At 45.3% G+C, this 115,343-nt stretch carries 102 protein-coding genes, 2 tRNA genes, 1 pseudogene and 1 other annotated feature (1 of these 106 running past the window's edge); of the genes and pseudogenes, 89 read left to right on the forward strand and 16 right to left on the reverse strand.

Annotated features, from left to right (window positions below):
* The first annotated feature begins 239 nt into the window (after nt 1–239).
* From ABEW34_RS01155 to ABEW34_RS01195, 9 genes are all read left to right on the forward strand, one after another.
* Nucleotides 240–518, forward strand: a complete 279-nt coding sequence (locus tag ABEW34_RS01155) for a YlmC/YmxH family sporulation protein (protein WP_046230423.1) — start codon at nt 240–242, stop codon at nt 516–518.
* Between the two features lie 33 nt (nt 519–551).
* Nucleotides 552–1,406 carry a peptidoglycan editing factor PgeF gene (pgeF, locus tag ABEW34_RS01160; protein ID WP_430154133.1) on the forward strand — a complete coding sequence of 285 codons (855 nt, stop codon included), beginning with the start codon at nt 552–554 and terminating at the stop codon, nt 1,404–1,406.
* Nucleotides 1,407–1,411: 5 nt separating this feature from the next.
* On the forward strand, nt 1,412–2,128 hold the full coding sequence (locus ABEW34_RS01165; RefSeq protein WP_430154135.1) for a YggS family pyridoxal phosphate-dependent enzyme: 717 nt from the start codon (nt 1,412–1,414) through the stop codon (nt 2,126–2,128).
* Between the two features lie 3 nt (nt 2,129–2,131).
* Nucleotides 2,132–2,587: a cell division protein SepF gene (locus tag ABEW34_RS01170; protein WP_046230426.1), complete on the forward strand. Its 456-nt coding sequence runs from the start codon at nt 2,132–2,134 to the stop codon at nt 2,585–2,587.
* 34 nt (nt 2,588–2,621) lie between these two features.
* Entirely contained in the window at nt 2,622–2,870 is a 249-nt protein-coding gene (locus ABEW34_RS01175) for a YggT family protein (protein WP_056042062.1), read from the forward strand.
* A 27-nt stretch (nt 2,871–2,897) separates the two neighbouring features.
* Nucleotides 2,898–3,686 (forward strand): RNA-binding protein, encoded by a 789-nt coding sequence (locus ABEW34_RS01180; RefSeq protein WP_430154137.1) that lies wholly within the window; start codon nt 2,898–2,900, stop codon nt 3,684–3,686.
* A gap of 87 nt (nt 3,687–3,773) precedes the next feature.
* Nucleotides 3,774–4,271 carry a DivIVA domain-containing protein gene (locus ABEW34_RS01185; RefSeq protein ID WP_046230429.1) on the forward strand — a complete coding sequence of 166 codons (498 nt, stop codon included), beginning with the start codon at nt 3,774–3,776 and terminating at the stop codon, nt 4,269–4,271.
* 68 nt (nt 4,272–4,339) lie between these two features.
* Nucleotides 4,340–4,639 (forward strand) — a binding site (T-box leader).
* Nucleotides 4,640–4,679: 40 nt separating this feature from the next.
* Nucleotides 4,680–7,769, forward strand: coding sequence for an isoleucine--tRNA ligase (gene ileS / locus ABEW34_RS01190; RefSeq protein WP_430154140.1), 3,090 nt, complete (start codon nt 4,680–4,682; stop codon nt 7,767–7,769).
* Nucleotides 7,770–7,915: 146 nt separating this feature from the next.
* Nucleotides 7,916–8,263 (forward strand): DUF5665 domain-containing protein, encoded by a 348-nt coding sequence (locus ABEW34_RS01195; protein WP_099520895.1) that lies wholly within the window; start codon nt 7,916–7,918, stop codon nt 8,261–8,263.
* Nucleotides 8,264–8,382: 119 nt separating this feature from the next.
* On the opposite strand, the gene ABEW34_RS01200 is transcribed toward ABEW34_RS01195, so the two are convergent.
* A complete protein-coding gene (locus tag ABEW34_RS01200) occupies nt 8,383–9,099 on the reverse strand; it encodes a TraR/DksA C4-type zinc finger protein (protein ID WP_430154141.1) in 717 nt (238 codons plus the stop codon).
* Between the two features lie 146 nt (nt 9,100–9,245).
* Here ABEW34_RS01200 and lspA point away from each other — a divergent pair, with 146 nt between their 5' ends.
* The 3 genes from lspA to ABEW34_RS01215 all read left to right on the forward strand — a co-directional run bounded on the left by lspA (nt 9,246) and on the right by ABEW34_RS01215 (nt 12,102).
* Entirely contained in the window at nt 9,246–9,770 is a 525-nt protein-coding gene (gene lspA / locus ABEW34_RS01205; protein ID WP_430154143.1) for a signal peptidase II, read from the forward strand.
* Nucleotides 9,751–10,740: an RluA family pseudouridine synthase gene (locus ABEW34_RS01210; protein ID WP_430154145.1), complete on the forward strand. Its 990-nt coding sequence runs from the start codon at nt 9,751–9,753 to the stop codon at nt 10,738–10,740. The genes lspA and ABEW34_RS01210 overlap by 20 nt, the downstream gene beginning before the upstream one ends.
* 126 nt (nt 10,741–10,866) lie before the next feature.
* On the forward strand, nt 10,867–12,102 hold the full coding sequence (locus ABEW34_RS01215; RefSeq protein WP_056041601.1) for an LL-diaminopimelate aminotransferase: 1,236 nt from the start codon (nt 10,867–10,869) through the stop codon (nt 12,100–12,102).
* Between the two features lie 127 nt (nt 12,103–12,229).
* Here the strand turns inward: ABEW34_RS01215 and ABEW34_RS01220 are convergent, their stop codons facing one another.
* Genes ABEW34_RS01220 through ABEW34_RS01235 form a run of 4 tightly spaced genes read right to left on the reverse strand, consistent with a single transcriptional unit; the run spans nt 12,230 to nt 16,347 of the window.
* Nucleotides 12,230–13,327 carry a GerAB/ArcD/ProY family transporter gene (locus tag ABEW34_RS01220; RefSeq protein WP_430154147.1) on the reverse strand — a complete coding sequence of 366 codons (1,098 nt, stop codon included), beginning with the start codon at nt 13,325–13,327 and terminating at the stop codon, nt 12,230–12,232.
* A gap of 29 nt (nt 13,328–13,356) precedes the next feature.
* Entirely contained in the window at nt 13,357–13,596 is a 240-nt protein-coding gene (locus ABEW34_RS01225) for a hypothetical protein (protein WP_430154149.1), read from the reverse strand.
* A gap of 4 nt (nt 13,597–13,600) precedes the next feature.
* A complete protein-coding gene (locus ABEW34_RS01230; protein WP_430154150.1) occupies nt 13,601–14,806 on the reverse strand; it encodes a Ger(x)C family spore germination protein in 1,206 nt (401 codons plus the stop codon).
* Nucleotides 14,807–14,826: 20 nt separating this feature from the next.
* Nucleotides 14,827–16,347 (reverse strand): spore germination protein, encoded by a 1,521-nt coding sequence (locus tag ABEW34_RS01235; protein WP_430154152.1) that lies wholly within the window; start codon nt 16,345–16,347, stop codon nt 14,827–14,829.
* A 417-nt stretch (nt 16,348–16,764) separates the two neighbouring features.
* On the opposite strand from ABEW34_RS01235, the gene pyrR reads away from it, so the two are divergent.
* The 26 genes from pyrR (at nt 16,765) to ABEW34_RS01365 (ending at nt 45,516) form a co-directional block, all read left to right on the forward strand.
* Nucleotides 16,765–17,310 (forward strand): bifunctional pyr operon transcriptional regulator/uracil phosphoribosyltransferase PyrR, encoded by a 546-nt coding sequence (gene pyrR, locus ABEW34_RS01240; protein WP_430154583.1) that lies wholly within the window; start codon nt 16,765–16,767, stop codon nt 17,308–17,310.
* Nucleotides 17,311–18,210, forward strand: a complete 900-nt coding sequence (locus ABEW34_RS01245; RefSeq protein WP_046230438.1) for an aspartate carbamoyltransferase catalytic subunit — start codon at nt 17,311–17,313, stop codon at nt 18,208–18,210. It abuts the gene before it with no gap.
* Between the two features lie 31 nt (nt 18,211–18,241).
* Nucleotides 18,242–19,531 (forward strand): dihydroorotase, encoded by a 1,290-nt coding sequence (locus ABEW34_RS01250; RefSeq protein ID WP_430154154.1) that lies wholly within the window; start codon nt 18,242–18,244, stop codon nt 19,529–19,531.
* A gap of 62 nt (nt 19,532–19,593) precedes the next feature.
* Nucleotides 19,594–20,745, forward strand: a complete 1,152-nt coding sequence (locus ABEW34_RS01255; protein WP_430154155.1) for a carbamoyl phosphate synthase small subunit — start codon at nt 19,594–19,596, stop codon at nt 20,743–20,745.
* Nucleotides 20,732–23,953 carry a carbamoyl-phosphate synthase large subunit gene (gene carB, locus ABEW34_RS01260; protein WP_430154157.1) on the forward strand — a complete coding sequence of 1,074 codons (3,222 nt, stop codon included), beginning with the start codon at nt 20,732–20,734 and terminating at the stop codon, nt 23,951–23,953. Before ABEW34_RS01255 ends, carB begins: the two co-directional genes overlap by 14 nt.
* Before the next feature lie 135 nt (nt 23,954–24,088).
* The gene (pyrF, locus tag ABEW34_RS01265) at nt 24,089–24,820 is read left to right on the forward strand and encodes an orotidine-5'-phosphate decarboxylase (protein ID WP_430154160.1); all 732 of its coding nucleotides are present in this window, start codon (nt 24,089–24,091) and stop codon (nt 24,818–24,820) included.
* A 1-nt stretch (nt 24,821) separates the two neighbouring features.
* The gene (gene pyrE / locus ABEW34_RS01270) at nt 24,822–25,469 is read left to right on the forward strand and encodes an orotate phosphoribosyltransferase (RefSeq protein ID WP_430154161.1); all 648 of its coding nucleotides are present in this window, start codon (nt 24,822–24,824) and stop codon (nt 25,467–25,469) included.
* Nucleotides 25,470–25,786: 317 nt separating this feature from the next.
* Complete coding sequence (locus ABEW34_RS01275; protein WP_430154163.1) at nt 25,787–26,557, forward strand: ABC transporter ATP-binding protein; 771 nt, start codon at nt 25,787–25,789, stop codon at nt 26,555–26,557.
* Complete coding sequence (locus tag ABEW34_RS01280; RefSeq protein ID WP_430154165.1) at nt 26,523–27,611, forward strand: efflux RND transporter periplasmic adaptor subunit; 1,089 nt, start codon at nt 26,523–26,525, stop codon at nt 27,609–27,611. Before ABEW34_RS01275 ends, ABEW34_RS01280 begins: the two co-directional genes overlap by 35 nt.
* A 3-nt stretch (nt 27,612–27,614) precedes the next feature.
* Entirely contained in the window at nt 27,615–30,548 is a 2,934-nt protein-coding gene (locus ABEW34_RS01285; protein ID WP_430154167.1) for an ABC transporter permease, read from the forward strand.
* 5 nt (nt 30,549–30,553) lie between these two features.
* Nucleotides 30,554–31,438, forward strand: a complete 885-nt coding sequence (locus ABEW34_RS01290; protein ID WP_430154169.1) for an ABC transporter ATP-binding protein — start codon at nt 30,554–30,556, stop codon at nt 31,436–31,438.
* Between the two features lie 6 nt (nt 31,439–31,444).
* A complete protein-coding gene (locus ABEW34_RS01295; protein WP_430154171.1) occupies nt 31,445–33,019 on the forward strand; it encodes an ABC transporter substrate-binding protein in 1,575 nt (524 codons plus the stop codon).
* A gap of 127 nt (nt 33,020–33,146) precedes the next feature.
* Nucleotides 33,147–33,311, forward strand: coding sequence for a hypothetical protein (locus ABEW34_RS01300; protein WP_430154173.1), 165 nt, complete (start codon nt 33,147–33,149; stop codon nt 33,309–33,311).
* Nucleotides 33,312–33,460: 149 nt separating this feature from the next.
* Nucleotides 33,461–33,537 (forward strand) — tRNA-Ile (locus ABEW34_RS01305).
* Between the two features lie 21 nt (nt 33,538–33,558).
* A tRNA-Leu gene (locus tag ABEW34_RS01310) sits at nt 33,559–33,644 on the forward strand.
* A 170-nt stretch (nt 33,645–33,814) separates the two neighbouring features.
* Nucleotides 33,815–34,759: a tyrosine-type recombinase/integrase gene (locus ABEW34_RS01315; protein WP_430154585.1), complete on the forward strand. Its 945-nt coding sequence runs from the start codon at nt 33,815–33,817 to the stop codon at nt 34,757–34,759.
* A 120-nt stretch (nt 34,760–34,879) separates the two neighbouring features.
* Nucleotides 34,880–35,134: a hypothetical protein gene (locus ABEW34_RS01320; protein WP_430154175.1), complete on the forward strand. Its 255-nt coding sequence runs from the start codon at nt 34,880–34,882 to the stop codon at nt 35,132–35,134.
* 1,167 nt (nt 35,135–36,301) lie between these two features.
* Nucleotides 36,302–36,709, forward strand: a complete 408-nt coding sequence (locus tag ABEW34_RS01325) for a hypothetical protein (RefSeq protein WP_430154177.1) — start codon at nt 36,302–36,304, stop codon at nt 36,707–36,709.
* Nucleotides 36,709–38,451: a hypothetical protein gene (locus tag ABEW34_RS01330; RefSeq protein WP_430154178.1), complete on the forward strand. Its 1,743-nt coding sequence runs from the start codon at nt 36,709–36,711 to the stop codon at nt 38,449–38,451. Before ABEW34_RS01325 ends, ABEW34_RS01330 begins: the two co-directional genes overlap by 1 nt.
* 980 nt (nt 38,452–39,431) lie before the next feature.
* Complete coding sequence (locus tag ABEW34_RS01335) at nt 39,432–40,250, forward strand: tyrosine-type recombinase/integrase (protein WP_430154180.1); 819 nt, start codon at nt 39,432–39,434, stop codon at nt 40,248–40,250.
* Between the two features lie 57 nt (nt 40,251–40,307).
* On the forward strand, nt 40,308–40,934 hold the full coding sequence (locus tag ABEW34_RS01340) for a hypothetical protein (RefSeq protein WP_430154182.1): 627 nt from the start codon (nt 40,308–40,310) through the stop codon (nt 40,932–40,934).
* A 252-nt stretch (nt 40,935–41,186) separates the two neighbouring features.
* Nucleotides 41,187–41,954, forward strand: a complete 768-nt coding sequence (locus ABEW34_RS01345; RefSeq protein WP_430154184.1) for a hypothetical protein — start codon at nt 41,187–41,189, stop codon at nt 41,952–41,954.
* Nucleotides 41,955–42,063: 109 nt separating this feature from the next.
* Nucleotides 42,064–42,243: a hypothetical protein gene (locus ABEW34_RS01350; protein ID WP_430154186.1), complete on the forward strand. Its 180-nt coding sequence runs from the start codon at nt 42,064–42,066 to the stop codon at nt 42,241–42,243.
* Nucleotides 42,244–42,669: 426 nt separating this feature from the next.
* Nucleotides 42,670–42,924, forward strand: coding sequence for a hypothetical protein (locus ABEW34_RS01355; RefSeq protein WP_430154188.1), 255 nt, complete (start codon nt 42,670–42,672; stop codon nt 42,922–42,924).
* 271 nt (nt 42,925–43,195) lie between these two features.
* Nucleotides 43,196–43,864: a restriction endonuclease gene (locus ABEW34_RS01360; protein WP_430154190.1), complete on the forward strand. Its 669-nt coding sequence runs from the start codon at nt 43,196–43,198 to the stop codon at nt 43,862–43,864.
* A gap of 164 nt (nt 43,865–44,028) precedes the next feature.
* The gene (locus ABEW34_RS01365; protein ID WP_430154192.1) at nt 44,029–45,516 is read left to right on the forward strand and encodes a hypothetical protein; all 1,488 of its coding nucleotides are present in this window, start codon (nt 44,029–44,031) and stop codon (nt 45,514–45,516) included.
* A gap of 48 nt (nt 45,517–45,564) precedes the next feature.
* Here ABEW34_RS01365 and ABEW34_RS01370 read toward each other — a convergent pair whose 3' ends face one another.
* Complete coding sequence (locus ABEW34_RS01370) at nt 45,565–45,930, reverse strand: helix-turn-helix domain-containing protein (protein WP_430154194.1); 366 nt, start codon at nt 45,928–45,930, stop codon at nt 45,565–45,567.
* Between the two features lie 349 nt (nt 45,931–46,279).
* Here ABEW34_RS01370 and ABEW34_RS01375 point away from each other — a divergent pair, with 349 nt between their 5' ends.
* From ABEW34_RS01375 to ABEW34_RS01400, 6 genes are all read left to right on the forward strand, one after another.
* Nucleotides 46,280–46,753 carry a hypothetical protein gene (locus tag ABEW34_RS01375; protein WP_430154196.1) on the forward strand — a complete coding sequence of 158 codons (474 nt, stop codon included), beginning with the start codon at nt 46,280–46,282 and terminating at the stop codon, nt 46,751–46,753.
* 667 nt (nt 46,754–47,420) lie between these two features.
* Entirely contained in the window at nt 47,421–47,957 is a 537-nt protein-coding gene (locus ABEW34_RS01380) for a tyrosine-type recombinase/integrase (protein WP_430154198.1), read from the forward strand.
* On the forward strand, nt 47,882–48,178 hold the full coding sequence (locus tag ABEW34_RS01385; RefSeq protein ID WP_430154200.1) for a tyrosine-type recombinase/integrase: 297 nt from the start codon (nt 47,882–47,884) through the stop codon (nt 48,176–48,178). Before ABEW34_RS01380 ends, ABEW34_RS01385 begins: the two co-directional genes overlap by 76 nt.
* 130 nt (nt 48,179–48,308) lie before the next feature.
* Nucleotides 48,309–49,016, forward strand: a complete 708-nt coding sequence (locus ABEW34_RS01390) for a DUF4352 domain-containing protein (protein WP_430154202.1) — start codon at nt 48,309–48,311, stop codon at nt 49,014–49,016.
* Nucleotides 49,017–49,776: 760 nt separating this feature from the next.
* Entirely contained in the window at nt 49,777–50,031 is a 255-nt protein-coding gene (locus ABEW34_RS01395; protein WP_430154203.1) for a hypothetical protein, read from the forward strand.
* A 102-nt stretch (nt 50,032–50,133) separates the two neighbouring features.
* Nucleotides 50,134–50,223 (forward strand): hypothetical protein, encoded by a 90-nt coding sequence (locus tag ABEW34_RS01400; RefSeq protein WP_430154587.1) that lies wholly within the window; start codon nt 50,134–50,136, stop codon nt 50,221–50,223.
* 229 nt (nt 50,224–50,452) lie between these two features.
* Here the strand turns inward: ABEW34_RS01400 and ABEW34_RS01405 are convergent.
* Nucleotides 50,453–50,719 (reverse strand): annotated as a pseudogene (locus tag ABEW34_RS01405) (tyrosine-type recombinase/integrase); the annotation flags it as partial.
* A gap of 390 nt (nt 50,720–51,109) precedes the next feature.
* On the opposite strand from ABEW34_RS01405, the gene ABEW34_RS01410 reads away from it, so the two are divergent.
* Both ABEW34_RS01410 and ABEW34_RS01415 read left to right on the forward strand, forming a co-directional pair.
* Nucleotides 51,110–51,814, forward strand: a complete 705-nt coding sequence (locus ABEW34_RS01410; RefSeq protein ID WP_430154205.1) for a glycoside hydrolase family 73 protein — start codon at nt 51,110–51,112, stop codon at nt 51,812–51,814.
* 245 nt (nt 51,815–52,059) lie between these two features.
* A complete protein-coding gene (locus ABEW34_RS01415) occupies nt 52,060–52,767 on the forward strand; it encodes a gamma-glutamyl-gamma-aminobutyrate hydrolase family protein (RefSeq protein WP_430154207.1) in 708 nt (235 codons plus the stop codon).
* 321 nt (nt 52,768–53,088) lie between these two features.
* On the opposite strand, the gene ABEW34_RS01420 is transcribed toward ABEW34_RS01415, so the two are convergent.
* Nucleotides 53,089–53,406, reverse strand: a complete 318-nt coding sequence (locus tag ABEW34_RS01420; protein ID WP_430154208.1) for a DUF6809 family protein — start codon at nt 53,404–53,406, stop codon at nt 53,089–53,091.
* Between the two features lie 173 nt (nt 53,407–53,579).
* Between ABEW34_RS01420 and ABEW34_RS01425 the strand changes: the two genes are divergently transcribed.
* The 3 genes from ABEW34_RS01425 to ABEW34_RS01435 all read left to right on the forward strand — a co-directional run bounded on the left by ABEW34_RS01425 (nt 53,580) and on the right by ABEW34_RS01435 (nt 56,168).
* On the forward strand, nt 53,580–53,804 hold the full coding sequence (locus ABEW34_RS01425) for a helix-turn-helix domain-containing protein (protein ID WP_430154209.1): 225 nt from the start codon (nt 53,580–53,582) through the stop codon (nt 53,802–53,804).
* A gap of 577 nt (nt 53,805–54,381) precedes the next feature.
* Nucleotides 54,382–54,912, forward strand: a complete 531-nt coding sequence (locus ABEW34_RS01430; RefSeq protein WP_430154211.1) for a pyridoxamine 5'-phosphate oxidase family protein — start codon at nt 54,382–54,384, stop codon at nt 54,910–54,912.
* 29 nt (nt 54,913–54,941) lie between these two features.
* On the forward strand, nt 54,942–56,168 hold the full coding sequence (locus tag ABEW34_RS01435; RefSeq protein ID WP_430154589.1) for a benzoate/H(+) symporter BenE family transporter: 1,227 nt from the start codon (nt 54,942–54,944) through the stop codon (nt 56,166–56,168).
* Between the two features lie 80 nt (nt 56,169–56,248).
* Here ABEW34_RS01435 and ABEW34_RS01440 read toward each other — a convergent pair whose 3' ends face one another.
* From ABEW34_RS01440 to ABEW34_RS01450, 3 genes are all read right to left on the reverse strand, one after another.
* Nucleotides 56,249–57,679, reverse strand: coding sequence for a PLP-dependent aminotransferase family protein (locus ABEW34_RS01440; protein ID WP_430154213.1), 1,431 nt, complete (start codon nt 57,677–57,679; stop codon nt 56,249–56,251).
* A gap of 227 nt (nt 57,680–57,906) precedes the next feature.
* On the reverse strand, nt 57,907–58,695 hold the full coding sequence (locus ABEW34_RS01445; protein WP_430154215.1) for a nucleotidyltransferase domain-containing protein: 789 nt from the start codon (nt 58,693–58,695) through the stop codon (nt 57,907–57,909).
* A 72-nt stretch (nt 58,696–58,767) separates the two neighbouring features.
* Nucleotides 58,768–59,688, reverse strand: coding sequence for a helix-turn-helix domain-containing protein (locus ABEW34_RS01450; protein WP_430154217.1), 921 nt, complete (start codon nt 59,686–59,688; stop codon nt 58,768–58,770).
* Nucleotides 59,689–59,957: 269 nt separating this feature from the next.
* Between ABEW34_RS01450 and ABEW34_RS01455 the strand changes: the two genes are divergently transcribed.
* The 5 genes from ABEW34_RS01455 (at nt 59,958) to ABEW34_RS01475 (ending at nt 66,177) form a co-directional block, all read left to right on the forward strand.
* Nucleotides 59,958–61,136, forward strand: a complete 1,179-nt coding sequence (locus tag ABEW34_RS01455) for a sensor histidine kinase (RefSeq protein ID WP_430154219.1) — start codon at nt 59,958–59,960, stop codon at nt 61,134–61,136.
* A gap of 2 nt (nt 61,137–61,138) precedes the next feature.
* On the forward strand, nt 61,139–61,777 hold the full coding sequence (locus ABEW34_RS01460) for a response regulator (protein WP_430154221.1): 639 nt from the start codon (nt 61,139–61,141) through the stop codon (nt 61,775–61,777).
* Nucleotides 61,778–61,941: 164 nt separating this feature from the next.
* On the forward strand, nt 61,942–62,283 hold the full coding sequence (locus tag ABEW34_RS01465; protein WP_430154223.1) for an Asp23/Gls24 family envelope stress response protein: 342 nt from the start codon (nt 61,942–61,944) through the stop codon (nt 62,281–62,283).
* A 409-nt stretch (nt 62,284–62,692) separates the two neighbouring features.
* Nucleotides 62,693–64,918 (forward strand): MMPL family transporter, encoded by a 2,226-nt coding sequence (locus tag ABEW34_RS01470; RefSeq protein WP_430154225.1) that lies wholly within the window; start codon nt 62,693–62,695, stop codon nt 64,916–64,918.
* 44 nt (nt 64,919–64,962) lie between these two features.
* Nucleotides 64,963–66,177: a cytochrome P450 family protein gene (locus ABEW34_RS01475; protein WP_430154227.1), complete on the forward strand. Its 1,215-nt coding sequence runs from the start codon at nt 64,963–64,965 to the stop codon at nt 66,175–66,177.
* A 144-nt stretch (nt 66,178–66,321) separates the two neighbouring features.
* Here the strand turns inward: ABEW34_RS01475 and ABEW34_RS01480 are convergent, their stop codons facing one another.
* Entirely contained in the window at nt 66,322–66,987 is a 666-nt protein-coding gene (locus ABEW34_RS01480; protein WP_430154229.1) for a TetR/AcrR family transcriptional regulator, read from the reverse strand.
* 457 nt (nt 66,988–67,444) lie between these two features.
* Between ABEW34_RS01480 and ABEW34_RS01485 the strand changes: the two genes are divergently transcribed.
* Complete coding sequence (locus ABEW34_RS01485) at nt 67,445–68,203, forward strand: SDR family NAD(P)-dependent oxidoreductase (protein WP_430154591.1); 759 nt, start codon at nt 67,445–67,447, stop codon at nt 68,201–68,203.
* A gap of 215 nt (nt 68,204–68,418) precedes the next feature.
* Nucleotides 68,419–71,256: a family 78 glycoside hydrolase catalytic domain gene (locus ABEW34_RS01490; RefSeq protein ID WP_430154231.1), complete on the forward strand. Its 2,838-nt coding sequence runs from the start codon at nt 68,419–68,421 to the stop codon at nt 71,254–71,256.
* A gap of 66 nt (nt 71,257–71,322) precedes the next feature.
* Here the strand turns inward: ABEW34_RS01490 and ABEW34_RS01495 are convergent, their stop codons facing one another.
* Nucleotides 71,323–72,921 carry a response regulator transcription factor gene (locus tag ABEW34_RS01495; RefSeq protein ID WP_430154233.1) on the reverse strand — a complete coding sequence of 533 codons (1,599 nt, stop codon included), beginning with the start codon at nt 72,919–72,921 and terminating at the stop codon, nt 71,323–71,325.
* 23 nt (nt 72,922–72,944) lie between these two features.
* The gene (locus tag ABEW34_RS01500; RefSeq protein WP_430154235.1) at nt 72,945–74,630 is read right to left on the reverse strand and encodes a sensor histidine kinase; all 1,686 of its coding nucleotides are present in this window, start codon (nt 74,628–74,630) and stop codon (nt 72,945–72,947) included.
* Between the two features lie 254 nt (nt 74,631–74,884).
* Between ABEW34_RS01500 and ABEW34_RS01505 the strand changes: the two genes are divergently transcribed.
* The 19 genes from ABEW34_RS01505 to ABEW34_RS01595 all read left to right on the forward strand — a co-directional run bounded on the left by ABEW34_RS01505 (nt 74,885) and on the right by ABEW34_RS01595 (nt 96,620).
* The gene (locus ABEW34_RS01505; protein WP_430154237.1) at nt 74,885–75,811 is read left to right on the forward strand and encodes an ABC transporter permease; all 927 of its coding nucleotides are present in this window, start codon (nt 74,885–74,887) and stop codon (nt 75,809–75,811) included.
* Between the two features lie 11 nt (nt 75,812–75,822).
* A complete protein-coding gene (locus ABEW34_RS01510; protein ID WP_430154239.1) occupies nt 75,823–76,698 on the forward strand; it encodes a carbohydrate ABC transporter permease in 876 nt (291 codons plus the stop codon).
* A gap of 113 nt (nt 76,699–76,811) precedes the next feature.
* Nucleotides 76,812–78,521: a sugar ABC transporter gene (locus ABEW34_RS01515; RefSeq protein ID WP_430154241.1), complete on the forward strand. Its 1,710-nt coding sequence runs from the start codon at nt 76,812–76,814 to the stop codon at nt 78,519–78,521.
* A gap of 162 nt (nt 78,522–78,683) precedes the next feature.
* Nucleotides 78,684–79,535 (forward strand): alpha/beta hydrolase, encoded by an 852-nt coding sequence (locus tag ABEW34_RS01520; RefSeq protein WP_430154593.1) that lies wholly within the window; start codon nt 78,684–78,686, stop codon nt 79,533–79,535.
* Nucleotides 79,536–79,660: 125 nt separating this feature from the next.
* On the forward strand, nt 79,661–81,019 hold the full coding sequence (locus ABEW34_RS01525) for an MFS transporter (protein WP_430154243.1): 1,359 nt from the start codon (nt 79,661–79,663) through the stop codon (nt 81,017–81,019).
* A gap of 98 nt (nt 81,020–81,117) precedes the next feature.
* The gene (locus ABEW34_RS01530; RefSeq protein ID WP_430154245.1) at nt 81,118–83,397 is read left to right on the forward strand and encodes a beta-glucosidase; all 2,280 of its coding nucleotides are present in this window, start codon (nt 81,118–81,120) and stop codon (nt 83,395–83,397) included.
* A gap of 305 nt (nt 83,398–83,702) precedes the next feature.
* Nucleotides 83,703–84,647 (forward strand): alpha-L-rhamnosidase C-terminal domain-containing protein, encoded by a 945-nt coding sequence (locus ABEW34_RS01535; RefSeq protein ID WP_430154247.1) that lies wholly within the window; start codon nt 83,703–83,705, stop codon nt 84,645–84,647.
* A 602-nt stretch (nt 84,648–85,249) separates the two neighbouring features.
* The gene (locus tag ABEW34_RS01540; protein WP_430154249.1) at nt 85,250–85,741 is read left to right on the forward strand and encodes a GNAT family N-acetyltransferase; all 492 of its coding nucleotides are present in this window, start codon (nt 85,250–85,252) and stop codon (nt 85,739–85,741) included.
* 20 nt (nt 85,742–85,761) lie between these two features.
* On the forward strand, nt 85,762–86,775 hold the full coding sequence (locus ABEW34_RS01545) for an MsnO8 family LLM class oxidoreductase (RefSeq protein WP_430154251.1): 1,014 nt from the start codon (nt 85,762–85,764) through the stop codon (nt 86,773–86,775).
* On the forward strand, nt 86,772–88,088 hold the full coding sequence (locus ABEW34_RS01550) for an LLM class flavin-dependent oxidoreductase (protein ID WP_430154253.1): 1,317 nt from the start codon (nt 86,772–86,774) through the stop codon (nt 88,086–88,088). Before ABEW34_RS01545 ends, ABEW34_RS01550 begins: the two co-directional genes overlap by 4 nt.
* A gap of 40 nt (nt 88,089–88,128) precedes the next feature.
* Nucleotides 88,129–88,965, forward strand: coding sequence for a transporter substrate-binding domain-containing protein (locus ABEW34_RS01555; RefSeq protein ID WP_430154255.1), 837 nt, complete (start codon nt 88,129–88,131; stop codon nt 88,963–88,965).
* 23 nt (nt 88,966–88,988) lie between these two features.
* Complete coding sequence (locus ABEW34_RS01560; protein WP_430154257.1) at nt 88,989–89,690, forward strand: amino acid ABC transporter permease; 702 nt, start codon at nt 88,989–88,991, stop codon at nt 89,688–89,690.
* A 70-nt stretch (nt 89,691–89,760) separates the two neighbouring features.
* Nucleotides 89,761–90,708, forward strand: a complete 948-nt coding sequence (locus ABEW34_RS01565; protein ID WP_430154258.1) for an ATP-grasp domain-containing protein — start codon at nt 89,761–89,763, stop codon at nt 90,706–90,708.
* A gap of 85 nt (nt 90,709–90,793) precedes the next feature.
* Nucleotides 90,794–91,471, forward strand: coding sequence for an amino acid ABC transporter permease (locus ABEW34_RS01570; RefSeq protein ID WP_430154260.1), 678 nt, complete (start codon nt 90,794–90,796; stop codon nt 91,469–91,471).
* Nucleotides 91,468–92,220 (forward strand): amino acid ABC transporter ATP-binding protein, encoded by a 753-nt coding sequence (locus tag ABEW34_RS01575; protein WP_430154261.1) that lies wholly within the window; start codon nt 91,468–91,470, stop codon nt 92,218–92,220. Before ABEW34_RS01570 ends, ABEW34_RS01575 begins: the two co-directional genes overlap by 4 nt.
* A 69-nt stretch (nt 92,221–92,289) precedes the next feature.
* Nucleotides 92,290–93,387, forward strand: a complete 1,098-nt coding sequence (locus tag ABEW34_RS01580) for an NADH:flavin oxidoreductase (RefSeq protein WP_430154263.1) — start codon at nt 92,290–92,292, stop codon at nt 93,385–93,387.
* A 145-nt stretch (nt 93,388–93,532) separates the two neighbouring features.
* Complete coding sequence (locus ABEW34_RS01585; protein ID WP_430154265.1) at nt 93,533–94,900, forward strand: MFS transporter; 1,368 nt, start codon at nt 93,533–93,535, stop codon at nt 94,898–94,900.
* Nucleotides 94,901–95,321: 421 nt separating this feature from the next.
* Complete coding sequence (locus ABEW34_RS01590; protein ID WP_430154267.1) at nt 95,322–95,762, forward strand: Rrf2 family transcriptional regulator; 441 nt, start codon at nt 95,322–95,324, stop codon at nt 95,760–95,762.
* A gap of 432 nt (nt 95,763–96,194) precedes the next feature.
* Nucleotides 96,195–96,620 (forward strand): hypothetical protein, encoded by a 426-nt coding sequence (locus ABEW34_RS01595; RefSeq protein WP_430154268.1) that lies wholly within the window; start codon nt 96,195–96,197, stop codon nt 96,618–96,620.
* Nucleotides 96,621–96,623: 3 nt separating this feature from the next.
* On the opposite strand, the gene ABEW34_RS01600 is transcribed toward ABEW34_RS01595, so the two are convergent.
* On the reverse strand, nt 96,624–96,950 hold the full coding sequence (locus ABEW34_RS01600) for a hypothetical protein (protein ID WP_430154270.1): 327 nt from the start codon (nt 96,948–96,950) through the stop codon (nt 96,624–96,626).
* A 138-nt stretch (nt 96,951–97,088) separates the two neighbouring features.
* Here ABEW34_RS01600 and ABEW34_RS01605 point away from each other — a divergent pair, with 138 nt between their 5' ends.
* The 11 genes from ABEW34_RS01605 to ABEW34_RS01655 all read left to right on the forward strand — a co-directional run bounded on the left by ABEW34_RS01605 (nt 97,089) and on the right by ABEW34_RS01655 (nt 109,476).
* A complete protein-coding gene (locus tag ABEW34_RS01605) occupies nt 97,089–97,406 on the forward strand; it encodes a winged helix-turn-helix transcriptional regulator (RefSeq protein ID WP_430154271.1) in 318 nt (105 codons plus the stop codon).
* A gap of 36 nt (nt 97,407–97,442) precedes the next feature.
* The gene (locus ABEW34_RS01610; RefSeq protein ID WP_430154273.1) at nt 97,443–97,730 is read left to right on the forward strand and encodes a HesB/YadR/YfhF family protein; all 288 of its coding nucleotides are present in this window, start codon (nt 97,443–97,445) and stop codon (nt 97,728–97,730) included.
* A 196-nt stretch (nt 97,731–97,926) separates the two neighbouring features.
* Nucleotides 97,927–99,291: an MFS transporter gene (locus tag ABEW34_RS01615; protein WP_430154275.1), complete on the forward strand. Its 1,365-nt coding sequence runs from the start codon at nt 97,927–97,929 to the stop codon at nt 99,289–99,291.
* A gap of 70 nt (nt 99,292–99,361) precedes the next feature.
* Nucleotides 99,362–100,585 carry a macrolide family glycosyltransferase gene (locus tag ABEW34_RS01620; RefSeq protein ID WP_430154277.1) on the forward strand — a complete coding sequence of 408 codons (1,224 nt, stop codon included), beginning with the start codon at nt 99,362–99,364 and terminating at the stop codon, nt 100,583–100,585.
* 479 nt (nt 100,586–101,064) lie between these two features.
* A complete protein-coding gene (locus ABEW34_RS01625; protein ID WP_430154278.1) occupies nt 101,065–102,750 on the forward strand; it encodes a sensor histidine kinase in 1,686 nt (561 codons plus the stop codon).
* 25 nt (nt 102,751–102,775) lie between these two features.
* Nucleotides 102,776–104,374, forward strand: a complete 1,599-nt coding sequence (locus ABEW34_RS01630) for a response regulator transcription factor (RefSeq protein ID WP_430154280.1) — start codon at nt 102,776–102,778, stop codon at nt 104,372–104,374.
* A gap of 205 nt (nt 104,375–104,579) precedes the next feature.
* Nucleotides 104,580–106,112: an ABC transporter substrate-binding protein gene (locus ABEW34_RS01635; RefSeq protein WP_430154282.1), complete on the forward strand. Its 1,533-nt coding sequence runs from the start codon at nt 104,580–104,582 to the stop codon at nt 106,110–106,112.
* A gap of 72 nt (nt 106,113–106,184) precedes the next feature.
* Entirely contained in the window at nt 106,185–107,111 is a 927-nt protein-coding gene (locus tag ABEW34_RS01640; RefSeq protein WP_430154283.1) for an ABC transporter permease, read from the forward strand.
* Nucleotides 107,112–107,123: 12 nt separating this feature from the next.
* Nucleotides 107,124–108,017, forward strand: a complete 894-nt coding sequence (locus tag ABEW34_RS01645) for a carbohydrate ABC transporter permease (RefSeq protein ID WP_430154285.1) — start codon at nt 107,124–107,126, stop codon at nt 108,015–108,017.
* Between the two features lie 39 nt (nt 108,018–108,056).
* Nucleotides 108,057–108,863, forward strand: coding sequence for a Nif3-like dinuclear metal center hexameric protein (locus ABEW34_RS01650; protein ID WP_430154286.1), 807 nt, complete (start codon nt 108,057–108,059; stop codon nt 108,861–108,863).
* Nucleotides 108,864–108,963: 100 nt separating this feature from the next.
* Nucleotides 108,964–109,476, forward strand: a complete 513-nt coding sequence (locus tag ABEW34_RS01655; RefSeq protein WP_430154287.1) for an alpha/beta hydrolase — start codon at nt 108,964–108,966, stop codon at nt 109,474–109,476.
* 72 nt (nt 109,477–109,548) lie between these two features.
* Here ABEW34_RS01655 and ABEW34_RS01660 read toward each other — a convergent pair whose 3' ends face one another.
* On the reverse strand, nt 109,549–110,469 hold the full coding sequence (locus ABEW34_RS01660; RefSeq protein ID WP_430154595.1) for an AraC family transcriptional regulator: 921 nt from the start codon (nt 110,467–110,469) through the stop codon (nt 109,549–109,551).
* A 196-nt stretch (nt 110,470–110,665) separates the two neighbouring features.
* Here ABEW34_RS01660 and ABEW34_RS01665 point away from each other — a divergent pair, with 196 nt between their 5' ends.
* The 3 genes in view from ABEW34_RS01665 to ABEW34_RS01675 are tightly spaced (at most 36 nt apart) and all read left to right on the forward strand, a layout consistent with a single transcriptional unit that may run on beyond the window.
* Nucleotides 110,666–112,819 (forward strand): glycoside hydrolase family 52 protein, encoded by a 2,154-nt coding sequence (locus ABEW34_RS01665; protein ID WP_430154288.1) that lies wholly within the window; start codon nt 110,666–110,668, stop codon nt 112,817–112,819.
* A gap of 36 nt (nt 112,820–112,855) precedes the next feature.
* Nucleotides 112,856–114,946, forward strand: coding sequence for an alpha-glucuronidase family glycosyl hydrolase (locus ABEW34_RS01670; protein ID WP_430154290.1), 2,091 nt, complete (start codon nt 112,856–112,858; stop codon nt 114,944–114,946).
* A gap of 32 nt (nt 114,947–114,978) precedes the next feature.
* Nucleotides 114,979–115,343: the start of an NAD(P)-dependent alcohol dehydrogenase gene (locus ABEW34_RS01675; protein ID WP_430154291.1), read on the forward strand. It continues 724 nt past the right edge of the window; only the first 365 of its 1,089 coding nucleotides appear in the window; its start codon is at nt 114,979–114,981; the stop codon falls past the right edge of the window.

The raw sequence follows: 115,343 nt of genomic DNA on the forward strand, positions 1-115,343 counted from the left end.
CTGACTTTCTGGACAGCCCCGCCTTATGGGAAGCAGGCCGGACAATGATGTCCGGTCTTTTTAATGCCTTTAGGCCCGCCGGATGCTGCTGAATGTAGTTATTTTGCGAAAGAGGACATTTTGGGCGCGTCTTACATATACTGATATAAAAGAGAGCACAGCTAGGCGGTGCAGGGCAGTACAGCATACCCGGTCTTAAAAATGGTTATTCATCCCGCTGGAAAAGTGGTGAGCAGACGATGAAAATATCTGATTTTCAGACGAAGGATGTCATTAATATTGTGGACGGCAAGAAGCTAGGGCATATTACCGATTTGGAGCTGGATTTGCGGCAGGGACGCATCGATTCCATCGTCATCCCGCAGTATAGCCGCTTTATGGGGCTGTTTGGCGGGCCAGGCGGCGAGGTCGTCATTCCTTGGCGCAACATTGTGAAAATTGGGGCGGATGTTGTGCTCGTACGCATGGATGAAACGAAGCAGCGCCTGGAGGAAGAGGATTTGCACGCAAGAGGATAACAGGGTAAACTGCATAAAGAGGTGATGGCCCGAATGGAAGCTTTTAAGTGGAATCATTCAGCGAAGAATCCTTCGCTTTTTTTGTTGTCTAATTGGATGGATGAAAATAAACAGCTGACGGCCGGTTTTACTGGCCGCGATGGCGGTGTAAGCGCCGCGCCTTGGGCGACGCTGAATATGGGGCTTCATGTCGGCGATGCCGACCCAGACGTTGTTCACAACCGCCAGCTGGTTGCTGATGCGGTCGGCTTTCCCTTCGAGGCGTGGACCTGCGCGGAGCAGGTGCATGGCGCTGAGGTATATAAAGTAACCGAGCAGGACGCTGGGCGGGGCAGGGAGTCCCGCAGCGATGCGATTGCGGCTACCGATGCCTTGATGACGGATGTGCCGGGCATTTTGCTCGCATCGTTTTATGCGGATTGCGTGCCGCTTTATTTTTATGATCCGGAGCATCAGGCGGTAGCGCTCGCCCATGCAGGCTGGAAAGGAACCGTTGCGCATATTGCTAAAGTGACGTTGGAGGCGATGGCCGCGCAATATGGCACTAGAGCGGACAATGTGCGTGCCGCTATCGGCCCATCGATTGGTGGCTGCTGTTATGAGGTCGACCAAACGGTCATAAGCAAGGTGCTTCCTTTGCTCGAATCCTTCAAGCTGAGCGGCGAAGAAGCGCGTAATTCGCTGATAAAGCTGCTGCCAAATGGCAAGGCGATGGTCGACTTGAAAGAAATTAACCGTCAGATTATGATAAAAGCAGGAATTATGCCGATCCATATCGAATTAACACAGTGGTGTACTGGCTGTCGTCAGGATCTGTTTTTCTCCCACCGGATGGAAGGCGGCAAAACAGGACGAATGGCCAGCTGGATTGGGATTGCAAAGAGGTGACGAAATTGGATAGCTCATTAACAGAGCGGATAGCAGAAGTACAGCGCCGGATCGATGCAGCATGTGAGAGAAGCGGTCGTAAGCCGGAGGATGTGAACGTTATTGCGGTGACTAAATATGTATCGCTCGCTACAGCTGTTCAGGCGTTTGAAGAGGGGCTACGCCATTTAGGCGAAAACCGCTTTCAGGACGCCCTGCCCAAGTGGGAAGCGATTAGCGGCGATGCAGCCGAAGGAGGCGATGGACAAGCCATCTGGCATTTCATCGGTTCGCTGCAGACGAATAAGGTTAAAGATGTCATAGGGAAGTTTACATACATTCACTCGCTGGACCGTTTGTCGCTTGCACAGGCAATCGAGAAGCGAGCAGCGCAGCTTGGCGTACAGGTGCCCTGTATGATTCAGGTTAATGTATCGGGCGAAGACTCCAAGCATGGCCTTGAACCGGAGCAGCTGCCGGAGCTTCTGGAAGCGATTAAAGGCTTTCAGTATGTAAAGCCGGTAGGCTTAATGACGATGGCGCCTTATGAGGCTGAAGCTGAGCAGACCCGGCCTGTGTTCCGCGCTTTGCGGGAGCTAAGGGATAGGATGAATAGGGCAGTGGCTTTGAACGCTCCGCTGACGGAACTTTCCATGGGCATGTCGAATGACTTTGAGGTCGCGATTGAAGAAGGCGCAACGTGGATTAGATTAGGAACGATACTAGTTGGAAAAGAGGGATGACGAATGGGCGTTATGAATAAGTTTATGAATTTTCTTGGTTTGCAGGAGGAAGAAGAGATCATTGAACGGGAAAGAAGCGCGCAGCCGGAGGAGCCAGACCATGAAATTGAAACCTCTCCGTTCGAAGCACGTAAAAATACAAAGGGCAACAACATCGTAAGCATACATTCGCAGAAAAATGTACGAGTTATCTTAAGCGAGCCGCGCTCCTATGATGAGGCGCAGGATATTGCTGATCATCTGCGTTCGCGCCGTGCCGTCATTGTGAACCTGCAGCGTGTGCGTACAGACCTCGCGCTTCGCATTGTTGATTTCCTTAGCGGTACAGTGTACGCTTTGGGTGGCAATATTTCGAAGCTCGGCCCGAACATTTTCCTATGTACGCCGGATTCGGTTGAAATTCAAGGGTCGATTACGGAAATGATGGCAGAGGACAATGAATACTCCAAAATGAGGTGACCACCGATTGTTTAGTAGTGTATCAGGGCTCATTATGAACCTTCAAAGTATTTACAGCTTTATGATTATTGGTTATGTGTTAATGTCGTGGTTGCCCAATGCGCGCGAAAGCTTTATTGGCGTATTTTTAGGCAAGCTGGTTGAGCCGTACTTAGGCATTTTCCGCCGTTTCATTCCACCGATTGGCGGCATGATTGATATTTCCCCAATCGTAGCGATTTTTGCGCTTCGTTTTGTGGCAATGGGGCTCATTGCGGTAGTAGGCTTTATACTGCCGGGCTAGATTTCAAAAGTTAGGAAGGGAATTTCAATGAAATTACCTATATATGACCATTTCCACCCGGACGAGAAGCCATTCGTTGACCGGGCGTGGGAATGGGTGGAGCGGTCCGCACAGCAGCATGAGCTGAAGCGGACCGATTTTTTGGACCCAAGACAGGCTCAGATCGTGCAAAGCCTCGTCAATCGCCATCCTGATGTGGAGCTGCGGCTTGATGGCGGCTACCCTGAGGCAGAGCGCTGCCGGGCGATTATTGGGCCGGATTACCGCGATCTGGATCAGGAGCCTGCCGCAATTGCTGTGCTGGAGGTACAGGTCAGCGGTCCGGGCGGGGCAAGCCAGCAGCTCGATCATGGCGATTACCTCGGCGCCCTGCTGGGCCTGGGCATCAAGCGTGACCGGGTAGGGGACATTCATGTCCATGAAACTTTCGCTCACATTATGATGACGGAAGATATTGCGGATTATTTGAACGTTCACTTAAGACAGGTGCACCGTGCGAGTGTATTGACCGAAATCATTCCACTGTCTTCCTTGTCGCCAGTCGTGCCAGAGCTGCAGGAAATGAGCTTTACAGTAGCCTCGATGCGGGTAGACGGGATTGCGAGCGATGTACACCGAATCAGCCGTACAAAGATTGTAGATCCCATTCGCGCCGGCAGATGCCGGGTGAACTGGAAAACGGTGGAGGACCCGTCCGAGCAGCTGCGCGAAGGCGATGTCGTATCTATAAAAGGGTTGGGCCGATTTAAAGTTATGGAGGCGGATGGCGTGACAAAGAAAGGCAGAATTCGGCTGAAGGTGGGCAAATTTATTTAGCCCTATTGCAGGATTTTGCTGGCGGTTGTCGAATCCTTTCCACAGCAAATGTTTTCCGGTATGGAAATAAGTCGAGGAGGTGCGCCGATGCCGTTAACGCCATTGGACATACATAATAAGGAATTTGGTCGCCGGTTGCGCGGCTATGACGAGGATGAGGTCAATGAATTTCTTGACCAGGTCATTAAAGATTATGAAACGATAATCCGCGAAAATAAGGAGCTGCAGAACCAGATCCTTAATATGCAGGAGAAGCTGAACCATTTCTCGAACATCGAAGAGACGCTGAGCAAGACGATTATCGTCGCACAAGAGGCGGCTGATGAGGTTCGAAACAATGCGAAGAAGGAAGCGCAGCTGATCATCAAGGAAGCGGAGAAAAATGCGGATCGCATTATTAATGACTCGCTGAGCAAGTCGCGCAAAGTATCGGTTGAGGTTGAAGAGCTGAAGAAGCAGGCGTCGATCTTCCGTGCACGGTTCCGTACGCTTGTAGAAGCGCAGCTGGAGCTGCTCAGCCAGGACGATTGGAGAACGCTTGATCCAGGCCAGCATCCGGAGCTTGAACAGCTTTCCCGTGGTTAATCCGCACAAGGCTGATTGACAACAGGTCAGCGATACGCTATAAATAGGATTAATGATTGTTCAGATGTAAAACTTCGTTGACGAGAACGAGTATGTATCATTGCTTGATCCCCAGAGAGTCGTTGCTTTGCTGCAAGACGACGTTCAAGCGGTTACAGAATATCCTCTCCGAGAAGCGGCGCCGAAACTTTGCCTGCCCAGCTGTTTTTTAGGCTGTAAGGTACGAGGAGTAAGGGCTGACGGTCTGTCCTCCGTTACAAGGACCGTGGATGCTAAGGCATTCACGCCAAAGGTGCCGTCTTTTAGGCTGCTTATGCAGCGACGTTGACGGAACAAGGGTGGTAACGCGAGCAAGCCTCGTCCCTTCTACAGGGGCGGGGCTTTATTTTTTTAGGGAGGAATTTGAAGATGCAACGTGTAGATGTGAAGGAAAAAGCAAGATCGCGTGAGCTTCGCGTATTGAAGCAGTGGGCGGATAACGATACGTTCAAAAAATCGATTGAAAACCGTGAAGGCAAGCCGAATTTCGTATTTTATGAAGGTCCTCCGACCGCTAACGGCGCGCCGCATATCGGTCACGTGCTGGGCCGCGTCATTAAAGATTTTATTTGCCGCTACAAAACGATGTCCGGTTACCGCGTTGTTCGCAAAGCGGGCTGGGATACGCATGGCCTGCCTGTTGAGCTTGGTGTTGAGAAGCAGCTCGGCATTTCCGGCAAGCAGGAGATCGAGAATTACGGCGTCGAAGCTTTTATCAAAAAATGCAAGGATAGCGTCTTTGAATATGAGAAGCAGTGGCGTGAGCTGACCGAGGGCATCGCTTATTGGACAGATCTCGACAACCCGTACATTACGCTTAAAAACGAATATATCGAAAGTGTATGGCATATTCTTTCGACGATTCATAACAAGGGCTTGCTGTATCGCGGCCACCGCGTCAGCCCGTATTGCCCGTGCTGCCAAACGACGCTAAGCTCCCACGAGGTTGCGCAGGGCTATGAGGACGTTAAAGATTTGAGCGCCACCGTCAAGTTTAAGCTTGCTGTCAGCGGCGAATCGGTATTGGCATGGACGACTACACCTTGGACATTGCCAGCAAACGTAGCACTAGCTGTCAATCCTGAGCTTGAATACGTCCGTGTCGCAAGTGGCGGCGAAGTATATATCGTCGCTAAAAACCTGGTAGAGAGCGTATTTAAAGAAGAGCACGAAGTGCTGTCCTCGCTTAAGGGCTCCGAGCTGGTTGGCCAAAGCTATGAGCCGCCTTTCCGCTACGTTACAGTTGAGAATGCGCATAAAGTGATCGCAGGCGATTTCGTAAGCGATACGAGCGGTACGGGGATCGTACACATTGCGCCGGCTCACGGTGAGGATGACTACAGAGTGGCACGCCAAAACGGCATCAGCATGCTGAACGTCGTGAACAATGCCGGCCGTTACGTCGATGAAGTGACCGACCTTGCTGGACGCTTCGTCAAAGATTGCGATGTCGACATTGTGAAAATGCTTAGCGAGCGCGGCCTGCTGTTCTCGAAGGAGCGTTACGAGCATAGCTATCCGTTCTGCTGGCGTTGTAAATCGCCGCTATTGTATTACGCGACAGAAAGCTGGTTCATTGAGACGACGGCCGTTAAAGATCAGCTGATCGCCAACAACAATGGAGTAGACTGGTACCCAGGCCATATCCGCGATGGACGCTTCGGCAAATTCCTCGAGGATTTGGTGGACTGGAACATCAGCCGCAACCGCTATTGGGGAACGCCGCTGAACGTATGGATTTGCGAAGCGACGGGCAAGCAATATTCGCCTGGCAGCATTGCCGATCTGCGCGAGCGTGCCGTTGGCGACGTGCCGGAGGATATTGAGCTGCATAAGCCATACGTCGATGAAATCAAGCTGAAATCGCCGTTTGCCGAAGGCGCAATCATGACGCGTACGCCAGAAGTGATCGATGTATGGTTCGACAGCGGCTCGATGCCGTTTGCGCAGCATCATGTTCCTTTTGAAAATAACGATCGTTTTGCCGAACAGTATCCGGCTGATATCATTTGTGAGGGCATTGATCAGACGCGCGGCTGGTTCTACAGTCTGCTTGCGGTATCAACGCTCTACAATGGCAAAGCACCGTATAAAGCGGTTATTTCGACCGGACATATTTTGGATGAAAATGGTCAGAAAATGTCCAAATCCAAAGGCAATGTGATTGATCCATGGGAAATTATCAACGAGTACGGCACGGATGCTTTCCGTTGGGCGCTGCTTGCGGACAGCGCGCCTTGGAACAGCAAACGTTTCTCTCGTTCGATCGTGGGCGAAGCAAAATCGAAGGTCATTGACACGATTGTCAATACGCATGCCTTCTATGCACTGTATGCAACCATCGATGGCTTCGATCACAAAACACACGAAGAGCGTCAATCCGCGAATAAGCTGGATCGCTGGATCGTATCGCGTCTGAACAGCCTGATCAAGACAACTGTGAAAGGGCTTGACGGTAATGACTTCCTGAACCCGGCGAAGGCGATTGAAATTTTCGTTGACGAGCTGAGCAACTGGTATATCCGTCGTTCCCGAGACCGTTTCTGGGGCAGCGGCCTGACCGAGGATAAAATTAATGCCTACCAAACGCTGCGTCATGTGCTCCTAACACTGGCACGCGTCATTGCGCCATATGCGCCGCTGCTGGCGGAAGACCTGTATGGCAACCTTGGGGGCGGAGAAAGCGTCCATCTCGCAAACTATCCTACAGCAGACGAATCCGCTATTGACCTAACGCTGGAGCAGGATATGGAGAGCGCGAAGCAAATCGTCGAGCTTGCCCGCAACGTCCGCAACGAAACGGGCATCAAGACGCGTCAGCCGCTGTCTGAGCTGATCGTGTCACTTGACCGTGAGTTTGACGTAGCAGGCTATGAGGAAATTGTGAAGGATGAAATCAATGTCAAATCGATTGTCGTGCAAAACAGCGATAGCGGCTTTGTGGATTTCACGCTTAAGCTGAACCTCAAAGTAGCCGGTAAAAAATACGGCAAAAACGTTGGTCCGATTCAAGCTCACCTGAAATCGCTGACGGCAGACGAGACGCGCGCCATTATAGCGCATGGCTCGCTCGCTATGGCGGTGGATGCGGAGGAGCTGTTCATTCCTGTCGAGGAGCTTCTCGTTGAGAAGCAAGCGAAATCCGGCTTTGCGTCCGCCTCGGGCAGTGGCATTACCGTAGCCTTGAACACGGACATTACGCCTGAGCTGGAGCAAGAGGGCTGGGTACGCGAAGTGATTCGTGCGGTTCAAGATACGCGCAAAAAGCTGGATCTGCCAATCGAAAAGCGCATTGACCTTGTGCTGAGCGTCGATGAAGAATTGCGCGCAGCGCTTGAAGCGTTCAGCCATGTGCTGGAGGAAAATGTACTGCTGAGCAGCGTTTCCTATGAAGAGCTGGAAGGCAGCGAGCGGGTCCAATTAGGCGAGAAGGAAATTGGCATTTTGATCAAAGGCTAGGGCTAGGGTGCGAAGAAAATTGTGCCAGGCTTGTTTTATTCAGCATAAGAAAAAGGCGTTTAAGGATATAGTATAAGGAGCTAATAAAAAACGAGCATAGCTTATGCTCGTTTTTTCCTTATTTTATGCCTGGGAGGGATGCTGAGATGAAAGAGCTGGAGCGTAAGCCGATTCGTTCCGTGAAGGAAGAGCAGTCGCTCGAACATACACTGAGCAAGCTGGATAGCAGGCTGAGCAAAATAGCGGCGGAAATGGAACGCACGCAAATAGCCGAATATGTGGATTTGCTCAATCGGCCGATCAGCCTCATATGGCGCAATGTGCTTGCTGGCTTGGCGAGAGGCGTCGGTATCGCGATTGGCTTTACTTTTTTTGCAGCGACGATTTTGTATGTATTGCAAATTTTAGGGGCGCTCAATTTGCCGATTATCGGCGACTATATCGCGGATATCGTGCGCATCGTTCAGATTCAGCTGGAAGGGAAAAACTATTAGGCGGTGGGTTACATACACGGACAAACGCTCCGTTATTTATTCATCATGCTGTCCTTATAAGAGCAGGGGGACTTTTGAAGAACAAATAACGGAAGCAGCCGTCCGGGAGCGAAACGTATTTAGCTGTCCTGCTCCAAATGGTGGTCGCCTTCTTCACTCTCCATATAACGCTTATATTGTGAATTATGAATAATGGACACATGGCGTCCGGTGATATCGGTGGCGACGAAGCTTTCCAGCTGCTCCACAAAACCGTCGTTTTCCTCTGAGGCGGAGCCGATATGCGCATAATCGGTCGCCTCGGGATTGCCGGACATGGCGGGGGAGTCGGAGCTGCCCCATTGCTCGACGATTTGCCAGGCATCCTCGCCGTCGAAGCCGGCCCAGCCTGTGTATGCTTTTTCACTGGAGTAGCCGTAAGGCAGCTGGATTGTTTCTTCCTCAATAGGACGATTGTAGGTTAACTCTTGGCGCGGGGCATGGTCCAGGCAATATAAGCAATCCGGAATAGCCGCCAGTCGTTCGTATGGAATAGGCTCCTTGCATACGATGCAGGAACCGTAGGTCCCGTTTTGAAAAGCTTCAAGCGCTGCATCGATACGATTCAAATGCAGCTCCTCCTGCTCCAACAATGCGATATCCTTGCTGCGCTCGAACATATCGGTTCCGGCATCGGCAGGATGATTGTCGATGGTTGTAAGATCGCTGTTATTCGATTTCCATCCCGTATCAAGACCATAATGACCGTTATGATCAAGTCGTTGTTCAATGTCTTGCTTGTCCAATATTAATCGAGCGTGCAGTTCGCTAAGCTGTTCCATCGTAGGCAGCCGCATGGCAGGCACCGTCCTTTGTTCGTTTAGTCCTCCGCATCGCAGAGGCTGGCTCATTCCATATTGACTATGCTACAATAGCTTGGGACATATGACGGAATGTTATGCAGACGGATAGGCCTTGCATGCACAACGAAAGGAGAAAGTAGATGCGTTATTACTACTACTGGATCGCTTTATTCGTATTTGTTGTAGATTTTATAACGAAGAAAATAATTGCGACACAGCTAAACCTGGGTGAATTGATTAGTGTAATTGGCAATTTCTTTTACATTACATCGCACCGCAACAAAGGGGCTGCCTTTGGAATTTTGCAGGAGCAGCGTTTATTTTTTATCGTCATTACGATTGTTATTTTAGCCGCGATTATCTGGTACATACAAACGACTCGGAAGCTCGGCAAAGTATGGTTGTTAACAGGTCTTGGACTTGTGCTTGGCGGAGCGTTCGGCAATTTTCTGGACCGGGCGATGTATGGCGAAGTTGTCGATTTCCTGCTGTTTAATTTCGGCAGCTATTCGTTCCCGATTTTTAACGTCGCTGATTCGGCGATTTGCGTAGGTGTCGTGCTGATATTAATTGATGCCTTGATGACCTCGAAGCATGAGAAGCAGGATCAGATGAGAAGTGAAGAGGATAAGGAGTCTAACCCGAATGAGCAGCAAACCGTATGATGGGCAAGAAGTAGAGCAAGAAGTAGAGCAAGAGTTTGAGCTGGAAGAGCAGGAGCAAGTGGGTTTTGTCATTGACGAGGGTCAGGCTGGCGAACGTCTGGACAAAGTCGTAACCGAAGCGATGGATGATCCAGCTATATCGCGTACGCAAGTACAGGAATGGCTTAAGGCTCAAGCTGTAACGGTGAACGGCCAAACAGGCAAAAGAAACTATAAAGTTGCCGCGGGTGACGTGGTCGTCGTTACGATTCCAGAACCGGAAGAGGCCGTCATTGATCCTGAAAATATACCGCTTGATATCGTCTACGAGGATAGCGATGTCATCGTCATTAATAAGCCGCGCGGGCTGGTCGTTCACCCTGCGCCTGGTCATTCATCAGGCACCGTAGTCAATGCGCTCATGTATCATTGTAAAGACTTGTCGGGCATTAACGGTGTACTTCGTCCCGGCATTGTCCATCGCATTGACAAGGACACCTCAGGGCTGCTGATGATCGCGAAAAATGACTTGGCTCACGCTTCGCTCGCTGCGCAGCTGAAGGACCACTCGATTACGCGCAAATATATCGGTTTGGTGCATGGCAATTTGCCGCATGACCATGGCACGATTGATGCGCCAATCGGCAGAGATACGAATGACCGTAAAATGTTTACGGTCACGGAGCGCAACAGCAAGCATGCGGTAACGCATTTCATGGTTATCGAGCGTATTGGGGAAGACTATTCGCTAGTGGAGCTGCAGCTCGAGACAGGGCGCACACATCAAATTCGCGTCCACTTAAAGTATATTGGCTATCCGCTGGCAGGCGATCCGATGTATGGACGCAACAAGACAGTAGCGCTTAAAGGACAAGCGCTGCATGCGGCCGTGCTTGGCTTCAAGCATCCACGCACAGGCGAGCTCATGCATTTCGAGGCGCCGATTCCCGGCGATATGAATCATGTATTGAGCGTGCTGCGCGGCCGCTAGGCCGGGCGGGAGCATCCTTGCACTTGGCTGAGCAGTATCGCGAAAATACAAACTTTTGGGCAAATCCTATATTAAGTCTCGGGGAAAAGTAAGCTATTCTAGTAGTTAAAGGATTGGTGATAAATAATGACGAACATTAATCATAATTACCAGGAGCTGCAAGGCAGCTATTTATTCTCCGAGATTGCAAAGCGTCGTACCCAGTTTATTAAAGAAAACCCGAATGCTGAAATTATTAGCTTAGGGATTGGCGACGTTACGCGGGGCTTGCCGGAAGCGGTTGTTAAAGCGATGCACGAAGCTGTGGATGAGCTGGCTGTACCAGGCTCATTCCGTGGATACGGCCCGGAGCAAGGGTATGACTTCTTGATTAATGCGATTATCGAGAATGATTACAAAGCACGCGGCGTCGATATTCAAACGAACGAAGTATTTTTGAGCGATGGCTCTAAATGCGACGTGGGCAACATTCAGGAAATTTTTAGCCAAAACAGCATCGTAGCGGTTCAAGATCCGGTGTACCCGGTTTATGTGGATACGAATGTTATGGCAGGACGCTCTGGCAAATACAATACGGATTCGAAGCGTTATGAAAATATCGTTTACCTGGAGTGCACAGCGGAAAACAACTTCACGCCAAGCCTGCCAGACCGTAAGGTGGATCTGATTTACCTGTGCTACCCGAACAATCCGACGGGCATGACGCTTTCCCGTGAGGAATTGCAAAAATGGGTCGACTATGCGAAAAGCAACAATTGCATCATCCTATACGATTCGGCTTATGAAGCTTTCATTCAAGAATCGGATGTGCCGCATAGCATTTATGAAATCGAAGGCGCAAAGGAAGTTGCCATCGAATTCCGCAGCTTCTCCAAAACCGCAGGCTTCACAGGCGTTCGTTGTGCTTATACCGTTGTTCCTCGCGAGCTGAAGGGCTTCGATGACAATGGCAAGGAAGTATTGATTAATGATCTGTGGAACCGTCGTCATACGACGAAATTCAACGGTGTGTCTTACGTCACTCAGCGCGGCGCAGCAGCCATTTACTCGCCAGAAGGCAAAGAGCAGATTAAAGCACTGGTGGACTACTACATGACGAATGCGAAAATCATTCGTGACGGTCTTGCTTCGATTGGTCTTGAAGTATTTGGCGGTGTTAATGCGCCGTACATTTGGCTGAAAACGCCAAATGGCCTCGATTCATGGGCCTTCTTCGACAAGCTGCTTTCGGAAGCGAACATTGTGGGTACGCCGGGCGTCGGCTTCGGACAAAGCGGCCAAGGCTACTTCCGCCTGACTGCATTTGGCAGCCGTGAAAATACGGAAAAAGCGGTTGAACGTATTCGCAAAATGTCGCTTTAAGCCAAGCGGCTGGCATAAGATTTTCCATAAGACAAAAAAGCTTCGCAACCTCAGGTTGCGGAGCTTTTTTAATAATAAGCATTTATCCATCTTTTTCTTATTTGGAGTGCTGCTGTATTGGCGATGCTTACCCTCGTTTGAGTTTTTTCTTCATATAGTAAACGACAATGAGCAGCATAGGCAGCACAAAGGCATAGGTGAAATCCCAGTCAATCCAATAAGGGACAATGGTTTTCACATAATATAAAAGATTGGGTGCCACCATCATCGCCAGGCCGAACATGAGAAACGACGTCGGGATAATAAGCGGCTTTGCTGTAGATAGCCCGAGCAATTGCGCCGTCCCAACCGCAAAGGCGTAAAAAAACAGCACCGTTTTGAAAAAGGTCGAGATGACCCAGGCCGTTGCCATTAAAGCCTCAATGCGCTGAAGAAAAGCACCAATGTTAATTTTTTGCGTCAGCAGATAGGTGGAGTAAATATTGTGCTCGGTAAAATAAGCGCCAAGAACGGTCAAGGACATAAACACAAGCGAGAACAGCAGCAGGGCAGCGCACAAGGCGGAGAGCAGCACATCCCTCTGGCGATGAGACGGCTTGGCGGCATAAGGATAAATCATAAGGAAGGAGCATAATTCCCCGAACGGATAGACGCTGGACATTAGGGTGGCATGGGCAAAGGACAGCCGCTCCGAGCCTAGAATCGGCTTTAAGCGTTCCAAATCCATTTGCGGAATTAGACACACGATTAATACCATACAAATAAAAATGAACAGTGGCAGTAAGATTTCGGCACTTCTGGCAATCGATTCAATGCCATTCCATACTCCCCAGAGTAAAATCAGCACAAACAATAAATGTATGTAGCGAATGGGTGTCGTTTGAAACAGCTGTGTCGTCAAAAAATCGCCCACCTCCCGGATGAACGTTGAGCCAGCCAATAGGAAAAAGAGCAGATAGGCACAGCTCATGAGCGCTCCCAGCCATTTTCCCAGTATGCGGTCGTTGATTTGAACGAGGTTGAGCTGAGGGTAAAAGCTGCTGAGATGGAGCATCAGCCAGAGAAAAAACAGCCCGATTGGCATGCCAAGCAAGGAGGCTATCCAGCCATCCTGCTGCGCGTAGCTGGCTACAACAGCGGGTATGATCAAAATCATATCGCCAACGACGGATAAAAAAACAAGCACGGTCAGCTGTCTAGCGCTAATTCTTCCTTTTTCCAGCATGCAAATGGCTCCTATCATAGCTTCATGGCTTAAGGGCTTAACAACCGATCGAAAAATTGGTTAATGGGCCCGTAAATAGTAATTAGCGCATTAAGCGGGCTTGGAACGGGCTGTACATTGGCTGCATAAATACTGCAAGCCGTTCCGGCGCTTAGCAATACGAAATAAGCCCAAGCCTCGCGTTTCAGCTTTTTTTTGAACAAGGCCGGCATTTGAATCATGCCGAAGGAAAAGGCCACACATAACACAACAAGGGTTGGAAGGGGCATCGGTTTACTCCTTTATATCCTGCAAGATGGAATCGTCCAGCATGCCGACCCGCCGCGTCTGGACATGAACCTCATATTCTACTTTCAGCTTTGGAAATTCCTCCTCCCAATGATCGCTCAGCTGTGCCCACAGCTTCGGATTGTTGCGGCTAATGTTTAGGCCAAATCCGAAAATATCTAATTTATATTGCTTTTGAGCCGTATCAACGGCTTGTTTCATCAGGATAATCATTTTTTCGCTTCCCACTTTTTCTATCGCTTTGATGTCTTCCTGACTAGAGATTGGCGTGGTGCAGCCGTCCCCCATAATGCTGGACATATTTTTAACTTTAATAAGCATGACGGGCTTGCCGTCTACAACTTTGGGTACAACATCGGTATGGGACCGCAGGACGGCAATGCTCAGCTTGCCTTTATTGTGCGGGCAAGGCAAGTTGCCCGTCGTGCTTTTTACATTATTCGTAATATAATTATAGCCTTTGCTTTCCTGCTCGTTCATCCAACCAACCAGCTTGTCCTTCCTAAGCACGGCCATACCGGTATATATCAAATTTGCTTTTGGTTTAATCGCTGTCAAGTTATTCTTGTTGCCTCCTTCTTTTTTGTTTCCAATAATCTCCACACCCGTCAATACAGGCTCCACACCGTCGCTAATCATTTTCTCTAATAAAACGTCGGCAGTTACAGTTATCGTAGGTGACCAGGTTTTGGCTGAATTTTGCAGAGAAAGGAACAGATTATTGGCTGGAATGTTTTCCAATGGGGTCAAAATATTTAGAATATCTGCAGCTTTGGAATGATGGGCAATCATGACGTGATAATCCGGACGGAATTCAGGATGCCGCATCAAATTTTCCAGTTCATCGCCTATGCCCATTTGAGCGACAGCTTCGCTGAAAATAAGGACGCGAATATGCGACATATAGTTAAATCTCGGACTGGAGAGGCTCATTTTAGTTATGGCTTCAAGAATGGTGGGGGCACTTGCCTGATACAGCGTAACGGGTGTTGTCGTGCTTTTGCCGGAATTGGAAGCGACCTCTGATGGGACGACGACCTGGCAGGATATTTCAAGCATATTGTTTTTGCCCTTATCGATAGCCATTGCGAGTACGATGCCCAATTCGTTCATTTCCAGGCGATCCCAGCAGCCGGATGCCAGCAGCAGCAGCAGTGTGGAGGCCAGCAGGGAAAGGAATGTTTTTTTCATGTGCTATGCTGACCCCTTCCTTATAAGCGTTTTGTACGTTTTTTTTGCCTTTTTTTCTGTCCACTGCCATTGGAATAAGGCCGATTCATCATATGCGTCCATGGCATGCGAAACAGAGAATCCTTCACATCTGAAGCTACGTAAGGGCCGAATGGACTCATGTATGCCGCTCCAAATGAACGCAAATTCGTCATGTGCAGCAAAATGGCCAGTAGTCCCAGCAAGATGCCAAAAAAACCGAACGACGCCGCGAGAATCATGAGGAAAAAACGCAAAATCCGTCCGGCGATTGACATACCGTTTTCGGGTATGACGTAGCTCGATATGGCGGTAATCGAGACGATAATGACCATCGCCGCCGAAACGACGCCAGCATTTACTGCTGCCTGTCCGATAACAAGTGTGCCGACGATGGATACCGCCTGGCCTACCGTTCTCGGAATGCGTACGCCCGCCTCCCGCAAAATTTCATACGTAAGCTCCATAAGCACAGCTTCGATGAAAGCGGGGAATGGTACGCCTTCACGCTGCGCGGCGAGATTAATGAGCAGGCTGGTCGGCAGCATTTCCTGATGAAAGGTCGTAATCGCGATATAAAAGGAAGGCGCCAGCATGGCGATAAAAAAAGCTAAATAGCGAATGAGCCGCAGCAGGGTACTGATATCTGCTCGCTGATAATAGTCCTCGGCCGATTGAAAAAAATGAACGAACAAGGAAGGGACAAGCAGCACAAATGGCGTGCCGTCCACAATAATGGCGACCCGGCCTTCCAGAAGTCCGGCGGCGACCGTATCCGGGCGCTCGCTATTGTAGATCGTTGGAAACGGCGTGAGCGTGACATCCTGGATCAGCTCTTCAATATAGCCGCTTTCCAAAATGCTGTCGATGTCAATATCATCAAGCCTGCGCCGCACCTCTTCGAGCACGCCTTTATCAACCAAATGGTTGATGTACATCAGGGCAACGGATGTTTTCGTTATTTGACCGATTTGCCTCGTTTCCATCCACAGCTGGGGATCTTTAATTCTTCTGCGGATAAGTGTCGTATTCTTTCGCAGGTTTTCGGTGAAGCCTTCCATCGGTCCACGGACGACGGATTGGGTCTTCGGCTCGCTAATATTGCGATCCTCCCAGCCAGCGGCGCTAATGCAAATCGCTTTCGTGCTTCCGTCCAGCAGCAAAATAATGGAGCCCGACAGAAGGCGATGGAACAGGAGCGCCATTTCCACCGCATAATCGGTATTTCCGGCAATCAGCACATCCTCCTTCAGATGAATCAGACGGTCATTGGGATCGTCAAAGTTAGGTGTATGCTCATTCGCATAGCCCATAAGAGAGCCCAATACCGATTGATGAAGCATTTGAATATCAATCATGCCTTCTAGATAAATGAGTGCGCTGGGCCACAGATGCAGGCAGGAGAAGCGCTTGATGACAAGATCCGAGCTGCCGCCGATCTCGGTCTGAATATGCCCGATGCACGCATCGAGTGAAGCGGGCAGGCTGACTTTTTCATCTGGACGTGATACGTGCGACTGCATCTTGTTCCCTCCTGCTTGCAAAATGTCCGTAGCTGCTAGTTAGTATGCCAACAGACTGCCATAAATATGATAAATAGCCATAACAAGGTGGGCAGATCGTGTTTAAGGCTGCTGCCACTTGACATCTTATGTCGAACGTGGGATAATTCCTTTGGTATAAGTTGTACCTTTAACTCAGTCCTGTGAGGCTGGCAAGGTAGCGTGAATAGTTGATTAATTAAGCTGGGGACAAGAAGCTCCTCATCTTCCGCAACTCATTAGGTTGGCGGGGATGGATGGAATCCTCAGCGGTTAATCATGGGCTCCTTGCGAATACGCAAGGAGTCTTTTTTATAAAGCGCCTTGATGAGAGTTGGCAGTTCAACCTGCGCTAGGATGGGAGGTAACGTAACGGTGGAAGAAGAGCACTTGGTCATTATGGATGATGCAGCCATTCGCCGGGCACTCACCCGCATCGCCCACGAGATCGTGGAGAAGAACAAAGGCATCGACAACTGCACACTGGTCGGCATTCGGACAAGAGGCGTTTATTTAGCCCGAAGAATCGCAGAGCGCATACAGGAAATTGAAGGCAAGCCTGTTTTAGTGAAGGAACTGGATATTACCCGCTATCGCGATGACGGCAAGGCGCCAGGCAGCCGCACCGAGATGGAAGTCGGCATAATCGGCGAGATGGATGTCGAACTGTCGGTCGTACAGGACCGCAACATTATTTTGTTCGATGATGTGCTGTATACCGGCCGGACGATTCGCGCCGCGATGGATGCGGTCATGGATTGCGGCAGGCCGCAAAGCATTCAGCTTGCTGTGCTGGTTGACCGTGGTCATCGGGAATTGCCGATAAGGCCGGATTTTGTAGGAAAAAATGTGCCATCCTCCAAACAAGAGCAAATCTCCGTTACGTTAACCGAGATTGATTCCTTAGACCAGGTGAAAATTATTCATCAGAGGGGGCAAGCCTAAATGACACTTTTACAGCTCAAACAGCGCAGTTTGCTTGGTTTGAAGGAGCTTGACGCAGAGGAAATTATCGCCATTCTAGATCGCGCCGCTCATTGGGAGCAGCAGGAGACGAAAGTGCAGAATGTGCTGCAGGGCAAGTTCGCAGCTAATATGTTTTTCGAGAACAGCACGCGCACACGCTTCTCCTTCGAGGTAGCGGAGAAGCGGCTTGGAGCGGAAGTGCTGAACTTCTCGGCAGCCGTATCGAGTGTACAGAAGGGTGAGTCGGTATATGATACCGTTCGTACCTTGGAGTCGATGGGCATAGACGTCGGCATTATCCGGCTCAAGCCGATTGGCTTGCTAGCCGAACTGGCTACGAAAATTAAAGTGCCGCTGATTAACGCGGGCGATGGCAACAACGAGCATCCGACGCAGGCGCTGCTTGATTTATATACGATGCGCAAGCAATTTGGCGCAATTAAAGGATTGACCGTCTCGATTATCGGAGACATTTTGCACAGCCGCGTAGCGCGTTCGAACTTATATGCGCTGCAAAAACTGGGCGCTACGGTGAAGTTTTGCGCTCCTGCGAACTTGCAGGCGTCCGACCTTGACGCCCGTTATGTGACGATGGAGGAAGCGCTGAAATCCGATGTCGTGATGATGCTGCGGGTACAGCTGGAGCGTCACGAGAGCGGCATGCTGAGCTCTGCTGAAAGCTACCGCGAGCAGTTTGGGCTCACGGTGGAGCGAGCAGCGACAATGCCGGATCACGCGATTATTATGCACCCGGCGCCGATCAACCGCAATGTTGAAATTGACGATGAGCTTGTCGAGCATGCCAAGTCCCGGATTTTTAAGCAGATGGAGCACGGGGTTCCGGTTAGAATGGCCGTCATAGAACGGGCTTTGAACTAACTTTTAGATGAAATCGGGAGGGTGAACAACTATGTCATTATGGATTATTAACGGCAGCGTATGGGATACGGCTGCCAGCGGCCTAGTGAAGCAGCATATTCGAATTGAGGATGGCAAAATCGCCGAGCTTGCAAGCGGCGATACAGCGCCAGATACAGGTTCAGCAGAAGTGATTGATGCAGAGGGCAAGCTTGTATCAGCAGGCTTCATCGATATGCACGTGCATTTGCGCGATCCTGGCTTTGAATATAAAGAAGACATCGCAACGGGGACGCGTTCAGCAGCGAAAGGCGGTTTTACTACAATCGCCTGCATGCCGAACACTCGCCCGGTGACAGATACACCTGAAACGATCAAATATATTTTGGACAAAAATGCGAAGGAAGGCGTCGTTCGCGTCCTCCCTTATGCCGCTATTTCTAAAAATCAGCTCGGTCGTGAGCTGACGGATTTCGCAGCGCTGAAAGCGGCTGGCACAATTGGCTTCACGGACGATGGCGTAGGTGTACAAAGCGCGCAAATGATGAAGGATGCGATGGCGCTGGCAAAGTCGCTTGACATGCCGGTCATTGCGCACTGCGAGGACAATACGCTCGTTGAGGGGCTGTTCGTATCGGAAGGCAAGTTCTCCCGCGAGAACGGACTGAAGGGCATTCCGAATGAATCGGAAGCGATCCATGTCGGCCGCGACATTTTGCTCGCTGAAGCGACAGGTGTTCATTATCACGTCTGCCACGTCAGCACGGAACAATCGGTAAGGCTGATCCGCCTTGGCAAGCAAATCGGCGTGAACGTAACGGCTGAGGTTTGCCCGCATCATCTGGTGCTGTCGGACGAGGATATTCCAGGCTTTGATGCCAATTGGAAAATGAACCCTCCGCTGCGCACGCCGCGCGATGTGGCTGCGGTTATCGAGGCGCTGGAGGACGGCACGATCGACATGATCGTAACGGATCATGCGCCTCATAGTGCGGAAGAGAAAGCGCGCGGCATGCAGCTTGCACCGTTCGGAATCGTAGGCTTTGAGACAGCGTTCCCGCTGCTGTACACGCAGTTTGTTAAAACCGGCAAATGGACGCTGGGCTTCCTTCTTGACCGTATGACGGCTGATCCGGCGCGGGTGTTCAAGCTGGAGACAGGCCGACTGGCAGCAGGAGCGCCAGCTGATCTGACGATTGTGGACTTGGACAGCGAGCGCGCAGTCGATCCGGCAACCTTTGCCTCGCGCAGCAACAACACGCCTTTCGGCGGCTGGAAGCTGCAAGGATGGCCGGTAGCGACAATTGTCAATGGCGCGGTTGTATGGTCGGAGCAAGCATAAGAACGTTAACTTGGATATGCTAATTGACATATAGGAATACGAAGACCTGAGGAGTGAGACGGATGCAAGCGAGATTATTATTGGAAGATGGAACATTGTTTACAGGACTTTCCTTCGGCGCGGAAGTGCAAACGATGGGTGAGGTTGTTTTTAATACAGGTATTACTGGCTATCAGGAAGTATTGTCGGATCCATCCTATTGTGGACAAATCGTGACGATGACTTATCCACTGATCGGCAACTACGGCATTTCACGCGATGACTTTGAATCGATTCGCCCGTATATCCACGGTTTTGTCGTACGCCGCAATGAGCCGGTGCCGAGCAACTGGCGCGCCCAATATTCACTTGAGCAGCTGCTTAAGGAATATGGCATTCCGGGCATCAGCGAAATCGACACGCGCATGCTGACGCGGATTTTGCGTCACCATGGCACGATGAGAGGTCTGCTTACGACAGGCAACGAGCGTATTGAGGAGCTGCAAGAGCGCCTTGGCTTGTCTACACTAATGACGGATCAAGTAGCACGTACATCGACGAAGCATGTATTCTCCAGCCCAGGCAATGGCGAGCGTATTGTGCTTGTAGACTTTGGTGCAAAAAGCGGCATTTTGCGCGAGCTGACTAAGCGCGGCTGCGATGTCGTAGTTGTGCCTCATGACACGACGGCTGAAGAAATTCGCCGCCTGGCACCAGATGGCATTCAGCTGTCCAACGGCCCTGGGGACCCGAAAGATGTTCCACATGCGGTTAAAATGATTTCCGAGCTGCTCGGCGAGTTCCCGATCTTCGGCATTTGCCTTGGACACCAGCTGTTCGCACTTGCTTGCGGCGCTGACACAACGAAGCTTAAATTCGGCCACCGCGGCGGCAACCATCCGGTGAAGGAATTGGCAACGAACCGCTGCTACATTACTTCCCAGAATCATGGCTACACCGTAATGGAAGATTCGATTGCAAACTCCGGTCTGACCGTAACGCATATCAATAATAATGACCGTACGATTGAAGGGCTGAAGCACAATACGCATCCTGCATTTTCGGTGCAATACCACCCGGAAGCTGCTCCAGGACCGTATGATTCCAGCTATCTGTTTGACGAATTCCTGAGTATGATTCGCACACATAAAGTAAATAACCCGCAAAAGCGTCGCCAAGCCGTACTCGCGGAAACGTTGAAAGTGAAGGGGGAGCTTCAGTATGCCCAAAAATAATAAACTCAAAAAAATTCTCGTGATCGGCTCCGGCCCGATTGTTATCGGCCAAGCCGCTGAATTCGACTATGCCGGCACGCAAGCTTGCCAGGCGCTTATGGAAGAAGGCTACGAGGTTGTATTGATTAACAGCAACCCGGCTACCATTATGACAGACACGAACATGGCTGATAAAGTATATATCGAGCCAATTACGCTTGAATTTGTATCGCAAATCATTCGTCAGGAGCGTCCGGACGGCTTGCTGCCGACGCTTGGCGGCCAAACAGGTCTTAACATGGCGGTAGAACTGGCTCGCGCTGGCGTATTGGAAGCGGAAAATGTACAGCTTCTTGGCACGCAGCTTACAGCTATTGAGAAAGCTGAGGACCGCGATTTGTTCCGCGAGCTGATGCGCGAGCTGGAGCAGCCGGTACCTGATAGTGATATAGTAACGACAGTAGAAGCGGCAGTAGCTTTTGCTAATGAAATCGGCTACCCGATTATCGTTCGCCCTGCCTACACGCTTGGCGGTACAGGCGGTGGTATTTGCGCTAACGAAGAAGAATTGCTGGAGACGGTTGCCTCTGGTATTCGTTACAGCCCAATCGGTCAATGTCTGATTGAAAAATCGATTGCCGGCATGAAGGAAGTGGAATACGAGGTTATGCGTGATGCGAATGACAACTGTATCGTTGTCTGCAACATGGAGAACTTCGACCCGGTTGGCGTACATACTGGCGACAGTATTGTAGTAGCGCCTAGCCAAACGCTGTCGGACCGCGAGTATCAAATGCTTCGTTCCGCTTCACTTAAAATCATTCGCGCTTTGAACATCGAAGGCGGCTGTAACGTGCAGTTCGCGCTTGATCCACAAAGCTTCCAATATTATGTAATCGAAGTAAACCCGCGCGTTAGCCGCTCTTCGGCGCTGGCTTCCAAAGCGACAGGCTACCCGATTGCAAAAATGGCTGCTAAAATCGCTATTGGCTACACGCTTGATGAAATTGTTAACCCAGTAACTGGCCAAACATATGCTTGCTTTGAGCCTACGCTGGATTACATCGTATCGAAAATTCCGCGCTGGCCGTTTGACAAGTTCGTGAATGCGAACCGCAAGCTCGGCACGCAAATGAAAGCGACAGGCGAAGTTATGGCGATTGGCCGTACATTCGAGGAGTCGATTCATAAAGCGGTTCGTTCGCTTGAAATTGGCACGCATCGCATTCATTTGAAGGAAGCGACAGACCTCAGCGATGATGTGCTGCGCACACGCCTTCAAAAGCCGGATGATGAGCGCATGTTCCTGGTAGGCGAAGCTTTCCGCCGCGGTTATGCTTTGCAGGAAATTCAAGATCTGACGAACATTGACTGGTGGTTCCTGGACAAAATCGAAGGCATCGTAGCATTCGAGGATAAAATCCGCCAGGAAGCGACGCTTTCCCGTGAAACGCTGTACCAGGCGAAGCGCAAAGGCTTCTCCGACCGTTCGATCGCTGAGCTTCGCAAAGAAGGCAATCCGAATGGCAGCCACACGAACGAGCATGATATTCGTACGTACCGTAAAGAGCTTGATATCGTACCTGTATACAAAATGGTTGATACTTGCGCCGCCGAGTTTGAAGCGAGCACGCCATACTACTATTCGACATACGAGGTAGAGAACGAAGTAACGCCTTCAACGAAGGAGAAAGTGCTTGTACTTGGCTCTGGCCCGATCCGGATCGGACAAGGCATTGAGTTCGACTATTCGACAGTTCATGCGGTATGGGCGATTCAGAAAGCTGGTTATGAAGCGGTTATTATCAATAACAATCCAGAGACGGTGTCGACCGATTTCAGCACATCGGATCGCCTGTACTTTGAGCCATTATTCCTTGAAGATGTCATGAACGTTATTGAGCAAGAAAAGCCAATCGGCGTAATCGTACAGTTCGGCGGCCAAACGGCGATTAACCTCGCAGCTCCATTGTCCAAAGCTGGCGTGAAAATTCTCGGCTCCAGCCTGGAAAGCATCGATATGGCAGAGGATCGCAAAAAGTTCGAAGCTTTGCTTCGCGGCTTGAACGTTGCCCAGCCGGAAGGCAGCACAGTAACCTCTGTTGGCGAAGCTGTAGCAACTGCACAAAAGCTCGGTTATCCTGTACTCGTTCGTCCTTCGTACGTATTGGGCGGCCGTGCGATGGAAATCGTATATTCGGATGAAGATTTGCTGAGCTACATGGAAGTAGCGGTGAAAATCAATCCGGAGCATCCTGTCCTCATCGACCGTTATATGCTTGGCATGGAAGCGGAAGTTGATGCGATCTGTGATGGCGACACCGTACTCATCCCAGGCATCATGGAGCATATTGAGCGCGCTGGCGTTCACTCCGGCGATTCGATTGCTGTGTATCCGCCGCAATCGTTGTCTGACAGCGTGAAGGAGCAAATCGTCGATATTACGATTAAAGTATCCAAGGCGCTGAACGTAATCGGCTTGGTAAACATTCAGTTCGTTATTCATAACGAAATCGTGTATGTCATTGAAGTAAATCCGCGTTCGTCGCGTACAGTTCCATTCCTGAGCAAAGTAACGAACCTGCAAATGGCAAACCTTGCGACGCAAGCGATTCTTGGCACGAAGCTGGCTGACTTGGGCCATAAAGACGGACTGTGGCCAGAAGATGAGTATGTATCGGTTAAAGTTCCGGTCTTCTCGTTCGCGAAGCTGCGCCGTGTTGACCCTACCTTGACACCGGAGATGAAATCGACGGGTGAAGTTATGGGACGCGATGTGCAATATGCAAAAGCCTTGTACAAAGGATTGCTAGGCGCAGGCATGAAAATCCCGACAACCGGCTCCATTATTGCCACCGTTGCGGATAAAGATAAAGAAGAAGCACTTGAATTGCTTCGTGGCTTCTACAGCATTGGCTACAAAATCATTGCAACTGGCGGTACGGCAGCTATGCTTCAAGAAGCGGGCATGACGGTAACGACAGTGAACAAGCTTAGCGAGGGATCGCCGAACATTCTTGACCTGATCCGTGAAGGCAAAGCACAGTTCGTCTTCAATACGCTGACAAAAGGCAAAACGCCTGAGCGCGACGGCTTCCGCATTCGTCGTGAAGCGGTTGAGAACGGCGTCGTATGTATGACGTCGCTTGATACGGTTCGCGCCTTGCTGCGGATGATGGAGACCATCAACTTCTCCTCGCGTTCGATGCCTGCACTGCTGCACAAATAAGTTTTTAGCAAGCACGGCCAGCGCCGATTGCCTGCGGCCCGCAAATGGCTTTGCTTTTGCGGGTGCGCGTGAATCGGCGGATGGCCTTTTTAATGCGCATATTTTGCAAAAACACGGCAAAGGGGACGGTTATCGATGGGTTTGACACGGGAACGGGAACAGGCAGCCGGAAAAATTATGGTTGCGCTCGATTATGCGGACGCAGCTTCTGCCGAGCGCTTATTGAATGAGCTGGAAGGTATTCCTTGTTATATGAAGGTGGGCATGCAGCTCTTTTATGCTGCGGGGCCTGCTTTCATAGCAGGACTTAAGGAGCGGGGCTACCGTGTATTCCTTGATGTGAAAATGCATGATATTCCGAACACGGTCAAAGGCGGCTCAGGCAGCGTAACCCGGCTCGGCGTCGACATGTTCAATGTCCATGCTGCAGGCGGTAGCGCGATGCTGGAAGCGGCGGTCGAAGGCATGGAAGCTGCGCTTGCTGCGGGACAAGCAAAGCCTAGTATCATTGCAGTGACTCAGCTAACCAGCACCAATCAAACGACGCTCAATGAGCAAATTGGCATTGCTGGGACGGTTGAGCAGGCTGTTCTGCGTTATGCAGAGCTTGCCCGCGCTGCAGGTCTGAATGGCGTAGTGGCATCCCCTGCTGAAGTGCAGGCCATTAAGCAGGCATGCGGCGCTTCCTTCCAGACGGTGACGCCAGGCATTCGCCCGAAAGATGCCGATATAGGCGACCAATCGCGCATTATGACACCAGCAGAAGCGTTAAAGCAAGGAACGGATTATATGGTTATTGGACGGCCGATTACGGCTGCCGCTAATTCAAGAGTAGTATTAGAAGCGATTATTGAGGAGCTGATTTAAGATGAGCCAAGTTAAACTATCGGAATTGCCTAAAACAATTGCTGCCAGCCTGCTCGAAATCGGAGCAGTAGCCCTTAGCCCAAATGAGCCATTTACATGGACTTCAGGTCTCAAGTCGCCGATCTATTGCGACAATCGTCTAACGATGTCTTATCCGGCTATTCGCGAGCTCGTTGCTGATGGCTTCGCTGCTGTCATTCGCGAGCGTTATCCAGATGTGGAGGTCATCGCGGGCACCTCGACAGCCGGTATTCCCCACGCGGCTTGGGTGGCGCATAAGCTTGGACTGCCGATGGCTTATATTCGCGATAAAGCGAAGGGGCATGGCAAGCAGAACCAAATTGAAGGCCGCATAGAGCCTGGGCAAAAGGTTGTCGTCATTGAAGATTTGATTTCAACAGGAGGCAGCTCGCTTAAAGCAGGGCTTGCCGTTCGCGAGGCAGGTGCCGAGGTACTGGCGGTACTCGCGATTTTCACCTACCAGTTCGAGCAGGCGACTTCGGCATTTGCCGAGGCGAATATGCCGCTTGAAACGTTGTCCAATTACTCTGAGCTTATTGAAGCAGCCGTAGAGCTTGGCAAGGTGCAAAGCGATGATATGCTGAAGCTGAAAGCATGGCGCGAAGATCCGCAAGCGTTTGGCAAATAAAGTGAGTTGCGCTCCAGTCTTTCCGATCCGGAAGGGCTGGAGTTTTTTTGAAATATAAGCATTTATAAGGATTACACTTATCATGGGCTTATTTCGACGCGAAACGATAGCTCAGCCGCCAGAGGATGGCTTCGGCCGTTCGCGCTTGTCATTATTTAAGCTTTAGTAAAAATTTTGAATTCGTCGGATTTTGTTGTAACTTTTTGCTGTAATCGTTCGTCTAACACGTTAAGATGAGAATTATGAAGGTTTTTTAATTGAGCAGCCTGATTGTCATCCTAGGGCGCTCTGCTTAAGAGGAGGTATAGAAATCAGCTATGATGTTTAGCAAGAAAAAAAAGGATGAGCAACCGTCGCAAGAGCCCGATTTAGTGAAGGAAGAAAAGCAGGGTCTGAAGCCAGAGAAAGAAGTACATAATGAAAAACTGCTTTCCGTTGTGAATGTTGAACGGGTATTTCAGGCTGGCGGCGCGCCGCTGCGTGTGCTCAAAGGCATTAATATGGAGCTCCGGCAAAATCAGCTCGTTATGCTTCGCGGTCGTTCCGGCTCGGGGAAGACGACGCTGTTGAACTGTTTGGGCGGACTGGATACACCAACTGAAGGTGAAATTTGGTTTAACGGCAGGCCCTTTCATAAGCTGAGCGATGATAAGCGTACCCTTGTCAGGCGCAAGGAAATGGGCTTTATTTTTCAGGCGTTCGCTTTGATGCCGCTGCTGTCTGCGAAGGAAAATGTCGAGCTATCGCTAAGGATGGCTGGCGTTCCGCGTGGAACGTGGAAGGAGCGGGTGGATCACTGCTTGGAACTGGTTGGCCTGGAGAAAAGGATGAACCATCGTCCCTTTGAGCTGTCGGGCGGCGAGCAGCAGCGCGTAGCTATAGCGAAGGCGATTGCGCACAAGCCAATGTTGCTGCTGGCGGATGAGCCGACAGCAGAGCTGGATTCAAACATGGCGGCTCAAATTATGAGTGTTTTTAAAACGATTATTCGCACGGAACAAGTTACGATTTGTATGACGACACATGATCCTACTATTATGGAGGTTGCCGACCATGTCTATGAAATGGTTGACGGGAAGTTTATTTAAACGTCCCGCAATAATAAGTCTTGCTGCAATCATGTTAATAACTAGCGGCTGCTCCTTGCTGCCTGCTGAAGAAGAAGAGGAAGTATTGCCTTCCATTGCACCGCCCCAAATTTCCAAGAAGCCAGAGTATGAGGTAACAACAGATACGTTGGAGACGAAGGTTAACGTAATCGGCAAGCTGATTTCATCCCGCGAGGAGCCTATCTTTTTCACCCTTGACGGTAAAAACCTGAAAGAGCTGAACATTAAGGTCGGCGATAAAGTGTCCGCGGGTCAAGTGATTGGCCAGCTTGATGTCGATGAACTAACCAAGAAGCTGCGCATGGATAAGCTGGCTTTCCGCAAGGAAGAGACGGCGATGAAGGAAGCGCTGAGAACGCGCGATGAGATGGACCCGGTAGAATTTGAAGAAAGATCGATTTTATTTGAAGAGAAGAAGCAGGCACTGGTCGATCAGGAGGCTGACATTGCGAAGGCTACGCTGACAGCGCCGATTAGTGGAACGGTTGTTTCACTCAATGTCGAGAAGGGTGCAGCGATTAAAGCGTACAGCACAATTGCGGTTATAGCCGATACGACGACGCTTATTCCGGCAGCGAAGCTGACCAAGGATGAAATAGCCAAAATCGTCGTAGGCATGCCGATTGTAGCGGAAATCAGCAATAGCGGCAAATTCAAAGGCACGGTGAAAATGATGCCGATGACCAATACGGATTCCTCTAGTGGTGGCAATAACGGAGGCAACGGTGGCACAGGCACCGGAAATAATACGGATAAAGAGCGGCCGGAAGATTTTATGCAGGTGGAAATTAAAAATTTGCCCAAAAACTTGACTCGCGGTACCCCGCTTTCAATTAGCATTATTACGAAGCGCAAGGAAAATGTCATTGTAATCCCGCCATCTACACTGCGTTCGATTGGATCGCGTACCTACGTGCAGGTTATTGATGCAGACGGCAAACGTGAAGTGGACGTTGAGGTTGGACAGCAAACGGCGACACAAATTGAGATTTTGAAAGGCTTGGAGCCGGGACAGAAAGTTGTAGGTCGATAGCCGATGGGAATACCTCTACTGCGATTTTTGTTCCGCAAAATGTGGAACACCCGTTGGCTGACGTTAAGCGCCTTGGCGGGTCTGACGATTGCGGTTGCTTTTGCAACCAGCATCCCGATGTATGCGGATGGGGCACTCAAGCGCGTAGTCGCGGCTTCGCTCAAAGAAAAGAGCACCGGCTTGCCGGCAGGCTCGCTGCTGATGCGGTATCAGTCGCCAGGCGGCCAGACAACCGATCTTTCAGCTTTGACTGAAGTTGACCGATATATTAAAGAGGATGTACCGAATGAAATCGGGTTTGCCTATCAGAACTTTGTTCGCAGCTTGTCGCTTCGCGGCGCCGATGTCGTGCCGGAAGATCCGACCAAGGTGGATGCGAGCCGTACCCGTCAGATGACACTGATGTCCATGACGGAGCTGGAAGGCAAAACCGAAATAATGCAAGGACGCTGGTTTACCGACAAGGTAGATAAAGACGGCGTGATGGAAGCGGTCATGCTTGAAGAAGCGATGTACCGCAATGATATTCATATTGGGGATGTATTCGAATACCCGATCTACAGCGGGCTGAATTTGACGCTGCGCGTCAAAATCGTCGGAGCTGTCAAGCCGCTGAATGACACCGATCCATACTGGTATCAAGGGCTTGAAGGACTGATGAATACGCTCCAAATTCACGAGAACGTATTTTTGAAGACGCTGCTGGAGCAGCAAAAGATTCCGCTTAACAATGCAAGCTGGTATTATGCTTTCGATTTGTCGCAAGTGCAGACGAGTCAGCTTTCGCCGCTGGGTAGAACGCTGGATCGCTTGAATATTGAGCTGTATCAGCGCTTGACCGACACGAAGGTGGAAATTTCATTTGCTGATACGCTCATTGAGTTCAAGCGGCAGAGCTTGCAGCTTCAGACGCTGCTGTTCACGCTGGCAGCTCCGATGCTTGCGATGGTGTTTTATTTTATCGCGATGAATGCCCGGCAGTCTCTCGACAAGCAGCGTAGCGACATCGCGGTACTTCGCAGCCGCGGCGCAGGCACGAGGCAAATCATTTGGATTTATTTGCTCGAGGGCTTGCTGCTTGGGGCAATCGCACTGGTCATCGGCCCGTTCCTCGGCTGGTTTATGGCGAAAAGCATCGGCTCGGCCAACGGCTTCCTGTCCTTCGTCAATCGGACGTCGATCCCGGTCGGCTTTTCGACTGAGGCGATGATTGCCGGCGTAGCTGCCGTCGTGCTGGCACTGCTCTCGACGATTATTCCGGCGATTATTTATGCCAGATCATCGATTGTAAGCTACAAGAGGGATTTGGCGCGTTCGGACCGCAGTCCGTTTTGGCAGCGCTGGTTCATTGATGTTTTGCTGCTTGGCGCAGCCGGATATGGCTGGTATATGTTCAATCAGCGCCAAATGCTGACCTTCCAGACGGGACTTACGACGGATCAGCTTAATGTGCAGCCGTTTCTATTTTTCGTACCAGCTTTATCGATTTTTGCAATGGGGCTGTTTTTCCTGCGGTTGTTCCCGTGGCTGCTGAAGGTGTTTAACTGGCTGGGCCGGAAGTTTTTGCCCGTTCCGCTTTATTTAACACTTACCCAGCTGTCGCGTTCTTCCAAAGGTTATTACCCTTTGATGATTTTGCTCGTACTGACACTCGGGCTCGGTGTATATAACGCATCTGCTGCCCGTACGATTGATTTGAACTCGACGGAGCGTACGCTGTATAAATTCGGCACGGACGTCGTCATTAAAACGAATTGGGACGGAACGCCAGAGGTCAAATATACCGGAGGCAGCAATGGAAACGGCGGCGGCAATGGCGGCAGCGGTGGAAATGGCTCCGGCGGCAACGGAGGCGGTTCGTCAGGCGGCTCTGGTGGTGGAACGGGCGGCGGCTCCGGCGGCGGTGGGGGCGGAGCGCAACAGCCTGTGCCAACGCGCATTTTGTACAGTGAACCGCCTTTTGAGCTGTTCCGCAAAATGGAGGGCGTTGAAGCTGCTGCACGCGTGCTGCAAACGAAAGGAAACATCGTCGTTTCAGGACGCTCTATTGGTCAGGGGACGGTAATGGGGATTGACAATGTCGATTTCTCCAAAGTAGCTTGGTTCCGCAGTGACCTGTTTCCAACACATCCGTTTACGTATTTGAACTATTTGGGCATGTATGAGCATGCGGCGCTTATTCCAACCGGAGTTGCGGAGAAGTACCAGCTTAAGCCGGGAGATACGATGTCGGTTGGCTTTACCGAAGGCAAGCTGGATTTTGTAGTCGTTGGCATCCTGCCGTATTGGCCGACGCAATATCCGGATCAATCGCCGTTCGTCATTACGAATCTGGATTACATTTATGATCAACTTCCGATTATGCCTTATGAGGTATGGCTCAAAATGAAGGATGGTGCGAAAGTTGCGCCGATCTTGGAAGAGCTGCAAAAACAGGGCATTGAAGTCGCTACCGTCAAGGACGTGCGCAATGAACTGATAATCCAGTCCAAGCTTCCGACCCGAGGCGGCGTATTCGGAATTCTCAGTCTCGGCTTCCTGGTATCGGTCATCGTCACTTTGACCGGGTACGTGCTGTATTGGTTCTTTAATCTTTCAGGGCGGGTCGTGCAATTCGGTGTTTTGCGGGCGATGGGTCTGTCACGCAGGCAGCTTACGGGCATGCTCATGCTGGAGCAGCTGTTTACAGCGGGACTTTCCATCGGGCTAGGCGTCATGATTGGCAAGCTGACGAGTCTATTGTTCCTGCCATTTCTGCAGACAGCCGAAAATGCGACAGAAACGGTACCGCCGTTCCGCGTCGTCTTCGAAGCGAAGGACACGAACCAGCTGTTTATCGTCGTCGCTTTCATGATGATTACTGGAGCACTGCTGCTCTTCCTGCATATTCGCAGGCTTCGGGTACATCAGGCGGTTAAAATGGGAGAGGAGCGCTAACAGCTATGATCGATTGCGAAGGCTTAGTCAAAATTTACAAAACGGATGATCTCGAGGTTGTTGCGCTGCAAGGTCTTAACCTTAAAGTAAACCCGGGCGAGCTGATGGCGATTATCGGGAACAGCGGAAGCGGGAAGTCGACGCTGCTCAATATTTTGGGCGGCCTCGACCATCCGTCTGCTGGCCAAGTCAGAGTCGGGCCGTGGGATTTGCTGAAAATCACCCCGGACGATCTCGTGAAATACAAGCGGGAAACGGTCGGTTTTATATGGCAAAATAATGCCCGCAACCTGCTGCCGTATTTAACGGCGCTGGAAAATGTCGAAATGCCAATGATGCTTTCGGGCAAGGTCGACCGCGCCTATGCCAAACAGCTGCTGGAATGGGTAGGGCTCAAAGAGCGAATGAACAATAAGCTCCATCAATTATCCGGCGGGGAGCAGCAGCGGGTCGCGATCGCCATTTCCTTGTGCAATCGTCCGCAGCTGCTGCTGGCGGATGAGCCGACGGGATCGGTCGATACGGCAACGTCGGATCTGATTATGAATATTTTTCGCAAGCTGAACCGTGAAATTGGCATTACGATTGTCATTGTTACTCATGATCTTTCACTCGCGGGCAAAGTGGACCGTGTTGTTGCAATCCGCGACGGCTTGACTAGTACCGAGTTCATTAAGCGCAATCCCAATATGAATACGGTTGGGGGTGAGGAAGAGTATTCAGGCAAAGGGCTTCAGGCTGTGCATGAGGCTTATGTCGTCGTAGACCGGGTGGGAAGACTTCAAGTGCCGAAGGAATATTTAACTGCATTAGGCATAACAGATAAAGCGACAATGGAGTTTAATGGTGAGCGAATCGTCATTTCGCCGCCTAAATCATTAGGGGGGTAATATAGGATGGAGAAACGGTTGTCTAATAGAAAAATGATTAAAAAGTGGGTTGTTGTCCCTGCGACACTGATGGTGGCGACATCGATTTTGGCGGCTTGCAGCGGCGGTGCGCAAAGTACAGCAGAGAAGCATGTACTTCGTATTGGTGTATTGTATGGCGGAGCAGATAATGAGCCTTATTTCCGTTCCCAATATACCGATACGTATGAAATGATGCATCCAGAGGTGGATTTTGAAATCGTAAACGCAATTGACTACTCGGATATGCGCTACCAAACTCCTGATGAGAATGGTAATATCGATCAACCAGATCCGTATGCGAAAATGAAAGAGATGCTGACTGGCGATAATCCCGTCGATGTCGTGGTATTGGATTACAGCATGCTGCGCCGCCTCGTGCAGGATAATCTGCTGAAGCAGCTTGATCCATTGATCAGCCAAAGCAAATTCGACTTGACTGATTATGTGCCGACTGTCATTGATGGCATTAAATCTGCAGGTGACAACAACATATATGCGCTGACGCCAACGTTCAGTTCATCGGCTCTTTTTTACAATAAAAAGCTATTTGAAGAATCTGGCGTAGAGCCTCCTACTGATAATATGACCTGGAAGGACGTAATGGACAAAGCTCGTCTTGTGAGCAAGGGAGAGGGCGCTGACCGTAAATATGGCATGACCTTCAGCCGTTGGAGCGGCGGTGATCCCAACTCCGATATCCAAACCTACAGCTCGGCCCTTCAACTGAAAATGTGGGATGATAAGGGCGAGAAAATGCTGGTCAACACGCCGCAATGGGAAAATGTATGGACGACGGTATCCGGCTTGTACAGAGACGATGTTGTGCCGGATCAAGAGGATATTAATAAAATCAATGAAGCGGCAAATAAGGAATCTGCCGACGGCAACTACGTTTATAACCCAATGCAAGGCGATTTGTTTGCTAGTGGCAAAGTTGCAATGACGATTTCGGATTACAATTATGTGAATGAGCTGGGCAACATGATGAACAATGCATCTAAAATTAAAGATTTTGAGTCCTTTGATTGGGATGTTGTGAGCTATCCGACGCATGAGGAAGCTCCAGGCATCGGCGGCGCCATTTACTTCAGCCAGTTGATGGGAATTAACAACAACGCTCAAAACTCCGAGGATGCTTGGAAATTTATTCAATTTACCAACAGCAAGGAATGGGCGGAAATGAAATCCCGCAGCACGTATGAGCTTGTGGCGCGCAAGGAGTTCCTGAAGCCTAAAAACGGCATGAATTACAATATTAATGCCTTTACTTCACTTAAACCGATTCCGCCGCAAAGCGTCGATACAGAGAAGCTGTACCGCGAAAAGCAAGGTATTTGGGATGCACAATATGCCTCTAATGATTTGTTCCAGAAAGTCGTTAAAGGCGATATAACGGTGAAGGAAGCATTAGCCGAGTGGGAAACGAAAGGTAATGCTATATTGGAGAAGATTAAAAAACAGCCGGCCAAAACGGATTCGTCGAAGCCAGCTGCGGGCGGCACGGATGATGCCAGCACTATGCCTGTAGAGGAAGAAGTTGAAGTAGTACCAGCAGGATAAAAAAGAACGTCCCGTAAGAAGCCCGAAATGGCTTTGTACGGGGCGTTTGTTTTTAAAGGTGTAAATTGTCGATGGATTACTGTATTTAGCCTTTTTTGGGTATTCTAATGAGTGAGGAGGGATACCAATGAGGTGGATCTATTGGGTTCGATTATATGAGACAAAATTTCAGGCTGGCTGCCTTGTGCGGAGAATGGAAAATGACTGGTGGATCTATGGCTACGAGTGTCCGCAGGAGGTCGAGGTTTTTCGCTCTAAACGGGGACGATACGGCGTGAGATATTTGATTTAATTCAAAAGATTAAAAAAATGAAGAAAAGTGCTTGACTTCACTATCTCATATATTGTATATTAATTCATGTCGCCATTTCAAATTGATGCGTTGTACGAATGGAATATATAGCCGCTTTCTATTAAATCGTCTTACTAGACGTTTTATGAGGGCCCTTAGCTCAGTTGGTTAGAGCGGTCGGCTCATAACCGATTGGTCGGGGGTTCGAGTCCCTCAGGGCCCACCATTGTACTCCTCAATCTATTATGCCGGGGTGGCGGAATTGGCAGACGCACAGGACTTAAAATCCTGCGGTAGGTGACTACCGTACCGGTTCGATCCCGGTCCTCGGCATACAGAAAACACCTTGAGAAATCAAGGTGTTTGTTATGTAAGTACTTGTATTAAAATTAAGAGTCCTGTGTGTTTTAACTAAGTACACAGGATTAATTAAAAGCTGATAATACCTCCTTTGCAGTATCTGACTAAATCAGATGCGGTCGAAGGAGGTTTTTTCGTTGGCAATGCGATTGAATAAGTTGAAAAAAGCGGCACCCGCGACTATGGATGAAGCTTTCACACAGTTTATTAATTGGAAGAAAGCGAACAATCTGAGTGAGCAAACTATTCTTGATTATACAACGCACTACAACCTATTAATTAAACGGTTCCCTAGTGCAATAGAATCTTATGAAGAACTCGAAAAGTCTGTATATGAACATTTGGGGCAAGAAAATATTAAACCAGCAACGTATAACAATCGTTTGGTTTATTTACGTACCTTTTTCAAATGGTGTGTAGAACATGAGGTACTATCTGACAACCCTTTGAATGGATTTAAGAAGCGTAAAGATGAAGGTAGAATAGTCCATATTGATGAGAAAGTATTGATAGATTTACTCCAATTGCCTGATCAAAAAACTTATGCAGGATTGCGTGATTACGTTCTACTACTGATCTTCTTAGATACTGGAATACGTCCAAAAGAAGCTTTTAGTTTGTGTGAGTCTGATTACAATAGTCGTGCTTGCGAACTTACAGTGGATTCAGAGAAGGCAAAAACAAGAATGACAAGAACGCTTCATATATTACCGCAAACAGCAAAAGCAATTGATGAGCTGCTGTCTATAAGACCTGATGAGTGGAAAAATAAATCACCACTCTTCTGCACAAATGAAGGTAAACCATTAAATAGGCATACTTGGGGTGACAGGATTGAAATGTATTGTAAGAAGCTTGGGACTCGATTTCATCCGTATGCTCTTCGCCATGCATTTTCAATAATGTTTCTGCGTGGTAAAGGAAATGCGTTTGCTCTCCAAATGATGCTGGGACATGTAGATATGACTATGACAAAACGATATGTAAGGCTAACTAACAGTGACATTAAAGAGCAGCATTCAACAGCTTCCCCAATTAATAGAATCCTTCCTCAAAAGAAACGCTTAAGGAAAATTGATGGGAAGTGAGGGTGAAGTTATGAATCACTTTGTTAGAATAGTTGTTGATGATGAGGCTATTTCAAATGTGCACTTAAAACTTGCAAGAAGGTATTGCTTATTAACGTCCTATGGAGTTGGTTGCGTATCATGAGTGAGGGGTTCCAGGAATATGAGCAATTGGTTCATGATGAAGATAAATTGGCTTTGAGATTAGAGACATATCAAGAAGCAATTTCAGAATTGTTAATGCTGATTCATAAACGAGCTAGCAATGGACTAGATATTCAGACTATAGAAGAAATCATTATGAATATCCACTCAGTAGAACTCGTCATTCACACTCAATTATTAAAAGTTAAGTTTGAAAAGAGTATCTTATCAAATGAAATCAGTAAAAGATAAAAAGCAAAAGATGCAGTGGTTTATGCTGTGAATTTTATAAGCGTATTGTTTTAATAATTGCAAAGCTTATAAAAAATTCGAATAGATAGTAAAAATAGACTTGGAGCATTACGTTTCTAAAATTGGATGGGAAAGGTTAATCAGTAATGATGTTAAGAAGCGTTCAAACATGGTTGGGAGCTTTTCTGCCAGTCTGAACGTATAAATATTATCTGATTAACAGAACTGCTTAAAATAGTGTTGGAGGGCTTTAATGAAAAGTTTCTGGTACTAATGAAATATGAAGATTTATTGGAGCCTTACTGCTATTTGCGGTAAGGCTCTTTCTTTAGAGTTGGGATGGATTTAACGTTTCATGTTGCTAGTTCAAAATAACTTACACTGTAAGTCTAAGGCAATTGATTTGCGAAGCTTCCAAGGCGTAGCCGCCAGATTGGAGAGCTTCGCTCGACAAGAGATATTAAAAGAATATTAAAAGATATTAAAAGAATATTATATCCCAATTTGGGGGCAAAATATCACGCTGCAAGAGGGGGCTGGAGACGAAAAACGGGCAAAATATCATCGGAGCCTCACTCGAAAAATCCCCTCAAACCCTTGCTGCATATAGCTTAGTCTAATATTGGCTGTTATATCCCAAAATGGGGGCAAAATATCACGCGAGAGACCATACCCTAATCCCAAAAAACGGGCAAAATATCAAGGGGACAAGAAGACTATATAAACAGACGAACTCCTACTGAGTTCAAGCGATTTATGGTATTTTGTTTTACAAAAATAATTTTCCAAATTTTAACTAATGATCTTACTCTGTAACCTGCACTACTCAATTCTACTCCAATACCATCTGAGAACGCGTCACATATGGTTGTACGCTTGCATAGACGTTTGGACAGGGAAATGTTGGTCAGCCAGTTTGAGAGGCGTGAAGTGATACTGGAATGGCTTATCGTGGTCTATTATTTTAATTATTAAAGCCTCAGAATCCTGACCTTCCCTTGTTCAAGTGATGGAAGTAGCCCTACCATTGGTCGTGGTATTAGGGGCTAATTTTTCTTTCTGATAATTAAGAACAGTTGTTCTCTGTTGGGTGATGAATTTACGTTGTATGATAATCGCAAGTTGATGATATAACTTGTGAGCATGAAATCATATGGAGGATGAAAAATGCAAATTACCATAGCAGATGATTGCCAAATGTACATATACTTCAAGGACAAATCAAAGCACCAACATGAAGGCTCGTTACCCGATGTTAAATGTAACTTACTGTATGACTCTTTGGGTAATTTAATCGGAATGAGAATTTTGAGTCGACGTTCTGATAATGGTCAGGATATTTTGTTACCAGAAGTAGGAGAAGTCGAGTTTCCGTTGCACAATGCTAAAGTTACGCAAAGCGACAGTGAAATTCTGATCTTATTTGATGCCGAATCTCAGATTCATAAAGAAGTGTCAATTGAATGCATACTTGACCTGAGCGCCGCTGGTATTACAGGTATAGAACCGATGCCATACACCAATATAGGCGGAAAAGAAATTATAAAGCCATTTATCATAAGGGATACTCAGTGATGAATCTTACAAATCATAGTGAAACAAGCAAAAACTATACTGACCTATACGGTGAAGGATACACATCAAAAATACTGGAATTAGAGAGGGCGATTAACTCTAAGATTAATGAACCACTGCATTTTAAGGTATTTGGCTTTGAGGCTGGCTTGGGTAAGAGCAGAGAGACAAATAGAATTATTAATGAAAGCTTGGATGACTGGAACAATTCGAACAAGTTTCTAATTGTAAAGCCATTTAGGAAAGATGTAATTGATACAGTTAAATACTTCAAGCATTGGAACATGGGTATGAATCCTAATGTTTTAGGGATAACTTCTGAAAATTCTCGAAAGTGGGAAGAGAATTGTGAACGTCTACGGCATATTAGAGTAATCATTGTTACCCATCAACGATATAAAAATTTGTGCTTAAATGACGAACTGCGAGATGCCTATTCAAAGGATAGGAATGTGTTAATTATTGACGAAAAAATCAATTTCCCTATCTTCACGTTCTCGAAAACTGTATACGATGAAGTTAGGAGTATTCTTGGTATATCTATTCAAGGTGATCTTGATAAAGTATGTGATAAGTTATTACGTGAAATACAAAAACATTCTAGGGAAAAGCATCAAACAAGATGCATCCGCTGTGAAATGAAAATAAATCCACGAACACTTGAAAACTTCATGAGATTAATGGAAGTTAATATCAAGACTATACCTAACCTGAGTCATCGAAGTATTGTCGAGAATTTCATTGAAGGACTGGTACTTTGGTACAGCAATAAGTGTATTTACAATAGTGGGAATATTTCTACCAGTAATCCAATGCACAGTCTGTGGGGACTTGAGAATAATATTATTCTCGATGCTGGAGCAGTAATAGATGGCGTATACAAAGTTGCCAATAATAGATTCACTCTATTAGGACAAAACAGAATAGTTGACCATAGCAAGAGTTTATTTCACATTGTTGATTTCAATAGTAGCAAGGAGAAAATTAAACAAAATAAAAATGAATACTTTCCAGAAATCAGCGAGAGAATTAAACAGCATCATGAGATAAATGACAAGACTTTAATAATTTGTCATAAGGAAAGTGCAACTACTGTACAATTCGAGTTGTTAAAGCTTGGTGTAACATCTATTGGTGTTGGCGATAATTATACAAATGAAGAGTACGCAATAAACTGGTTCAATAACTTAGTTGGAAAAAACCAATATTCTGACTTCACCAAGTGCTGGATTATAGGAACTCCTAATCTTTCATATGAAAAATATCCAATTCAATATATGCAATATGCTGAGAATGGTATTGGGAAGAGATCGTTAGACATTATTAAAGGAAGATTCGTAAATTCTGAACTTTACCTTGTTCAAGTGGGTTTTATTGCCGCAGAGTTATATCAAAGCATAAAGCGCATACAACGAAATTCCAAACCTCAAGGAGAGTTTTTTCTTGTAAATAGCGACTCTGCAATCATATCCGCTGTAATTGGTCAAATAAAGGGAATAGGTAAAGGGCAAGCAATAAAGCTTGATTTTACGAGCAACGGAAATACGACAAAAGAAGCAGATAACGTAGATAAATTTGTTGAATATATTACTGCTAAAGAAAAGGGGAGATATGAGAAGAAGCAAATAATGTCTGACTTAAAAGTATCTAATTTTTCTCGAATAGCAAAGGACGAAAGAGTCATAGATTTAATCCAGACCAGCAAAATAAGAATACACAATAAACATGTTGAAGTCCTATAAGCACATTTCACCTTCTTCGCATGTCATCACCCTATCTTATTATATAGAGAGCGTGATGACTATAATAATTGTTGTTGGAATTTACATTTGTTTATTGGACTGAGAAACGGAAAAGTTAGGGTATAGTTTGGATAAAGTCTGTGATATGCGAAAGTAGTGGGGGTGCTGAAACCAACTATTTGAGATTTTTGTTCACTGCGTTCCAAAAACTCAAATACCTGTCGCACCACCCCCGAGTGCGTAAGCGCACTCTCCCCCTCACGACATTTTTGAAATTTGAATTAGACTGTCCTGCTTCACGCCGTCTGTTATCTTAGCGATAGTTTATTTCAACAAAAACGCCAGTTTTCATAAAGCTTTCTGTCGTAAAAACGATGAATTTAAAAATTGAAAAATTCATTTACACAATGGAACAACTCAGTACATCGTAAACCATGATCTACTCAGAAGTTTAGAATAAAATTGTAAGGAAAATTCTTGTTTTACAAGTGTTATAACCCAAATAGGCGATTGAATGTTCTCTATTTGCTGTTGAACGGCTATTATATTATCAAAATACATATAGTAGTTATTGGAGTGAAGAATGCTCGAGAGGGTGACCGAGCATGAAGAAGAAAGATGAAATGAAACAAATTATGGAACGGTTTGATAGTCTGGATGGAATGTTTGTACGACTCATTAATATTGTTTGAGCAACAAATCAAAAGATTGATAAACTCAATTTAAGAATGGAAAGCCTAATAACCACAAGGAAGCAACTTGACCTATATGAAATTTCGATAATGAAACAGCAATGCAGAAGTCCCGAGTTTTTAGGGGGCTTCTTTTTTATTTTAAATGGCATAGAATTATAGCGTGGAACTATAATTCTACGCTATAATAAGGATAATAAATTCGATAATGGTTACCGAAATGAGTGATTAACAAGCAGGAAATATTGCGTAGAATTATTTTTCATCAATTTATGAGGTGAACAGTATATGATAAAACAATATCTTAATGAAGCTCTTCGAGGTAAATCACAAACTACCATTAAAACTTATGGACATGCAATACTACAGTTTGAACAATGGTTGATCGGTGCAGGAACGGATTTGAATAATTATGCAAGGTCTGATGTTCAACAATATATAGACTACTTGACTGCAAAAAAGAAGTCAGCAGCTACAATAAACAAACTGTGGAATTCTATTAAGTCATTCTCAAAATGGTCAAATAAGTATGATGCGATTGAAGATATTTCAGTAATCAAAATGATGGATATTAAAAAACAAGCTCCTAAAGCTATGGATAAGCTCGAGCGTAATAAATTGATTAGGAATATTGACCGTGCTGAAAATAAAAGGGACTTTGCTATTATCATGACTTTGCTGAATACCGGAGTTAGAGTATCTGAATTGGTTTCACTTGATCGAGTAGACGTTGAAATAAGCGAGCGTAAAGGTGAGTTACAGGTGCTTGGAAAAGGGAATAAGGAACGTAAGCTGCCGTTAAATGCAGAGGTAAGGAGAGCAATTACAAAATATCTTGAAGAGCGATCTGACAGCCATGCAGCTTTATTTTTAAGTAATAGGCAAGATCGTATAAGTGTCAGAAGCGTTCAATACTTAATGGAGAAACATGGTCATAACGTGCATCAAACTCGTCATAGTTTCATTACTGATCTTGTACGATCTGGAGAAGATTTAAGTACGATACAGAGTTTAAGTGGGCATACAAGTGCTGATATGGTTTTGAGATATTCTATGCCTAGCGAAAAAGAAAGACAAAGGGCGGTAGACAATTTATATAAAAACTGAGCGACTGAAAAACAGTTGATTATTTAAAGGATGAAGTAGCCGAGAGGAGAAGAGTGAATGAAACATTTTAAAGTAGGTAATGAAATTGATTGGCTTGAAGCATTGGAGTTGAGTTATCTTGAGGATTTGAAAGTATTATTTGATGAATCACAGAGTAGATTGCGAAGCAAGATGGTTTCTTTTCAAGAAAGAGTAGATCGAGTCGATGAAAAAGATAAAGAAGATTACATTGATTTTCATTATGACACTTTAGTTCAGATTAGAGACGACTTACCTAGAATAACAAATAACTCTATGCTAACTAATTTGTATGCGTTTTTTGAAGTGCATTTAAATAATTTTTATGATAAGGTCAGAATCGAATCCGCCAGTGATGTTCAGACAAAGCATTTAACGAACAAGCTTAATTTTTTGAATGAGAAATTTGCCGTCGAAGCCGTTAAAACTAAAGAAATTATTCAACTTGATTTTATAAGGGAAATTCGTAATAGGATAATGCACAGCAATGGGAAGGTAGAAAAAAAGCAATTTCCAGAACTAGTGCTTAAAATAGAGCATTGCCCCCATACCAGTTTATCTAGTTTGAATGAAATAATATTGAGTAATGATTTTATCAATGAAACATTTAAAGTGGTTGAAGATGTACTGAGGAATATTAATACCGGATATAAGGGTATGCAGTAACAAGATTATCTGTTGGAAATAGAAAATTAGTTGTGAAAGTATGTAGAGTAGGAGATCAAGTTTATGGCGGAGTTAATGCTCATCTAATTCATATTAGGTTACACTTTTGAGCATAGGGGTACGGGGTATGTTTAGATCACTATGGTATTTGAGACACTTGGAATTGCCACGTACTGTTCCACTACGACAGGCTCATCAAATAGTAAAATCGTGTTATACTATAGGTAATTTATGTAATAAGGATGATGCGATATGTCGGAAGAATATTTTATTAAGGATAGCAATTCTCACCTTGCTACTATTGTAAGACTATTTGCACTAGAAGGTGCAACTAAAGAAGTTGCTGTTCTAGCAAATGCAGTGTCATCAGCTCAACAAACTGACTATGACAATTGGAACAGTGGTACATATTTATACACATTGTATTTGAAAGTTAATATTCCTCTGTATGCACAAATAGAAAATGAAATTGAAACAATTCAACAGAACATTTTAAATAAACTTAATAAATCTATTGCTGAGGAAGGACACTTTTATAGAAATGTTGAGATTTCACCGAAGCTTTCAGAAGACCCTGAATGGAGAGGAAAAGCAAAAAGTTGGTTAGCTGGTTCACATATTAACAATCAAGGTAGAGTCAGATCAGACAATATTGCAAATAGAACGTCCGATGGTTTGTTATTTAGATCGTTGCCAGAGATATATTTTTACAAGGCATTAAAGTCGTTAGGTGTTTCCTTCGCTCCTCTTCCAGTGTTCATTAGAGGTGGGCAGACATATAATCGAATTGAACCAGATTTTTTTATCGTCAAAGATGGAGTCATGCTTATTGTTGAAGTCGATGGAGATACAGTTCATAATGAAACTCCAGCAGAAGCACACGATAGAACCACTATGCTGCTACATGAGGGAGTAAAAATTGAGCGAATAAAATCAAGTGAATGCGATACTTACGAAAAGGCACTGGAAAGCGCGAAAAAGATTGTATCGATTATTGAGAGGCATAAGGAGTCTCGATAAATAAACAAATTTTTTATTGCATTTTGCAGTATATTTGATATAAACTTAATAAGTTAGTATACGGCGAACAAAACCCTTGGATTATGTTTAATTTCAAGGAGGACTAACAATGAATACAAAGATTGATATTGCATTTTTTATTTTGTTATTGCTAATTATTTTTAAGTTGATAAGGAAAGAAGTTCCTATTTGTTTGAGGTACATCAGTTACTCAATGATGAAACTGAGCCATTATTCAAAACAACTTGGAGTTTTTATTGAGAAATTTGAAAGTAGGAACAAAAAGTAAGAAATCTATGAGTAAACACATCAAGTAAATAAAATATAATTCAATGGCTTGTTCGCCTACTTACTGACTTTATCAGTAGGGTAGGCGAATAAGATTAAAAATATTAAAAGTGCCAAAAAAAGTACTCATGCTGAATTGTATGGGTGCTTTTTTTACTTTCAGCAAAATAAAATCAAAAAATGTCCTCTATAATAATCAAATTGAAATTTATAACTTGGTTAAAGCAGAATTGGAACAATTGAGAAAACAGTAGAAAGGTCAAATTTATGCATTGGAGGGAAATCAGCAAGAAGCTATGGCATACCTCCTAGAGAATAGGAAATATTATTCAGGTGTTGATGAAGCAATACTAAAGTCATATGAGTATGAAGCTGACGAAGATATGGAGTTACTTTGCACTGCTTCATTATTTCGAACGATGGAATAATGGAAGGACAAGTTGCGATTAAAGATAGAAGACCCCTTAGAGCTTATGAAGGAGGAGTATTTCCTTATCATTATGATCTAAGAGGTAATTTAATTGCCTCAAATGTAAATCTAAGCGGTAATATTAATATGACTGGTGGAAGTATTAGTTGGGCGAATGATGGAAACGAACATACGGTGCAAGTGAAGTTGGCGCATTGGCAACCAGTCAGGGAAGAAATTACTTCACATTGTTTAACGCTATTAATGCTGTGACGCTGAAACATAGAGGCAGAGATCATTTAAGGTTTTCCAGTTCCAGCGGAAGGCGCATCCCTTGGGGACATGGGATTTTAGCGGAGCAACAGTGCAAGGGCTGAATGCTGTTGCTGTGTTTGGCTAAGGCAAAGAATATGATGGAAGCAGAGAGGAAGTCTTGTGACTGTCTCTTATTTGTTTTCCGTACTATCTAGCCGCATAGACCTAATTGTGGTAATATTTAACTACACATCCAGCGCATGTTTTGACAAAATACGAGTCTATAGTATTGGGGTTGGAAGAAATAACTGCATATATCTTAATAGGCGCAATCATCTTCGTTTTATTGGTTGGGTTTATAGTATATTCAAAGATAACTAGAAAAGAAGAAATAAAGCCAATTACAGTTACACCAGAGAATTATGATTTGAGAACGATTGGAATTACTGAAATAGATAGAATGCACGATGGTTCAGAATTTGAAATGTATCTCTACAGGCTATTTCTTGAGTTAGGCTATTCATGTGTATATAAAACGACAAATAGCAGGGATTTCGGAGCAGATATAGTTTTTACTGACAGAGATGGCATCAGGAATGTAATACAGGCGAAGAGATATTCGGAGGACAATCCAGTAGGCATTAGCGCGGTTCAAGAGGTATTCTCTTGCATGCGGTACTACAAGGCTAAAAAAGCTATTGTAATTGCATCAGCCAAGTTTACAGAGCCATGCGAAACACTTGCAGGCATTAATTATGTGAAGTTGCTAGATAGAAGTGATTTGATATCCATGATTGATGATTTTAAGAGAAATGACATTCAGGGAGTAAGGGATAGGATTGAAGCAGAGCCAAGGATGATCTTGGAGTCATGGAGTGAGGCGAATAGCGGTGTGTTGCATGAGATTAGGAAGGATTATAAAGCGGAGAAGTATGTAAAGCGAGTGATGGGGAAGTAGTGGGTTGAAATAGTTGTGAATTTCACTTTTGGATATTAAACAAAAAATTGTTGAACTGTGTACTGTAATCTAGGTAAAACTCATTGCTAGTCAATATACCATATTAAATAAACTTTATAGTATGGAAAGTGAATTTTTCTTCATAACTTACAAGAGGTGATGTAATGAAAATTAGTGAGATATTTAATTTAGGAGTAACACAAATTCAACTAGATTTTGTGGATATAAACACAGTTCAAGATTATCCAATGTACATAGACCCTTATTTAATTTCTACTAGAAGCGACCCTTGGTCTGTCGAAGTAAATAGAACTATTAAGAACTTTTTTTCCAAGGTAGCAGAATATATTCGAAACGATGAACACGAATTAGCGATTGAATTATTTCAATTTATGTCGGAACCAAAAGAAACTTGCTTGGGTATAAGTAAAACAGGAACTAGAAATGGGAGAGGTATTGGGGAAGGAAATGCAACAGATATTATTAGAGAGATAATCAGAAGTAAAGCAATTGAAATAGGTATCGTCCAAAATATAGAAGATATTATAGTGTTCGTAGATGATGTTGATAAAGATAAACTTTCTGATATGACTACAAATATTATTAGGAAACATCTTATTGATTATACAAAAGAGCAGTGTGAGATATGGGATATTCCATTAACGTCAAATGAGACATTACCTTATTGGGACCCCATTAGTCAAGATTGGATTACCTCAAATGAAGAATTGCTTTTTCATAAAGAGCGCGAGTTATTATTAGTACCAAAAGCAATTGTAACATTTATATCAGAATTTAATGCACAGAAATATGGGTGGAATTATGTTGTAAGTGATGAAAGAGAAGAACAACTAAGAAGAAGGTCGACACTTGTTAAATATAGAAAATATAAAAATGGTAGAGAGGAATACTATCTTCCTAAAACAGATGTAGACAAGGATATAGGCAGAAGGATTGAAAATGGCGAATTTGAGAGTAGAAAAGATTTCCTAAGAAAATACACACAAAGAAAACCTGAACTATTTGAGAGATTTAGGAAAACTAGATATGGAGCAGTCAAGTCCCTCTCTAATGATGAAATTATGCAGTTTACTGGATATGAGGACATAAATAATATTATTGATGCACTTATAGTTAGTTTAGGAAATATTCCAATAGGTACAAAAACAGCTTCAGAATATCACAAATTCGTAAAATCTATACTTGAAATTATTTTCTATCCACATCTTAATAATCCAACAATCGAAGAAAAATTACATCAGGGCAGAAAAAGAGTAGATATAGTTATGAATAATATAACTCAGAAAGGTTTCTTTTTTAGATTGCAAGAAATAAATAAAATTTTTTGTCCCTATATCTTTATAGAATGTAAAAATTACGGAAAGGACGTTGCTAATCCTGAAATAGACCAATTGTCAAGTAGATTTGCTTTTAATAAAGGGAAGTTTGGGATTTTAATGTGCAGAACAATTGAAAATAAAGATTTGCTATATCAAAGATGTTCTGACACATATAAAGATGATAGAGGACTCATTATTCCTCTAGACGATCAAGATATTATCACAATGCTTGAATCAATCAAAAATAATGAGAAAGATGGCATAGAACAACTACTTGAGAGTATTAAAAAGAAAGTGATACTTAATGGATAGCGTGAACGCAAAACAGCACTTAGCCACATGGACTAAGTGCTGTTTTATTTAGTTTTTCCCGCTTCTGCTGAACGTCTCAAACATATCTTTCAAAACTCGATAAACCATTTTAACTTCATCAGTATTTCTATCGTGAAGAAGAGTGCTAATCGCTTCAATGGTTATCGTTTTTTCAGCCCCTTCTTTTGCCGCTTCTGCTTCTGCAAAATTAAAAATCTGCATTGGATTAACTTCTAAGGCAATTATAATTTTCTCAAGTGTTTCTAAGGAGAGATTTCTCTCCGCTCGCTCTATGTCGGATATGTAAGTGTAATGAATGTTTGCTTTCTCAGCTAGAAATTCTTGAGTATATCCACGTTCTTTACGGAAAGCCCGAATTCGTTCTCCAATCAATTTAAGAAAATCGGATTTCACATTTACCACTCCCTATATAACTAGCCTAGTTTAGAGAATGGGTTGCTTACAGGTATCTAAAATAGAAAATTTAATTGTAAATTTCTAATATGAGTTATAAAATGGTGATTGTAGATCAAACATAGGAAAGGAGAACTAGCTTAGACAATTCAATAAGAAATTTTGATTTGAGTGGGAATTAGTGAATGATTAAGTAGGATAGAGAAATTTAGTAAAGAGTGGAGAGATTGATAGAGACAAAAAGTTCGATTTGATCTGGCTGAAGGATGTGAATCAGCAATTAACGATCATTATATTGCATATTCACTTAATCAAGCTCTAATAAAACAATCATGTGGAGGTCAAACTAATGCGTCTTAGAATTCTAACGTTTATCTTTTTATCAATACTACTATTAACTGGCTGCACGTCTAATGCATCGAGCGGTCATAGCAGCGATGCCAAACAGGATGTTACATTAGATGATGTTTTCAAGAAGAGAATGAACGATGAAGGTTTGACTCTTACAAACAAAGATGTGCAGTTTGACAAAGAGGGTTATTTAGGAAAGAAATTTGGAATACAAGGAATGGCAGAGCTTTCGGACTATTATAATTATGCTTTTAGAGATGCAGAAGCAGATTTTTTCAGTATAAGAGTAGTTCCTTTTGACGGAACAGATTCATGGTACTTATACCTATCACGATCAGCAGATTATGATGACTTGTACAAAAAGTTGATGAGTGATAAAAGTGTTCCATTATTCGCAAGTGCAGCTATTCCAAGGAATTTCTACGAAAAAGGTCAAGGCAATTTGGCTATGGCAACGATAGTATATTACTAGGGAAGTATTTATTTTATTAATGATTTAAGTTATAAAAATGTTTGTATTATGTGCATTGTTTATCCGAAATAATCATGTTAGAATAAATGGTGCAAACTTACAGGATTGTTTTCGTTATATTATGATAGAATGAGCTAAATCCTGTTAAGTTTAAGTCATGCAGATACCGCAAAGTGTTGATATTATAAGCTTTTTTGGTGATACAAGTACGCACAGGACTTAAAATCCTGCGGTAGGTGACTACCGTACCGGTTCGATCCCGGTCCTCGGCATACCGCTTTAAATCACGGTGGCTTTACGGTGTCTGTACGCATCCTGCACGAATACTGCACGAATACTGCGATGTTACATTCACGTAGACCTGTGCGCCTGCTCTTCGTAATATTCGTTTCAATAACGAATTTTGCGAAGTGGAGGCGTTTTTTATATGTCCGAAAATAGTAAGAAAGGCCGTAGTCGTCGCGTTAATCTAGCGTCGGCGGGCGGCGGTAAATCTCCGGTTCAATACCCTGCGGAATCCCTTGATTTAGAGGCAGCTATCACTTCATTTATCCGTTACTGCAGCATTAGAAACCTTACGCAAGATAAGCGCAATTTTTACCGCGATACTTTACTAGAATTAACGCGGCAGCTTCAATTGCAAAACGTTGAGAGGCCAATAGATATCGTGAAAGATACGATCATGGTCGCATTAGAAACGAAGCGAGGTACGCCGATTAAGCGTGGTAAGGCAGAGACGCCCACTGATGCGGCGGTTAAACTTACTCGAAGTTGGCGCGCCTTCTTCAATTGGATGCATTCGGAATGCTTCGTCGAGAAAAATCCCTTCGTAGGAATCGGTAAGGAGAAATCCGAACGCAGCATAATAGAAACGTTCTCAAACGCGCAAATGAAGTCGTTACTGAACGCGCCTAACCGTTCTACGTTTACAGGTCTCCGTGACTATACGATCATGTTGACGCTGTTAGATACAGGAATACGCATATCGGAGCTTGAGGGCATAGACCTCCACCATGTAGACTGGCGCGAACGTACGATTAAGGTTTACGGAAAGGGGCGTAAAGAACGGCTTGTACCGATGTCGCGGGTGTTAGAAAAAGCGCTTCGAATTACAGCGAGGTTCGCGGCGTGCTGGATTGCGACTCATTATTCGTCAATATCGATAACAACACCTTTAAGGTTCGCGGCATTCAACAGGCGATAAAACTCTACGGTCAGGATGCGCGTATTAAAGGCGTACACGTATCGCCTCATACGTTTGGGCACACTTTTGCGAAAATGTACATTATGAACGGTGGAGATGCGTTTAGTTTGCAGAAAATACTCGGACATACATCACTAGATATCGTCCGAATGTACGTTAATCTTTTTGGTACGGATATCTCTGAAAAGCACGATAGACATTCTCCGATAGAGAATCTATAGAATGTTCATTGTTACCGCAATTTCCTTCGAGCGATTGCGGTTTATTTGCGTTGATTTTCATTGAGAAATTCGATACTTCTTGCGATAATATACGTATTACCTAAAAAAGAAATCGCAGGGGGATTACGCAATGCTAGAAGCCATACGGATATTATCCGTTGTTGCAGTAATTATGTTTGTGGTAGCGCTGTTTGTTCCGAAATATATCCCGCAATACACACGCCAAAAGAAGATAGGAATAGTAGTCTCCGCAGTATTTGTTTTCTTACTTTCAAGCGCCATCATTAATTACGATGTCAAGCCCGAAACGAAATCGGCTTCAACCGCACCGGTCTACCAGCAACGGCATACGCCCGAAAGTCCCAGCCCTAGCTCGCAGTCTATAATGTTCGCGTCACCGAGTGAAGCAATCGCCTCTAGCACGCCAGTACCTACGCCTAAGCTGCCGAGCGTCGGCGAAAAAGCAACGGTAGGCAAATTTGACGTAACGGTTAACGGTCTGAAGACGGCGTCTGAATTTGGCGGAGAATCAACGGAGGACCAATTTGTTATTATAACGGTATCAATCACGAACAACGACAGCGACCCGCGAGACATCAGCGCGAGTATGTTCAAACTATCGGACGCTAACGGTAAAACTTACGGGATATACGACAGAATTTTTTACATACGTAAAGGTGAAACGGAAGACCTTGTATACGAAACGGTTAATCCGGGCCTTACTCGTAAGCGCGCAGTAGTGTTTGAAACTCCGAAGGATGTAAGCGGGCTGCGCCTCTCTATCGCAGACGGGGTAGCGCTCAAAGCAACTACAACGGTAGACTATTCGTTAGAATAACGAGTATAGAAACAGCGGTCATTCCTTGCGGGGAGTGACCGTTATTTTTTTGTTTAGTGGTCGGCCGATTGGATACGAGAGCAATGCGGCGATTTGACGTTTAAGGGCGAAAGTAAACGCGGGATGCGGTAATACGAAAAATTGCGGAAAATGAAGCATTCGCGAGATCGTGCGGTTTTTGGGTGAAATGGAGACTGCGTCAAAAAACCCCTAGATGCACGTTGATGCATACTAACCTAAGTTAAACTACTTATGAATGCACCAAAATGCACGAAACTGCGTATTGCCGTTTTTAAGCGGATTTCTCAAAATTGGCCGATTACGGAGTTTGTAGAATTTTACCAACGAAAATATAATACGGAGGAGGCGGAACGCAATATGCGTGAGATTGTTGGCAAAACGTATACGGAGTTGGGTCGAGAGTTGAAGGAAGCGCAAGACACACTTTCTAGTAACCGAAACGGTGTGTTTGAAAAATGGTGCTAACATATCGGTATGTCGCATAAGCAAGTAACTAGGTTAATCAACAGATATGATATGCTGACAAATTGTCAGGATAAAATAGAACTACTCGAAGGCCTACCTGTATCACTCTCTATGAAATCGCACCTCCTTCCGCGAATCAACCGTTCCCAAGCGCCAGGCGAAAGCGGCCGTACTCGCTGGCGATATTACAACGCTGAAAGAGTACCGCGAAATGTTCACGAAGTTAGAAGCCGCCGACTAACAACGCGTCGCACTCGCAGACGTGAACGAAGTCTTGCGCGATGCAGTCGAAAGCCTAGCCGCAGCGCCGCCACGTATCGAAGTAAAGCATGAAATCGTAGCTGATCCTGGAATGGCCGAACGCCTTAAACGTTACGAAGCGCGATTCGGAGATATTGACGGAGAAGTAATGGAGCGTATAACGAATCATACGGAAGTTGACGGAGCTGCGGCGCACTTTGCAGATGACGTTCAAACGCTTCTAATGGAATTCGTATTTACTTTAAAACTCTCGAAAAGTCAACAATAATTGATCGGATGAATTGTTGAAGGCTCTACTAAAGTTATTATGTATAATTAATCGTAGGTAAAGGCGGTAAGAAGAAAGGACGTATATTTGAAGACTAGTGAAGTGATTAATTTAATGCTTCAATTCGGAATGTTCATTGTATTTCTGATTACTCTAATCGTAGCAATTATCGCTTTAGTAGTTCAGTCCTAAACAGGAAAAGCCCCGTTATCTTGGCGGATGGGGGCTTTACCTAAACCATTAGCTTTAAAAATAAACGTCTTACCGCTTTTACCTACGATTGCTTAAAGTTAACTTTGATGTGCGCTATTCACTTTATGATAATACTTTAGAACGCTTGTGTAAACAGAATGGATAGTTTTAGTTAACTTTTCTACCCGGATACGCAAGTCATTGACGGATAATGTTAACCTTTGCTCACTTACTTCAATCGCGTAAGTGGCGAGAATTTCGCATGAGGTTTTCGTATATGCTCATTGTCGGCTCGCGAATAACTTCGAGCATGCGCGACAATACGTTGAAGCGTCATTATGTCTCCGCCGTTAAGTAGATACATCGTACAAAAGTAACTGCGGAATTGATGCGGACGCGATAGTTTAGAATCAACGCCGGCTTTGGCGAAATGCTCGCGTAGTCTTTTACGAAAATGATCGATCTTAAGAGGAAGGCCGTTCTTTGCTATAAAAAGATAATCGGACTCGTAGTATTAGCGATTTGTTTCAATAAGCTTGTCAATCTCTGCTAGTTTCTCTGTTGATAGTATTAAAACGGAGTTTATTTCGTTAATGTACTGTATACCGGCATGTTCAAAACGTAGCGAGTCGCAAAAGTACGCCCAGTGGCTCCGGTAATTCCTTATACGATCAAGCTCTCTACAGTTAGGATGCACGTATTAAAGGCGTACGTGTATCTCCTCATACATTGCTAAATATCGTCTGAACGTACGTGAAATTTTTTGGTAAGGAAATATACAGAAAGTACGATCTTCACTCGCCGCTAGAGAATTTATAAGATATTCTCAGAACTACAAACATCATTGATAGAGCTTCCCAAAGGGGAGCTAAAGGAGGAAAAGGCAATGACTCAGTATAGTCGAGCGGCGTTCATCGAGACATTAGCGCCTCATGTTTTGCGAGCCCGGCGGGAGGGATCGCCGATGCTGCCATCGGTGAGACTCGCTCAAAATATTTTGGAGACTGGCTGCAAAATTCACGATTGGAATAATCTTGGCGGCATTAAAGTCGGTAAAGGTAAGCCTAACGCCTACTGGCGTGGGAAGGCGGTCAATAAAGGAACATGGGAGGAGTACAACGGTAAGACGGTCAATATCACGGCTGCATTTAGGGCATACGACACTGTGTATGATTTTTATATGGATCAAGATCTATTGTTTGGCCGCAGCCGTTACGCCCGCGTGAGGGCAGCTCAAACACCAGAGGAGCAAGCGGCAGCGCTGTATGCCTGCGGATATGCGACGGACTCGGCTTATGCAAGCAAGCTGCTGTCAATTATCAAAGCGAATGACCTTAAAAAATATGATGCTGTTGAGGCAGATGCACATGCAGAGGCCAATGAACATGCACATGAACATGTAGAGGCAGTAGCAGATGAACAAGAAATGAAGCTATCTGAGGCTCAGAAGAAAATGCTTGTAGCGGCGCTGCAATCCCTATTTGATCAAAAGGTAATTACAGACAAGACATGGATTGAGAAGGCGCAAAAAGGAACGCTTACCCTGTGGGAGTTGACCTGGCTAAATACGATTATACTCGCACGTAAATAAGTGAAAGCCCTACCGACCCAATGGTTAGTTAAAATAGAGTTACTGTTTCCTAGACTGTAGCTTTCGAGACGTCCCCAACAGCACGGCACCTTGAGAAATCAAGGTATTTTCTTTTGTGCGACAATACTTTATATAGAAAATAAATCGGCTCCCCAGAGATGGTAATTAAGCTGACATGCTGCATGTCATAAATAGTTTGTTGTATAATATATCAATAAAAAGATAGATTCATGGAGGAGTTCAGAGTGGGGAGACCAACTATCGGCGTTTTGCCGTTGTATGATGGGGACAAAGAAAGCTATTGGATGCTTCCAGGTTATATGAAGGGAATTGAAGACGCAGGTGGAATTCCGTTTGTATTGCCACTTACCTCAGATGCAGAGAATATAACTCGAATAGCGAATATGTTTGATGGATTTCTTTTTACAGGCGGACACGATATTAATCCTGAAATTTATGGGGAGCAGATAGAGGATGTTTGCGGAGAGTTGTGCCAGGAGCGAGATGTGATGGAGAGCACCTTATTCAAACAAGTGATAGATTTGGATAAACCAGCGTTCGGAATCTGCCGTGGATTACAGCTGTTTAACGCCTTGCTAGGAGGCACGTTGTATCAAGATATTCCGGCTCAATTCAAGTCGGAGAGCAGCATTAAACATAAACAAGCTCCTCCATATTCTGAACCTATTCATCATGTGTACATAGAAAAGGGGAACCCCCTGCACCGAATCATCGAAACGGAGAACCTTAAAGTCAATAGCTACCATCATCAGGGGATTAAGGAGTTGTCCAAGCAACTAATTTCTGTAGCAAAGGCTGAGGATGGTTTAATAGAAGCGGTTATGATGCCTGAGAAAAAGTTTATTTTAGCCGTTCAGTGGCATCCAGAGTTTAGCTACAAATCGGATCAATATAATTTTAGGCTATTTGAGGAATTTGTAAAATCGTGTTAGAGGTTAAACTAAAGCGCATGGATTAGCGCAGACATTGAGTCACATGCTACAATTGGGATAAACAATATGGAACTATCATATCTATCAGTAGCTATATCGATTAAAGGAGGTAAGCGCTTTGAATTCAATATTGTTTATAGCTGGTTGGGCTATAGTTGGCATTTGTATTGGTGGTTTAATTGTGTTTATAAAATCCATGCCTAAGAAAAAATAAGCATGTCATGTTAATCTCGCCGCTTCAGCTGAAGCGGTTTTTATTCTGCTAACTTTATATAGTAAGAGAGTGAGTAAGATTAAAAGTTTCAATGTGGAGATTCATTCTTATTTTGACTGAACTTCTGAAAAAGTGCCCAGTTTTTTAGCAAGCTCCTCCTTCCCTGTTAACACTTCGGTCATAATGCCTGCACCTAGTCGAAATCCATAGGTAAAAGTGGAGGTTAGCTCCATTGAGTGAGCTCGAGCATATAAGTCTAGCAATGCCTCGAGCTCCGTATATTCCTCCTCATTATGCTTTTTCTTCCACGCTTCCATCACTTCAGATATGTGCTGGCTCATTTGAAGATACTCCGGATCATTGGCTATTCTTTTTTCATCGGGACGCATATTGCCATTGTACAATTCTTCCAACAGACTTTTCATTTCTCTGTTCACCCTTTCTGCAAAGTTATAATCGATGCTGCTACAATATTTTCAGTTTAAAGCTAATGTATGGAATAAATAATTTTTTTAAGCTCAATGCTAATTTATGCGAAAAACGCATAAAAGTCAATATGCGAAATTCGTATAAATTATGATGGCGTTGGGTGATGAGAATGTATAAAAGAATTCGTGATTTACGAGAAGATAGGGATTTAACTCAGCAGGAGATGGCTAAGCTGCTGCATATTTCACAAGCAACCTATTCTCGTTATGAGAGTGGGGAACTGGACATACCTACGGCTGTATTGATCACATTATCTAAATTTTACAGTGTCAGCATCGATTATCTGCTTAATCAAACAGACATTGCTAAGCCGGAAGAACGAAAATTAAAGTAATAGAGATTTAAATGCTTACAAATGATAATTTACCACGCTCACTTCAAGTATGTATCGTATAAGCTGATGTCCTTTTTTTGCATGAAAATGCTCCTAGAATTGATATTGAATGATAGCAGTGCGATATTCTAATATTTATTCTAGGAGGGCATTTCAGACTGACTGATATACTTGAACCATTTTTACATATGCATTATAACCTACGCCCTTTTTCAATACATCCTTCGCTTGCGCGCATTATATTGCTCTTGGTTCCTCCAGTTCATGCCCGATTATACAAGGAGGCTGAATACGAAAATTCCTTCCCTACAAGCTCAGGATAACCCAACCCGCTCTACTATCTCCCTAACCACCAATCTATTTGCACCACTCCAATCATAGACCGTTTGTTACCCACTTTATCCCCTAGCGAGGCTTTCCCACATCGATTATACCGTCCTTCAGAAGGTTTATCAGCAAGGATCTGATCTACTTAGTTAAAAATATGGACTGCTCCATTACTACACTTTTGGATGTACTCATTCAATCCAATGACTGATATACTAACGGAAATTCAGCATTTGAGGAGTGGTTGAGAATGGATGGAGTTCGTTACAAGATAAGAGAAGTGTTGGACAGTGACAAAATAGATGCCTTTCTGCATAAAGCGCGAATGGGTCATCTTGGTATGGTTGATGGACAGCTGCCATATGTGGTTCCGCTTAATTTTGTTTGGGCAAAGGGTAAGCTTTATTTTCATGGAGCCTCTGGCGGAAGGCGCAATCAGGTCATGAGTGCGAATTCCGAGGTCTGTTTTACGGTTTGCGAAGAATATGGAACCATTACCGATCCCGTACCAGCTAAGACGGACACGGCATATATGAGTGTTATGATTTTTGGTAAGGCCGAGCTTATTGATGATCTGGACGAAGCTACCTATATGCTGCAGGAAATGCTTCATAAATATGTGCCTGGCTACTATAACCGTCCGTTGTCCAAGCAGCATGTAGACAAATATAGGTCTGCCATATTCCAATCATCTGTTCAAGTATACCGAGTCGATCCTTATCATATAACGGCGAAAGCAAATCCGATCGAGGAAGAAAAAATGTACAAACAAGAAAAATGAGGTAATGAATAATGTTGAAGAGAGTGCAAATGAATACAACATCATCTCAACTGCGCGGCCGTGATTGGATATCGCCCACTATAGCTGCTTTAATATCGGTCATGGTCAACTATGGTGGGACATTTATTCTCGTGTTTCAGGCGGCAAAAGTCGCGGGTCTGAGCCCCGAAATGACCGCTTCATGGATATTGTCGATTTCCGTTGGTGTGGGGCTAACGGGAATTTGGCTGAGCTATCGCTACCGAGAGCCGATCATTACAGCTTGGTCAACACCAGGCGTGGCTTTTCTCGTTTCGGTATTAGCGATAACCCCCTATGAGGAAGCCATTGGAGCTTATATCATCTCTGCTTTAGGATTTATTGTTTTAGGTATATCGGGAATGTTCGAAAGGTTCGTCCGGCTGATTCCTCCAGGTATTGCTTCTGGCCTGCTGGCAGGCATTTTACTGCAGTTTGGTATTTCGGCCTTTGGCGGAGCGAAAGCTGATCCTTTGCTGGTCATTGTCTTGTTTGCTGCTTATGTACTATTAAAAAGGTATACGTCCCGTTATGCTATCGTCGGTATTTTAGTCATTGGGCTTATATATTTAATCAGCTTGGGAAAAGTGGATTTCAGCACGATCAAATTAGCTATCGCTTCACCGGTATTCATCGTTCCTGAGTTTTCACTGCATGCTTTACTAGGTGTTGCCTTGCCGTTATTCATTATTACATTGACGGGACAATATATGCCTGGGATGCTAGTCTTGCGAAATGATGGGTTTAAGACGAGTGCGAATCCGATTTTGATCGTAACGGGCTTGGGCTCGCTTGTTGCAGCGCCATTTGGCTCGCATGCTTTCAATGTAGCAGCTATTACTGCGGCGATTTGTACAGGGAAGGATGCGCATGAGGATTCAACAAAACGTTACCTTGCGGGTATTGCCTGCGGCATTTTTTACATGGTTGTTGGCATATTTGGTGTGACGCTGGCAGCTCTGTTTCTGATTCTTCCAGCTAACTTCATCGCGACGTTAGCGGGGTTGGCACTACTCGGGACAATCGGCGGCAGCCTTGCGGGCGCTTTAACTGAGCCCAAGGGTCGTGAGACAGCACTGATTACTTTTTTGGCAACGGCTGCAAATGTTACTTTACTTGGTGTTGGCGGTGCATTCTGGGGTCTTGTTGCAGGCTTGGCTGCGCATATTGTGATACATGGACAATTTCGCCACAAACCATATAGGACGAGTGGAATACAGCAAGCTGAACAAAAATAATAGGCAGCATAAAAATGAATACAGGTACAAATGGGCTAACAAGAGAGAGGAATTTATGAGCTTAGCCGGAGCTGCTTAAATTATAAAAGCAGCTCCGCAAGACGCTGAATGCCCGTCTCTATTGCGGACTCGTCTACTTTAGCAAAGCCTAGCACCCATCCTTTTCGATCGCTTTCCAAGCAATACTTGCTAAGTGGATAAACACGTATGCCTTTGTCGAGCGCTTGGTTCGTTGCGGCTTCTTCATCAAACGATCCTTCAGCCTCGAGAAGCATATGCAATCCCGTTTCTACGCCGCTAAGCTTAAAACGTTTACTTAGACCGGTCGCGACGATGGCCTTTGTCATGGCTTCGTGTCTGCGCCGATATACATTTCTGACTCTTCTCATATGGCGCATGAAATGCCCGTGCTCGATAAAATGAGCAAGCGTCAATTGCTCCATAATCGGTAGATGGCGATAGGTTAATTCATGAACATGGGCAAGCTGGCGAATGGCCTCCGTTGGGCCAACGATCGCTGATATGCGAATGCCAGGAGCGACCATTTTGGAAAAGCTCATCATATACAGTGTGTTTTGAGGCTGTTGGCTAAACAAGGTTGGGAGTGGGTCGCCTCGATAGCGAAACTCGCTATCGTAGTCGTCCTCAACCATCCAAAATTGATGTTGAGCCGCCATATGCAGCAATTGCTGTCTGCGAGGCTCTGACATAATCACTCCAACTGCACACTGATGTGAAGGCGTAACATAAACAAGCTTTGATTGAGGGGGAACACGCTCTGCTTGTATTCCGTAATCGTCAACAGGGACGGGAACAACATTCATCCGCCGATATTTCATCGCCATCCATGAAGCGGGGAAGCCGGGATCTTCAACGCAAACGGTTTCTCCTTCATTTAATAGGGCTTGGGCGATTAAATCCAGACTATGCTGGGCGCCCGAAGTTAAAATAATTTGATCGATATGAACATGGATGCCTCGCTCAAGTGACAAATAACGTTGAATCTGCTCGCGCAGCGGCACGAAACCATAGGGGTTGCCATAAGCCCAGCTGGCTAGATCCGTTTCTTTGGAGGCTTGTAAAAAGGATTGTCTCCAGTTGGCTTGAAAATGTTGATCCAAATAAGGTTCGTGTGGGCTGAAATCGATCTCCACATTTCTGTTTTCCTTGCCTCTGAACCAGTTTTGCAGCTGGCTTACTGCATCGTTTAATAAAGGCAGCTCAGGGGTAATAGGCCCGCGAGCTGCAACCTCCTCCATAAAACGGGTCTTCTGGGTCCAGTCACTTACTCTGGTTCCACCGCGCCGGGAAGTTACCGTGTAGCCACGACTGAATAATTCCTCATAAACAATCTGTATAGTTGAGCGAGAGACACCGACGAGCAGCGCGAGTTCGCGAGAAGGCAGCAACAATTCGCCGGGAGGCCATTTTCCGGTTGTGATATTATGGATAGCTTGGTCAAGCAGCTGCTGCCATATAGGGCACTCGTCGTCACGGTTAACTTTTAGCATCTGTTTCACCTCTAGTTGTGTATGCGTCAAAAATATGGATTGTTCTTTTTTCTTCAATATGTATATTTTATAGCATTCCATTAATTGATATACTAGCATGGCTGTAGTTGATCTAGCAATATGATTGTAGTTCTACTGATCTCTGCAAATGAAATAGCAACAGCAACAGCCTCTGAACCGTTGAAGCTTCACCGGCAGAGGCAGAGGCTGTTTTTTGATTTATCTAGCTATCTATCTTGCAAAGGAGGGGACTGATCCATCCAGTTCCATTCATTGTTCTGAATAAATAGGCTGACCGCCTGCTCAGACGATAATTCCAGGTCTTGAAAACCAAGTATGACCTCCGTTAATTCCATGCATTTTTCATGGGTCGGATTTAACAGCAGCTCATGGCAAAGGCCGATAAAGGTATCCGGTTTTTCTGGTGCTTTTTCGACTTCAGCCATCATGGACTTGTGGCAAGGAAACAATAGGCGATTATGCGCCAAAATAATTCGGCTTCCGAATAACACCAGATTGCTGACGACTTGCGACAGCAGATAAGGGTTATTCTTTTTGACGGCTTCCCCTGCAAAATAATAACCGTAAAGCAGCACCTGTGCCTGAAAATCTTTAATGTTTTGGTTTCTATTCTGCTCGGGATATACCGGTATTTTGGTTAGCAGTTCATTTAACCCTGGAACGATGGAGTAGTAAGCCTGTGAACCTGTAAAAGAAGCGCGAGTCGGCTCGCTGCCTTTCTCGGCTGCGAGCTCCAGAAACCGCATATTGATGATTTTGACATCGATATAGCCATCTTCATAATTGCAAGCTTCATGAGTGGTGTAAGACAGCGCATTGGTTTTCTTCCGCTCTTCAAATTCTTGATCCGTGACAAGCAAATAAACGTCGATATCGGATGTCTCCTTGGCAGTACCTTTCGCGATGGAGCCAGCCGTTATGACGGCTAATAGGTTTGAATCAGATTTCAGCGTTTCTACGAAATGGTCCAGCGATTGCTTATGGTGCGTATACATATTCCAGCCTCGCTTTCATTTTTTTGATGCTCTCATCGTAACCTTAAACAAAAGAAAGGAATACATCTATAGTCATTCATGCCATACGGATAATTCATCAAAAAATGTGTTGGCAAATGGAATATCATGTTGTATTCGAAATGCTGCGGGCGTCATGCCCAAACGTTTTTGAAATAAATAATAAAAGTGTTTCATGTCGCTAATGCCGACCTCCTGCCCGATTGATTGTATGCTTCGGTCAGTGTGTTGCAGTAGCCATATGCTGTACAGTATTCGAATATGTTGCAGCATCTTGATAAAGGATGCTCCCGTTATTTGCTTGAACAGACGCTGGAAATGCCGAAGACTCAAAGCTGCTTTATGACTGATTTCGCTCGCCGTTAAAGGTTTGTTGAAATGGGATACCATATACTGCAACATCGTATGGATTGGATATTGATATTCGCTAATTTCCGGCATCACGTCCGTAGCACGAGTTGATGAAGATAAATCCGACAGAAGGTTGAGCAACGAAGAACAAAGGTTACATGGAGAGTTCTCGCTTGGCCTTTGCGTTTCCAAATACATGGATCGAAGTAAGGGCTCAACTAGACCCGCCTTATTGCGAAAAGCCAGCCAGCTAGCCCCGTTCCTGACGCTGTCGGCTTCAATAAAGTAATCTATCAATTGTTTTCGCTCTGCAAATTCGGGAAGGCTGTGAACATACTCGGGTTTATAGATGCAATTCCACACCTTAAACGGATGTTGGCCTAATAAATCAAAGGGCTGAAACACATGTGCTACTCCCCTGGGTATGATAAACACATCGCCTCGTGAAACTAGAAATTTCTTGTTTTCGATGAAATGAATACCTTCGCCTTCCGCTACATATGCGATCTCCACAAAGTCATGCTGATGCTGAATTAAAAAAGGTGTTTCTCTGCTAAAAGTCACTATGATTGGAGTATGAGAAACGAAAAGGTTACGTCCTTCGAGAAACGGGCTTGGTCTCATGGCTGATTCTCCATTTCATAATCGATAAAATGATCCGGATGGATGCTTTTTCTAAAAAGATGCCACGAAGTTTGCTAGGAACGGCACTTATTAGCTGATAGGATTTTGTTACACATTTTAACATAAATCACAAATAGGTAAAGTATCCTGCTTATATTTAATGGCAGCAAGCACTGGGAGTCGTTATCTCCTTGTACGAACGGGCATGTACCAACGTACATTTAAATTTATGGATTTGCGTATATAATGGTACATAAAGAGGTGGGGAGATGGAAAGAAACAGGCTATATGAGCTAAGCATATCAAGGGCTCCTATTTTATTATGGGTGGGGCTTGTTTATGCAGCAACCATTATTTTGCAGAATACGCTAGATCCACGTTTATTGCAAAGTTTAATATTTTCAGTAGTGATTTCGCTTCATGCTGTTTTTCATTGGAATAGTCACAGTCTCGTTAAAGATCGACCATGGGTATACTTTCTCATACAAGGACTGTTAATTTTTGTATCGGCCCTGCTCATGCCTGCAGGTTTTCCGGCAGCTTTAATCGGTCTTTTTCCAGTACTCATTGCACAAAGTGTTAGTATTTATTACCGTAAAGTTAAAATCATATATCTCTCTTTATTATTGTATGCATTGTTTTGCCTGGCAATCGTCAGTGTAAGAGAGACTGAGCGACTGGGTTTGTATATTCCAATGTTCCTTTTAATGATGATAGTTGTTATTGCTTATGCCGTGTTATTTTATCAACAAGTCCGTGAACGTGTTCGTACACAGACCTTCCTGAGTGATTTGGAAATGGCCCATATGAAGGTAGAAGAACTGACACTTGCTAATGAGAGACAACGGATGGCGAGGGATCTGCATGACACACTTGCTCAAGGGGTTGCTGGGCTTATTATGCAGCTGGAAGCAATTGATTCCCATCTTCTGAAGGGCAACTCAGGCAGAGCGCATGAAATTGTAGGTCAATCCATGAGGCAGGCTCGCAGGACGCTTGCGGATGCCCGTAAGGCGATAGATGATTTGCGTTCCGTATCATCGTCTGATCTCAATTTTGAAGAGGTTATTCAGGAGGAAGTAGAACATTTTACTCATTCAACCGGGATTAGAGTTGCCCTTACCATGCATGTACGGTTAACTTGGCCGAAAATCGTAGTGGAGCATAGTTTTCATATGGTAAGTGAATGCTTGACGAATATTGCGAAACATGCGCAGGCGCAGCAGGTCTGGGTTACGGTTACGGACAAGCTTGAAAGGCTAATAATAGAAATTAGAGATGATGGGAAAGGCTTTGACACAGATGCAGTCGGGAAGATGGCAGGACATTATGGGTTAATTGGACTTCAAGAACGTGCCCGCCTGATAGGCGGCAAGGTAGAGATTGTGAGCCGAGCAGGAGAAGGCAGTTCCATTCGAATTTCCAAGGCGGTATCCAAAGGGGAGTAATGATGAAATATAAAGTGTTGATTGTCGATGATCATTGGCTGGTCAGGGAAGGGCTGAAACTGATACTCGAAACCGATGACCGTTTTCAGGTCGTTGGGGAAGCAGGGGATGGTTCGATAGCTTTACGCATGATGAAGGAGCTCAGTCCAGATGTTATTTTAATGGATTTGAATATGCCCGTAATGAGCGGTCTAGAAACAATGGACCAGATGCAACAGCTCGGGATGAATATTCCTGTTATTATTTTGACGACTTATAATGAAGACGAGCATATGATTAACGGTTTGGCGAAGGGAGCGAAAGGATATTTGCTCAAGGATACAAGCAGGGAAAATCTAATTCGCACGATGGATTCGGCACTTAGAGGAGAAACCTTGCTTCAACCTGATGTGACAGAGAGAATCTTTAGGGCTAGAACAGCTCCTGCTGTACGTAAGGAAGCTATTCAAATAACAGATAAGGAGATCCATATTCTTGAATCTATTGCTAAAGGCTTTCGCAGTAAGGAAATCGCCTTTAATCTTGGAATTTCAGAACGGACGGTTAAAGCTCATCTAACCAATATTTACAATAAACTAGGCGTTGATTCAAGGTCCCAAGCTGTGGCAATAGCCATTGAAAAAGGGATTCTTCAACTGTAATCAACATAGTAATGAGGAAGCACAATAGGTTATTTTAAATAAATTAATATTGCCCGATCGTACATAAGGCTTCTGCCCTTATGTACGATTTTTTTTATTGTGACTTCCTTTATGATAAGCATATGAAGTTGGAGGCAACAGTGACTGCGAGAGGAGCATGAAATATGGAAGGCACATATGAAGGAATGATTCACATTTCAGATCAGGTGATTGCTAAAATCGCCCGCAAAGTCGTATTGGAAACAAAACCGATTGTGTCTATGCCAAAGGGCATAGTAGAAAACTTTGTAAAACGGATGCGTGGCGTTCACGCACAGCAAGGCGTTATGGTAGATGCGAACCAACAAGAGGTGGCTCTTAACTTGACCATTAATGTCACTTATGGCTGCAAAATCCATGAGGTTTGTTACGAGCTGCAACGCAGTGTCACGAAAGAAGTGGAGCATATGACGGGTCTGATGGTCAAAGAAATTCATGTGACAGTGGAGGGTTTGGTGCTTTCATAATAACCTAAAACTAAATGGAGAGTTAGGAATAGAGAATCATCACTTAAGTTGAGATCCCATTATCCTGCCTTAATATATCGTTATTTAACGAGGTTGGTCTGTCCGTTAAACTTGGTTTATTACACCCATTCCTCTACCGTAAAGCTTCCCGACGGTTCTGAGCAAACGTTCCGTGGAGAGGCGAATTTTTATTGTTCTAACTTGCAGGAGGATTAGATCAGCTTAGACTAAGGAAATGAAAGTGCAGAGGATATTCTTGTGCACTTTTTTTGATTTAGAGAGTAAGCTTGCTGCCCTAAAGTACATAACGTACATGCCCTTATGGACGATTTCCGTGGAAGGAATGTTAGCTACAATGAAATAAGCGACACCATGAGTGTTCATTCTTATTTCACGGAGGTAAAAAAATATGGCCAAGTATTTGTATTTGCTGGGACGTTGGGCTTATCGGTCCCGAATAAAAGTCATTATTGGCGGGATACTCGTTTTACTGCTGAGCGTAGCGGCTGCATTAGGTATGGGAATCTCATTCACTGGCGATATGTCTATCCCAGGCACGAAATCTGAAGAAGCGGGCAAAGTATTGACCAAGGAGTTTGCCGTGTCGGAACAAAGTGGAGGGCAGGTGATGCTAATCTTCAAAGCGCCAGAAGGACAAACCCTTCTAACGGATTCGGTCGTTAAGCAAATTGAAAACGTACTGAGCAAGGCGGCTGAAGACCCTGCCGTTAATCAGGTAATCAGTCCATATGAAAACGAATCGCTCAACGAAACAAGTCAAATTGGGTATGCTTCATTAGTTTATAAGCTGCCAGCGGGTGAGGTGAGCGAGGAATCAAAAGAGCATGTACGGAGCATTATTGAAGATACACGGAATGCAGGCATTCAGACAGAGCTCGGAGGAGATGTCGCTTTCTCTGAATTGGAGATCATGAGTGCAATGGAAGCGGTGGGTGTCATCATTGCCTTTATTGTTCTGGCGCTTACCCTAACGTCCTTTCTAGCGGCAGGTATTCCGATTCTTACCGCGATAATCGGACTCGGCATTGGATTAATGTGTATTTTTATAGGGTCGAATGTTTTAGACATGTCATCAGCCTCTATTTCCTTGGCAGTCATGTTAGGATTGGCAGTTGGAATCGATTATGCCTTGTTTATTCTGGCGCGTTTCCGCCAGCAGCTGGCAGAAGGTTATGATGTGGAGGATTCGGTCGCCATTGCGAATGCAACAGCAGGCAGCTCTGTCGTATTTGCCGGTCTAACGGTTGTCATTGCTTTATTGGGTTTATCCGTTGTCCAGATTCCTTTCCTGGCTATGATGGGGCTCGAAGCTGCAATTTGTGTTTTTGTATCCATTCTGATTGCCATTATCTTCGTACCAGCTGTGCTTTCCATCGCAGGTGATCGTATTGGTCCGGCACGAAAAAATGCTTTCATAAACAAGTTCAAGAGGAAGGATTCGAAAACTTCGGTGCTGGAGTCATGGAGCAAGCTGATTGCGCGTCGCCCTGTTTCTGTGGCCATCGTTGGAATCATTATCCTGGCGACGATCAGTATCCCATTTTTTCATATGCAGCTTGGCCTTCCTGATAATGGTACGAAGTCAGAAGAAACGACGGAGCGTCGCGCTTTTGATCTGCTTTCGGAAGCTTATGGTCCAGGCTATCATTCGCCGTTGATCGTTGTGGCAGTGGCTGAAGGAGAAAGTGATCCACAGGCTGCAATTGCCAAGGCAACAAAAGGGTTAAGCTCTTTGGAAAATGTAGCGAGTGTTACACCAGCATACTCTAGCCCCTCTGGCAACGCCGCCATGCTGACCGTTACCCCGCAGTCAGGTCCGCATGATTCCGAAACCGGGGATTTGGTTCAGCATATTCGGGAGCTGTCGCTTAATGTGGAGAAGCAGGATCATGTCAAATTACTGGTTACTGGTGCGGCCGCAGTAAATATTGACATATCAGAGAAGCTAAGCGAAGCTCTCCCTAAATTTGCACTCGTTATTGTCATCCTTGCTCTTATACTATTGACCATGGTATTCAGATCCATCCTTGTGCCGATTAAAGCCGTTCTTGGATTTTTACTATCACTGACAGCTACGCTTGGTTTTGTGGTGTTTGTTCTTCAGGATGGCAATATGACCGGTCTATTCGGAATACCGGAGCCGGGACCTATTTTAAACTTCCTCCCTGTTATCGTCGTTGGCATTCTGTTCGGGCTGGCTATGGATTATGAGGTGTTTCTGGTTAGTCGTATGCGAGAGGAGTTTACACACACGGGCGATGCACGTAAAGCGGTTATTTCCGGCATTCGCAACAGTGGAGCAGTCGTTACAGCCGCGGGCCTGATCATGATTGCCGTATTTGCCGGATTTATTTTCGCAGAGGATCCGATTATAAAATCAATGGGGCTTGCACTAGCTTTCGGAGTACTGTTTGACGCATTTGTGGTCAGACTGGCAATCGTTCCAGCCATTATGATGCTGCTTGGCCGATCTGCGTGGTATTTACCAAAGTGGCTGGATCGCATTTTGCCTAATATCGATGTGGAGGGTGAGGCGGTTATGAGTCAAATCGCCCGTCCTGAGAAAAAGATCGCTACCCCTGACATTCAGCCCTATGAAGAAAAAGCGGTATAAATCACGACAAAATACTGAATCTATACAGGAAAGAAGGCATTCAAATGATGAATCATCAGGAAAAAAGTGGTCCGAAGTCAAAGATTGATTTTTTCGATCAGGCGTTTACTCGTAATCCATTTCCCGTCTACAGTGAAATTCGCAGAGAAGATCCGGTTTATCGTTTTATGATGCCTAGCGGGGAGTATGCGTGGATTGTTACTCGATATGAGGATGCACTTGCCATTTTGAAGGACCCGCGTTTTGTTACTAATCCTCCTTGGATGCAGCAGGAGGGCCCAACAGATCATCATAATATTCTTTCGAAAAATCTGCTTAGCGTTGGACCTGCTGATCATCGGCGTCTTCGCAATTTAGTCCAGAAGGCTTTCACCCCGCGGATGATTGAAGGGCTGCGAGGCCGAATAGAAGAAATTAGCAATGATTTGCTTGATAAGGTGCAGAATAAAGGAGAAATGAACTTAATAGAAGATTTTGCTTTTCCTTTGCCGATTATCGTCATTTGTGAAATGCTCGGCGTACCAATCCAAGATCAGGATAAATTTCGCGATTGGTCCAATACAATTATGGAGGGAGCCTACAATCCATCCTATACCGAGAAGGGCTCGAAAGCTGTTGAAGCTTTTATAAGCTATTTGCATGGTTTGATTACAGAGCGGCGGGAAAATCCTCAAAATGATTTGATCAGTGATTTAATTAAGACGGAGGAGCAAGGAGATAAGCTGTCTGAGCAAGAAATGTATGCACTCATATTTGTCTTGATTATTGCAGGCCATGAAACCACGGTTAATTTAATTGGGAACGGTGTGCTTGCATTGCTTGAGTTTCCTGAGCAAAAGGAAAAGCTGCTGAAGCAGCCTGAGCTTATTCATTCAGCTATAGAAGAGATTTTGCGTTATAACGGACCGGCTGAAGCCAGCAATATCAGGTGGGTGACGGAAGCTGTTGAGTTCCAAGGAAAGTCCATTCTTGAAGGAGAAATGGTGCTTATATCGTTTGCTTCAGCAAACCGGGATATCGAGCAATTTAGTGATCCAGATACGCTGGACATTACAAGACAAGCTAATCAACATCTTGCGTTCGGCAAAGGCATCCATTACTGTCTTGGAGCGCCGCTTGCAAGGCTGGAAGGCGAAATTGCCATTAGCACCTTGCTGCGTCGTATGCCCGGGCTTCGTTTGAAAACAGATCTGGCACAGTTGGAATGGCGCCCAGGCATTATCATCAGGGGAGCAACAGAAATCCCGGTTGTATTCTAATGAAACTGTTGTTGCTGCATTGAAAAAAGAAGTGGCGACGTCCGGGAGGTTATCCCAGCGTCACCACTTCTCCTTTTCTTCCAGCAGATAAGCTGCTATTTTCCTATCAGGAGCTAGATAAAAGCTAGATGAAAATTCACTATTTCAAGTGTTGCCCGGTGGCCGCAAATAGTCCAGAAACACGGTCTTCAACACTTGCAGCTGGCCGAATGTCCCTGCATTATCTTTGAAAATGACCAAGTTGTAGGACATGGATACTTTTTTGGCAAAACTGCCGAAAACGTTGATCATGGTCATTAAGGTATCATCAACGGAAATATCGTTGCGAATAGAGCCGTCTTCGTGGCCCTGTTCGATAAGCGTTTGAAATAGCAGCTTGTTGCTCTCAAAAATGGCATGATATTCCTCCAGCAAATCCGCCTGCTCATGAGGTAAGTAAGCCCAGCTATCAAAAGCTTCAATCAGTTGTATGTTCTCGCGGTGTTCCTCTTGATGGAATGAAATGAACAAATCAAATAGATAGCTGAGTTTTTCCATGCAGTTGCCGTTTATTTCGCTAACCGAGCGGAAGACTTCTGACTGGGAAGCGATAATGGCGCTTGCGATCGCAACGATCAGCTTCTCTTTTTTTGGAAAATAGCGAAAGATGGTGGCGATGCCAAGCGGCACTTCATCCGCAATCTCCTGCATCGTTGTTTTATCGAAGCCCTTGCGGACAAACAGCTTCTTAGCTGCTTCCATAATGCTTTCCTCGCGCATCGATTTAATGCTTTGACGTTCTTGCTCATACCTGCTTTTTGCGTCCAACATTTCACTTCCTCATTTGCGTTTGTTCGTGTGAACATGCTAACAAACTTAATAGTATCTGTCAATTTCGTTGGGTGAGGGGGCGAATTCATAAAGGTTGTGTGGAAATGAAAAATATGATATCGTTAATATCTAAGTGATAGTTGTACTATCATTAACATTTCATTTATCATCCAGGGGGTAATTTTACATGTCTTATAATGAAAAATGGACAATTGGCGATCTTCTCGCGAGCGAGCAAGCGGTTGCAGTTTTGGCCAAGCATCTTCCGGAGTTTATTAATGAGCCGACCTTCAAGATGGCATCTATGCATACACTGGATCAGCTGGCTGCGATCCCGCAGGTGGATTTGCCTCAGGATAGGCTAGATGCTTTGAAAGCCGATTTGGCTTCGGTGGATATTGCTGAGGCTCCTGCAAAGCAGGTGGCAGCCGCACCGAAGCCTGGTACCGCTCACGCATTGTCTCATGAGGGAAAAGTGATCATTGTTACTGGAGCGGCTGGTGGAATTGGCAGGGCAAGTGCGCTTAAGCTGGCTGCAAGCGGAGCTAAGGTTACGATTGTTGATTTCAATGAAGAGGCTGGCGGGGAAACGCTTCGCTTGCTCAATGAGCAGGGCGGAGAAGGGATCTTCGTACAGGCGGATATTTCCAACAGCGCGGATGTGCAGCGTTACATTGATGCGACGCTTGATACGTATGGCAAAATCGACTGCCTGTTCAATAATGCGGGCATCATCCAGAAATTTTCGCTGCTGCAGGACATTGACGAGGAGCATTTTGACCGTATCATCAATGTAAATCTCAAAGGTGTTTTTCTCGGTATGAAGTATGCATTGAAAGTAATGGACAAGCAGGGCTATGGCAATATTATAAATACAGCTTCAACAACTGGCGTACGGGCGGAGCACAGCCTTGCAGCGTATACGGCGAGCAAGCATGGCGTAATTGGTTTGACAAAAGGAGCGGCCCTCGAATATGTGAAGAAGGGCATTAGAGTGAACGCGATTTGTCCTGGCGGAGTAGCGACTGGCATTACGGCAAGCGTGCCGCAGCAGCTTCAGGAAAGCGGTTATGTGCCGGAGGAGTTCCCGAATATGCGGATGGGACGGTATGCTGAGCCAGAAGAATTGGCAGATGTTGTGGCTTTTCTGGCTTCCGACGCTTCAAGCTATATGACTGGCTCCGTAGTGCTGGTCGATGGCGGGTTGACGCTGTAGTTTTTCAACATAGGTCACGAGAAATCCCGATGCAGCCGGACTGTTTCGGGATTTTTACATGATTATGGCTGCGAAAAGGGAGCGAGACTGCTTACAACGTGTCAGAATAAGAAATCGTTATGCGGCCTTAATATCGCGTTATATAGAGGACCCATTTATTTTTGTACAATTAAATAGATAGATAAGGATGATTATAGGCAGAGAGGATTTGACTTATGAAAATCGTAAATTTAAAAACGAACCGTATCGTCAACCCGTTAGGCTTCACTTTAGAAAAACCGCGTTTTTCCTATGTGGTAACGGATACATCCGCCAAGAAGCAGACAGCTGCACAAATTCAGGTCGCTCTGGATGAAGCATTCTCGACGACCATCTTTGACAGCGGACAATCAGCCGACATTGACAGTCTCTCTTATGAATGGCATACAGAGCTGCTGCCGCGTACGCGCTACTTCTGGCGGGTTACGGTGTGGGCGGACAACGGAGATACGGCAACAAGCGAGCCTGCCTGGTTTGAGACAGCGAAGCTGGATGAGTCATGGACTGCAAAGTGGATCTCTCCCGAATTGGACAAGCAGATTCATCCTGTTCTGTTCCACACGTTCAACCTGCCAGGAGAAATCGTATCTGCACGCGCCTACGTCTGTGGACTGGGCTTGTACGAGATGGAGCTGAACGGCGTCAAGGCGGGAGATGAATACCTGACGCCATTATACAACGCCTATCATAAATGGCTGCAATATCAGACTTATGATGTGACAGCACTGCTGCAAGCCGGAGAGAACAAGATTGAAGTTAGCCTTGGAAACGGCTGGTACAAGGGGCGCTTCGGTTTCGATGGCGGCGAAGAAAATATTTATGGGGATGAATTTGCGCTGCTTGCGGAAATTATGGTGACATTCAAGGACGGGTCCACGCAAGTGATTGGTACCGATCAAAGCTGGTCTGCACGGAAAAGCAAGATTATTGAAAGCAACATTTATGATGGCGAGAAGTATGATGCAACGTTTGTGGATTCAAGGGTGTATCAAGTGAAAGCAGCAGATCTGGGCTATGATCGACTAATGGCCCGGCTCAGCTTGCCAGTGGTCGTGAAGGAACGGCTTGCGCCCGTAGAGATTCTGACTACCCCTGCGGGCGAAACAGTTATTGATTTGGGCCAGAATATGGTTGGCTGGCTGCAGTTCCGGACGAATGCGCCAGCGGGAACCATCATTCGACTGCAGTATGGCGAAGTGCTGCAGAACGGTAATTTCTACCGAGATAATTTGCGTACGGCCAAGGCTGAATATGTGTATACAGCGAATGGCGATGAAGCGACTGTGCGCCCTTATTTTACCTTTTACGGCTTCCGTTTTGTAAAGGTAGAGGGATGGCATGGCGAGCTGAATCCGAAGGATTTTACAGGATGTGTCGTTTATTCGGATATGGATCAGACCGGGCATTTCGAGACGAGCAACCCGCAAGTCAACCGGTTGTTCCTGAACGCGCTATGGGGACAGAAGGGCAATTTCCTCGACACGCCGACGGACTGTCCGCAGCGTGACGAGCGGATGGGCTGGACCGGAGATGCCCAGGTGTTCTCAGGCACAGCTTGCTTTAATATGGATTCATACGCATTCTTCAGCAAATTCGGCTACGATTTGTACCAGGAGCAGAAGGATCAAGGCGGTATGGTGCCGATGGTTGTACCGGCTGGCATCGTACCTGGAGGCGGCTCCAGCGCTTGGGGCGATGCCGCGACAATCATTCCTTGGAACGTCTATCTGCATTCTGGTGATAAAGCGATTCTCGAACAACAATTCGAGAGCATGCGCGGCTGGGTAGATTTTATCAGAAAAACGGAGGAGGAGTCGGGCGGTAAGCGGCTATGGACAACCGGCTTCCACTTCGGGGACTGGCTCGCGCTGGATGGGTCGAATCCAGATACTCCTATGGGCGGCACGGATACACATCTGATCGCAAGCGCATATTACTGCTACTCGTCCGAATTGGTTGCCAAGGCTGCAAGGGTGTTGAAGAGAGTGGAGCTTGCCGAGCAGTATGGGCAGCTCGCTGCGGAAATCCGCGCGGCTATCAAAGCTGAGTTTTTTACCGCCAATGGACGATTTGCAGTAGATACCCAAACCGGGTATGCGGTTGCTTTGTTTATGAACCTCGTGCCAGAAGAATTCCGTGCTCGCATAGCCGCCGATTTGCGCATGCGTATGCGTGCTGACAACCATCATCTGCGGACCGGCTTCGTAGGTACACCATATTTGAATCGTGTTTTGTCTGCAGAAGGCAGCAATGATATTGCGTATACGCTGCTGCTCAATAATGATTATCCAAGCTGGCTCTACGCTGTCGAGCTCGGTGCTACCACGATATGGGAGCGATGGAATTCCATTCTTCCAGACGGTTCTCTCAGCAGCACCGGCATGAATTCGCTTAATCACTACGCTTATGGAGCGGTAGTTGAGTGGATGTATCGTCATGTCGCCGGACTAAATCCAGCGGAAGACAAGCCGGGCTTCCGGCACGCTATTATCGCTCCGCAGCCTAATCTGCGTCTTCAGTGGGCCAAAGCTGGCGTCCATACGGCGGCAGGATTGTACCGAAGCGAGTGGTCTATTGATGAAGCGGGCAAGCTTGCCTTTCGTTTCACGATTCCTTTCCATGCAACCGCAACGGTTCTACTGCCGGATGCTAACGTCTCGAATGTGACCATCAATGGGATAAAGCTGGAAGAAAGCGGAGTAGAGGGGAGACAAGCAGGGGAAGCGGTAAGCCTGCTGCTTGATAGCGGAATTTATGAATTGTCCTATGTGCCTAGTAAGCCTTATAAGAAAACATTCAGCACTCGAACCATTATTGATGAATTGTTGGGCGTAAAGGAAGCTAAAGCGATTCTTGTAGAGTTCGTTCCTATTGCTGCTGCTATGACACCTGGAATGGCGGGACCGATGGGAGCCGCTTCGATTAGAGATCTGGCAACCTATCCGGGCTATTCGGCAACCGAAGAGCAATTAGACGAAATGGATAAAGCGCTGGGAGCGATACCCGTTAGCTAATGAAACGTTGATCTTACACATGAAAGAGCCTGCTATCCTAAGCTTGTTTGGATACCAGGCTCTATTTTATGTTTTATTGCGGTATTCTTGCGGAGTGGCGCCATAATGTTTTTTAAATATTTTAATAAAATGCGGTGCGGCTAGAAAGCCGATTTGGCTGCTCACATCGGCAATTTTCAAATCGGAATTTTTGAGCAGGTAGGCGGCACGTTCCATTCGCACAGTATAGAGGTAATCGCCGATGGTCTCGCTGGTTACGGTTTTATACACTTTGGAGAGGTATACAGGATGCAGGCCAATATAATCCGCCACCGATTGCAGCGAGATCCCTTCAGCCAAGTGCTCCTCGATAAAGCTGCGAACTTTCGAGGCAATCAGCTGGTGCGAATCCTCTAACTGTGTTGCCGATTGGTCCCTGAGTCCGATTATGATTTTCTCCGCCCATTCCCAAACTCGCTGTCGCGATAATTGGCTTTTTTTGCGGAGCAGCAAGTTAAACTCTTCTCCGAGCTGCTCCTCCAAAGGACCGTTCTGTAGCGAAAACGTCATGGCCAGCGAAGAGGAAACCAGCAGCACGATAGCCAGCAGTTGGTCGTGCGTGGGCTCAAGCGTTGTATTCATGCCAAGTGCACGGTTCAGTATACCAAGTGCTTTATCCCACTTTCCTGATTCCAGCATACTAGGCAGCAGAGGCAGATCATATAAGGGGAGGAGCTTATTCTCCTCAAGTTCCACAACCGTTTCATCCGTCTTCAAGAAGTAGCTTTTGTGACCGCCTACGTTCCGCTGGATAGAAATTACGCTTTTATGGTAAGTGTCCTGTATATGGTCGGGAAAAGATCTTTCTCCGCTTATACAGATTGTCAGCGAGCCCTTCAGAAATCGCTGTACATGCTTTTGCAGCTTGACTGCTGACGAATCGATTAAGGTTAAAGTCTCCAGCTCCTTGCTTTTGATCAAAAAGACTAAATAGCCGGCATCCGTTGTGCAATGCCACAGCTCAAACAGATCCTGAAATACTTCCTGCGCAATATTAGTCACAGCATATTCAAGCAGAGAAAGGGAATCAAGGTCATATTCTGCAAACTGTTCATCCAGCCTGACCAGCATCATGACAAACGGATCGCCCGTCTGAAAGGAGATGTCAAGCAGCGACAGCCGCTCTTGCAGCATCTCCTGGCTGATCGCCTTTTGCTGAATGAGATCGTTTAGCAATCGGTCTTTTAGCAGTGGAAGATTGGCATGCAAGGTGCGCTTCAGTCGCTGATGCGAGCTGAGTTCTGTCCATTCCTGTTCGATGGCAGCAATGATCACTTGTACGGATTTAATTAATTCCCCAATGTCTACCGGTTTGAGTAAATAGCTTTCTGCACCGTAGCTGATCGCCTTCTGGGCATATTCAAATTCATCATGCCCGGATAATATAATGGAGCGGATTTTTTTGGACAGGCGGCGGAGCTGATGAATGAGCTCCAGCCCATCCATTTCCGGCATGCGGATATCGGTAATCATAATGTCGATCGTATGCTTGGCAGCAATGTGCAGCGCTTCCTCTGCCGAATAGGCAGGATAAACGGTGTCAATGCCATAATCGCTCCACGGAATGGTAAAGGCGAGACTATCTACGACAGAGTGCTCATCATCGACAATTAATAGCTGGTACATGGGGATTCTTCCTCCTTATCTAACTAACTATGCGGCTTAGGCCAGAACAACGAGACCGTTAGTCCACCATGGGCGTTGCTGGTAAATTCGATGCCGGAAGGCGACTCGAAGTGAATGATCATTCGCTGCTGAATATTCCATAGCGCACAGCCCATGGAATCGTCAAGCGGAAGCTTGATACGGGACGAGAGGGCAGCGATTTCTTCGCTGCTTAGGCCCTTCCCGTCATCCTCTACGCTGATAAGGTAATGAGCTTCAGTCTCGCAGCCCGTCACGCTAACAAGGCTCGCGCTCCGCTTGCCTTCGATACCGTGCACAACGCTGTTCTCCACAAGCGGCTGGATTAGAAGCTTGGGAATCCGGAGCTCTCTCATGGATTCAGGTATGGAAATCGTATATTGGAGTCGTTCCATCCGGAGGCTTTGAATGTTCATATAGTTCTCGACAACGGCGATTTCCTTCTCCAAGGTGGTGATTGGTTCATTCAGCCGTGTTGTATAACGAAAATATTCAGCAAGATTTTGCGTCATCGCGGTGACCGCCTCGTCGTTGCCTAGCCGTGTCATATTGTTGATAAAGAATAGGCAGTTATACAAAAAATGAGGATTGATTTGCGCTTGCAGCTGCTTGACCATCGCCTCGCGCGTTACGATTTTTTCTTTGTATACCTTTTCAATCAGCTCTTCAATCTGGCTGGCCATGTCATTGAAGCTTTCGTACAGAATATCAAATTCGTTGCGACTGGACCTCTTAATCCTGTAAGTGAAATCTCCATGCTTAAGCAGACGCACTCCCTTTAACAGGGTGACAATCGGCAATTGCACCTTGCGATAAAGAAACAATATCGTCAGGATGCTGGTTAACAGCAGGATAATGCAGGCAATGTAGAACGTATTTTGGGTTTTGATAATGGGCTCCAAAGCCTCATTAAGCGGCACATAGTCGATCATATACCAGCCAAGCGTCTCGGAACGAAAATAATTGACCATATAGGAGATGTCGCCAATCGACAAGATTTCCGTGCCTTCCGTCTGGTTCATAAGGGGTGAGAGCAGGTGCAGCAATTGTTGCACCTTTTGTCCATCCGATTGGTCATTAAGAAGAACGGTGCTGCCTTCCTTGAAGAAAAAGGGATCGTTGCTGTCAATAATTCCTCGATTCAACATATCGGTTATATTCGTCTTCGGGAATGCTACCTGAATGGTATATCCAGCATGATAGCGGTACAAGGCAAATGTTTGACGCGGCGAATCCATCACCCAATCATTGCTGTTTTCACTAGCAAGAGGAGCCTCTGGGGTATAGGGTGTGCCAATCCAGGTGCTCAAGATAGTGGAATAGATGGATACACGATTGTTCCAACCCTCCGAGAAGCTTTGAAGATTCATCTTTTCCGTCAAATCCCGGATCAGCACCATCTGGTCGAAGCTGTCCATCAAATCGACGGAAGGCAGAAGCGCAACCTTGGAGTCTGTCTCCAGAGCGGCGGCCAGCATATTCAGCTGCTCGACATTATGATTCAGACTGTTCACGGCGAATTTGATGCGATTCAGGTTATTGGCTTGTATGTCCTCGCGAACCGTATTCAAGCTGAATTGGATGGTGTAGCTGTACATGATCATGACGACAATAGTTGTAGAAAGAATTAACATCAATATTTTGATGAAGGTCGGATATTGCCTAAGCAATTTCGGATTAGGTTTGAACATGGCACCGTTTCCTTTTTGGTATGTACGAATCTTATCCCTATTGTAGGCATTAGCAGGGCTGTTTACAACGCTCCACTGGTTCGCCAGGCCGAAATGTTAAGAATGAATAACAGATGTTTGTAAAACGATATCCCCCCAAGACCGTTCAAGTTAAGAAAACGTTATCATTCCTTTGTATTGCATTATATCCCGGATCATGATTCAGCCCTTACACTAAAGCCATCGGTAAAATTTCATTTCGTAGGAGGCTTTTTATGGAAGTGGCAGCTAAGAATCACAGGGAAAAAATGGTGCGTAGGAAGGACAGCTGGCAGCTTTATCTGATGCTAATTCCGGCTGTACTGCTTGTCCTGATCTTTGTTTATATGCCGATGGGCGGGCTGGTTATGGCTTTTCAAAACTATAAGCCGTATCTAGGCATTCTGAAATCCGACTGGGTGGGGCTTGAGCAGTTCAAATTTTTATTTGAATACCCAGACAGCGTGCAGGTGATCTGGAATACGCTGAGAATTGCTATGCTGAAGATGTTTTTTGGTTTTATATCTACTCTGGGTTTTGCGCTTCTTATCAATGAAGTCCGTCGCAAAGCGCTGAGAAGCACCGTTCAAACGTTTGTATTCCTGCCGCACTTTCTTTCATGGGTCGTGCTCGGTGGCATTTTCGTTGAGCTGCTTAACCCGGACACCGGCTTAGTCAATCAGGCGCTGCAGGCGATGGGCATAAAGCCAATCTTTTTTCTGGGTGACAATAACTGGTTCCTCTTTACAGTCGTCTCGAGTGAGGTATGGAAGGAATTTGGATATGGGTCGATTATCTTCCTGGCAGCTATTGCCGGCATAAATCCGGCACTTTACGAAGCGGCGCAGCTGGACGGGGCCGGAAAATGGAAGCAGATGCTTCATATTACGCTGCCTTCGATGATTCCGACGATGGTAGTCGTCCTTACATTATCGCTGAGTCAAGTTCTGAATGCGGGCTTTGACCAAATTTTCAATTTGTACAACCCTCTCGTCTATGAGAAAGGCGATATTATCGATACATTCGTTTACCGCATTGGTTTAATTGACGGCAATTACAGCTTCTCCACAGCCGTAGGTTTATTCAAATCCATCGTCAGCCTGATTCTCATTATGGGAGCGTACAGATTAGCCTACAAGGTAGCAGACTACAAAATTTTCTAAGGGGGATTCCCATGCAAGTGATTTCAACGCCTCAACGCTGGTTTCAGAGCTTCAATAATGTCATTATGATATTGCTGGCGCTTATCTGTATTGTTCCTTTGCTTCATGTTATTGCGATATCGCTAAGCTCTAGCGCGGCGGTCATGGCCAATAAGGTTACATTTTTTCCGATTGAGCTGAACTTTAATTCCTATACTAAAGCGCTCGAAAACCCTGTATTTTTGCCTGCCATATGGCTTTCTGTGCAGCGAACCGCGCTGAGTCTAGGTCTTGGGCTAATCGTGAACTGCATGGCAGCTTATGTATTGTCCAAGGGTGGAGGAAGGGATGGTATCGCCGGCTACAAGGGCTTTGTCGGTCTCTTCATCGTCGCCATGCTTTTTAACGGCGGGCTGATCCCTACGTATTTACTCGTAACCAAAATCGGATTGTACAATTCGATCTGGGCGCTTGTACTTCCCGGACTGGTTAACGTCTTCCATTTGATTCTAATTATGAATTTTTTCAAGGCGCTGCCCAAGGAAATCGAAGAGTCGGCTTTTATGGACGGCGCCAACCATTGGCAGGTGTTCTCCAGAATGTTTCTGCCGCTGTCACTGCCTGTTCTGGCTACCGTTGGTCTGTTCATGGTCGTAAGCGATTGGAATGAATGGTTTGCGGGATCGATTTATATGAGAGGAGACAACGTGCCGCTTAGTACGTTGTTGAAATCGCTGATTGCTGTTCCGATAGTCGATGCCAGCAACGTCAATGAAATCGCCAAAATAAATAACCGCTCCATTCGAGCTGCCCAGGTGTTAATCGGGGCGCTGCCGATTCTGCTCATTTATCCTGTACTGCAAAAATTTTTCACGGCGGGCATCGTTATAGGAGCAGTTAAAGAGTAGCGGAGGGAAGTTAAGATACCGCTATGGCATCTTGCATTATCGTTATATTCACGCTTTGAAAGCGCTATTAAAATAAAGAAGCAAGCAGTCATTTATTAATTGGGGGTAAACAAATGCGCAACCAGAAGAAATTCATTTTAACTAGCATCGTGCTAGTGCTCAGCCTCAGTACCGTTATCGCCTGCAGCAACGGCAACCCTTCAGGAAATGCGAAACAGCCTGAAGCACCAGCAGAATTTAAAATGGTTGATGGCAAAATTGAACCTGCTGTTACGATCACGATGGTGAGGGGCGAGGACCCGACTGTCAAATTCAAAAATGGCGAAAGCTACATGGATAATGTGCATACCCGCTGGGCAAAGGATACGCTAGGCGTAGAGTTGAAGACGTTATGGACCTCACCTTCGGGAGATAGCTCCTACGATACCAAGCTGAAGCTGATGCTTTCCTCAGGTGACGAACTGCCTGACCTGTTCGTAGCCAATCAAGCCAGCACAATCAATACGTTTATTGATTCGGGTACATTGCTGGATGTGTCTGATGCCTTTGATAAATATGCTTCCGATACGTGGAAAGCTGCTATGGAGGAAGAGCCTACTGCATGGCAGCCCTTCATGAAGAACGGAAAGAAATTTGCCATTCCTGTACTGAGACCAACTTTGGGTACCCAATCAACCCTCTGGATCCGTCAGGATTGGCTGGACAAGCTGAATATGAAGGCACCGAATACATTGGTGGAGATGGAGGCGCTCATGGACGCCTTCGTCAACGAGGATCCGGATGGGAACGGAAAGAAAGATACTGTAGGGCTGGAAATTGCGATGAAGGATCAAATGCTGGGGGCTCCGATGGGAGACTCCTCATGGATTTTTGGTCTTTTCGGAGCTATACCTGAGAGATGGTATCCAGGCGCTGATGGCCATCTTCAGTATGGCTCCATTCAGCCCGGTATCAAGTCAGCACTTGGAAAATTAAATGAGTGGAAGAACAAAGGCTATATCGCAAGCGATATTGCGCTTCATGATTTCAACAAAGTGGCGGAGAACGTAACGGCAGGAAAGGTAGGCATGCTGGGTGGCGAGAGCTGGATGATGGTGTATCCGGGCTCCATGCTGATGGCGTCCAATCCTTCGGCTATCTATAATTCATATCCGCTTCCCGAAGGCGTCGATGGAAAAAATTTGCGTACGGTAGCCAATCCATATTCCAGTGCAATATTAATCAGCAAGGATATCTCTGAAGAAGCGCTGCAAGCGTTTTTCCATTATCAGAATGCAATGTTCGATGCATACAATTCGGATGATCCCTTTATTTTCAAAGGCTTTCAGGATGGCTATGATTACATCATTCAAGATGGCAAAGCGAATATGGACGAGAAGCAGATTCCGGGTGGAAAAACGCCTACGATGAAGTATACGATTGCCGGATCAGATGCCGTTTATCCTTCCAAAAGGATGGAGGCAAATCTAAAAATGGCGAAAAACGAACCTTTGACGAACAAGGATCTTGCTGCGCTTGCACCTACAGGCATTTTGGGAATAGACGACACCAATCCACTTGAGCATTTTACAACCAAGGCGCTTCTGGTGGGTATTGAGCAGACTGATGCGGACGTACGGGAATACTTCCAAGGACCGTCAACGAAGACGATGCTGTCGAGAAAAGAACTGCTTACTAAAATGCAAATGGATACGTATATCGAAATCATATATGGGAAAAAGCCGGTAGACGCATTCGACGCTTTCGTCCAGAAGTGGAAATCGTCCGGCGGAGAGGACATCACTAAGGAAGTTAATGAGTGGTATGCCTCCGTCAAGCACTAGCATTAAGGCAGGAAGGCTCTGGGGTTTAGACCAAAGCCTTCTTGTTTTTTAGCAGGAACAAAATTTAATAATGAATGGAATGATCCTATGAAACTAATTACACAGCCATTAACGAATGAAAATGTTACCTTGACGGCTTACCTGCTTGACCAGTCTCATGAAATGCCAAACACTCGAATCCGGCCCGCAATTCTAATTTTTCCAGGCGGCTCTTATCGTGGATGTTCGGCCAGAGAGGCTGAGCCGGTAGCGATGGCCTTTTTGGCTGAAGGCTATCAGGCTTTCGTTTTGAAATATTCGCTAAATCAAAATGCTGCGTTCCCCCAACCGTTAAACGATGCGGAGGAAGCGCTTGAGCTTATTCGCGAGCATAGCGAGCAATGGGGTGTAGACCCGTCGAAGGTGGCGGTATGCGGCTTCTCGGCAGGAGGGCATTTGGCTTCGGCATTAGGCACAATGGGACGTATTCGTCCGAATGCGATGATATTGGGTTATCCACAGATTTTAGCGACTAATAGCAATATATTTCCTGTTGAATTGCCGGGGATCGATACCGCTGTGGATGCCGCAACGCCACCGGCCTTTATTTTTCATACCTTCGAGGATACTTTGGTGCCTGTAAACAATGCATTGGCTATGGCTTCGGCCCTTGAACAGTTCAAGGTGCGATTTAGCGGGATGCGATCTATGGTGGATGGCGATGCAGCTAAATGGTTTGGCCTATGTGCGGCCTGGCTTGAAAATGTTTTCGGAGAATTTGCATCGGATCAGGATATTCTATTGGATGAAAATATTAGTGAATACGGTATAGATGTTCAACTGGGTGTACTCTTAAAAAATTCTGCTTGTGAAAAATTAATCTATGGAGTGCTCCCGATGCTTGAAAATAGTCCGCAGCTGAAGGATGCCTTACAAGTCTCCATTCGACAGATTAACGAGTTTAGCGGGGGAATGCTTTCACAAGAAGTAATGGAGAAATTGGATCTTGAACTTAAGGGTATTCCGTTCGTTTAATTGGCTTGCTGGCCTGCAATCTTAATATCGCGATATGTAAAGTTCAAAATGCGTTATATCGGCAAGCTTGCTGGGGTCTTACACTTATCTTAGAACACCAAGATAGAATTATAGGAGGAAGAGAAGTGTCTAGAGAACGCACGAACCGTAGTCTGGCAGGAGATGCAATGGGGCAGTTTGGCTTGAATATCAGTACAGGGCTTGTAGGAATGATGATGTATTACTATACGGATGTTGTTGGGGTTTCGGCTGCTATCGTGGGAACGATCATGATGCTGACCAAGATTCTGGATGCGCTAGCCGATGTTGGAATGGGCGTATTGGTTGATCGGACAAAGTCAAGGCATGGACAGGCGAAGCCATGGCTGCTGTGGATGACCTTGCCGATGTTTGCCTCTATCTTTCTACTCTTCAGCATGCCCGATTTGAGCTCGGGCTCTAAAATAACTTACGCTGTGATCACGAATCTGCTCTTTTTTATTTGTGTTTATACCCCTACCTCTATTCCATACAACAGCCTGATGGCCTTAACGACACGTAGCCAACAAGAACGAGGGTTAATGGGAATTTACAGAGCAGGCTTCGGCTATTTGGCCGGTATGGCTGTGGCAATAGGTTTTATCCCGATTGTGAATGCAATGGGCGGAGGAAAGCAGCAATGGACGCTTCTTGCTTCTATTTATGCGCTCATTGCGGCCGCAGGCATATTCATTGCCTTTCGTTCAACAAAGGAGAAATATAATACAAACCAGCTGAGAGAGCTAGGAGAAATCAAGAAATCATATTCGCTCTGGACGGGGCTTAAGCTGCTTGTGACCAATAAGTATTGGTTAATCGTCGTAGCTGTAGGGTTGCTCTCTAATATCTTGTTCGCCCTGTCTACAACAGCAGGTATGTACTATGCCAAATACATTTGGGGCAATGTGAATCTCGTAAGCATTATGGGGGCGATCGGATTCATCCCGGTTGTTGTCATTTTCTTAGGTTCAGGACCAGTCATGAAACGAATCGGCAAGAGAAATACGGCAATAGTTGGGCTTGTTATTGGGATAGCGGGATCACTGCTTCGTTTGCTAGACGTAGAAAACGTGTCTCTGGGGCTGGTCGGCTCCATCATGCAATCCTTCGGCATGATTCCGCTCATGATTGTGCTAATGCCGCTGCTTACAGATACGATTGAGTATGGGGAATGGAAGCACGGACAGCGTCTTGTAGGGCTGACCAACAGCGTCAGCAGCTTTGGACAGAAGATCGGTACGGCTGTCGGCACCGCGTTAATTGGCTGGATGCTGGCATGGGGAAATTACAAGGAGGGAGCAGCGGAACAAGGTCAGGCTGCTCTGCAAATGATTATTGGCTTTAATATTTACATTCCTATGATCGCCTATATTCTTATTGCGATTCTGCTGTCCAAATTCTCTTTAGAGAAGCAATATGTCCAGATTTTGAACGATTTGGAGAATCGAAAAATCCATAAACCGTAACCCGTAACCCGTAACCCGTAATCCATAAGTGACAAGGTGTAAAATCTGCCAGCCCGGCTTGAATCGGATAAATATTATACAAAAGGAGAGATGTATTCATGGAACGAAACATTAAGCAATTGGTGCAGCAATTAACGCTGGAAGAGAAGGCGGGACTATGCTCAGGAGATACCTTTTGGACAACAAAAGGTATAGATAGGCTGGCGATTCCTTCTATTACAATGACAGACGGTCCGCATGGCGTGCGCAAGCAAAATGGTGAAGGCGACCATCTTGGCTTGAATGAGAGTGTTCCAGCCACCTGCTTTCCATCTGCTGCTGGACTGGCAAGCTCATGGAACCGTGAGTTGATACAGCGGGTGGGAGAGGCTTTGGGTAAAGAAAGTCAAGCGGAGGATGTGGCTATTTTGCTCGGGCCCGGAGCCAATATCAAGCGTTCTCCGCTTTGCGGGCGCAACTTTGAATATTTCTCCGAAGACCCCTACTTGACGGGAGAAATAGCGGCTGCGCATATAGCAGGTGTTCAAAGCCAGGGAGTTGGCTCCTCGCTGAAGCATTTTGCCGTCAACAATCAAGAGCATCGCCGAATGACGACCGATGCTGTTGTGGATGAACGGACGCTTCGAGAGATTTATTTGACCGGTTTTGAAATTGCGGTGAAGAAGTCGCAGCCATGGACCGTCATGTCTGCCTATAACCGGCTAAACGGCGAATATTGCTCGGAAAATGCCAGCTTGCTGACATCTATTTTGAAGCAGGAATGGGGCCATCTTGGCATCGTCGTATCCGACTGGGGAGCAGTCAATGAAGCGGACGCGAGCGTTGCCGCTGGCATGGAACTGGAGATGCCTGCAAGCCACGGTGTCGGACAGAATAAGATTGTTGCAGCCGTCCTCTCCGGCAAGCTTGAGGTGTCTGTACTGGATGAATCGGTTGAACGCCTGCTCACAGTCATATTCAAGGCGGCAGACAGCCGTCAGCTTGGTGCTGAATATGATCAAGCGGCCCATCACGCATTGGCGCGGGAGACAGCTAGAGAAACGATGGTGTTGTTGAAAAATGAAGCTGCTATTCTGCCTTTGAACAAAAATGGAAAAATAGCTGTAATCGGCGCAATGGCGGACAAGGTACGCTATCAAGGCGGCGGAAGCTCGCATATTAAGCCAACGCGGTTAGATCATGCATATCAGGAAATCGTCAAGCTTGCAGGCGAAACGGCTGCGGTTGTTTATGCTCAGGGCTATGATCTTGAATTGGACGAAATCAATGAAGAATTAATGGAGGAAGCAAGGCGGCAGGCAGCTGCCGCTGATGTTACTTTGTTATTCGTGGGCTTGCCTGATCGTTATGAATCCGAGGGGTATGATCGCAGCCATCTGGACTTGCCGATTAATCAACAGCGATTGATTGCGGAGATTGCCCAGGTTCAGCCGAATATTGTCGTTGTGCTTAGCAATGGTGCCCCTGTCGTCATGCCGTGGCTGCCTCAGGTTAAAGCGGTGCTTGAAGGCTATTTGGGCGGACAAGCGGCGGGCGGAGCGATTGCCGATCTGTTGTTTGGCGAAGCCAATCCAAGTGGCAAGCTTGCAGAAACGTTCCCGGCCAGTCTCAGACATAACCCTTCCCACCCCTATTTTCCGGGCGAGGGCGATCGTGTGGAATATCGGGAGGGCCTTTTTGTCGGTTACCGTTATTATGATGCCAAAGATATTGACCCATTGTTTCCGTTTGGATATGGACTAAGCTATACAACCTTTGACTACTCCGGGCTGCATATAAGCCACGCCCAAATGACAGACCAGGAAACGCTAGACGTGACAGTAACCATTAAAAATTCGGGGACACGCCGAGGTCAGGAAATTGTCCAGCTGTATGTGAAGGATGAGGAGTCCAGTATGATTCGGCCGGAGAAAGAGCTTAAAGGCTTCGCAAAGGTTGCGCTTGAGCCGGGCGAAGAGCAGACCGTTCATTTCTTGCTAGACAAAAGGAGCTTTGCCAGCTACAACGTGTCTCTTGGGGATTGGGAAGCAGAAACCGGCGATTACCGTATTCTTGTAGGCAAATCATCGCGCGATATTCAGCTTGAAGCCTCGGTGCATGTCGTGTCAACGTTTGAATCGGTACCAGTATTCCATCGTAATTCCACGCTTGGCGAGCTGATGACGAATCCGAAGACCGCGCCTATACTCGCGTATTTGCAAAGCATGGCGCCGCAGTCTGGCCCCTCGGATGCAGTATCTTCTGATATGATGCTCGCGGCGATGCGCTATATGCCGCTTCGTGCCCTGCTTCCGTTTACGGGAGGAGCGATGACAGAGGAGACCTTAAGCCAGTTGCTGGAGCAATTCAATGCGGCAGTGAAGAAGATTATGAGGTGACGAGACTATGCTTTGTATTTCTCAAGTACAATGCGAATATTTAACAAATCCGATAGGCGTGGATAAAAAAACGCCTATCTTTGGTTGGAAAATTTCTTCGGACAGGCAAAATACTTACCAACAAGCTTATCGAATTGTCGTTCATCAAGGAGATAGAGTGGTCTGGGATAGTGGACGGATCGAAGGTGGGCGAACATTTGCCATTCCGTATGAGGGGGGTTCCTTGGTCTCCAGAACGGAATACCGTTATCGAATCCTGATTTGGGACGACGCTGATCACCAAGCCGAATCGGAAGAGCATACTTTTGAAACGGCTTTTTTCCATTGCTCGAATCCCTACCGATTGTCCGACACGAGAGAAAGCAGGCTGGACTGGGGACGTACTCATTTACGCTAAGACGGCTCTCTATAATCAGAATCTCATGGGCTTTTTTGATTCCTGGCTTCGAAATCTTAAAGCGGATCAACTGCCGGATGGCCAAGTGCTGAATATTGTTCCAAAACTTAGAAGCTACATGCATATGCACTTTTCAGGATCTATCGGTTGGGGTGACGTAATCGTGAGGCTGCCATGGGATTTGTATCAATATTACGGCGATCACAGAATATTGTCGGATCATTACGAGGCCATGGAAAAGTGGATGAAGCACTTGGAGAGGATTGCATCGGAGCTTCCGCCTGAAGCTGCGGAAATGGAGGGAGGAAAGCTAGACAATCAAAAATACATCATCAATACCGGATTTCATTTAGGAGATTGGCTGGCACCAAGCATCGTCAATGAAGCAGGTTTTGCCGACGGTCCGATGTCTGCTTATTTGACAAAGGATTTAGTGAGTACATCGCTGTATGCAAACAGTGCTGAACTTTTCAGTCAAATTTGCCTTACACTTGGCTATGCTGACAAAGCTAACGAATACCAACGTTTAACCGAAAGAATTAGGCAAGCCTATGAAGAGGAATATGTCGCGGAAGATGGAACGTTGAGAAATTCGTTTAGTAAAAACCAATTTCTGCTCGCGCCAAAGCCAAATAAACGGCTCAGCTTTGCAAAAGCAAGCTATCGAAGCGTATTCGGATTGATAAAAATCGAGTGGTTCTTGGAGGCAGACCATATTCACTTTCATTTTAAAGTTCCCGCTAATACGCAAGCCAACATCCTATTGCCATGCCAAAGTCATCAATTAAAAACCTTGCTTGGAGGAGCGGGGATCGCAAAAGTTGAACGAGAAAAGGGTTTAATCCTAGCATAAAAAAGAACCAAATAAGAACGTCAGAACGCATGACATTACGAGAATCATTGAGTATTATTGGATCGATTTCTTTGCTACGGAGTGACTCCGTTCACAGAAACTGAGTGCTCTGACCGTTTCTCGTAGAGGTTCCAGAAGCTGTTTGCAACGGTGTCTGATTCGATCATCGCGTAGCCTGAATCAAAGGGAGTTACCTTCATCCATATGGATATTATGTAAAATTAAATTAATTAACATACTATTATAGTATTAATTGAGCAAAAGATGTTAAGCGTTCAGGAAGTGAAAATGAGCATAAACCGTCCAGAATGCAGGCAACTTCTCGTATTGTTTAAAATTCTGCAGTAAGAAGTTAAATTAATCAGTTGACAAATTGAATGACTGTAACTATATTGGTTCTATCGGAATAAATTAATGAGTGCCTGTTTCAAGTGCATAATTTACGCAATTATGTTGACCGTACCAGCGGAAACATTCCAAACGACAGGAGGGGTGTTTCTTTTTTTATGCCTTAAATGGAACCGGAATAGTTAAACTCACCGCGCTTATAAATCCGATTATTTTTATATGTTTAATTAATTATGAGGAAAGGAAGACCCCCAATGGCAGAGGTGATCAGATTAGCCACGCTTACAGATGCCCCACGGATTTTGAAATTGACGCATCGGGCATACGAATCAATACGCGAACTTGGGCTTGATTTTCCGGCTGCTTCAGCAGATCTGAACATGGTGGAAAACAATATCAATCTTAATCGGTGCTACATTTTATTAATTGATAATGTAATCATTTCTACGGTCTCAGTTGCGAAGGCCGAGTCGGTTCGAAAAGTGATAGATTACCCGTACGACTTCCCGTTTATATGGTGGTTTGCTACGGATCCCAGCTATGAAAGAAAGGGAATAGGTGGAAGATTGCTTGACGAGGTAGAGGCGATCATTCGCCGGGACTTGCAAGCATCAGCGGTTACCTTGGCAACCTCAACTCGTCACCCTTGGCTGATTGACATGTATAAAAGACGGGGATATGAACTGGTATTTGAAAGTGAAAAAGGGGAACGTGGAAATTCTGTAATTCTCAAAAAAAACTTGTAATCGAAAATGAGGTGAAGCAGATGTCCATTAAATTGAGCGTGCTGGACCGCAGTCCCGTAAATGAAGGGGAGAACCCGGAACAAGGTATATTGAACACAGTAAGACTGGCGCAAAAAGCGGATGAACTGGGATTTCATCGCTTCTGGGTATCAGAGCACCATGGCTCCGAAGTATTGGCAGGTTCTTCTCCCGAGGTGTTTATTCCTCATTTGATTTCCAAAACCGATCGTATACGTATAGGTTCCGGCGGTGTGATGCTTCAGCACTATAGTCCATACAAGGTTGCGGAAAACTTCAATTTGTTGTCTGTGCTGGCTCCTGGCAGGGTAGATCTTGGAGTGGGGAGGGGGCCTGGAGGATTGCCAGTTACTACACGGGCATTGTCGCCAGCAGTACATTCTGAAACGATACCTTTTACTGAGAAAATGGAGCATCTGGATCTTTACTTGCAGTCGGAGGGGGTTGAAGGACTCCGGGCACAGCCTTTACCATCCGTTCCACCCGAGCTACATGTGCTAGGGACAGGAGAATCCAGTGCTGAGCTGGCGGCCAAACAGGGGCTCCCTTTTGTATATGCCCATTTTATTAATGGAGATGAGCAATTACTCAAGAATTCCTTATCTGTATACAGAACTAGGTTCAACTTCTCCAAAGGAAGAACCCCCGGGCTCATTTTAGCCTTATCGGTGCTTTTTGCCGATACCGAAGAAGAGGCTAAGCGGCTGGCTGATGAAAAAATAACCTACAAGGTTCACTTCGACAGCGGAAGAACCATTTCCATCTTTTCGCTAGAGCTTGCTGAACGCTTAGGGCAACAAGCCAATGAACCCTATACAATTAAAGCCGAACCGACAAGCCTTGTTTATGGAACAAAAGAGACGTTGCTTAACAAAATTCATGAAATCAGCCTGCTTCATAACATTGAAGAAGTGATGATTTTACCCACAGCTCATGAATTTGAGCAAAGAATACAGGCCTACGAGTGGCTGTCTGCTGGTATAAAGCAATATCAAAAAGGAGAGAAAATTAGATGACTAAACAATTGAAATTAGGATTAGGATTAACCGGAGTTGGAACAAGTCATGTCGCTTGGCGAAGACCACAAGCGAATATTAAAGCAAGTGTGGACATCGATCATTACATTCATCAGGCACAGAAGGCGGAATTGGGCAAGTTTGATCTGCTTTTTGTCGCGGACGGCTTATTTATTAATGAAAAATCGTTACCTCATTTTCTTAATCGCTTCGAGCCGCTTACGATTTTGTCTGCATTGGCAACGGTGACCAAGCATGTAGGCTTGGTAGCGACAATTTCCACCTCTTATAGCGAGCCTTTTACAATATCCAGGCAACTGGCCTCTCTGGATCATATCAGTAAAGGCCGTGCGGGCTGGAATGTTGTCACCTCCCCACTGGAAGGCTCTGCGTTAAATTATGGCAAGGCACACCCGGAACATGACGATCGTTATCATATTGCCGAGGAGTATCTTAAGGTAGTCAAAGGACTTTGGGATTCGTGGGAGGACGATGCATTTATTGGTGACAAGGAAAATGGCGTTTTCTTTGACCAAGGTAAGTTGCACACGCTGAATCATAAAGGGGAATATTTTTCGGTGCGTGGACCGTTGAACATTTCAAGATCACGGCAGGGGCAACCGGTGATCTTTCAAGCGGGAACGTCTTCCATCGGGCGCAAATTTGCCTCCGCTCATGCCGATTGCATATTCACAAACTTGGTATCTATTGAGAATGCAAGGGATTACTATCAAGATTTGAAGAAACAAGCATCTGAGTTGGGAAGAGATCCCGAATCGCTCTCCATTTTGCCAAGTATTCAACCCATTCTGGGCAATACGCAAGAAGAGGCGGATGCTAAATTTCATGAAATCGGAAATCTGCTTAGTCCGGAAGATACTTTAAATTATTTGGGACGTTTCTTTGATCATTACGATTTTGCGCAATTTCCGTTAGATCAGCCATTTCCTGATATTGGTGATATAGGAAGTAATGCATTTAAAGGGGGACAAGAACGTCTCAAGAGGGAAGCGAAAGAAAATGGCTGGACTCTCCGTGAAGTGGCATTGCAGGTGACGCACCCACGCCATCCGTTTATTGGAACTCCGGAAAAGGTTGCGGATGAAATTCAGAATTGGTTTGAAACTGGAGCTGCAGACGGTTTTATTGTGGGAGAAAGTGAAGCAGGCGCATTTGATGAATTTGTAGACCTTGTCGTCCCTATCCTTCAGCAGAGGGGATTATTCCGTACTGAATATGACAAAGATACCTTCCGTGGAAATCTTGGCTTACCCATTCCTCAGAATCGATACAGCCAAACGGAAACCGTGTGAAACGATAATGTAGAAAAATAATTATTGGAGGCAAATTTGAATGAGGATTCTGAATTTCAAAAATATATTGATATTATCATTCTCTCTTATCATTGCTATCTCTCTGACAGGATGCGGAGCAGCGAACAATGAGGCAGTTACCTCGGTCAACGGCTCGTCTCCATCGAACGAAGAGCAGCCACAGTTGATTAAAGTCGGGACGTCGGCCGTTATTAAAAACGTATCTTTTCTTGACGATGCTGGGAAGCTGACTGGGTATGATGTGGAGGTTGTACGGGAAATCGATAGAAGGTTGCCGCAATACGAGTTTGAATTCGAAACGATGGACTTTCCAAATTTGTTTTTAAGTCTGGAAGCTCAAAAAATTGACTTTATTGCGATGCATCTGGAACAAAATGAAGAAAGAAGAACTAAATATCTCTTCAATAAAGAATTCTATGATTCATCTGAATTATTGGTGGCTGTCAATGAATCCAACACGAGCATTCATTCCATTGATGATTTGAAAGGAAAGACCGTCATTGTCCCACCGTCGACCAGTTCAGCTGCACTTGTCGAAAAATACAATAAAGATCATCAAAATGCGATCAAAGTGATATATGGTGATTATACAAATGCGGTTAATCAACTTAAGTCTGGTCGTGTGGATGCAACGGTCATCGATTCAGGTCTGGCAAAAAGCTTAAATCGTGATGCTAACGCTCAATTGAAACTGATTGGCGAAAATCTTCATACAGAATCGGGCGTATATTTCGCTTTCCGCCAAAAGGATGGTTCGGTGTTCAGTAATGCGGTGGATGAAGCGTTAAAAGCAATGAAGGAGGACGGGACGCTGACAAAATTGGCGGAACAATGGCTGAAAAGGGATTATCAATAATGTAAAAAAGGTGAGTCGAATGAATGGGAAACACTTTTGATTGGCAATCGGTTGTGAAATACTTGCTTATTTTAATACACTATTTGCCTGTTTCATTGATGATTCTCGTCTTGTCATTGATTCTTGGTAGCGTCGTGGGTGCGCTTCTAGCTGCCCCCCGTCTGTACAAATGGCCGATTGTGAACGGATGGAGTGGGGCCTGTATTTCTTTTTTTCGGGGTACGCCAATTATTATTCAACTCATCCTGATCTTTTATGGGCTGCCGGAATTGCTGAAACCTCTAGGCGTGGACTTATCGAGGGTCTCTCCTGCCGTGTTTGTTGTGCTTGCATTCGGGCTGAATACCGGTGCTTCTCTGGCTGAAATCTATCGGCTTGCTGTCGATAGCGTTGATCGGGGGCAGTCTGAAGCGGCGGCTTCCGTCGGTATGACAGGCTGGAGCACCTTCTTCCGCATCGTATTTCCACAAGCATTTCGCATAGCCATGCCCCATCTGTCAAATGTAGTAGTAGCGAGTCTGAAGGATACCTCGCTCGCTTTTTCCGTAGGAGTGATGGATATGATGGGACGTGGAGAAGCAATCGGACTCGTTTCTTATCGGTTGCTTGAAGTTTATATCAGCTTAGCGATTATTTATTATATCATCTGTTTGACACTTCAATATGTGTTCGCGCGCATAGAGCATAAAATGCAACGATATACACGTATCATGACAAGCACCTGAAATAGGTAGTCCGCACGCCGGCGAGTCAGCATACAAAGTGGAAGTGCGGACTGAAAGGAATGTCTCAATAATGGCAAAAGCGTATGTGATACATGAGAATGATAGCTGGGTCGAACCTTTAAAACAAGCGTTGGAAGAAGAAAATATCCCGTATGAATTATGGCATCTCGATCATGGGGTGCTCGACATCAGTCAAGCTCCTCCCCAAGGGGTTTTTTACAATCGGATGAGTGCTTCTTCCCATACGAGAGGACATCGCTTTGCTCCTGAATATACATCGAATGTATTGGCTTGGCTTGAGCATCATGGTCGAAAGGTGCTCAACGAGAGCCGTGCGCTCGAGCTGGAGCTTAGCAAAATCAAACAATATCTGAAACTGCATTCCTATGGGGTGAAAATTCCTTTTACTGTTGCAGCAGTCGGAAAGGAAGATCTATTGCAAGAAGCAAGCCGTTTCCCTTATCGTCCTTTCATAACCAAGCATAATCGGGCAGGTAAAGGGCTGGGTGTTTACCTGTTCGACAAGTATGAAGATCTGGAACGGTATGTGAATAGTCCGTCATTCGAAGAACCAATCGACGGGATTACACTGCTTCAGCAGTACATTCATAACGAAGAGCAATATATTACCCGATGTGAATTTATTGATGGAAAATTTTATTACGCTGTCCGTGTCGATACGTCCGAAGGTTTCGAGCTGTGCCCAGCCGATGCATGCCAAATTGGCGACAGATTTTGCCCAGCGCCTGGTCAGGCAGTTAAAGCGAAATTTCAAGTCATAGAGTCGTTTGAAAGTCCGCTTATCCCAGTTTATGAAGCGATGTTAAAGAAAAACGGCATTAGCTTTGCCGGTATAGAATTTATTACGGATCGAGAGGGAACTGCTTATACGTACGATATCAATACAAATACGAATTATAATTCAGAAGCGGAAGCCATTGCTGGTGTTGGTGGGATGAAAGCCATCGCTAGGACGATGGGAAAATATTTGCAGGAATGGTACGCGGCGACGAAGTGAAAGTCAGACCTCTAATAGCTGTCCGTACGTCAACATTCGGGAGGTGGCATCCATTACTTTCGATTTTTCATTTTTTTGGGAAGCTTTGAACAAAATTATTGGTGCCTTACCGCTTACCTTGTATATTACCATCTCGGCAATTGTCATCGGTTTAATCGTTGGGCTGATAGTAGCCTTGATTCGTTTGAAAAAAACAGTGATTCTTCATCCACTCGCCGAGTTCTATGTATCTTTCATAAGGGGAACGCCTGTCGTCTTGCATTTGTACATTGTATATTTAGGCCTTCCTGTGGTTTGGGATACGATGGCGACTCAATATCATTGGGGAATCTACTCCAAAGATATTCCATTGACTGCATTGGTCATAGCAGCTTTGTCTCTTACGGCTGGAGCATATATGTCAGAAATTATCAGGTCAGGTTTTATGGCAGTACCGGAGGGGCAGTTGGAAGCGGCATACTCAGTCGGGATGACGACGTTTCAGGCGGTTTATCGAGTTATTTTTCCACAAGCGCTTGGTGCCAGTATTCCTGGGATATGCAACTTGATAGTAGGTATTCTACATGGTTCTTCTCTGGCCTATTTGGTCACTCTACTGGAGATCAACGGGGTCGCGATGATGTTGGGGAGTCAAAAGTGGAGCTTCCTTGAACCGCTAATGGCTGCGGCGTTGATCTACTGGGGAGTTGTATTGTTCATTGAACGAATTGCGGCTGTCTTGGAGAAACGTTGGAAGACTTATAGCGACGGGGGAGTAGCATGATCAAATTGACAAACTTGCACAAATCATACGGCAAACATGAGGTGCTGAAAGGCATTGATCTTTTGGTGCAGACAGGAGAAGTCACGACGGTTCTAGGCCCGAGCGGTTCAGGAAAATCCACATTGCTTCGTTGCGTCAATTTTTTAGATAAGGCGGATGAGGGCGTGGTTACGGTTGGGGATACGATGGTATCCTGCCAAAAACCAACCAAGCGGGAGGTGCTTCGATTACGCCGAAAAACGGCCATGGTGTTTCAACATTATAATTTGTTTAAGCATAAGACCGTATTGGAAAATGTGATGGAAGGCCTGATTGTCGCCCAGAAACAAAGTAAAACCGCAGCGAAGGAGAAAGCCGCAGCCGTATTGGAAAAGGTAGGATTGTCAGATAAATTGGAGTCGTATCCAAGCCAGCTTTCAGGCGGTCAGCAGCAGCGTGTAGGAATTGCCCGGGCACTTGCCCTGGATCCGGAAATTATTTTGTTCGATGAGCCTACCTCTGCGCTTGATCCCGAGCTTGTAGGGGAAGTGCTAGCAGTCATTCGCAACATTGCAAGAGAAGGTATTACGATGATGATCGTCACGCATGAGTTGAATTTTGCTCGTGAAGTCGCAAATCATGTGATTTTTATGACAGACGGGAAGATTATCGAAGAAGGATCGCCTGAGCTCTTGTTCAATCAGCCTAAGGAAGAGAGAACCCGTCAATTTTTCCAGCGATTTATGAACGACCACAGTTATAGTATATAGCTATTTTATTACCCTTATTTTAATTCCGAATGGAACTAATTTTATAGAGATGAAAGGATGAAATGGAAAATGGTGGATCAACGTTTAAAGTCAGTACGAGATAGCTTATTCAAGCCGGTTGAGATTTCCGGCCTCTCTTTAAAAAATCGGATTGTCATGGCTCCAATGACAAGAGGTTTTTCTGAAAATGGGGTTCCTGATGAAAATGTAGCAGCATATTACCGTCGCCATGCGGAAAGCGGTGTGGGACTGATTATAACAGAAGGAACCCTTATTGATCATCCCGCTGCATCGGCCAGTCCAAATTGGCCGCATATTCACGGAGAGGAAGCGCTCGCAGGGTGGGCAAAGGTTGTTGCCTCTGTCCATGAAGAAGGTGGGAAAATTGTCCCTCAATTATGGCACCTAGGAACCGCGAGAAAAATAGGTAGCTTGCCCAATCCGGAGGCATTACCAATCGGTCCATCGGGTCTAGATGCCGACGGCAATAAAGTTAACGAACCAATGTCTGAAAGCGAAATCGCAGATTTGGTGTCGGCCTATGCGCAGGCTGCTGCTGCAGCAAAGCGAACTGGCTTTGACGGAATTGAAATTCACGGAGCACATGGCTACTTGATTGATCAGTTTTTCTGGGGAAAAACCAATAGAAGAACGGACGAATACGGTGGGGATTTCATAAGCCGTACCCGCTTTGCGACTGAGGTCGTTCAAGCATGCCGTCAAGCCGTTGGTTCCGATTTTCCGATCCTGTTCCGGTTCTCGCAATGGAAAGGAAATCATTATGAAGCCAAGCTGGTAGAAACACCGAAGCAACTGGAGCAATTCCTCAGCCCGCTAGTCGATGCAGGGGTCAATGTATTTCATGCTTCCACCCGGCAGTTTTGGCAGCCGGAGTTTGAGAATTCTCAACTGAACCTGGCTGGATGGACCAAGAAATTGACGGGACTGCCCACAATAACTGTAGGCTCGGTAGCCTTGGAAAAGGATTTTTGGGAGCAGACGGAACAAATCCAGCGGCTTGAGGAAATACTGGGGAAGGAGGAGGCGGATTTGGTCGCAATCGGAAGGTCGTTGCTAGCGAATCCACTGTGGTTGCGACAAGTTAGTGAAGCCCGTTTTTCGGACTGGACAACCTACGACAGCGAAATCTTGAATCATTTAAACTAAGAGCATTGGCCCTGTGTGAGCAGGGCTTTTCTCGTTGCATAAGGAGAAATTGGATGATGGACAGTATCATGTGTGGCCAGATTTACCCGCTGTTATTAAGAATGAATAGATAGGAACAAATTTGAAGGAGTGAATACAATCATATATGAGCACAAATGAAGCCAACCAGCCTGTTACACAAAAAATGGAGACCGCTCTTCCAAAAGAAGGGCTGATTATATTCTTATTGGGCTTCGCAGTTGTGCTCGTCATCATGAACACTGCTATGTTCAATCTGGCCATATCAGATTTATCTCATTTTTTTGAATTGCCTTTATCAACGATATCTTTAGCCATAACAGGGTATTCAATCATGTTTGCTATTGCCTCGATTACATATAGCAGGCTGTCAGACTTTGTTCCCATCCATTTATTGTTTACAACTAGCCTCATAACTACTGGACTTGCTTCTATTGTAGGTTTTTTTAGTCATCACTTTTGGGTATTATTAATCGCCCGAATAATGCAAGCTGCTGGAGCTGGGGCTATTATATCTTTATCCATCGTTCTCTTAACCAGATATGTGCCCATTAAGCGGCGAGGGAAAACAATGTCCATTATTATGTCCTCCGTTTCGCTTGGTCTTGGTCTTGGACCGATTACTGGTGGATTTGTCGTAGAATTTTTGGGTTGGCAATACCTTTTTGCTATTTCATCTTTAACATGGATACTTGTCCCTCTCCTATTTCGACTAATACCGAAAGAACGATTTGTAAAAGGAAAGTTTGATGTGCAGGGAGCCTGTTATATCAGCATCGGCACCGCTGGCATACTCCTTTTTTTGACTAATCAATCATGGTCATCTTTATGTATTGGTCTACTTGGGCTTGCGTTATTTGTATTTCGAATACTTCGTACACCAAAACCATTTGTTCAACCTTCTTTATTCATAAACAAAACCTATATCTCATTATCGTTAATAGGGATATTAGCTTATTTGTGCAATTTCTCATCCTTATACTTACTTCCTCAGGTGTTAATAAATCATTTTAATTTAAGTGCCAGTCAAGCGGGTTTTGTTATTTTTCCAGGGGCGTTGTTGTCTATGTTTGCCTCACGGAAGATAGGTGCCATAATTGATCGCAATGGCAATAGCAGTATACTACGCTTTGTACCAATCCTTATTCTTGCAGCTACATGTCTATTTGCGATTATAGGCGTTCGGTTCTGGATCGCCAATATATTTGTCTTTTTATTAATGAATCTTGGATTTACGATGCTTGGAAGCAGTGTTTCTAATGAAATATCCCGTATCCTTCCTCCATCGGAAATTAGTTCTGGTATAGGACTATATCAACTTTTACAGTTTTTAAGTGGCGCATTTGGTATTGCTGCGGTATCTAGTGCACTGCGTTGGCAACATAATTATTCGCTCCCAATCGCTTACGCTAATATATTTTGGGGATTATTTATCTTCGCATTATTAACTAATTGCTTTTCATACTTTTATCGTAAATTAACTATATCCTCATAAGCTATTCTTCCTCTGCCCGGAATGGTGAGACTCGGCTTGTGATCAAACGATGCAAAATTACAGCGCAAAAACCGCATTTTTGACGTTCGGTGTGTCAATTGGTCAATCTAGCCATCGCTGCGGTATAAATCAAATCGAATGTCTATGCGGCCGCGATTGACAGTACCTCAAACCGTGTGAGAGCCTCCACTCATACAGCTAGACATTGTACCTGATATCAAATCCTGATATGATAAATCGAGTGGAAAAGGGCAGTTTGAAGTCACAGCAACTTTGCTTCTCATACAAGGCTACTCGATTCTATTCTGGCTGAGTATGCGGCCGAGAATAACTTGTGGAAAAAGTCCATTCTGTTATGTAACAGAACAAGATATTTAATCAGGCGCTATTCATTGCTAGCGTGAATGGAGGAGGGAAATCAATGGCAGTCGTAAGTCGTTATACCGTTGCACTGCATATATTGACTTTGTTGGCCTACAGTGCCACAAAACATTCAAAAGAATATTTGACTTCAGAGTTTATAGCAAAAAGTGTGAATACCAACCCCGTTTTTATACGCAGAATATTGTCTACGTTATCCAAGGCGGGGCTGGTCAATGTAAGGCATGGTACAGGAGCAGGGTGGTGCTTGGCAGTAGAGCCTAGGAAGATTTCGTTATTAAACGTTTATGAAGCGGTTGAGCAGAAAGAACTTTTTGATTATCATCACAGTACGCCAAACCCTATCTGTCCAATCGGAGGGAATATTAGTTCTGCTTTAGAGCCTCTATATTTCTCTGCGGAGCAGGCCATGAAAGCTGAATTGGCTAGATCGTCAATTGGAGACTTATTAACAGATACGATGCAGTTATCAAGCAAGTAAAGGGCAAGGATAACATTTAACTCTATTAGTAGCATTCCAAGATCCCCTTCCCATACTACGAAGTGCTCCCCTTAAAGTGGATATTGGAAAAACCCGTATGGGAATCCGATGATACTTTAGGGGGTGTATTTTTTTATGAGGAAGTTAGAGCAGCCAAATAAATCATACACAAAGGAAAAAAGGCAAGAGGCCTTACGTTTAGATGAAGAAGCTAAGTGGACGTACAGACAAATTACTGAAAAGTTTAGAATACAAGATTAAGATAGAGTTCGTAAATGGGTTTATAAGTTTAGAAAACTACATGAAGACTCTTCAAAAGAACGAGTTTCTCCATGTCTGAGGTGATTCATAAAGCATATTTGAATCAAGAAGGGATGAAGACAACAGGAACGCTTTACGTTTTCTGAAAGTAGTGGATGCAGCGGCTGTCTAGTGATTAAGCGGGTTTTCAAAAGTGGAAATGCGAAGACGCCAGAAGAACTAGTGGAATATTGGTGGAGTTCTTTCCGTAAACGGATAGATATCGCAAATGGTGAAAATTATCGTTTGCAAAAGGAATTAGCTTTTGAAAATTTTACTGAACTCCTTTTACATTTCCAATCGCAGGAGCGTGCAAAAGAACTATGCGACATGATGGTCGAACATTGGTGTAATCCGCCTATCTATGATGATGCAAAATCATCCATGGAAAACATACAGTTTCCTGTCTATTTTGTAACCAATATATGGAATATTAGAAAACTAAAACTAAATATAACAGCTAAAGACAGAGACAAATATCGACTGAAAAGTGATATTTGTCTCTTCTCTTTTTTTAACAGTAGCGATGATTTAAGAAAATTATTCTCTGTATCATAGGCATTAAGTCAATTTTTTATTATCAAACGTAGGTATTGAATGTTTCAGTAAATTCTTGGCGTGTTGTTTTCCTGCAGCAAGGAAGCTATCGCTCATGCTGAGATCATCAACGGAACGTGCCAGCACAAGCGATCCGACCATGATACTGAGCAAAGCACTTCCAGTAGACTTATCTATATCCGCCAAATCAGAGATAAATTCAATAATTCGTTTCAACTCTTTGGTAAAGACCTTACGCACCTCTTCTGATGATCTGGATAATTCACTGGAAAGGGTCGGTAAAATACAGCCCCTCTCGGTATTATCCCGGTGTGATGGACTGATCGTCATGAGAATAATTGCGAGTACTCGGATCTCACCACAACGCCACTAATATGAAAAAAACCGTTACACGTCATTAAGGATGCGTAGCGGTTAAAAATACATTTTAAAGAATGCTGATGAATAAGAAGGTGGGTGTACAGACCATTGTTCACTGAAGATCCGAATAAAATATTTACAGCTTATCGCATTATCGGAACGAAATGGACGATCCATATTTTATGCACCCTTTCTCAAGGTCCGAAGAAATTCGGTGAAATTTTCGAAAGCATTCCTTGGGATTCCAGGTTTTCAAAAAGATACCACCAGGGAGGAATGAAGATGATCATCGAGGTCAGTGATACAGCATCAGACAAAATCGTCGAGATCTTATTAAGTGCGAATATCCAAAATGCCTTCCTTAGAGTAGGCGTTGATGAAGGGGGAAGCAGTGGTTTATCTTATACCCTTATCGTGGCGAAGTAAAAAATGTGATTGAACTGAAGGAAGGAGTGCAGAGCAATGATTTCTTTTGTAGTATCTGATAAAGCGATCGATTCATTTAAGAATGAATGGGAATTGGAAGAGGGGCAATATGTAAGGATTTATGCAAAATATATCGGAGGAGGCTCAGATGCTTTTACGATTGGCATAAATGCGAGTGCTACACCGGTCGATCCCGCATTGGTTCAATCCATTGAAGGATTTCATTTCTTTGTCGAAAAAACAGATGCCTGGATCTTACAGGATGAACTTCTCCAAATTGCCTGTAATGAAAATGGCATATTTTCAAGCAAAATCTCCTATTGAATATGTGGATCATCTTCTTGAGCACGACCCCACTTTTTAAACATTTAACTTTACAAAGTAGAATACTTCATGTATATTCAGAATGATAAGAGGTTTAATTTACCATAATAACCATCAACTTACGGAGGTGTGGAAGACAAACAACAATCAGATTGGGATTTTTGATGCTCAGTACAGGGCGCCTACAATTGGTATTATGCTGGTTCTGGCAACCGTAGCTTTCGAAGGACTGGCTATCACGACTATTGCCGCGAAAATGGCACAAAGTTTAGAGGGCATTCATTTATACGGTTGGATCTTCAGCGCATTTTTGTTATCTCAGCTTATTGGAACCTTGGTTATGGGTCAGCAGGTTGACAAGCGCGGTGTTTTTACATCCATGCTGGTATCCTTTAGTGTTTTTGTGCTAGGAACTGTGGTCTCCGCTATTTCTTTCGATATGCACATGCTTATTGCCGGAAGAGCCCTTCAAGGTTTTGGAGCGGGGGCCCTGATCACATGCGTTTATACCTGTGTGACATTGCATTATCCAGATGCACTTCGTACTCAAATCCTGGCCGCATTCTCCATGGCATTTGTACTGCCTTCCTTGATCGGGCCTTATGTAGCAGGCCTTATTGCTTCCTATATCTCGTGGCGATATGTTTTCTGGATCGTTCTACCTTTGATTGGATTGGCGCTCAGTCTTACATTCCGCTCTTTCCGTGATTTGCAGCTTCGGCAAGATCTGACAGGTCCAGCGCGAGCAACCGACTCGAAGATTATTTATGCGATTCTACTTGCCGTTGGAACGGGGCTGTTACTCACAGGACTTGGTATGATAACCGATTGGAAAGGCATAGTACTCACTTTGTGTGGATTAGTCGTCATGATCCCACCATTGCGTAAACTGCTGCCTGTGGGCACTTTTTCGGTAAAAAAAGGATTGCCTGCTACTTTGGTTTCCAGAGGGCTATATGTTGCTTGTTATTTTACAACGGAAAGTTTTGTGATCTTGGCACTAACCGAAGTGAAGGGGTTATCAGCTGACCTTGCTGGCCTTCTTGTAGCAGCAGGTTCTCTGAGCTGGTCCGCCGCAGCGTGGTTGCAAGCCAAGCTTGATGCACGAGATCAAGGTCTTGCCCGAAAGGGCAGAGTCATGACCGGCATTGGGATTATGATCGCTGGAACTGTACTCGTGATCCTGGCTCTTATTTTGACGGACGGTGGAATTATACTCATCCTTCTCTCGCAAATGATTACAGGGTTCGGTGTTGGATTGGCCAACCCTACTACTGCAGCCATTGCTTTACAACATGCCATGCCCAGGAAAGAGGGAGAAATGTCCGCGAATCTGCAATTTGTGGATTCCTTCTATATGGGAGTAAGCATTGGAGTTGGTGGCGCTCTGATTGCCTTGTCCGAAACTTTACAATGGGGCATATCCACAGGCGTTTTGATCGTGTTAACACTGCAATTACTATTAGTCTTGTTAAGTTTCTTGGCAGCACTACGAATTAACAAACTCGTTCATCAAGAACATCATCCGATCAGCCAGGTGAAGGACAACATTTCCATGTAACGGATGACGGCCGCGTCGTTAAATACATCACGAAGAACGGGGGGACAAATTGCATTGGGAGGTAGATAAGATGGCACGTGTATTAGTAGTCATTACTCCAGCTGAAGGACATGTGAATCCGTCGTTAGGATTAGTTACTCAGTTGACGAACAATGGTGAGGAAGTCATCTATGTGTGCACGGAGGAGTATCGTTCCCGAATTGAACAAACCGGTGCCCAGATACTTACCTATCCATTTCCACAAGATGCCTTCTCTCATGATCCGGTGTTGAAACCCCAGGAGTACAAGCATTCTTATCAGTTCATTCATATGATGGTAAGCGGTATTATTCGGAGGATCATCCCCAATGTGCTGCGAGTAATAGAGAATCAAAAGTTTGACTATATAATCTTTGATTCCCTGATGGGATGGGGAGGGACTATTCTTGCAGAAAAACTGGGAATTCCCGCGGTGTGTTCGATTGCCTCCTTTGCTTTTGTAGAGCCTCTCGGGTCTGGCTCAGACCTTAATGAGACGGAGACGAAGGAGCTTTATGAGACTACGATGAAGATAACAACTGAGTTATCCGAAGAGTTTCAAGTGAGTATTCCAGCCATGGAAGAGATTCCGGCACATGCAGGTCAGTTAAAGCTCGTGTACACCAGCCGTTTTTTTCAGCCGCAGGCAGAAAAGCTGGATGATCGTTTTATTTTCACTGGTCCTTCGATCATAAAACGTCAAGATGCTCCGGCCTTCTCGTACGAGCTGCTTCGTGAACGGTACCCTCAAACCGTGTACATTGCCATGGGTACGATTTTAAATAAGAACTTGGATTTCTATCAGCTTTGCTTTGAAGCATTAGGGGATCTACCCGTGAATGTTGTTCTATCTTCAGGGAAATACACGGATATGGAGCCGCTGACGGAACAAATTCCTCCTAATTTTATCGTCAAGCCATACATTGCACAGTTGGACATGCTGCAGCATACAGATGTTTTTATTACACATGCTGGAATGAACAGCACGAGTGAGGCGCTATATTACAACGTTCCGATGGTGATGATCCCATTAACGTCAGATCAGCCTCTTGTTGCAGATCGGGTACAGGAGTTGGGCGCGGGTATTACTTTGAATAAACATAACCTCAGTGCAACTGATTTGAGAGAGGCGTTAACAGAAGTCCTACACAATTCACTTTATAAACGGCAGGCTTACCTCATCGGTGAATCTTTACGCCAGGCTGGCGGTTACAAGCGGGCCGCCGAAATGATCATGAGTCATATGGGTTCAGCCCGAGGAAGTTACACAATTTAGTGGTGTTCCATTCAAAGTGATATGCTCCCGGAAGTGCTCCCTGTCAAGTGGACAGTGTAAAAAAACAAAAAAACAGTTCGGTTAGATACCTCAGCTTGTATGAACAAAGCTGAGGTATCTTTTGTATGAGGGAAAACCTCACTCTACTATTCGTATTATTAGGTCAACCCCGTCGTGAAAACAGTTCTCTCCTGCCCCCAACGAACATGTTTGAGCTGGTTTTCGCGTCCTAATCTGCCGCTGCGTTTTTGTTTATGAGAGTCTAATGCTTATTGCTGGCTTTCATCCTAATTAAAAACCGTATAAAACCTGAATTATGCTCCTTATAGTGGACATTGGAAAAACCTCTTTTTTTATACTAAAAGTAACGAGAATTCAATAAAAATTGTTCGAGACGAATTGTTGTAGGCTCGACTAGAAATAATGTATATAATCAATCGTAGGCAAAACGCATAAGATCATATGGGCGGTGGAGCAAGATGTTGAAGCAGCATAGTATGATTAGAAAAATTACTGTGCAAATGATGGTGATGCTGGCGATCCTGTTAGCCACACTGATATTGAGTAATTTTTATTCGTTGGAAGTCGTACGTAAAAATCAGATTGCAAGCTCCAAGAACACGTTGGCGATTTATATTAACAGTATTCAAAATAGCTTGAATAATACATCCAGGGATCTGTTAGAAGTGTTCGATACCCAGATTAATAGCTTTAGTACGTTTGGAACAAAGGATGAGAGCCAGAAGTATTTTGATGCCATCAGATTGCAGGAAATTTTGGCCTCGAAGGTGTCTAATACGAGTGGAAGTGACGGATTGTTTATTTCAGTTCCGAAGGAGGACTTTTTATTAGCCTCCTTCAGTAATCGAATGTATTCGAAGGAAGGTCTGTTTTTGACTGACTTTCTAAAGGAGCATGACTTTGATGCCAAAAATACAACGGGCGGGTCAGAGTGGCTGCCTGTCGAAGTGAACGGCGTTGCTTATTTATTGAAATCAATCACTTATTCTAATGTGATTTTTGGAGCGGTCATAAAGACGGATACGCTAATAGCTGCCATAAAGAAAAATGCAAATGAACAGAACTTATTTTACTTAACCGATAAGTCGGACCGCATGCTTTCGACAACGAATCCAGTCGATCTTTCTAAGGAGAAACCATACCATACCTTTACCTCCAAGCCATTTTTCGTTACCGAGCAGATTCCTGAATTCGGAAGCTTAACGAACGTTGTCGCAAGTCGAAATGTTTTCTATGGCCTGGAATGGATGCAATGGCTTATTATTTCTTTAAGTATGCTGGCAGTCGTCATCACGTCGATTATTTTCAGATTTTTTGCAAAGGATTTGATTCAACCCATATTAGAGCTTGTAAAAGGCGCAAAAGAAGTGGAAAAAGGCAACTGGGACTATCCGTTTTCTAACAAAGCCTCCTCAATCGAGTTTGCACGGTTGTCCAATTCCTTCTCCTCGATGATACGCGAGATAAAGACGTTGAAAATCAACACCTACGAAGAGAAGCTTGAGCGGAATAAAACGGAATTAAAATATTTGCAGATGCAAATAAAGCCCCATTTTTTCTTGAATGCAATAACGACTATATCAAGCCTAACCTACCATAACAAGAATGAGGAGATACGACGGATCATTAGCCATTTATCCGAGCATTTGCGTTACATGTTTAGAGGAGGCTTGGTTCAGGTTCAGATTCAAGAAGAAATGAAGCATGTCGAAAATTACATCCAGATGCAAGAAATTAGATATCCGAATCAAATATTTTACATGGCGGACATCGATCGGGAATTGCAAGCTGTTCCGCTGCCGCAGTATTTGATTCAAACCTTTGTTGAGAACTCGTTTAAGCATGCTTTAGCACATAAAGAAATGCTGTCCATTTTTATAAAAGGGGATAGCGTTCTCACAAATGGCCAGCCTTTCCTTCGGGTAGTAATAGAAGATAATGGAGAGGGCTTTCCCGAAGAAATGATGGAAGAAGTGAATTTTTCGGATATGCAGCAAAGCGGAACAGGGGAAAAGGTGGGAATCAGCAACATCCAACGAACCTTAAAGCTTTTATACAAGCGGGACAGGCTGTTAACGCTATCGAATATACAGCCATCCGGCGCCAGAGTAGAAATAATGATTCCTATGGACAACGAAGAGTAAACTCCACACAAAGGGGATGAAGCAGATGCAATGCTTATTAATTGACGATGATATCCCTACTGTAAACGTTTTGCACGATTTCGTAGACTGGGATGCATTCGGTATTTCCAAAATCATGACGGCACACAATATATCCGATGCGAAGCTGCTATTCGAACAAAGCATTCCTGACATCATCATATGCGATATTGAAATGCCAAAGGGTACCGGGCTCGATATGATCAAATGGGTAAGAGAACATAAATACGACTGCGGCTTTATTTTCTTTACCTGTCATGAAAGCTTTGATTTTGCCACAACAGCCCTTTCGTTTAATGCGGATGCTTATGTCATAAAGCCCTTTGATAAAGATAAGCTTGAGACGTCGCTAATAAAGGCGATAGATGTAATCAAGCAAAGAAGGGAACTAAATGAATACAGCAGGTACGGGCAGGCATGGTTGAAAAACCGCGATCTCGTAGAGCAGGGCTTCTGGAGAGACATTATGTTTGCAACGATACCTCCTCGACTTGATGTCATTCAGTCCGAAATGCGGAAAAGAGATTTGGACATCCATTTAGAGGAACGTTATCTTCTCGCGATTACTTGCGTCAGTAAAACGGATATGGAGATCGATTGGAACGATAATACGTTCAAATATGCCTTTCATAACTTGTGTTCGGAAATGTGGTTTGGTACGACCGATCACTCACAAATCGTGACTTACAAAATGGAGGATGTTTTTTACAGCGCTTTAATTATACCTGAGCTGGAAGCCATTGATGTGGTAAAGGAAAAATGCAATAAACTCATTAAACAATGCAGGAAGCTGTTCCGCTGCACGGCTACTTCCTATCTTGCTGAAGGGAATGCCATTTCCCAAATCGCCGAAGCTAAAATAAGGCTGGAGGAAATGGATAAAAAGAACATCATTTATAAAGGTAAAGTGCATGATGGCAAGGAGCGTTTTGTTTATTCCCATTCTGAGCCTTATTCGCTTGATGCTGCTCTAATGAATACGTTGTTCATTCAAGGAGAAAGAGTGAAGATCGTTCAATTGTTGAAAAAGGAACTAGAGCTGCTTGCCTCGCTTAATAAACTGGATGTGAATACCATACGTGCCATACACCAGGATTTCGTACAGGTTGTCTATGCCCTATTGTATAAAAACAATATCCAGGCTCATAAATTATTTTCGGATGAGGCAGCTCAGCAATTGGCCCAAAGCTCGAATGCCAGTGTATTTGAATTCATGAAATGGGCAAATTATGTAACGAATACTACGATTGATTTTCTAAAGCTGGTCATCGCTTCTGAAGGTGTCGTTGAAAAGGCAAAAAGATTCATACAAGAGCATTACGATCAGGATTTAAATCGGGAGGATATAGCCGCAGTCGTATTTTTAACGCCGGACTATTTAGCTAAACGCTTTAAACTGGAAACAGGCTTGTCGGTCAAGGAGTATTTAAATGAGTACCGGGTAAAGGTTGCGCAAGAAATGCTGATCCATAGTAAGGATAGCATTAGCCATATTGCAACCCAAACGGGATTTGACAGTCTATCCTATTTCTCCACCGTATTTAAAAAAGTCACAGGTGACACACCGAATGCGTTTCGGGCTAAATATAACGTACTAAAGATTTAATATCCGAAAAAATAATCAACGGCAACTAGGTTACCCAGAAGAGGTGGCGAGGTTGCTGTTTTTTTATCGAGTAAAAAGATGAATTGGGATTCAAATACGAAGCATCGTGCTTATTTTTTAAAAAAGAGCACGGATTTATTAAAGTGTTGAAAGTGGATTGCAGTTAAGATGAAGGAGATTCATTATTCGAATGGAGGCAGAACAAATGAGCACAAAGAGGGGAATCACTGCACTGCTTTTGTCCGTAACCTTAATCGGTTCATCGTTAACCGCATGCGGCACAGAATCCGCGAACGAAACGACTAAAGAGGCTGCTGGAAATGTTGAGAAAGTGGTATTCGCACTCCCGTCATTTAACCGAATTCCTGATGATCTTAGCCGTGTAACGGACGCTATTAATAAGATTACGAAGGAAAAGATTAATGTAGAGGTTGAACTGAAATTGTACGGACCAGCTGATTATAGTCAGAAAGTAAACCTTGCGCTGCAAAGCGGTGAGCAGTTGGATATCTTTACGGGCTTCGAGCAGTTCGCAAATTTTGCATCGAAAAAGCAGCTGTATCCGATGAATGATCTTCTACAGCAATATGGGAAAGAAATGAAAGGAATTCTAGACAAGGATTTCGGTGATGATCTCCTTGAAGCGACAACGATTGATGGTCAAATTTACGGGATTCCCGCCAATAAAGGGATGGCGCTTCCAACTAATCTGGTCTATAACGCCGATATGATGTCGGAGATTGGAGTGTCCGCTGACGATATCCATTCCGTAAATGATCTGCCGGCGGTATTTGATGCCTTGAAAGAAAAGCTTCCAGATGTCGTTCCTTTCGGACCCATCAATGTCAGCCCTAGTGATACGGGCTTGGTGAGGCTGTTAAGGGGAACACATAAAGTCGACTTTCTGACAGACAGTACGGGAGTCGGTGTCGTCATCGGAGACGACGGCAAGGTGCGGAATTTTTACGAGACGGATGAATTTAAAGCTGGGGCATCAATGATGAGAGACTGGTACAACAAAGGTTATTTGCAAAAAGATGCGGCAACCGCTTCAAGTCCATTTTCTGAAATCATATCCTCAGGCCGCGGGTTCGCCTTTATGGGAGGGTATAGCGGCATGGCTCTTGCACAAGCGCTTAGCGCGCAAACGGGAAAGAATGTGGAGACAAGACGCATTGCACCCTTCTATTTCGATACCATTGCAGTCAACGCTGTTGTGTGGATGATCTCTAGCAGGAGTAAAGTTCCAGATGCTTCCATGAAGTTTTTAAATTTATTATATACGGATGCTGAACTTATTAACACGCTGTTGTATGGCATCGAAGGCGAGGATTATGTGTTGGTTGATGAGCATCATGTCAAGTTCCCGGAAGGCAAAAATGCTTCTACGGTTGCTTACACCGCATATTTGAGTTCCGGCATTGTTGGTTCGGAGTCCCTTCAGTATCAGCTTGAGGGTGCGGATCGGTCGGATATTGAGCTGAAGCTGAAAGAAAATAAAGCGACGGAAAGGTCTCCGTATTTTGGATTTATTTTCGACCAAAACAGTGTGAAAACGCAAATGACCTCTATTAACAATGTCGTCAATCAATATCTTCCTGGGTTGGTTACCGGATCGCTTGACCCAGAAACGACGATACCAAAATTCATAGAAGCGCTGAATAATGCTGGCGCGGAAGCCATTATCAAGGCGAAGCAAGAGCAGCTTGACGCTTGGCTGGCGAACAAAAAGCAATAAAACAAGTAAGATGTCCAAGGTGGAGCCTGCAGCCTGCTGCAAGCCCCATCTTGGACAAAAGGAGACATGTTGATGAACGCTACGGTTGCAAAACGCCGAGAATTAAAAAAGATGATGCCGCTCCTTCTTCTTGCGGCTCCAGGTCTGCTTTATTTGCTTATTAATAATTATATTCCGATGCTGGGCATCTTTATTGGGTTCAAAGAAGTGGATTTTACGAAAGGGATATTCGGCAGCGATTGGGTTGGATTCGCTAACTTTAAGTTTCTATTTAATACAAGCGATGCCTTCATCATGACAAGAAATACGATTTTATATAACGTAGCTTTTATTGTGTTAGGCACGATCTGCTCTGTATTTATAGCTTTGTTAATGTCTGAGCTGTTAACGAAGGTATACTCGAAGTTTTTTCAATCCGGCCTAGTACTTCCGAATCTGATTTCCATGGTGGTGCTGTCATACCTCGTATTTGCTTTTCTTAATTCGGATAGTGGATTTATTAATCTTTCTATCTTGCGTCCGTTGGGGCTTCCTGAAATCAGTTGGTATTCGGAGGCCAAATATTGGCCCTATCTATTAGTTATCATTCAATTGTGGAAATCTGCGGGCTATGGGTCAATCGTTTATTTTGCATTTATCGCTGGCATCGATAAGAGCATTTATGAAGCGGCGAAGATCGATGGCGCAGGCAAGCTGAAGCAAATTTTTAATATAACGCTGCCTTTGCTGAAACCGACGATCATTATACTAGGACTCCTTTCGGTGGGGAGAATTTTTAATTCCGATTTTGGCTTGTTCTATCAAGTACCGATGAATGCGGGCGCTTTATACAGCACGACACAGACGATCGATACGTATGTGTACCGTGCTCTCATTCAATTAAATGATATTGGTATGTCGGCAGCAGCCGGGCTCTATCAATCGTTAGTTGGTTTCATTCTTGTGTTGATTGTGAATGCGATTGTCAGAAAAGTGAATGCTGACAATGCTTTATTTTAGGGGGTAAATACGTTGATACAAACAAGAGGGGAACGGACCTTTGCCCATTTCTCAGCTATCGTTATGACTTTAATCACCTTAGCGGCTTTTTTACCCTTTATTTTAATTTTCGTAGCCTCCTTTACGGATGAGCCTGCCTTGATCAGCAACGGATACAGCTACTTTCCGGAAAAATGGAGCATGGATGCTTATGTGTACATGTACACAACCGCTTCAACTTTTGTGAGAGCCTATGGTGTCTCCTTCTTCGTCACGATCGTCGGAACTGCAGTCAGCACGATTCTGACCGCCATGCTTGCCTATCCGATGGCACGAAGAGATTTTAAGCTGCATAATGTTCTGGCTTTTATTGTGTTTTTCACGATGCTGTTTAGCGGTGGAGTCGTCCCTAGTTATATGATGTGGACGAAAATCTTTCATATTAAGGATTCACTGTGGGCGTTAATCGTGCCCAGCTATCTGATAAGCGGGTTTAACGTTCTGCTCGTTCGCAATTATTATAAAAATAATGTGCCTGTGGACCTGATCGAATCGGCACAGATCGACGGCGCTTCCGAGCTGAAAACCTTTTACAGCATTATGCTGCCATTATCGATTCCGGTTTTGGTGACAATTGGTTTGTTTACAGCATTAACGTATTGGAATGATTGGATCAATGCCTTATATTATATTACGAAGCCTCAATATTATGGCGTTCAAAATCTTCTGATTCAGTTAATGAACAATATCCAATATTTAAAGTCTGAGCAGGCGAGCAGTATGATTGGTGCCGGGGCCGTAGAGCTTCCAAGCACGGCAGTTCGGATGGCAATGGCTGTTATTGGCATTTTACCGGTTTTAGTTGTCCTGCCTTTCCTTCAGAAGTATTTGACTAAAGGTGTCGTCATTGGCGCAGTAAAAGGATAATCAAAAGGAAATCAAAGGAATGTCAAAGGAGAGAAGAAAATGAAGGTACAAGAAGTGATTGACACGGTCATATTCGATACTTGCGGCGATCGGAAATTAGAAAAATCAGGGGATGTACTCATGAGCGGCGATCCCAATATGGAAGTGACGGGCATTGTCACGAGCTTTATGGCAACCGTCGAGGTGATCAGAAAGGCGATTGCGCATGGCGCGAACATGATCATTACCCACGAGCCAACCTACTATACGGGAAAGGATGAAATACAATGGCTGGAACATGACCCCGTTTATCTGGAAAAGAAGAAGCTTATCGAAGACAACCAAATCGCGATTTGGAGATTTCACGATCATATGCATATGGGGCATACAGACCGAATCTATGATGGCCTATTGAAGGATATCGGTTGGGAAGAGCAAATGATCGAAAAGAACCAGCCGCATACTTACGAGATCGCTCAAACTACGCTGGGAGAACTGGCTGAATTTTTCAAGCAAAAGCTAAAAATGTCGGTTATCCAAATCGTGGGCGATCCCGCAATGCCTTGTTCAAGAATTGGCATACTCGTCGGCGGTGGCAGCTTGGGACTTGGCAGAGAACAAATGCCGATCGAGCTTATGCGGGATAAAAATCTTGATGTGATGGTGTGCGGAGAAATTGTGGAATGGACGCTTTGTGCCTACGTTAATGATGCCAAGATGCTTGGTCTTAATAAAGCTATGCTGGTAATAGGACATGAACGAAGCGAGGAGCCCGGCATGAAGCATATGGCGCAGTGGCTGCCGCCTTTGGTCCACGGTATTCCAGTCTCCTTTATCGATGCCGAAGAGCCTTTTATCTACTTGTAAGAGGTCAAGACGCTAGAGAAGGAGTGCAAAAATATGCATCCATCATTAGAACTGGCATTGGAGCTTAATGTCGATAAAAAATAGATAGGGGACATGGATAATGGCCATGATGCAGGTTCATTTCTATTCAAAATCTCTGAGAAGAGAAGTCACTTTTAATGCGCTGATTCCTTTAGACAAGTTTGAAATACCGGGTCAAGCGGCAGTGGAGAATAAGCCGATGAAGGCACTCTATTTATTGAATGGTTATTCGGGCAGCTGCATGGACTGGATTAGCTATACAAGAATAAGGGAGCTGTCCAATAAACATCACATCGCTGTATTCATGCCATCTGGAGAAAATCATTTTTATGTGGATGATCTGAATAAAGGAGAAAGGTTTGGAGAATATGTCGGCAATGAGCTGGTCGCGTTTACACGAGAAATGTTCCCTTTGTCGGAAAGGAGAGAAGATACCTTTATTGGCGGTTTATCTATGGGCGGCTACGGTGCGATACGCAACGGCTTGAAGTATGCCGGGAATTTTAGCAAGATTATGGCTTTTTTACATGGGACTTTTGAAATGATTACCTCGAAGAAGCGATTTTATGGGCGATGGATGATAAAGAAATAAGGTGAGCAGCATGAGCACGCCCTAGATGAAGATAGGACTCTGGTGTTCCCCGTGAGCTTTTCCTCGCAGCTCTCATCGCCCTTTATTCCCTCGACGGTATTCACTTGGCGACGCGCCATACCAGCGCTTGAACTGCCGGCTAAAATGCGAAATATCGCGATAGCCAAGAATCGCAGAAATTTGGCTGATCGACATCTGGGGGTCGTTCAGCAGAACCTTCGCCTCATGCAGCATCTCCTTGGAGAGAAACACGCGCGGCGATATTTCAAAAACCTGCCGGAACACCCGATTGCAGTGGGAGACACTGATGCCAAGCTCGGCGGCAATGTCGTCAATGCCGTAATGCTGGTCTAGTAGAGCGGCATCCTGCTTGAATTGCTGGTAAATGAGTCCTTGCAGCCTGCTGCGAATTTGATGAGCGAGCTGAACTTTCTCATAGGAGACGGCAGAGTGGAGATCGGCTTCCGCAGAAAGTGCTTCCCAGAGCTGGCCAAACAGTTCAAACACCGCAGATTGGAGGCGCATCCGTTCCGTAAGCTTGGCAGCGGAATGTTCAGCGAGCTGGCTCGACATTTCGATGACTTTGTTGAGCGATGGCCTTAATTGCTGGACGACATTGCTGTCGGTCTCAAATAGAACCGAGTCAAGCCGACTTAATAAGGATAAGAACATGCGGTCATCGATGTCAAAATGCAGGCAAAAATAAGTGAACGGTTTGCCATTCCCACTTTTGCTGGCGTGAGAGGCTCCTGGCTGAAGTAACATGAGTGCCCCAGCCTTTTGTATATAATGAAGGTCATTGACGATAAATAATTGCTCACCCTCGAGTACGTAATTGATCTCATATTGAGGATGAGTATGCACCGGATAATCCCATTGTCCGCTTACTTTACGCAAATGCATGCCAAACAGGTTGATCGTTGTTTTGACGTCGGGAACAATAGCCTCGCTAATGCATTGCCCAAGTATAGGCGGGATAAAAGTGGCTGCCATCATGCAACACCTCCGTTCCAATCCTTGCGAATTTCCACACTGTACTTAACTACGAGTATAACGTACTTAGCCCGATTTGGGTAAATAATTGCTCGATTTGACAATGGCTTCTGGTTAACCTGACGTGCTAGGATAAAAATAATTCATGCAAACGCTTAACTTTTATTTTTATTAACGGTCAGGAAGGGGTTCAACAGTGGCTAATCCAAATAAATTTTATAATGTGCAGCACTCGCCAATCGGAGCTTTTTCGAGCTTTACCTTGGGCTTCAAAGGAAAGAAAGGCGGACTTGCTTCCGAGCTAGGGAAGCCAGCCGATCAAAACATTTATATCGGAATGCAGGCTTTAGATGGCAGCGTTTATGAAGCCTTCCCGTTTTTTGAAGCGGCTGCCGACGACAGCTCCAGATATGATGTGGAAAAAGTAGAGCCAAGCGATAAGGATCAGCAGGCGACGGCGAAGTTGAAAGCTTTTAACGACGATCAAATTTTGCGAACGCTTGGCGCAGGTACGGATACGTGGCAGGCGGGTGATGTAACGCTGCGTATTTATTCTCCTGTCCGCTCCGTGCCGGATCCGGCAACAGCGAGCCCAGAGAAGCTGAAGCAGGCGATTGTTCCGGCTGTTTTTGCCGAATTGACGCTGGATAACAGCAACGGGTCGTCGGCTAGAAGAGGTTTTTTTGGATATGAGGGCAGCGATCCCTACAGTGCGATGCGCAGACTGGGCGATACGAGCGGAGGGCAATTTGCCGGCATCGGGCAGGGCCGCTTGACGGCTATCGCTTGCGATACGGGCGATGTTCAGAGTGCGCTGGGATTTACAATGGAGAAAATTTTGGATGAGCGATATGAGCATAACTATGCTTTTGGCTTGGGCGGAACGGGAGCCATTCTAATGGAGGTGCCGCCGGGCGAGACGCGCACATACAAGTTTGCGATTTGCTTCTACCGGGATGGTATCGTCACAACTGGCATTGAGGCCTCCTACGCGTATACCCGTTATTTTAAAAATATCGACAGCGTAGCTGCGTACGCCTTGGAGCATTTTCAGGAGCTTTCTGAGTCTTGCCAGCAGGCGGATCAATGGATTAATGATTCACAGCTTTCGGACGATCAAAAATTTATGCTCTCGCACGCTATTCACAGCTATTACGGAAGCACTCAAATGCTGGACCATGATGGCAAAGCGCTATGGATCGTCAATGAAGGCGAATATCGGATGATGAATACGCTGGATTTAACGGTGGATCAGCTGTTTTTTGAATTGATTATGAATCCGTGGACGGTAAGAAACGAATTGGAGCTGTTCGTAGACAGGTACAGCTACAAGGACCAGGTTACGTTTCCTGGTGGGCAGGAGCTATATCCGGGCGGCATAACGTTTACCCATGATGTCGGGGTGGCGAATGTTTTTTCCCGTCCGCAATATTCGGCATATGAGTTGGCGGGGCTGGACGACTGCTTCTCTTATATGTCCCATGAAGAGCTGGTCAATTGGCTATGTACGGCGCTTGTATATATTGAGCAAACGAAGGATGAGGAATTTACAGCCAACATGCTGCCCGTTATTCGCTCCTGCTTTGAAAGCATGCTGAACCGGGATCATCCTGTAAAGGAGCTGCGCAATGGCCTCATGGCACTGGACAGCACACGCACGCAGGGAGGCGCTGAAATTTCTACCTATGACAGCTTGGATGCCTCTTTGGGCCAGTCCCGCAACAATATTTATATGGCGGGAAAATGCTGGGCCGCTTACGTGGCGCTGGAGCGTCTGTTCCAAGCTGAAGGCTTGACAGAATTGTCGACAGAGGCAGGCGGTCAAGCAGATAAATGCGCGGCGTCTATTACAGCTGCTTTGACAGAGGAAGGCTACATACCAGCCATTATCGGTGAAAACAATCACTCACGCATCATACCTGCGATCGAAGGGCTTGTATTCCCGCTATTTACCGGCTGCAAGGATGCCCTGGATCCGAACGGCAGATTTTCGGAATATTTGAGCAGTCTTCACCGTCACCTGAACACCGTGCTTGTGCCTGGCGTATGCCTGTTTGATGACGGTGCGTGGAAATTGTCTTCGACCAGCAACAATTCATGGCTTAGCAAAATTTATTTATGCCAGTTTATTGCAAGGGAAATTATGAAGATGCCGTGGGAAGAGAGAGGAGAGCTTGCTGATTCAGCCCATGTGGCATGGCTGCTGCATCCCGAGCTTTCCTACTGGTGCTGGAGCGACCAGGTGTTGTCCGGCCAAATTGTGGGCAGCAAATATTACCCTCGCGGCGTAACCGCCATTTTGTGGCTATATGAGAAGTCGGCTGACTATTCGCTTGTCAAAAGCAGCTAAGGTCAAATCAAACAATAGAACGAGGTGGAGCAAAAGATGAATGAAACTGCGAGGAAACAACAGCCAGCGGAAAGCGGTTATCATGCTTGGTTAAGCTATAACAAGGTCTTGCCAAGCACCCAATTGGAGCAATATAAGCAATGGGGCGGTGCAATAGTCGCTTGGGAGGAACAGGAGACGATTCAGGCTGCGGCGGCTGAACTGCGGCTCGGCCTTGAAGCTATGCTGGTAGATTCCGTATCCACTGCTCCTCATGCTCCTAATCAGGGACAGCGTCATATCGCGTTGGGAACTTTCACATCCGGGAATGAACGCTACCAAAGCTTGTTTAGCGAAAAAGATATTCAAGCTGCAGGAGCGGAAGGGTTTGTCATCCGCACGAGCCTTGCTGATTCCTGTCTGGCAATCGGTGCTGCCTCGCCAGCAGGCTTGCTTTATGGCGTGTTTCATTTGCTGAGGCTCATAGGCACAGGCGCTTCTATTGATAGGCTTGATATTGTCAGCGCTCCGACAAACGGATTAAGAATGATTAATCATTGGGATAATTTCGACGGCAGCATTGAGCGCGGCTATGCCGGAAATTCTTTTTTATATCAAAATAATCGGTTTACCGAGGATCAGGAGCGTGTGCGCGATTACGCCAGAATGATGGCTTCTATCGGTATTAATACGATTGCGATTAACAACGTTAATGTTCATCAGGAGGAGACGCTGTTTATTACGCCGACCTATCTGCCGCAAGTGGCGAGGCTCGCTGATATTTTTCGGATTTATGGCATTCGCTTGTATCTCAGTATTAATTTTGCGAGCCCCATTCAGATTGGCGGGCTTGCGACGGCTGATCCACTGGATCAGCAAGTGCAAGCTTGGTGGAGCAGCAAAGCTTCGGAAATTTACGCAGCCATTCCGGATTTTGGCGGTTTTCTGGTCAAAGCCGATTCTGAAAATCGTCCGGGTCCCTTTACGTATGAGCGCGACCATGCGGAGGGAGCCAACATGCTTGCGCAGGCGCTGGAGCCGCATGGCGGCATCGTGATATGGCGCTGCTTCGTTTACAATTGCAAGCAGGACTGGCGTGACCGCACGACCGATCGTGCCCGGGCAGCGTATGACCATTTTAAACCGCTTGATGGCAGATTTAACGATAATGTTGTGCTGCAAATAAAAAATGGCCCGCTTGATTTTCAGGCCAGAGAGCCTGTATCTCCACTCTTTGGTGCGCTTGAGCATACGAATCAGCTGATTGAATTTCAAATTACGCAGGAGTATACAGGGCAGCAGCGGCATCTGTGCTACCTCGTCCCGCAATGGAAGGAAATATTGGAGTTCAATACGTATGCTGGCGGAGAAGAGGCTCCGGTCAAGCGTATTGTGGACGGCTCCATGTGGGGCAACCGGATAAACGGGATGGCAGCTGTCACCAATGTCGGAGCGGACTGGAACTGGAGCGGGCATTTGCTAGCTCAAGCTAATTTGTACGGCTATGGCAGGCTGGCATGGAACCCGGATTTAACGGCGGAGCAAATAGCGAGTGAGTGGATACAACTGGCCCTAAGTTTGGATAGCTCCGTTCATGATATCGTTAGCGGACTGCTAATGGATTCGTGGAGCATTTATGAGTCGTATACGGCGCCGCTTGGCATAGGCTGGATGGTCAATCCTAACCATCATTACGGTCCTAATGTCGATGGATATGAATATTCGCCATGGGGAACGTACCATTTTGCAGATCACAAAGGATTAGGTGTTGACCGCACGGTGCAGACCGGAACCGGCTACAGTGCGCAATATATGGGAGAGAATGCCGAAATCTATAATTCGCTGAAGCTTTGCCCGGATGAGCTGCTGCTGTTCTTCCATCATGTCCCGTATACTCATGTGCTTCACTCAGGAAAAACCGTCATTCAGCATATATATGATACACACTTTGAAGGGGTAGAGCGGGCGACGCAATTGCTGACAGCTTGGAGCTCCCTGCAGGGCCGAATGAAGGAAGGGCTGTATACGCAGGTTGAAGAGCGTTTGAGGGAGCAGGCTCGGCATGCAGAAGAGTGGCGGGATCAAATCAATACGTACTTCTGGCGCAAAAGCGGCATAGAAGATGAGCACCACCGCAAAATTTATTAACGTACATGTTCGATTGCGAAGGAGACTTTCAAATGAGAGAGCAGAGTGTAACAAGAATAGAACAAGAGCAGCTGCCTCAAACGATGAAAGCGGCCGTTATGTCGGAGCCGGGTGCAATTGTTTTGCAAGAGCTGCCGATCCCGTCGATTGGGGACAAAGAGGTTTTAGTCAAGGTGATGGCTGTGGGCATATGCGGCTCGGATCTGCATTATTATGAGCATGGCCGAATTGGCCGTTTTATCGTAGAAAAGCCGCTTATTCTCGGACATGAATGTGCAGGAATTATTGCAGCTGTCGGGAATAAGGTAAGCTCTGTCACGGTAGGTACACGGGTCGCTATAGAGCCTGGAACGACATGCGGCCATTGCAGGGCTTGCAAGGAAGGCCGCTATAACCT

The sequence above is a fragment of the Paenibacillus algorifonticola genome (assembly GCF_050481745.1).
GTDB lineage: Bacteria > Bacillota > Bacilli > Paenibacillales > Paenibacillaceae > Pristimantibacillus > Pristimantibacillus algorifonticola_A.

Bases quoted from the DNA above. Each gene is read 5' to 3' on its own strand.
- ABEW34_RS01615 (WP_430154275.1), top strand. From the start codon at position 97,927: ATGCTGGTTCTGGCAACCGTAGCTTTCGAAGGACTGGCTATCACGACT.
- ABEW34_RS01505 (WP_430154237.1), top strand. From the start codon at position 74,885: ATGGAAGTGGCAGCTAAGAATCACAGGGAAAAAATGGTGCGTAGGAAG.
- ABEW34_RS01590 (WP_430154267.1), top strand. From the start codon at position 95,322: ATGGCAGTCGTAAGTCGTTATACCGTTGCACTGCATATATTGACTTTG.
- ABEW34_RS01420 (WP_430154208.1), bottom strand. From the start codon at position 53,406: ATGAAAAGTCTGTTGGAAGAATTGTACAATGGCAATATGCGTCCCGAT.
- ABEW34_RS01230 (WP_430154150.1), bottom strand. From the start codon at position 14,806: ATGAAAAAAACATTCCTTTCCCTGCTGGCCTCCACACTGCTGCTGCTG.
- ABEW34_RS01350 (WP_430154186.1), top strand. From the start codon at position 42,064: ATGAATACAAAGATTGATATTGCATTTTTTATTTTGTTATTGCTAATT.
- ABEW34_RS01625 (WP_430154278.1), top strand. From the start codon at position 101,065: ATGTTGAAGCAGCATAGTATGATTAGAAAAATTACTGTGCAAATGATG.
- ABEW34_RS01655 (WP_430154287.1), top strand. From the start codon at position 108,964: ATGGCCATGATGCAGGTTCATTTCTATTCAAAATCTCTGAGAAGAGAA.
- ABEW34_RS01425 (WP_430154209.1), top strand. From the start codon at position 53,580: ATGTATAAAAGAATTCGTGATTTACGAGAAGATAGGGATTTAACTCAG.
- ABEW34_RS01365 (WP_430154192.1), top strand. From the start codon at position 44,029: ATGAAAATTAGTGAGATATTTAATTTAGGAGTAACACAAATTCAACTA.
- ABEW34_RS01455 (WP_430154219.1), top strand. From the start codon at position 59,958: ATGGAAAGAAACAGGCTATATGAGCTAAGCATATCAAGGGCTCCTATT.
- ABEW34_RS01355 (WP_430154188.1), top strand. From the start codon at position 42,670: ATGGAAGGACAAGTTGCGATTAAAGATAGAAGACCCCTTAGAGCTTAT.
- ABEW34_RS01545 (WP_430154251.1), top strand. From the start codon at position 85,762: ATGTCCATTAAATTGAGCGTGCTGGACCGCAGTCCCGTAAATGAAGGG.
- ABEW34_RS01670 (WP_430154290.1), top strand. From the start codon at position 112,856: ATGAATGAAACTGCGAGGAAACAACAGCCAGCGGAAAGCGGTTATCAT.
- ABEW34_RS01255 (WP_430154155.1), top strand. From the start codon at position 19,594: ATGCAAGCGAGATTATTATTGGAAGATGGAACATTGTTTACAGGACTT.
- ABEW34_RS01435 (WP_430154589.1), top strand. From the start codon at position 54,942: ATGAATACAACATCATCTCAACTGCGCGGCCGTGATTGGATATCGCCC.
- ABEW34_RS01475 (WP_430154227.1), top strand. From the start codon at position 64,963: ATGATGAATCATCAGGAAAAAAGTGGTCCGAAGTCAAAGATTGATTTT.
- ABEW34_RS01500 (WP_430154235.1), bottom strand. From the start codon at position 74,630: ATGTTCAAACCTAATCCGAAATTGCTTAGGCAATATCCGACCTTCATC.
- ABEW34_RS01560 (WP_430154257.1), top strand. From the start codon at position 88,989: ATGGGAAACACTTTTGATTGGCAATCGGTTGTGAAATACTTGCTTATT.
- ABEW34_RS01340 (WP_430154182.1), top strand. From the start codon at position 40,308: ATGAAACATTTTAAAGTAGGTAATGAAATTGATTGGCTTGAAGCATTG.
- ABEW34_RS01175 (WP_056042062.1), top strand. From the start codon at position 2,622: ATGAACCTTCAAAGTATTTACAGCTTTATGATTATTGGTTATGTGTTA.
- ABEW34_RS01290 (WP_430154169.1), top strand. From the start codon at position 30,554: ATGATCGATTGCGAAGGCTTAGTCAAAATTTACAAAACGGATGATCTC.
- ABEW34_RS01470 (WP_430154225.1), top strand. From the start codon at position 62,693: ATGGCCAAGTATTTGTATTTGCTGGGACGTTGGGCTTATCGGTCCCGA.
- ABEW34_RS01565 (WP_430154258.1), top strand. From the start codon at position 89,761: ATGGCAAAAGCGTATGTGATACATGAGAATGATAGCTGGGTCGAACCT.
- ABEW34_RS01555 (WP_430154255.1), top strand. From the start codon at position 88,129: ATGAGGATTCTGAATTTCAAAAATATATTGATATTATCATTCTCTCTT.
- ABEW34_RS01195 (WP_099520895.1), top strand. From the start codon at position 7,916: ATGAAAGAGCTGGAGCGTAAGCCGATTCGTTCCGTGAAGGAAGAGCAG.
- ABEW34_RS01235 (WP_430154152.1), bottom strand. From the start codon at position 16,347: ATGCAGTCGCACGTATCACGTCCAGATGAAAAAGTCAGCCTGCCCGCT.
- pgeF (WP_430154133.1), top strand. From the start codon at position 552: ATGGAAGCTTTTAAGTGGAATCATTCAGCGAAGAATCCTTCGCTTTTT.
- ABEW34_RS01180 (WP_430154137.1), top strand. From the start codon at position 2,898: ATGAAATTACCTATATATGACCATTTCCACCCGGACGAGAAGCCATTC.
- ABEW34_RS01390 (WP_430154202.1), top strand. From the start codon at position 48,309: ATGCTAGAAGCCATACGGATATTATCCGTTGTTGCAGTAATTATGTTT.
- ABEW34_RS01585 (WP_430154265.1), top strand. From the start codon at position 93,533: ATGAGCACAAATGAAGCCAACCAGCCTGTTACACAAAAAATGGAGACC.
- ABEW34_RS01495 (WP_430154233.1), bottom strand. From the start codon at position 72,921: ATGTACCAGCTATTAATTGTCGATGATGAGCACTCTGTCGTAGATAGT.
- ABEW34_RS01155 (WP_046230423.1), top strand. From the start codon at position 240: ATGAAAATATCTGATTTTCAGACGAAGGATGTCATTAATATTGTGGAC.
- ABEW34_RS01630 (WP_430154280.1), top strand. From the start codon at position 102,776: ATGCAATGCTTATTAATTGACGATGATATCCCTACTGTAAACGTTTTG.
- ABEW34_RS01345 (WP_430154184.1), top strand. From the start codon at position 41,187: ATGTCGGAAGAATATTTTATTAAGGATAGCAATTCTCACCTTGCTACT.
- carB (WP_430154157.1), top strand. From the start codon at position 20,732: ATGCCCAAAAATAATAAACTCAAAAAAATTCTCGTGATCGGCTCCGGC.
- pyrR (WP_430154583.1), top strand. From the start codon at position 16,765: ATGGATGATGCAGCCATTCGCCGGGCACTCACCCGCATCGCCCACGAG.
- ABEW34_RS01520 (WP_430154593.1), top strand. From the start codon at position 78,684: ATGCCAAACACTCGAATCCGGCCCGCAATTCTAATTTTTCCAGGCGGC.
- ABEW34_RS01215 (WP_056041601.1), top strand. From the start codon at position 10,867: ATGACGAACATTAATCATAATTACCAGGAGCTGCAAGGCAGCTATTTA.
- ileS (WP_430154140.1), top strand. From the start codon at position 4,680: ATGCAACGTGTAGATGTGAAGGAAAAAGCAAGATCGCGTGAGCTTCGC.
- ABEW34_RS01315 (WP_430154585.1), top strand. From the start codon at position 33,815: ATGCGATTGAATAAGTTGAAAAAAGCGGCACCCGCGACTATGGATGAA.
- ABEW34_RS01640 (WP_430154283.1), top strand. From the start codon at position 106,185: ATGAACGCTACGGTTGCAAAACGCCGAGAATTAAAAAAGATGATGCCG.
- ABEW34_RS01410 (WP_430154205.1), top strand. From the start codon at position 51,110: ATGACTCAGTATAGTCGAGCGGCGTTCATCGAGACATTAGCGCCTCAT.
- ABEW34_RS01580 (WP_430154263.1), top strand. From the start codon at position 92,290: ATGGTGGATCAACGTTTAAAGTCAGTACGAGATAGCTTATTCAAGCCG.
- ABEW34_RS01200 (WP_430154141.1), bottom strand. From the start codon at position 9,099: ATGCGGCTGCCTACGATGGAACAGCTTAGCGAACTGCACGCTCGATTA.
- ABEW34_RS01575 (WP_430154261.1), top strand. From the start codon at position 91,468: ATGATCAAATTGACAAACTTGCACAAATCATACGGCAAACATGAGGTG.
- ABEW34_RS01650 (WP_430154286.1), top strand. From the start codon at position 108,057: ATGAAGGTACAAGAAGTGATTGACACGGTCATATTCGATACTTGCGGC.
- ABEW34_RS01445 (WP_430154215.1), bottom strand. From the start codon at position 58,695: ATGTATACGCACCATAAGCAATCGCTGGACCATTTCGTAGAAACGCTG.
- ABEW34_RS01170 (WP_046230426.1), top strand. From the start codon at position 2,132: ATGGGCGTTATGAATAAGTTTATGAATTTTCTTGGTTTGCAGGAGGAA.
- pyrE (WP_430154161.1), top strand. From the start codon at position 24,822: ATGAGCCAAGTTAAACTATCGGAATTGCCTAAAACAATTGCTGCCAGC.
- ABEW34_RS01280 (WP_430154165.1), top strand. From the start codon at position 26,523: ATGTCTATGAAATGGTTGACGGGAAGTTTATTTAAACGTCCCGCAATA.
- ABEW34_RS01440 (WP_430154213.1), bottom strand. From the start codon at position 57,679: ATGCTAAAAGTTAACCGTGACGACGAGTGCCCTATATGGCAGCAGCTG.
- ABEW34_RS01225 (WP_430154149.1), bottom strand. From the start codon at position 13,596: ATGCCCCTTCCAACCCTTGTTGTGTTATGTGTGGCCTTTTCCTTCGGC.
- lspA (WP_430154143.1), top strand. From the start codon at position 9,246: ATGCGTTATTACTACTACTGGATCGCTTTATTCGTATTTGTTGTAGAT.
- ABEW34_RS01300 (WP_430154173.1), top strand. From the start codon at position 33,147: ATGAGGTGGATCTATTGGGTTCGATTATATGAGACAAAATTTCAGGCT.
- ABEW34_RS01540 (WP_430154249.1), top strand. From the start codon at position 85,250: ATGGCAGAGGTGATCAGATTAGCCACGCTTACAGATGCCCCACGGATT.
- ABEW34_RS01330 (WP_430154178.1), top strand. From the start codon at position 36,709: ATGAATCTTACAAATCATAGTGAAACAAGCAAAAACTATACTGACCTA.
- ABEW34_RS01510 (WP_430154239.1), top strand. From the start codon at position 75,823: ATGCAAGTGATTTCAACGCCTCAACGCTGGTTTCAGAGCTTCAATAAT.
- ABEW34_RS01530 (WP_430154245.1), top strand. From the start codon at position 81,118: ATGGAACGAAACATTAAGCAATTGGTGCAGCAATTAACGCTGGAAGAG.
- ABEW34_RS01620 (WP_430154277.1), top strand. From the start codon at position 99,362: ATGGCACGTGTATTAGTAGTCATTACTCCAGCTGAAGGACATGTGAAT.
- ABEW34_RS01285 (WP_430154167.1), top strand. From the start codon at position 27,615: ATGGGAATACCTCTACTGCGATTTTTGTTCCGCAAAATGTGGAACACC.
- ABEW34_RS01450 (WP_430154217.1), bottom strand. From the start codon at position 59,688: ATGAGACCAAGCCCGTTTCTCGAAGGACGTAACCTTTTCGTTTCTCAT.
- ABEW34_RS01320 (WP_430154175.1), top strand. From the start codon at position 34,880: ATGAGTGAGGGGTTCCAGGAATATGAGCAATTGGTTCATGATGAAGAT.
- ABEW34_RS01480 (WP_430154229.1), bottom strand. From the start codon at position 66,987: ATGTTGGACGCAAAAAGCAGGTATGAGCAAGAACGTCAAAGCATTAAA.
- ABEW34_RS01550 (WP_430154253.1), top strand. From the start codon at position 86,772: ATGACTAAACAATTGAAATTAGGATTAGGATTAACCGGAGTTGGAACA.
- ABEW34_RS01275 (WP_430154163.1), top strand. From the start codon at position 25,787: ATGATGTTTAGCAAGAAAAAAAAGGATGAGCAACCGTCGCAAGAGCCC.
- ABEW34_RS01460 (WP_430154221.1), top strand. From the start codon at position 61,139: ATGAAATATAAAGTGTTGATTGTCGATGATCATTGGCTGGTCAGGGAA.
- ABEW34_RS01660 (WP_430154595.1), bottom strand. From the start codon at position 110,469: ATGGCAGCCACTTTTATCCCGCCTATACTTGGGCAATGCATTAGCGAG.
- ABEW34_RS01185 (WP_046230429.1), top strand. From the start codon at position 3,774: ATGCCGTTAACGCCATTGGACATACATAATAAGGAATTTGGTCGCCGG.
- ABEW34_RS01335 (WP_430154180.1), top strand. From the start codon at position 39,432: ATGATAAAACAATATCTTAATGAAGCTCTTCGAGGTAAATCACAAACT.
- ABEW34_RS01465 (WP_430154223.1), top strand. From the start codon at position 61,942: ATGGAAGGCACATATGAAGGAATGATTCACATTTCAGATCAGGTGATT.
- ABEW34_RS01600 (WP_430154270.1), bottom strand. From the start codon at position 96,950: ATGACGATCAGTCCATCACACCGGGATAATACCGAGAGGGGCTGTATT.
- pyrF (WP_430154160.1), top strand. From the start codon at position 24,089: ATGGGTTTGACACGGGAACGGGAACAGGCAGCCGGAAAAATTATGGTT.
- ABEW34_RS01430 (WP_430154211.1), top strand. From the start codon at position 54,382: ATGGATGGAGTTCGTTACAAGATAAGAGAAGTGTTGGACAGTGACAAA.
- ABEW34_RS01635 (WP_430154282.1), top strand. From the start codon at position 104,580: ATGAGCACAAAGAGGGGAATCACTGCACTGCTTTTGTCCGTAACCTTA.
- ABEW34_RS01245 (WP_046230438.1), top strand. From the start codon at position 17,311: ATGACACTTTTACAGCTCAAACAGCGCAGTTTGCTTGGTTTGAAGGAG.
- ABEW34_RS01250 (WP_430154154.1), top strand. From the start codon at position 18,242: ATGTCATTATGGATTATTAACGGCAGCGTATGGGATACGGCTGCCAGC.
- ABEW34_RS01610 (WP_430154273.1), top strand. From the start codon at position 97,443: ATGATTTCTTTTGTAGTATCTGATAAAGCGATCGATTCATTTAAGAAT.
- ABEW34_RS01220 (WP_430154147.1), bottom strand. From the start codon at position 13,327: ATGCTGGAAAAAGGAAGAATTAGCGCTAGACAGCTGACCGTGCTTGTT.
- ABEW34_RS01490 (WP_430154231.1), top strand. From the start codon at position 68,419: ATGAAAATCGTAAATTTAAAAACGAACCGTATCGTCAACCCGTTAGGC.
- ABEW34_RS01295 (WP_430154171.1), top strand. From the start codon at position 31,445: ATGGAGAAACGGTTGTCTAATAGAAAAATGATTAAAAAGTGGGTTGTT.
- ABEW34_RS01515 (WP_430154241.1), top strand. From the start codon at position 76,812: ATGCGCAACCAGAAGAAATTCATTTTAACTAGCATCGTGCTAGTGCTC.
- ABEW34_RS01375 (WP_430154196.1), top strand. From the start codon at position 46,280: ATGCGTCTTAGAATTCTAACGTTTATCTTTTTATCAATACTACTATTA.
- ABEW34_RS01210 (WP_430154145.1), top strand. From the start codon at position 9,751: ATGAGCAGCAAACCGTATGATGGGCAAGAAGTAGAGCAAGAAGTAGAG.
- ABEW34_RS01325 (WP_430154177.1), top strand. From the start codon at position 36,302: ATGCAAATTACCATAGCAGATGATTGCCAAATGTACATATACTTCAAG.